This is a genomic window from Cohnella sp. GCM10020058 (assembly GCF_042683485.1).
In the GTDB taxonomy this organism is placed as follows: domain Bacteria; phylum Bacillota; class Bacilli; order Paenibacillales; family Paenibacillaceae; genus Cohnella.
Window position 1 is genome coordinate 403,700 of the sequence record NZ_JBHUJV010000002.1, and the last position, 115,343, is coordinate 519,042.

At 59.5% G+C, this 115,343-nt stretch carries 92 protein-coding genes (2 of these 92 running past the window's edge); 25 read left to right on the forward strand and 67 right to left on the reverse strand.

All coding sequences use genetic code 11. The features are described from left to right. Positions 1-1,005, reverse strand: partial view of an iron-containing alcohol dehydrogenase gene (locus tag ACFSR7_RS04835; RefSeq protein ID WP_378159406.1) — the 5' portion only. It extends 159 nt beyond the left edge of the window; the window shows 1,005 of its 1,164 coding nt (coding positions 1-1,005); the start codon lies at positions 1,003-1,005; its stop codon lies off the left edge, out of view. 73 nt (positions 1,006-1,078) lie between these two features. Then, entirely contained in the window at positions 1,079-1,276 is a 198-nt protein-coding gene (locus ACFSR7_RS04840; RefSeq protein ID WP_378159407.1) for a hypothetical protein, read from the reverse strand. Positions 1,277-1,567: 291 nt separating this feature from the next. Here ACFSR7_RS04840 and ACFSR7_RS04845 point away from each other — a divergent pair, with 291 nt between their 5' ends. Genes ACFSR7_RS04845 through ACFSR7_RS04860 form a run of 4 tightly spaced genes read left to right on the forward strand, consistent with a single transcriptional unit; the run spans position 1,568 to position 5,787 of the window. After that, complete coding sequence (locus tag ACFSR7_RS04845; protein ID WP_378159408.1) at positions 1,568-2,656, forward strand: D-alanine--D-alanine ligase family protein; 1,089 nt, start codon at positions 1,568-1,570, stop codon at positions 2,654-2,656. Further along, complete coding sequence (gene alr, locus ACFSR7_RS04850) at positions 2,650-3,825, forward strand: alanine racemase (protein WP_378159409.1); 1,176 nt, start codon at positions 2,650-2,652, stop codon at positions 3,823-3,825. The genes ACFSR7_RS04845 and alr overlap by 7 nt, the downstream gene beginning before the upstream one ends. After that, positions 3,774-4,649 (forward strand): D-alanyl-D-alanine carboxypeptidase family protein, encoded by an 876-nt coding sequence (locus tag ACFSR7_RS04855; protein WP_378159410.1) that lies wholly within the window; start codon positions 3,774-3,776, stop codon positions 4,647-4,649. Before alr ends, ACFSR7_RS04855 begins: the two co-directional genes overlap by 52 nt. Further along, entirely contained in the window at positions 4,639-5,787 is a 1,149-nt protein-coding gene (locus ACFSR7_RS04860) for an acyltransferase family protein (RefSeq protein ID WP_378159411.1), read from the forward strand. The genes ACFSR7_RS04855 and ACFSR7_RS04860 overlap by 11 nt, the downstream gene beginning before the upstream one ends. 146 nt (positions 5,788-5,933) lie before the next feature. Here the strand turns inward: ACFSR7_RS04860 and ACFSR7_RS04865 are convergent, their stop codons facing one another. The 20 genes from ACFSR7_RS04865 to ACFSR7_RS04960 form a co-directional block, all read right to left on the reverse strand. After that, entirely contained in the window at positions 5,934-8,621 is a 2,688-nt protein-coding gene (locus ACFSR7_RS04865) for a beta-mannosidase (protein ID WP_378159412.1), read from the reverse strand. A gap of 131 nt (positions 8,622-8,752) precedes the next feature. Then, a complete protein-coding gene (locus ACFSR7_RS04870) occupies positions 8,753-14,407 on the reverse strand; it encodes a carbohydrate binding domain-containing protein (protein ID WP_378159413.1) in 5,655 nt (1,884 codons plus the stop codon). Positions 14,408-14,632: 225 nt separating this feature from the next. After that, complete coding sequence (locus ACFSR7_RS04875; RefSeq protein WP_378159414.1) at positions 14,633-16,237, reverse strand: ABC transporter substrate-binding protein; 1,605 nt, start codon at positions 16,235-16,237, stop codon at positions 14,633-14,635. A 76-nt stretch (positions 16,238-16,313) separates the two neighbouring features. Further along, positions 16,314-17,222: a carbohydrate ABC transporter permease gene (locus tag ACFSR7_RS04880; protein ID WP_378159415.1), complete on the reverse strand. Its 909-nt coding sequence runs from the start codon at positions 17,220-17,222 to the stop codon at positions 16,314-16,316. 11 nt (positions 17,223-17,233) lie between these two features. Beyond that, positions 17,234-18,136: an ABC transporter permease gene (locus ACFSR7_RS04885; RefSeq protein ID WP_378159416.1), complete on the reverse strand. Its 903-nt coding sequence runs from the start codon at positions 18,134-18,136 to the stop codon at positions 17,234-17,236. Positions 18,137-18,900: 764 nt separating this feature from the next. Further along, a complete protein-coding gene (locus ACFSR7_RS04890) occupies positions 18,901-21,243 on the reverse strand; it encodes a helix-turn-helix domain-containing protein (RefSeq protein WP_378159417.1) in 2,343 nt (780 codons plus the stop codon). A gap of 115 nt (positions 21,244-21,358) precedes the next feature. Beyond that, positions 21,359-22,123 carry a sugar phosphate isomerase/epimerase family protein gene (locus ACFSR7_RS04895; RefSeq protein WP_378159418.1) on the reverse strand — a complete coding sequence of 255 codons (765 nt, stop codon included), beginning with the start codon at positions 22,121-22,123 and terminating at the stop codon, positions 21,359-21,361. A gap of 43 nt (positions 22,124-22,166) precedes the next feature. Continuing rightward, positions 22,167-24,575 (reverse strand): hypothetical protein, encoded by a 2,409-nt coding sequence (locus ACFSR7_RS04900; RefSeq protein ID WP_378159419.1) that lies wholly within the window; start codon positions 24,573-24,575, stop codon positions 22,167-22,169. 59 nt (positions 24,576-24,634) lie between these two features. Further along, complete coding sequence (locus tag ACFSR7_RS04905) at positions 24,635-25,714, reverse strand: Gfo/Idh/MocA family protein (protein WP_378159420.1); 1,080 nt, start codon at positions 25,712-25,714, stop codon at positions 24,635-24,637. A gap of 316 nt (positions 25,715-26,030) precedes the next feature. Further along, positions 26,031-27,113 carry a sensor histidine kinase gene (locus tag ACFSR7_RS04910; protein WP_378159421.1) on the reverse strand — a complete coding sequence of 361 codons (1,083 nt, stop codon included), beginning with the start codon at positions 27,111-27,113 and terminating at the stop codon, positions 26,031-26,033. Beyond that, positions 27,103-27,804: a response regulator transcription factor gene (locus tag ACFSR7_RS04915; protein ID WP_378159422.1), complete on the reverse strand. Its 702-nt coding sequence runs from the start codon at positions 27,802-27,804 to the stop codon at positions 27,103-27,105. Before ACFSR7_RS04915 ends, ACFSR7_RS04910 begins: the two co-directional genes overlap by 11 nt. 162 nt (positions 27,805-27,966) lie before the next feature. Continuing rightward, positions 27,967-28,941, reverse strand: a complete 975-nt coding sequence (gene msrB / locus ACFSR7_RS04920) for a peptide-methionine (R)-S-oxide reductase MsrB (RefSeq protein ID WP_378159423.1) — start codon at positions 28,939-28,941, stop codon at positions 27,967-27,969. 39 nt (positions 28,942-28,980) lie between these two features. Beyond that, positions 28,981-30,054, reverse strand: a complete 1,074-nt coding sequence (locus tag ACFSR7_RS04925) for an ABC transporter substrate-binding protein (RefSeq protein WP_378159424.1) — start codon at positions 30,052-30,054, stop codon at positions 28,981-28,983. After that, complete coding sequence (locus tag ACFSR7_RS04930) at positions 30,051-30,854, reverse strand: ABC transporter permease (protein WP_378159425.1); 804 nt, start codon at positions 30,852-30,854, stop codon at positions 30,051-30,053. Before ACFSR7_RS04930 ends, ACFSR7_RS04925 begins: the two co-directional genes overlap by 4 nt. Beyond that, positions 30,851-31,657 carry an ABC transporter permease gene (locus ACFSR7_RS04935; RefSeq protein WP_217591659.1) on the reverse strand — a complete coding sequence of 269 codons (807 nt, stop codon included), beginning with the start codon at positions 31,655-31,657 and terminating at the stop codon, positions 30,851-30,853. The genes ACFSR7_RS04930 and ACFSR7_RS04935 overlap by 4 nt, the downstream gene beginning before the upstream one ends. Then, complete coding sequence (locus tag ACFSR7_RS04940; RefSeq protein WP_378159426.1) at positions 31,647-32,762, reverse strand: ABC transporter ATP-binding protein; 1,116 nt, start codon at positions 32,760-32,762, stop codon at positions 31,647-31,649. Before ACFSR7_RS04940 ends, ACFSR7_RS04935 begins: the two co-directional genes overlap by 11 nt. 484 nt (positions 32,763-33,246) lie before the next feature. Further along, entirely contained in the window at positions 33,247-34,158 is a 912-nt protein-coding gene (locus ACFSR7_RS04945; protein WP_378159427.1) for an RpnC/YadD family protein, read from the reverse strand. Between the two features lie 137 nt (positions 34,159-34,295). Continuing rightward, complete coding sequence (locus ACFSR7_RS04950) at positions 34,296-35,174, reverse strand: sugar phosphate isomerase/epimerase family protein (protein ID WP_378159428.1); 879 nt, start codon at positions 35,172-35,174, stop codon at positions 34,296-34,298. Between the two features lie 71 nt (positions 35,175-35,245). Then, a complete protein-coding gene (locus ACFSR7_RS04955) occupies positions 35,246-36,100 on the reverse strand; it encodes a sugar phosphate isomerase/epimerase family protein (RefSeq protein WP_378159429.1) in 855 nt (284 codons plus the stop codon). A gap of 74 nt (positions 36,101-36,174) precedes the next feature. Beyond that, the gene (locus ACFSR7_RS04960) at positions 36,175-37,233 is read right to left on the reverse strand and encodes a Gfo/Idh/MocA family protein (RefSeq protein WP_378159430.1); all 1,059 of its coding nucleotides are present in this window, start codon (positions 37,231-37,233) and stop codon (positions 36,175-36,177) included. Between the two features lie 117 nt (positions 37,234-37,350). Between ACFSR7_RS04960 and ACFSR7_RS04965 the strand changes: the two genes are divergently transcribed. The 3 genes from ACFSR7_RS04965 to ACFSR7_RS04975 all read left to right on the forward strand — a co-directional run bounded on the left by ACFSR7_RS04965 (position 37,351) and on the right by ACFSR7_RS04975 (position 41,285). Next, on the forward strand, positions 37,351-38,229 hold the full coding sequence (locus ACFSR7_RS04965; protein ID WP_378159431.1) for an AraC family transcriptional regulator: 879 nt from the start codon (positions 37,351-37,353) through the stop codon (positions 38,227-38,229). A gap of 181 nt (positions 38,230-38,410) precedes the next feature. Next, complete coding sequence (locus ACFSR7_RS04970; protein WP_378159432.1) at positions 38,411-40,192, forward strand: class I adenylate-forming enzyme family protein; 1,782 nt, start codon at positions 38,411-38,413, stop codon at positions 40,190-40,192. Then, on the forward strand, positions 40,185-41,285 hold the full coding sequence (locus tag ACFSR7_RS04975; RefSeq protein ID WP_378159433.1) for an acyltransferase family protein: 1,101 nt from the start codon (positions 40,185-40,187) through the stop codon (positions 41,283-41,285). The genes ACFSR7_RS04970 and ACFSR7_RS04975 overlap by 8 nt, the downstream gene beginning before the upstream one ends. A 49-nt stretch (positions 41,286-41,334) precedes the next feature. Here the strand turns inward: ACFSR7_RS04975 and arfA are convergent, their stop codons facing one another. Continuing rightward, positions 41,335-42,870, reverse strand: coding sequence for an arabinosylfuranosidase ArfA (gene arfA, locus ACFSR7_RS04980; protein ID WP_378159434.1), 1,536 nt, complete (start codon positions 42,868-42,870; stop codon positions 41,335-41,337). A 344-nt stretch (positions 42,871-43,214) separates the two neighbouring features. Here arfA and ACFSR7_RS04985 point away from each other — a divergent pair, with 344 nt between their 5' ends. The 4 genes from ACFSR7_RS04985 to ACFSR7_RS05000 all read left to right on the forward strand — a co-directional run bounded on the left by ACFSR7_RS04985 (position 43,215) and on the right by ACFSR7_RS05000 (position 50,009). After that, positions 43,215-44,126, forward strand: coding sequence for an ArsR/SmtB family transcription factor (locus ACFSR7_RS04985; RefSeq protein WP_378159435.1), 912 nt, complete (start codon positions 43,215-43,217; stop codon positions 44,124-44,126). 470 nt (positions 44,127-44,596) lie between these two features. Beyond that, the gene (locus ACFSR7_RS04990; RefSeq protein ID WP_378159436.1) at positions 44,597-48,010 is read left to right on the forward strand and encodes a DUF5695 domain-containing protein; all 3,414 of its coding nucleotides are present in this window, start codon (positions 44,597-44,599) and stop codon (positions 48,008-48,010) included. A gap of 580 nt (positions 48,011-48,590) precedes the next feature. Then, positions 48,591-49,469: an alpha/beta hydrolase gene (locus tag ACFSR7_RS04995; protein WP_378159437.1), complete on the forward strand. Its 879-nt coding sequence runs from the start codon at positions 48,591-48,593 to the stop codon at positions 49,467-49,469. Positions 49,470-49,496: 27 nt separating this feature from the next. Continuing rightward, positions 49,497-50,009: a phosphoesterase gene (locus ACFSR7_RS05000; protein ID WP_378159438.1), complete on the forward strand. Its 513-nt coding sequence runs from the start codon at positions 49,497-49,499 to the stop codon at positions 50,007-50,009. A gap of 38 nt (positions 50,010-50,047) precedes the next feature. Here the strand turns inward: ACFSR7_RS05000 and ACFSR7_RS05005 are convergent, their stop codons facing one another. The 3 genes from ACFSR7_RS05005 to desA all read right to left on the reverse strand — a co-directional run bounded on the left by ACFSR7_RS05005 (position 50,048) and on the right by desA (position 52,902). Further along, complete coding sequence (locus tag ACFSR7_RS05005; protein ID WP_378159439.1) at positions 50,048-50,647, reverse strand: response regulator; 600 nt, start codon at positions 50,645-50,647, stop codon at positions 50,048-50,050. Next, the gene (locus tag ACFSR7_RS05010; RefSeq protein WP_378159440.1) at positions 50,644-51,780 is read right to left on the reverse strand and encodes a sensor histidine kinase; all 1,137 of its coding nucleotides are present in this window, start codon (positions 51,778-51,780) and stop codon (positions 50,644-50,646) included. Before ACFSR7_RS05010 ends, ACFSR7_RS05005 begins: the two co-directional genes overlap by 4 nt. A 66-nt stretch (positions 51,781-51,846) precedes the next feature. Then, complete coding sequence (desA, locus tag ACFSR7_RS05015) at positions 51,847-52,902, reverse strand: Delta(5) desaturase DesA (RefSeq protein ID WP_378159441.1); 1,056 nt, start codon at positions 52,900-52,902, stop codon at positions 51,847-51,849. A 360-nt stretch (positions 52,903-53,262) separates the two neighbouring features. On the opposite strand from desA, the gene ACFSR7_RS05020 reads away from it, so the two are divergent. Genes ACFSR7_RS05020 through ACFSR7_RS05030 form a run of 3 tightly spaced genes read left to right on the forward strand, consistent with a single transcriptional unit; the run spans position 53,263 to position 56,622 of the window. Further along, on the forward strand, positions 53,263-54,447 hold the full coding sequence (locus tag ACFSR7_RS05020; RefSeq protein WP_378159442.1) for a glycosyltransferase family 4 protein: 1,185 nt from the start codon (positions 53,263-53,265) through the stop codon (positions 54,445-54,447). Further along, the gene (locus ACFSR7_RS05025; protein WP_378159443.1) at positions 54,447-55,550 is read left to right on the forward strand and encodes a glycosyltransferase; all 1,104 of its coding nucleotides are present in this window, start codon (positions 54,447-54,449) and stop codon (positions 55,548-55,550) included. The genes ACFSR7_RS05020 and ACFSR7_RS05025 overlap by 1 nt, the downstream gene beginning before the upstream one ends. Then, positions 55,543-56,622: a mannose-1-phosphate guanylyltransferase gene (locus ACFSR7_RS05030; RefSeq protein WP_378159444.1), complete on the forward strand. Its 1,080-nt coding sequence runs from the start codon at positions 55,543-55,545 to the stop codon at positions 56,620-56,622. Before ACFSR7_RS05025 ends, ACFSR7_RS05030 begins: the two co-directional genes overlap by 8 nt. A 156-nt stretch (positions 56,623-56,778) precedes the next feature. On the opposite strand, the gene ACFSR7_RS05035 is transcribed toward ACFSR7_RS05030, so the two are convergent. Together ACFSR7_RS05035 and ACFSR7_RS05040 are read right to left on the reverse strand one after the other, a co-directional pair. Continuing rightward, positions 56,779-57,762 (reverse strand): aromatic ring-hydroxylating dioxygenase subunit alpha, encoded by a 984-nt coding sequence (locus ACFSR7_RS05035; RefSeq protein ID WP_378159445.1) that lies wholly within the window; start codon positions 57,760-57,762, stop codon positions 56,779-56,781. A gap of 16 nt (positions 57,763-57,778) precedes the next feature. Further along, on the reverse strand, positions 57,779-58,930 hold the full coding sequence (locus ACFSR7_RS05040; protein WP_378159446.1) for a BMP family ABC transporter substrate-binding protein: 1,152 nt from the start codon (positions 58,928-58,930) through the stop codon (positions 57,779-57,781). Positions 58,931-59,251: 321 nt separating this feature from the next. On the opposite strand from ACFSR7_RS05040, the gene ACFSR7_RS05045 reads away from it, so the two are divergent. Next, entirely contained in the window at positions 59,252-59,764 is a 513-nt protein-coding gene (locus ACFSR7_RS05045; protein WP_378159447.1) for an Lrp/AsnC family transcriptional regulator, read from the forward strand. Between the two features lie 114 nt (positions 59,765-59,878). On the opposite strand, the gene ACFSR7_RS05050 is transcribed toward ACFSR7_RS05045, so the two are convergent. From ACFSR7_RS05050 to ACFSR7_RS05060, 3 genes are read right to left on the reverse strand one after another with little or no spacing between them, the layout of a single operon-like run. Beyond that, positions 59,879-60,388 (reverse strand): pentapeptide repeat-containing protein, encoded by a 510-nt coding sequence (locus tag ACFSR7_RS05050; RefSeq protein ID WP_378159448.1) that lies wholly within the window; start codon positions 60,386-60,388, stop codon positions 59,879-59,881. An 8-nt stretch (positions 60,389-60,396) separates the two neighbouring features. Then, positions 60,397-60,918: a gamma carbonic anhydrase gene (locus tag ACFSR7_RS05055; RefSeq protein WP_378159449.1), complete on the reverse strand. Its 522-nt coding sequence runs from the start codon at positions 60,916-60,918 to the stop codon at positions 60,397-60,399. 39 nt (positions 60,919-60,957) lie between these two features. After that, a complete protein-coding gene (locus ACFSR7_RS05060) occupies positions 60,958-61,350 on the reverse strand; it encodes a hypothetical protein (RefSeq protein ID WP_378159450.1) in 393 nt (130 codons plus the stop codon). Between ACFSR7_RS05060 and ACFSR7_RS05065 the strand changes: the two genes are divergently transcribed. Next, positions 61,309-61,449 (forward strand): helix-turn-helix domain-containing protein, encoded by a 141-nt coding sequence (locus ACFSR7_RS05065; protein ID WP_378159580.1) that lies wholly within the window; start codon positions 61,309-61,311, stop codon positions 61,447-61,449. The two genes, ACFSR7_RS05060 and ACFSR7_RS05065, sit on opposite strands and share 42 nt — an antisense overlap. Positions 61,450-61,492: 43 nt before the next feature. Here ACFSR7_RS05065 and ACFSR7_RS05070 read toward each other — a convergent pair whose 3' ends face one another. The 7 genes from ACFSR7_RS05070 to ACFSR7_RS05100 form a co-directional block, all read right to left on the reverse strand. Then, positions 61,493-61,717 (reverse strand): hypothetical protein, encoded by a 225-nt coding sequence (locus ACFSR7_RS05070; RefSeq protein ID WP_378159451.1) that lies wholly within the window; start codon positions 61,715-61,717, stop codon positions 61,493-61,495. Beyond that, positions 61,714-62,823, reverse strand: a complete 1,110-nt coding sequence (locus ACFSR7_RS05075) for a GerAB/ArcD/ProY family transporter (protein WP_378159452.1) — start codon at positions 62,821-62,823, stop codon at positions 61,714-61,716. Before ACFSR7_RS05075 ends, ACFSR7_RS05070 begins: the two co-directional genes overlap by 4 nt. Beyond that, positions 62,805-64,049 carry a Ger(x)C family spore germination protein gene (locus ACFSR7_RS05080; protein ID WP_378159453.1) on the reverse strand — a complete coding sequence of 415 codons (1,245 nt, stop codon included), beginning with the start codon at positions 64,047-64,049 and terminating at the stop codon, positions 62,805-62,807. Before ACFSR7_RS05080 ends, ACFSR7_RS05075 begins: the two co-directional genes overlap by 19 nt. Next, a complete protein-coding gene (locus tag ACFSR7_RS05085; protein ID WP_378159454.1) occupies positions 64,046-65,593 on the reverse strand; it encodes a spore germination protein in 1,548 nt (515 codons plus the stop codon). Before ACFSR7_RS05085 ends, ACFSR7_RS05080 begins: the two co-directional genes overlap by 4 nt. 146 nt (positions 65,594-65,739) lie before the next feature. Continuing rightward, the gene (locus ACFSR7_RS05090; RefSeq protein WP_378159455.1) at positions 65,740-66,261 is read right to left on the reverse strand and encodes a hypothetical protein; all 522 of its coding nucleotides are present in this window, start codon (positions 66,259-66,261) and stop codon (positions 65,740-65,742) included. A gap of 84 nt (positions 66,262-66,345) precedes the next feature. Then, positions 66,346-66,609 (reverse strand): hypothetical protein, encoded by a 264-nt coding sequence (locus ACFSR7_RS05095; protein WP_378159456.1) that lies wholly within the window; start codon positions 66,607-66,609, stop codon positions 66,346-66,348. Next, positions 66,610-67,494 (reverse strand): CPBP family glutamic-type intramembrane protease, encoded by an 885-nt coding sequence (locus ACFSR7_RS05100; RefSeq protein WP_378159457.1) that lies wholly within the window; start codon positions 67,492-67,494, stop codon positions 66,610-66,612. It lies immediately after the preceding gene. Between the two features lie 297 nt (positions 67,495-67,791). On the opposite strand from ACFSR7_RS05100, the gene ACFSR7_RS05105 reads away from it, so the two are divergent. Further along, positions 67,792-68,331: a hypothetical protein gene (locus ACFSR7_RS05105; RefSeq protein ID WP_378159458.1), complete on the forward strand. Its 540-nt coding sequence runs from the start codon at positions 67,792-67,794 to the stop codon at positions 68,329-68,331. Positions 68,332-68,420: 89 nt separating this feature from the next. Here ACFSR7_RS05105 and ACFSR7_RS05110 read toward each other — a convergent pair whose 3' ends face one another. Next, positions 68,421-69,344 (reverse strand): S66 peptidase family protein, encoded by a 924-nt coding sequence (locus ACFSR7_RS05110; protein ID WP_378159459.1) that lies wholly within the window; start codon positions 69,342-69,344, stop codon positions 68,421-68,423. A 117-nt stretch (positions 69,345-69,461) separates the two neighbouring features. On the opposite strand from ACFSR7_RS05110, the gene ACFSR7_RS05115 reads away from it, so the two are divergent. Together ACFSR7_RS05115 and ACFSR7_RS05120 are read left to right on the forward strand one after the other, a co-directional pair. Next, complete coding sequence (locus ACFSR7_RS05115; protein WP_378159460.1) at positions 69,462-70,967, forward strand: FAD-dependent oxidoreductase; 1,506 nt, start codon at positions 69,462-69,464, stop codon at positions 70,965-70,967. A gap of 90 nt (positions 70,968-71,057) precedes the next feature. Further along, entirely contained in the window at positions 71,058-71,291 is a 234-nt protein-coding gene (locus ACFSR7_RS05120) for a hypothetical protein (RefSeq protein WP_378159461.1), read from the forward strand. A gap of 53 nt (positions 71,292-71,344) precedes the next feature. Here the strand turns inward: ACFSR7_RS05120 and ACFSR7_RS05125 are convergent, their stop codons facing one another. The 7 genes from ACFSR7_RS05125 to ACFSR7_RS05155 all read right to left on the reverse strand — a co-directional run bounded on the left by ACFSR7_RS05125 (position 71,345) and on the right by ACFSR7_RS05155 (position 80,623). Further along, complete coding sequence (locus ACFSR7_RS05125) at positions 71,345-72,370, reverse strand: DUF7309 domain-containing protein (protein ID WP_378159462.1); 1,026 nt, start codon at positions 72,368-72,370, stop codon at positions 71,345-71,347. A 170-nt stretch (positions 72,371-72,540) separates the two neighbouring features. Next, positions 72,541-74,304 carry a glycoside hydrolase family 5 protein gene (locus tag ACFSR7_RS05130; protein WP_378159463.1) on the reverse strand — a complete coding sequence of 588 codons (1,764 nt, stop codon included), beginning with the start codon at positions 74,302-74,304 and terminating at the stop codon, positions 72,541-72,543. Then, on the reverse strand, positions 74,301-75,212 hold the full coding sequence (locus ACFSR7_RS05135) for a carbohydrate ABC transporter permease (RefSeq protein WP_378159464.1): 912 nt from the start codon (positions 75,210-75,212) through the stop codon (positions 74,301-74,303). Before ACFSR7_RS05135 ends, ACFSR7_RS05130 begins: the two co-directional genes overlap by 4 nt. Then, positions 75,209-76,096, reverse strand: coding sequence for a carbohydrate ABC transporter permease (locus tag ACFSR7_RS05140; protein ID WP_378159465.1), 888 nt, complete (start codon positions 76,094-76,096; stop codon positions 75,209-75,211). Before ACFSR7_RS05140 ends, ACFSR7_RS05135 begins: the two co-directional genes overlap by 4 nt. Positions 76,097-76,175: 79 nt before the next feature. Further along, the gene (locus ACFSR7_RS05145) at positions 76,176-77,519 is read right to left on the reverse strand and encodes an ABC transporter substrate-binding protein (protein WP_378159466.1); all 1,344 of its coding nucleotides are present in this window, start codon (positions 77,517-77,519) and stop codon (positions 76,176-76,178) included. 130 nt (positions 77,520-77,649) lie between these two features. Next, a complete protein-coding gene (locus ACFSR7_RS05150) occupies positions 77,650-78,813 on the reverse strand; it encodes a response regulator transcription factor (RefSeq protein WP_378159467.1) in 1,164 nt (387 codons plus the stop codon). Further along, complete coding sequence (locus ACFSR7_RS05155) at positions 78,803-80,623, reverse strand: sensor histidine kinase (protein WP_378159468.1); 1,821 nt, start codon at positions 80,621-80,623, stop codon at positions 78,803-78,805. The genes ACFSR7_RS05150 and ACFSR7_RS05155 overlap by 11 nt, the downstream gene beginning before the upstream one ends. A 123-nt stretch (positions 80,624-80,746) precedes the next feature. Between ACFSR7_RS05155 and ACFSR7_RS05160 the strand changes: the two genes are divergently transcribed. From ACFSR7_RS05160 to ACFSR7_RS05170, 3 genes are all read left to right on the forward strand, one after another. Continuing rightward, positions 80,747-81,082, forward strand: coding sequence for a L,D-transpeptidase (locus tag ACFSR7_RS05160; protein ID WP_378159469.1), 336 nt, complete (start codon positions 80,747-80,749; stop codon positions 81,080-81,082). A 141-nt stretch (positions 81,083-81,223) separates the two neighbouring features. Further along, a complete protein-coding gene (locus ACFSR7_RS05165) occupies positions 81,224-81,811 on the forward strand; it encodes a hypothetical protein (protein ID WP_378159470.1) in 588 nt (195 codons plus the stop codon). A gap of 282 nt (positions 81,812-82,093) precedes the next feature. Further along, positions 82,094-83,038, forward strand: a complete 945-nt coding sequence (locus tag ACFSR7_RS05170; protein WP_378159471.1) for a transposase — start codon at positions 82,094-82,096, stop codon at positions 83,036-83,038. Positions 83,039-83,475: 437 nt separating this feature from the next. On the opposite strand, the gene ACFSR7_RS05175 is transcribed toward ACFSR7_RS05170, so the two are convergent. The 14 genes from ACFSR7_RS05175 to ACFSR7_RS05240 all read right to left on the reverse strand — a co-directional run bounded on the left by ACFSR7_RS05175 (position 83,476) and on the right by ACFSR7_RS05240 (position 101,957). Then, positions 83,476-86,787 carry an ATP-binding protein gene (locus ACFSR7_RS05175; protein WP_378159472.1) on the reverse strand — a complete coding sequence of 1,104 codons (3,312 nt, stop codon included), beginning with the start codon at positions 86,785-86,787 and terminating at the stop codon, positions 83,476-83,478. Then, positions 86,774-87,436 carry a response regulator gene (locus ACFSR7_RS05180; RefSeq protein ID WP_378159473.1) on the reverse strand — a complete coding sequence of 221 codons (663 nt, stop codon included), beginning with the start codon at positions 87,434-87,436 and terminating at the stop codon, positions 86,774-86,776. The genes ACFSR7_RS05175 and ACFSR7_RS05180 overlap by 14 nt, the downstream gene beginning before the upstream one ends. A gap of 318 nt (positions 87,437-87,754) precedes the next feature. Then, positions 87,755-88,804 (reverse strand): lactonase family protein, encoded by a 1,050-nt coding sequence (locus tag ACFSR7_RS05185; protein ID WP_378159474.1) that lies wholly within the window; start codon positions 88,802-88,804, stop codon positions 87,755-87,757. Positions 88,805-88,842: 38 nt separating this feature from the next. Then, a complete protein-coding gene (locus ACFSR7_RS05190; RefSeq protein WP_378159475.1) occupies positions 88,843-89,763 on the reverse strand; it encodes a hypothetical protein in 921 nt (306 codons plus the stop codon). Positions 89,764-89,774: 11 nt separating this feature from the next. Further along, positions 89,775-90,650 carry an ROK family protein gene (locus ACFSR7_RS05195; RefSeq protein ID WP_378159476.1) on the reverse strand — a complete coding sequence of 292 codons (876 nt, stop codon included), beginning with the start codon at positions 90,648-90,650 and terminating at the stop codon, positions 89,775-89,777. 180 nt (positions 90,651-90,830) lie between these two features. After that, positions 90,831-91,328, reverse strand: a complete 498-nt coding sequence (locus ACFSR7_RS05200) for a hypothetical protein (RefSeq protein WP_378159477.1) — start codon at positions 91,326-91,328, stop codon at positions 90,831-90,833. A gap of 124 nt (positions 91,329-91,452) precedes the next feature. Then, positions 91,453-93,822 (reverse strand): ATP-dependent helicase, encoded by a 2,370-nt coding sequence (locus ACFSR7_RS05205; protein WP_378159478.1) that lies wholly within the window; start codon positions 93,820-93,822, stop codon positions 91,453-91,455. Between the two features lie 139 nt (positions 93,823-93,961). Then, positions 93,962-95,041 (reverse strand): lactonase family protein, encoded by a 1,080-nt coding sequence (locus ACFSR7_RS05210; RefSeq protein ID WP_378159479.1) that lies wholly within the window; start codon positions 95,039-95,041, stop codon positions 93,962-93,964. 678 nt (positions 95,042-95,719) lie between these two features. Beyond that, positions 95,720-96,949, reverse strand: coding sequence for an MDR family MFS transporter (locus ACFSR7_RS05215; RefSeq protein ID WP_378159480.1), 1,230 nt, complete (start codon positions 96,947-96,949; stop codon positions 95,720-95,722). Positions 96,950-97,116: 167 nt separating this feature from the next. Beyond that, positions 97,117-97,581 (reverse strand): DinB family protein, encoded by a 465-nt coding sequence (locus ACFSR7_RS05220; protein ID WP_378159481.1) that lies wholly within the window; start codon positions 97,579-97,581, stop codon positions 97,117-97,119. Between the two features lie 134 nt (positions 97,582-97,715). Then, a complete protein-coding gene (locus ACFSR7_RS05225) occupies positions 97,716-97,916 on the reverse strand; it encodes a CLC_0170 family protein (RefSeq protein WP_378159482.1) in 201 nt (66 codons plus the stop codon). 27 nt (positions 97,917-97,943) lie between these two features. Beyond that, positions 97,944-99,197 carry a Ger(x)C family spore germination protein gene (locus ACFSR7_RS05230; RefSeq protein WP_378159483.1) on the reverse strand — a complete coding sequence of 418 codons (1,254 nt, stop codon included), beginning with the start codon at positions 99,195-99,197 and terminating at the stop codon, positions 97,944-97,946. Further along, positions 99,187-100,290 (reverse strand): GerAB/ArcD/ProY family transporter, encoded by a 1,104-nt coding sequence (locus ACFSR7_RS05235; protein ID WP_378159484.1) that lies wholly within the window; start codon positions 100,288-100,290, stop codon positions 99,187-99,189. Before ACFSR7_RS05235 ends, ACFSR7_RS05230 begins: the two co-directional genes overlap by 11 nt. Next, the gene (locus tag ACFSR7_RS05240; protein ID WP_378159485.1) at positions 100,287-101,957 is read right to left on the reverse strand and encodes a spore germination protein; all 1,671 of its coding nucleotides are present in this window, start codon (positions 101,955-101,957) and stop codon (positions 100,287-100,289) included. Before ACFSR7_RS05240 ends, ACFSR7_RS05235 begins: the two co-directional genes overlap by 4 nt. 119 nt (positions 101,958-102,076) lie before the next feature. Here ACFSR7_RS05240 and ACFSR7_RS05245 point away from each other — a divergent pair, with 119 nt between their 5' ends. Further along, positions 102,077-102,778 (forward strand): class I SAM-dependent methyltransferase, encoded by a 702-nt coding sequence (locus tag ACFSR7_RS05245; protein ID WP_378159486.1) that lies wholly within the window; start codon positions 102,077-102,079, stop codon positions 102,776-102,778. Between the two features lie 11 nt (positions 102,779-102,789). Here the strand turns inward: ACFSR7_RS05245 and ACFSR7_RS05250 are convergent, their stop codons facing one another. From ACFSR7_RS05250 to ACFSR7_RS05260, 3 genes are read right to left on the reverse strand one after another with little or no spacing between them, the layout of a single operon-like run. Continuing rightward, positions 102,790-104,625, reverse strand: a complete 1,836-nt coding sequence (locus tag ACFSR7_RS05250) for a glycosyltransferase (protein ID WP_378159487.1) — start codon at positions 104,623-104,625, stop codon at positions 102,790-102,792. After that, positions 104,622-105,305 (reverse strand): glycosyltransferase family protein, encoded by a 684-nt coding sequence (locus ACFSR7_RS05255; protein ID WP_378159581.1) that lies wholly within the window; start codon positions 105,303-105,305, stop codon positions 104,622-104,624. The genes ACFSR7_RS05250 and ACFSR7_RS05255 overlap by 4 nt, the downstream gene beginning before the upstream one ends. A 20-nt stretch (positions 105,306-105,325) precedes the next feature. Then, entirely contained in the window at positions 105,326-106,042 is a 717-nt protein-coding gene (locus ACFSR7_RS05260) for a class I SAM-dependent methyltransferase (protein ID WP_378159488.1), read from the reverse strand. Positions 106,043-106,137: 95 nt separating this feature from the next. Between ACFSR7_RS05260 and ACFSR7_RS05265 the strand changes: the two genes are divergently transcribed. Continuing rightward, positions 106,138-107,904, forward strand: coding sequence for a glycosyltransferase (locus ACFSR7_RS05265; RefSeq protein ID WP_378159489.1), 1,767 nt, complete (start codon positions 106,138-106,140; stop codon positions 107,902-107,904). A 374-nt stretch (positions 107,905-108,278) separates the two neighbouring features. Here the strand turns inward: ACFSR7_RS05265 and ACFSR7_RS05270 are convergent, their stop codons facing one another. The 3 genes from ACFSR7_RS05270 to ACFSR7_RS05280 form a co-directional block, all read right to left on the reverse strand. Continuing rightward, complete coding sequence (locus tag ACFSR7_RS05270; protein ID WP_378159490.1) at positions 108,279-109,946, reverse strand: ankyrin repeat domain-containing protein; 1,668 nt, start codon at positions 109,944-109,946, stop codon at positions 108,279-108,281. 100 nt (positions 109,947-110,046) lie between these two features. Then, positions 110,047-110,649 (reverse strand): CatB-related O-acetyltransferase, encoded by a 603-nt coding sequence (locus tag ACFSR7_RS05275; RefSeq protein WP_378159491.1) that lies wholly within the window; start codon positions 110,647-110,649, stop codon positions 110,047-110,049. A gap of 99 nt (positions 110,650-110,748) precedes the next feature. Next, a complete protein-coding gene (locus ACFSR7_RS05280) occupies positions 110,749-113,619 on the reverse strand; it encodes a family 78 glycoside hydrolase catalytic domain (RefSeq protein WP_378159492.1) in 2,871 nt (956 codons plus the stop codon). Positions 113,620-114,132: 513 nt separating this feature from the next. Between ACFSR7_RS05280 and ACFSR7_RS05285 the strand changes: the two genes are divergently transcribed. Continuing rightward, positions 114,133-115,038, forward strand: coding sequence for a helix-turn-helix domain-containing protein (locus tag ACFSR7_RS05285; protein WP_378159493.1), 906 nt, complete (start codon positions 114,133-114,135; stop codon positions 115,036-115,038). Between the two features lie 134 nt (positions 115,039-115,172). Here ACFSR7_RS05285 and ACFSR7_RS05290 read toward each other — a convergent pair whose 3' ends face one another. After that, positions 115,173-115,343 carry the final stretch of a glycoside hydrolase family 2 protein gene (locus tag ACFSR7_RS05290; RefSeq protein ID WP_378159494.1) on the reverse strand. 2,532 nt of this gene lie beyond the right edge of the window, so 171 of the gene's 2,703 nt are visible here — the last part of the coding sequence; its start codon lies off the right edge, out of view — the gene reads right to left on this strand; the stop codon is at positions 115,173-115,175.

The following is a 115,343-nucleotide window of genomic DNA, read 5'->3' on the forward strand; positions in this document are numbered from 1 at the left end:
GTAGTCGCGGGTTGCCTGGATGCCGGCGAGCGCGAGCTCCTCGGCGGATTTGCCAGCGGGATCGATGCCCCATACCCGCTCGGCGAATTGGGCGAACCGCTCGGGCTTGGCCGCATAAACGTACTTCATCCAATTCGGGAAAATGATCGCGAGACCCGCACCGTGCGCGATGTCGTAGATGGCGCTGACCTCGTGCTCGATGCCGTGGGTCGCCCAGTCGGTGACGACGCCGTTCGGCAGCGTGCCGTTCAGCGCGTACGTGCCTGCCAGGAGCAGGTTGGCCCGCGCCTCGTAGTCTTCGCCGTTCGCGAGCGCCTTCTCTCCGTTTTCGATGACCGTCAGCAGCACGGACTCCGCGAAGCGCGATTGAAGCGGCACGCCTTCCGTCAGCGTGAAGTACTGCTCGAATACGTGCGATATAATATCGACGATCCCATTCACCGTCTGGTCGCGCGGCACCGAGTAGGTCAACTGCGGGTCCAGGATGGAAAAGCGGGGATAGACCAGCTTGCTCCCCAGTCCGCGCTTCTGCTTGGTCTCCCAGTTGGAGATGACGGCGTTGCCGTTCATCTCGGAACCGGTCGCCGCCAGCGTCAGTACCGTGCCGAGCGGCACCGCGTCCTCGATCCGGGCTTTGCCGATCGTGAAGTCCCACGGATCGCCCGCGTACTTCGCGCCCGCCGCCACCGCCTTGGCCGCATCGATGACGCTGCCGCCGCCGACGGCCAGGATGAACTCGATTCCCTCTGCACGAACGATGTCGACGCCTTTATGTACCGTGGACAGGCGCGGATTGGGCTCGACGCCCGGCAGCTCATGCACCGTCGCGCCGATCGTCGCAAGCTCGGCCAGCACGCGGTCGTAGAGCCCCGACTTCTTGATGCTGCCGCCGCCGTAAACGAGCAGGATCTTTTTCCCGTAAGGTTCGACCAGCGATCCCAGCTTCGAGACCGTATCCTTGCCGAACACCAGCTTCGTGGGGTTGTACAATTCAAAATTGTTCATGGAGCGGCAAACCTCCGATAGCGATTGGATTAAGGGCGAAGCCTGAACGCGTCAAGCTGCGCCAACATCCTTATTATACAGCGCGCGCACGCTGCGAATCCAACGCTGCCGAACCGCTTAAAACTTGAACCTTCCGAGCGACGCCGAGAGCGATCCGGAGCGCGTCTCCAGCCGCTCGGACAGCTCGACCAGGCTGCGGCTTGTCCGCCGTCTCGCCGATCGTCTGGGACGCCGACTTTTTGATCGACGCCTCCATCATATTGCTGGACATGGCGTAAGAAATCCAGTCCGCCGCCAACACCTTCAGTACCGCACATAAAAAACGATGACGATACCCTGAAGCCGACGCTCTTCCACATGCGCTTCCCATCGATGCTATTTCTGGCCGCGGTCCGTTGCCACATCTCCATCGCTCCTGCATATGCCGTGAAAGCGTTACCTTTATCGCTATGTTTTTCATTCAAGCAATCTTAAGCAATCCTTAAACTTTCGTTTCATCCTTTTTAAAAGTTGGCGGTTATCTTGTAGATATCGACGCGAAACGCGAACCGGAGGTCATCTGATGAAAACCAAATTGTACGTCGTGTATGGCGGTAAGTCCGTCGAACACGAAATATCGCTCAAAACGGCCCGCACCGTCCTCAGTGCCGTCGACGAATCCAAGTTCGAGCTGTTCCCGATTTACATCGCCCGGGATGGTCGTTGGTGCGCGCCCGAATCGCTTGAACGCTCCGGGACCGACGCGCAACGTCTCGTTGCAGAGCCGGCGCATGACAACGTGGCCGCTTCCATCGGCGATGTTCTGCTCCGCAAGCTGGCACTGCCCGGCAAAAAAGTCGTTCTGCCTCTGATCCACGGCTCCTATGGCGAGGACGGAACGCTGCAAGGGCTGCTGGAAATGCTGAACGTCCCGTACGTCGGCAACGGCGTGCTGTCCGCGGCGCTCACGCTAGACAAGGCCATGTCGAAGCAGGTGCTCGCGCAGGCCGGCATCCGTCAGGTCGAGCATCAGGTCATTTTACGCGGGCAATGGCTGGCGGACGAGCCCCGATGCCTGGCCCTGCTGGAAGACGGGATCGGCTATCCCTGCTACGTCAAGCCTTCCTCGCTCGGCTCGAGCATCGGCATCAGTCGCTGCGAAAATCGGAGCGAGCTGCTCGCCGGCATCGCAGAGGCTCTGCAATACGACGCCAAGCTGGTCGTCGAACGCGAGCTGACCGGGCGGGAGATTCAGGTGGCGGTCATGGGAAACGAAGAACCGATCGCTTCGCTGCCGGGCGAGTTCATCCACGAGCATCGCTTTTTCGACTTCGCGTCCAAATATTCGGACCCGCGGCTGCGCATGTCGATTCCGGCAGAGCTGAGCGAAGCGCTGACCGGACAAGTCCGGTCACTGGCGCTGCAGGCTTACCGGGCCCATGGCTGCGAAGGACTTGCACGCGTGGACTTTTTCCTGGATCGCGACGGGCTGCTGTATCTGAACGAAATTAACGCGCTGCCCGGCTTTACGTCCGCCAGCATGTATCCGGTCATGTGGGAGCGGACGGACGGTACGACGTATGCCCGGCTGATTGAACGGCTGATCGACTATGCTTTCGTCCGTCATGAGGCCAGACAGGCGCTCCGATACGAGAGGCAAACCACATGCTGAGGGAGACCTGGGCGGAAATCGATCCGGGCCGCATCGCGGACAACCTGCGCGCCATTCGCAGCACGCTCCCCGCGGGGACCAAGCTGATGGCCGTCGTCAAGGCGAACGGCTACGGCCACGGCGACTATGAGGCCGTCGATGCCGCCAGACAGGCGGGAGCGGATTATTTGGGGGTGGCCTTTCTCGAGGAAGGGCTGCGGCTGCGAGCCGGAGGCGTGAAGCTCCCGATCCTGATCCTGACGCCGATCCGACCGGAACAGGTCGAGCTGGCGCTGGCGCAGGATCTCATGCTCACGGTTACGGGCGCGGAGTGGTTCCGGGAGCTGCGAAGGCATACGCCCTCGTTGGCCGGCCGCAAGCTGCGCGTCCACGTCAAGGCGGACACCGGGCTTGGCCGGATCGGCTTCCGGACGGAGGCGGAATGGGATGCGCTCGTTCCGTGGCTCGCTGCTCCGGATATCGACGTCGACGGCTTCTATACGCACTTCGCAACGGCTGGGCAGGCGGATACGGCCTACCTCGAGCGGCAAGCCCGCCGATTCGCGGCGCTGATGGAGCGGAGCAAAGCGAGCGGCATCGCCGTCCGTCACTACCACTGTGCGGGCAGCGCCGCGGCGCTTCGCTTCCCGGGCCTGGCGCTCGACATGGTACGGATCGGCGCCGCGATGTACGGCTTTTATCCGGCGCGGCTCGCGCCGCCCGTCGATCTGGCGCCCGCGCTCAGCCTGCACAGCTCGCTCATGCAGGTCAAGCGCGTCCGCCGGGGCGAACATATCGGCTACGACAACGCCTACCGCGCCGACGCAGATGAATGGATCGGAACGGTCCCGATCGGCTACGCGGACGGCTGGTCGCAGCGGATGCGAGGCGCCCCGGCTTTGGTCCGCGGACAGCGCGCCGAGATCGTAGGCAAGATCTCCATGGATCAGCTGATGCTTCGGCTGCCCGGGCCCTGTGCGCCGGGCGACCGGGTGACACTGATCGGGCGCCAGGGGAACGAGCGCATCTCGTTCGCCGAGCTGGCGGCCCATATCGACGGTCCTGCGCAAGAGATCACGACCGCACTGACGGCGCGCGTCGCCAAAATATACGCAAGCGCGAAGGAGGCTCCTCATTCATGGAACAACGCATATGGTCAACCGCAGCGGCGGGAGCCGACCGTCATCTGAACGAGTCGAAAGATCAGGATCATCGTATGATTAGCGTGGACGCCACGGCCGTCTTTGAAGGACATCTCCTCCTTGTTAACCGCAAGCATCCGGTACGCGAACAGATTACAGCGGACAAGCTGTCGGATCTTCATCCATATCCCGCGATACGTGCGCTCGCGCCGGGGATTCAATTGGAACAGAAGGCGCTCGCTCGTCTGAACGAGCTGCTGGCGGCCTGCCGCGGCGCGGCGGACATCGTGGCGGTCAGCGGGTACCGGACGTCGGCCGAGCAAACGGAGATTTACGAATCCTCGCTTCGGGATAACGGCCCGCAGTACACGGCCGCTTATGTCGCCTGGCCCGGCTGCAGCGAGCACCAGACCGGACTCGCCGTGGACGTCGGCTTGGCGGGCGACGGCGAGCTCGACTTCATCGCGCCGGACTTCCCCGACAGCGGCGTCTGCCTTGCCTTCAAGCGACTCGCCGCGCAGTATGGCTTCATCCAGCGCTACCGCGCGGGCAAGGAAGACGTCACCGGCATCGCCTGCGAGCCGTGGCATTTCCGCTATGTCGGAGAGCCGCATGCCGAGATCATGGAGCGGGAGGATCTGTGCCTGGAGCAATATGTGGAACGGCTTCGCCGCTCTTCGTTCGAAGGCGAACGGCTTGTCATCGAAGACGGGCGCCGGCGTATCGAGATCTATTACGTTCCTGTCGGCGGCGGCAGCGCTGTCGAGGTGCCGATTCCGGATTGCGATTATTACCGCCTGTCGGGCGACAACGTCGGCGGCATGATCGTGACGGCTTTCAGCGGCAAAAGGCGGCGGTCCTTTGACGGCTAGATCAACTAAATCGGCCGGATCGACCGGATCGACCGGATCAGCGGATTCAGCTAACTCAGCTTATTCGGCCAAAACAGATTACCGCGGCTTGTCCTGGCTGAAGCTTATCGCCGCCTTGCTCGTTGTCGCCAATCATACGGGACCGCTTGCCCTATTCGGCCCTAAAGCCGACTTTTTGGCCGACAACGCCCTCACCCGAATTGCCGTTCCGATCTTCTTCATGACCTCCGGCTTTTTCTACTTCCGCAAGCTCACGGGCGACCCGCTCGCCGACCGGCGCCGCCTTGGCCGCTATATCGGCAGCATCGCGAAGCTGTACGCCATCGCCATCCTGCTGTACCTGCCGCTCAACCTGTACAACGGCTACTTCACCTCCTCGCCCGGCGCGCTTTCCCTGCTGCGGGATCTGGCTTTCGACGGCACGTTCTATCACCTCTGGTACTTGCCGGCGCTGATGATCGGCATCTCGATTCTGCATGGGCTGTACCGCGTCCTGAACACGGCTTCTGTCATGGCCATCGCCTTCGCGCTGTTTGCCGTCGGACTGCTCGGCGACAGCTACTATGGCTTCATAACGAACAGCGACGTCCTGACAGGATGGTATAAAGGAATGTTCCACGCGTTCGACTATACGCGCAACGGGCTGTTTTTCGCGCCGATCTACCTGGCGCTCGGCGCGCTCGTCGCCAGGCGCCCGCAAACGGCGAGCCGTCCGGTCGTGAACGCAGTTTTATTTGCAATCTCCTTGTCCGCCATGCTTGCTGAGGCATCCTGGCTGCACGACGGTTTGATTCCGCGGCATGACAGCATGTATGTGTTCGCGGTACCGGCCGCTTACTTCCTGTTCCTGTTGGCGCTCCCCTACAAGGGTCCGGCGAAGCGCGGGCTACGGGAGGCCCGTGCGTGGATCTACGTCCTGCATCCCCTCGCCATCGTGCTCGTGCGCGGCGCGGCCAAAGCGGCGGGGCTGCAGCCGTGGCTGATCGGCAATAGCCTCATTCACTTCGCCGCTGTTTGCTTGTTCTCCATCGCAATGGCTGCCGCCGTGGTTCGCCTGCCCGCCCTAAAGGCGAGTCAGCCCGTCGTCTGGCGTGGAACGCGCAAAAAAACCATCAGGGAAGATCATAGATCCTCCTGACGGTCCTTTGGGGTTTGAAGAATGTCCGGTGTTCCCGGCCAAGGCTCCTATCGATAGCTCATCAGAGAGCAGTTTCGAACGGTTTGTTCGCCAACCCATTTCCTAGCCTAGCGGGGCAAACTTTTCTGATTAATCAATAAGACCGGTCAGTTCCAGCCAAGCAGCTCGATTGCCGGCTCGTTTCTTGAATCGCTTCCGGGACCGTGTCTCGGGTCGTTTCTCGTGTCAATTCCCGATTCGATTCCCGAACCCATTGCCGGCTCGCCCTCAGCTTCGGTACCCGTCATCGCATCCAAGCTGCGGTATTCGATCGTTTTACGCTCTCCCGGCAGCAGATCGAAGTAATTGTCCGAAAACACGAACGCGCCGTGCAGGAGAACGGCTTTGGCGTAGCGGTCCGCCGTGACGGTCACGCTGCCGGCTCCAGGCCCGCCAGTACGGGACGCGATCCGCAATCCGGAAGGCGCGAGCTTCATCTCCGCCGGAAGTCCGGCGAAATAGATGCAGCGATCGCTGTCGAAGCCGCCGGCGATATCCATGACCAGCACGTGGCGATGATCTAGCAGCGTATCCAGCTCCGCCGCCGGTATCCCCGCCGCTACAGCCGAAGCGCCCGCCCCGGTCGCGAAGTCGAACGTCCCGGACCAGACCTCGGCGTCTTCGGCCGAGCCGTCAAGCTTCAGCACGCGCAGCGTCCCCGTTCCCCGGATCTCCTCGGGCTTGTCGCTGCACACCCAGCATTCGTACGTCCCGGTCTCCGCGTTTTTTTCAATCGATGCGATCACCGGCCGCCCCGCCTTTTGGAATCCGTAATACCCGCCCTTCGGGTATCCGTAATAATCGACCAGGCTCCAGCCGCTCGCCGGCCAGCAATCGTTGTACATCCAGAACAGGAGACCGCCCGTATAATGCCGGTTGCGCCTGTACGCCTCCACGGTCAGACGGGTAAGCTCACGTTGGACGAACGACATGTGCCGGATATGCTCGACTGTCGACGAGGCGGTCGGCGCGAGCTTGTCGGCCAGCGTCCGCAGCGCCCGGAAAAGCGAGAAGTCCTTCAACCCCGGGTGGTTCTTCGTGTGGTATTCGATCATGTCATAAGTCGGATCGGCCAGATCCTCGTCGTTCATCATTCGCCGCAGGGTATGAATCTCCGGCGTGCCGAACAGCGGAAATTCCGGACAGAACCGACTCAGCAGGCCTGCAAAGTAGGACCGGTAATCGCGTAAATTCGTGTTGCGGAAAACGTCGAACATCTCGAACAACGCCGCCGTATAGTGCGCGGTGCCGATCGTAAACGAATTGTTGGTGCTGCCGCCGTATGGACTCGTGGGCTGAAAAGGCCGGGAGGGATCCAGCGCCGCGCACAGCCGGCCCGTGATCCGCTCGGCGATGCCCCGTCCCGGATAATCCGGGTCCTCCTCGCCTGCGAACATCCCGTTTTCGTTGTCCCCGTTCCACCAGACGAGACTGGGGTGATTCCGCAGCGCGCGAATCGCGCCCTCGACCTCGGCGGTCAGCGATGCCGTCCAATCCCGATCCGACTCGGGATAGGTTCCGCATGCCATCATGAAGTCCTGAACGACGACGATGCCGAGCCGGTCGCACCAATCCCAGAACGGCTCCGGCTCGTAGATGCCGCCGCCCCAGCAGCGGAGCATCGTCATTCCGGCATCTCTGGCGAGCCGGAGCAGGTGCTCGTAGCGCGAGTCCGGAATGCGCGACGGGAAGGGATCGCACGGCACCCAGTTGGCCCCTTTGCAAAAGACGGGAACGCCGTTGACCAGCAGCCGGAAGCCGCTGCCCGGCCGCTCGCCGTTCGCCTCCCACACCATCCCGTCCGGATTGTCGGCAACCGTATCCCCTGTCGTTCCTTCCAAGCGAATCTTCGCGGTCATCCGCTCTTCTGCGCTTCCCGCCCGGTCTTCGAGCTGCTCGATGCGCACCGTCCGGATCCCGAACGCGCGCGAACGCTCGTCAAGCAGTCCCGACTTGCCGTACAGCTTCGCGACGAGCGTATACAGCGGCTGGCCGCCATATCCCGCAGGCCACCACAGCTCCGGCTCCGTCAAATCGGCTGTCAGCTCCAGCTTGCCGCCGTTCAGCCGCCGCTCGGCCTGCCAGACGATTCCGCCGGACGGACTCTCTATGGCAAGCGATAGCCGCAGCGGCTCTTCGGTACGGCCGGTCGTCTCGACCGCGACGGCCAGGGAAGCACCGCGCGCGTCCAAAGCCTTCGTGTAAACAAAGAGATCTTCGATCGCCGCCACGTCTTCGAATACGAGACGGACAGGCCGCCATATGCCGTAGCTGACGAGGCGCCCCACCCAGTCCCAGCCGAACGTGCACTGCATGCGCCTGACGAACAGCCGCTCGCTCGTGAAGGCTGCGCCGAGACCGGCGTACGACTTGCCGGCGAGTCCCTCCGCGACCGTGCGGAACCGGACGGTCAGCTCGTTCGTCCCTTCCCGCAGCAGCCCCGACACGTCGAAGCGGTAGCGAACGAACATGTTGTCGGTCCGGGCAAGCCGGATGCCGTTCAACTCGATTTCCGCGTACGTATCCAGCCCTTCGAATTCCAGCAGCGGACGTCCCGGCTCCAATCGCTCGAACTCGAACGTCCGGCGGTACGTCCACCGCCAATGCTCCACCCACTGGCAATCGTCCGCCTGCTTGCGGTAACCCGGATCCGCGATCAGACCCGCCGCGAGCAGATCCTGGTGCACATGACCGGGGACCTGCGCGCCGATCTCGATTTTCGCTTCCTTTCCCGACGCGTCTATGCCTTCGCCTTCCAATTTCCAAGCGCCTGTAAGCATCAATGTACTGATCATTCGCAACCTGCCTCCGGTATCTAATTTCAATATTCATTTGAATGGAATCTTCAAAAGAAAGATGCTCGCCGACGCGGACCGACGCGTAAAGTCATGGTCCGGCGGGAGCATCCTCTTGCGTTCTTATACGATTAAGGCAGTTGGAACACGACGGTCGGATCCGCTCCGATATCCTTCGCGATGTTCGCGAGCGCCGTTCCGTACGTCATGCCGAAAGTGTAGGAGCCGGGCAGCAGTTCCACGCGGATCTGGCCGCCCGCCGTGCTGCCGATCGTCCGCCAGCTGCCGCCCGCATACACCTTGGCCGTGCCGCCGTTCACCGGGTTGCCGCCGGCATCCTTCAGTTGGATAAGAACGCTCGCCGTCTGGAATACCACGGCCGGATCGTCGCCGACGTTCTGGCTCTTTTCCTTGTACACGCCGTCATAAGTAATGCCGAACGTATACGTGCCCGGCAGCAGCTCCTTCGTCGCTTCGCCGCCTGCAGTCGTACCGATCGTCTGCCAGCTGCCTCCCGCATACACCTTCGCGTCGGCGCCGTTCAGCGGATTATTCTGGCTGTCTTTCAACTGAACCTTCGCCTTTACCGTCTGGAAGACGACGGATGCGGGACCCGTCGACGTATTTTGCGTCAGCTGCTTGGTCGTGCCCAGATAAGTCACGGAGAAAATATAGCTCCGCTCCGGCAGCGACTTCGTCACCCGCCCCGAGGCGTCCGTCGTCCCCATGTCCTTCCAGCTGCCGTCGTAATATTTGACCGTGCCGCCGGCGAGCGGCTGTCCCACGCTATCCTGCAGGGAGACCGTGGTCACCGTGGCGGCCAGGCTGAAGCTTACGCTTTGCTGCGTCTCGGCGTTACCCGCCAGGTCGGTCGACTTGTAAAGTACCGTATACGAGCCCTGTTTGCCGAACGTCAGCGGCGCCGTGTAAGGCATCCAGGTCGTCCCGTTATCGACGCTGTATACGGTTTGCGCGACGCTGGACACGCTGTCCGATGCCGCAAGTGTCAGCGTAACCGGGCCGTTATACGCGCCGCCAGGACCATCGGGCACAGACGGATTCAGCGCGGCCGTCGTGACCGGCGGGGTAATGTCTGCTATGACCGGACGAACCTCGATATCGTCCACGTAGAAGGTTTGCACCGGACCGCTTTGTTCCGTATACAGGTATACCCGGACATCGCTGACCGTCCCCGGCTCATCGATCTTCCAAAAGCCCGATGCCTGCGTCCAGCCCCCCCTGAGCAGCGGCGCGCTGGTGAATATATATATCTGCTTCCCGACGCCATCCACCTTGTATTGCAGGCAGATCCGGAACAGCGCAGGCTGCGCGGGCGCTGCAGCCAGTTTGGCCCAGGCCGAATAATAATACGTCTTCCCCTGTTCGATCGATGTGGGCATGAAGAACGACGCGAATCTGTTGTCGTTCAGCTTCGTCACCTGCAGAGATTGCGCCCCCAGGCGTTTCTCTGCCGTTGTCAGAGCTACGCCGGCGCTGGAGCCGTAATAAGCCGAAGGAATCGCGGCGCCCTCCATGTCGGGGTTGAGAATGAGATTGCTTCCCAGCACCGCGCCGGCGGGCTGCCCGGAACCGAGCGCCACCGTCACGGTCGTCGTCGCCGTGAATCCGCCGTCGATGGCCGTTGCCGTAATATGCGCAATGCCCGCTTTCTTCGCGAACACCGTGCCGCCGATGTCCACGACGGCTACGTCCGGATTGTCGGAGTTCCAGATCAGCGCTTGGTTATTGACGCTGCTCGAGGGCTGGAACGTCGGGACGAGTGTCTTCGTCTCGCCCATGTTCATCGCAGTCGTCGGGTCGATGCTCAGTCCCGTCGCATAAGTCCACGCCGGACTGGGCGAATACGTCACAAGCCTCGCTTCGACATCGTCGAGATAGTAGTCGTGGTTGGTGCCGTCGATCTCCGTGTAAAAGTAAAGCAGCACATTGGAAATGGGACTGGTCTCCGCGATCGTGTAGTTGCCCTGCAGCTGCGTCCATTGATCGGCGGAGAGCCCGGCACTGGTGTAAATGATCATCTGTTTGACATTGCCGTCAACCGTATACTGCAAGCAAAGCCGCAGCGGCTCGGTGAGCGTCGGCGCCTTCGCGAGCTTCGCCCAGACCGAATAATGGTATTCCTGGCCTTGCGTGACGGTGATCGGAAAGGAAGCGCTGCCGTAACGGCTGTCCTTGACGACCTTGAGCGACTGATGGCCGCTGTGATACTGCGTGACGTCCAATCCCAGCGCGCCGTTCTGCACGCGCGCCTGAATCGTGCTTCCTTCCATGCCTGGATCCGTCACAAGGTTGGCGCCCAGCATCGGCAGCGAGGTTGCCGTATCCAGCTGCACGGCATCGATGCTGAAGCTGCCGGCCGCAAGCGTTGGCACCACCCGAATTTGCTTGATCGTCCCTGTCCAGGCAGCCGCGGAACTCGTATCGAATACGTACTCGCGGAGCGTCGAATCGCTTGGCAGGATATAGGTCGAGAACGACTTGGCCGCATTCCATACGGGATCGGCGTCCGTCGTATAATAAAGCTTCGCTTGCGAGCCCGTCGTCTGGTTGCCGAGCTGCACGCGAACCCGCTTGATCGTGGAAGCGTCCAGCCCCAACTGATCCGGCGATTCGACCGCAGGTTCCGCCCCGCCGGATGCGCCCAGGGAGGTGCCGCTGAATCGGCCGCCCAGCGCCTGCCCGCCGGCGATGCGTCCGTTCGCCGTCCAGCCGTCTCCGAATTCAAAGTCCCAGACGGCACCTGCCGGATAGATCTGGATTTTCTGCGCGGCCGCGTCCCACTTCAAGGTCGCTCCGAAGGCTTGCTTGAGGTACGAGAGCGGCGCGAGCACCGTCCCGTTAGCCAATTTCGTCGGCGCGTGTTCGAGCGTGATGGACTGATTGTCCTTGAGCGCCGTCGTACTGCCGACCGTTAATTCGTAGACGCTGCCGCCCTTGACTGCGATGAACTTCTGATTGGCCGCGTCCCACTCGGACCGGACGCCGAGCTGCAGCCAGATGTCCTTGATCGGCACCATGACGACGCCGTCCTGCACGAGCGCCGGCTGGCTGAAGTTTTTCCGTTTGCCGTCGATGTACAGCTTGATGTCCGTAGAATCGTCGGCGACCGCCCGGATATAGTCGATGCTGATCGTGCCGATCGCCGAGATCGGATCGATCCGGATCTGTCGGATATTGCCGGTCCAGCTCTTGTTCCGCCACATTTCCACGTAATAATCCGTGTACCCGTCGTCTTGCGGGATTACGTAGAAGCCCATCGCCTTCGTCTCGTTCCAGTCCCCGTCCAGCTCGGTCGTGAAAAATACTCTGCCGTCGATATCGTTCGCGCTGTTTTTCATCCGGATCTTGAGGTAAGGCGCGTCCTCCGCCTTAATCCCCAGATGGTCCGCCGAGATGATGCCCGGGTCGGTGTTGTTGGTGGTGCCGGTGAAGGTGCCGCCCGCGACGCTCACCGCGTCGATCTGCTTCAGCACGCTCCAGCCCTCGCTGTCGCCCGGCGTGTTGAATTCCCACGAGGCGACCGAATTGCTCGATATCGCCGGAGGCGTCAAGGTACGGTTCTGCACGACGCGTCCTTCCGGATACAGGACGTTGATTCGCGCCTTCTGGGTTGCGGTCGGCACGGCATCCGTATGGGTACTGACGCCCGCGAACACATCGCGGATCGCATCCACGTAGCCGAAGCCCGCGAGCCCTGCCGGCATGATGAAATGGCCTTCCCCGAATTCGTTCCAGTTGTCCAGCATGACGAGCTTCTTGCCCAGATTGCCCGCCGACAGCGACGGAATATAGGTGTCCTTCGTCCACTGCGCCAGCGACTTGAATTCGGCCGGGGTCGCATAATATCCCGCGCTCAGCCCCCAGGCGGTATCGTCCCTGCCCATGCTGAGGCCTGGAATGACGTCCAGCACCCCGGCGTTGTTTTCTTGCGTCAGCTTGAGCTTCTGAAAATCGGGATGCCCGCCGAAGGAGCCCCACGAATAGGCGTAGACACCGTCGAAGCCCGCGGCCTTCCGGTTCTGCAGATCCTGGGCGCTCGTGCCGTTATACACGTTCAGAATGGTTAGCTCGCCGACGCCGGCATCGCGTGCCGCGTCTCGCAGATCATCCATCAAATCCTTTGCGAGCTCTTTGGTGCCGCCTGCCAGCTTGACGAATTGATCGTAGTTGTAGATGGTGAACACCGGCTTGCCGTCAACCTTAAGGTACCGGGGGTCCTTGAAATAATATTCAATCCAGTAGGGGACCAGATTGTCGCGGAAATCGGCGATGTCCTTCGCCGCCGAGTTCAGGTTCTCCCACATGATGGCAAAATGGGCCAGATTGCTGTACTTGGCATTGAAGTAGCCGTCGTCGAGCGCATCGGACAGGTAGGAATCCTTGATCGGCGCGCCTTCTCCCCCGATCGGCCTGAACCAGCAGGACATCTGGAAGTCGATGCCGTGCTCGAGCATCCACTTGATCTCCCAATCGGCCGTCTCCGGATTGCCTTCGTCGTAGAAGCCCAGGTAAGGCGTCCGGTCCGGGAACGGATTGATCACGTCCCAGCCCAGATGATGCCCCTCCCGCCACATCGGGCAGCTCTGTACGCCGACGAGCTGATCGCCGGTACTGACGGCGGCAGGCGCGGGCACATAGTCCGTCGGCTCCGTTGTATTCGCATACACAAGGATATCGTCGAGCCACATCAGGCCCTTGTTCGCGGCGGAGGTGGAGAACCGGATACCGTCGACGGAAGCGATGCCGGAAGCGATATCGACGTCCGCTTTCTGCAGCTTGCCGTTGACGTAGAGGTCGGCCTTGTGCGTGGCCGGCTTCAAGACCACTTTAAGGCGGTACCACAAGTTTGCCTTGTAATCGTCGTAAAACTTCACGGGCTGTCCGGTCGTGTCTTCGTAAACAAGCTTCCCGCCTGCGGTGAACAGCTTGAGGGCCGTCGTACTGCCGCTTCTCAATTCGGCTGCGAGTCCGTCGGTCTTCACCGGGATGAAAATCTTGTATTCCGCGGTCAGATTGCCCGAGATCGCGGCGAAGCTCTTCGCCAGCGACATGCTGCCGGTCGAGGCGGACGCGTCGATCTTCAGGCTGTTGACGTCCGGCTTCGGGGCGCTGAGCATCTCGGCGACCTTGATCGAGCCTCCGTTAAGGACAGCCGTCCAATCCTGGGGCAGATTACCCGAAGCCGGCATGACCGACAGCAGCCTTTCGTTGACCGCATAGTCTTTATAGATATGAAGCGGCGTAAAGTAAAAGTCGCCCGTAGAAGCGACGCCCGTCGTCAGCTGGAAACGGTTCAGCGCGGACACCGGGTTGGCGAAATTTTGGGCGCTCGCCCGCAGGATGCCGTTGACGTACACATCGACCTTTTGCGCGGACAGATCCGCAATGACCTTGACGCCATATTCGACATTGGCCGAATACGCCTGCAAGGTCACCGTGGCGCCTCCCGACGTTTCCAGCACGAGATTGCTCCCGGTGGCGCTGGTCGCGATGCTGACGCCGGGCGTATTGTCGCCGAGCAGTTGCCAATGCAAACCGCCTATGACGCTGAAGGGCTTGAATCGAAACTCCATCGTCAGCTTCCCTTCGCTCTGGGCCGCGAACTTACGGCTCATCGATACGGGAAGCTTCGTACTGGCATCGCTGATTTTTAACGTGTTGTTGTAGATGCTCGTCAGCGCGCCGCCCGCGGCCCGAACGTCCCAGCCGGACGGCTGGCTCTCGCCCGGCACCAGGTTGGAGAGAAACGCAAAATCCTCGTCCACCAAATATCCGGCTCCCGCCGGCAAACTGTCGGCCGAGGCGGAGCGCGGCGCGGCCGCCAAAAAGAAAACGCATACAAACGCAATCGCACAAAAAGCAGTCCAGCCGTTCTTCATTGCGCGCATAAATGAAGATTCCCCTTTGCTTGGTTATTAGAGGCAGACGCTTATTCATAAAAAGCGGCCCGACTTGCTCTCAAGCTGGGCCGCCTTGCCGAACCGTTTCTTTTAGCTGTTTTCCGCCTTCCACGCGTCGAACTGCTTTTGCGCTTCGGCCATGATCTTGTCCATACCCGCCGCATCCAATCGTTTCTGAAGATCGGCATAGTAGCTCTCGAAGTCCGGCATCGAGCCGGTCGTCAGAATCGGATTCGATTCCTTCTGGATGGCGCTCACCTGCGCGATCTCCGTCTTGACGGGCTCCGGATTGAAGATGAAGCCGAGGATGCCCGACGCCTTGCCGTTGTCGTTGTTTTTCTTCATCTCCTGAAGCGCTGCGGTGGAGTTCCAGTTCGAATCCCATTGATCCCACAGCGGGCCGAGCCAGTTGTGCCAGATCGCCCAAGTCTGATCCGCGCCGGTCGTCGCTTCGATCGTCGGATTGTCATCCTTCACCGTGCCGGACTTGACCGTATAGTTTTTGCCTTCGACGCCGTAGGCCAGCGTATTCAGCAAATACTTGTCGCCCCAGATCTCGTTGAGCAGCATCATCGCCCGCTCCGGATTTTTCGAGGTGGCGCTGATCGCCGTCGCGGCGGAAGTCATCGAGTTGGTCGAGATCGTCGGATAGCCGGCCAGCGTCTCTACCGTCGGGAAGCCGTAAGTCGCCGTCGACTTCGAGCCGTCCTCCGTATAGCCGCCCGAATCGCGCATGACCGCGTACTTGCCCGACTTGGCTTCGGCCAGATAGTCCGTCTTGATGGCCGCATCCTTGGCGATATAGCCTTTTTTGTAAAAGTCGTTGATCGTCTTGTAGTTCTCTTTGTTCTCGGGCACGCCCAAAATCTTGACGATCTTTCCGTCCTTCTCGCTATAGGAGATGCCCGGCGTGATCGTCGTATAGTCGTACAAGCTGACGCCCGCCGCGGTACCGTTGGCCGTAGCCAGGAGCGGGATCATGTTCGGCTCGTTTTTCTTGATCTCGGCCAGGAACGGCTCCAGGTCCTTGATGCTTTTGACGCTCTTGTAGTCGAATTTGTACTTCTCCACCATATCCTTCTTGAAAACGTGCGCGCCGGCTGGCGCATAGGGCGTCTGCGCAGGGATCGCCATGATCTTCCCTTTGTAGGTCACCGCTTTCCACGCGCGAGGGTCGACCTTCGCCAGGATGTTTTGGCCGTACTTTTGCAGCAGCTCATCCAGGGGCAGGAAAGCGCCCTTTTGGACATTGTCGCTGATGCGATTGGAGGAAAACGTGGAAAATACGATGTCGTAAGGCTCGCCCGCCGCGGAGATCAGCTTCATCTTGTCTTCCCAGCCGGCATTGTCGATCAGATTGAGATGCAGCTCCGCGTTCAGCTTTTCCTTGATGATCTTGTTCGCTTCCGCTTCGACGGCGGCTTGATCCTTCATATTGTCGATCGGCTTCGGCATATACCAGCTGAGCTTGACGAAGTCCTTGGTATCGCCTCCGGTATCCGCCGGCTGCGAAGCAGGCGCGCTGCCGCTCGGGCTGGCGCTTGGACTGGCGCTCGGACTGGCGTCTGAGCTTGCGGACGGGCTGGGGGATGCCTCGTTATTCGAACTGCAACCGCTTACGATTATTGCCGCCGCCAGCATGGCGGATGTACTGGTTCCAAGCCATTTTGCTTTCTTCAATTTTGTCGGACTCACTCGGATTGCCTCCCTTGTATATGCCTTTCATTTATAATCAGCAGCCGTAAGATCAAAAGACTCACGGCTGTAATTATCACCCTTTAACCGAGCCTACCGTCAAGCCCTGCACGAAATATTTCTGAAAAAGCGGGAACACGAGCAGCATCGGACCTGCCGCCAAAATACACATGGCCATTCTGGCGCTTAAGGAGGGCACGAGCATGCCCGGTTTGACCAGTCCGTATTGAATGGCTTCCGCCGAATTCAGGTACTCCATGTTTTTCAGCACGCGAATGAGCAAGTATTGCAGCTTCATCAAGTTGTCGTGCTCGACGTAAAGGAGCGTCAGCCACCAGTCGTTCCAATATTGGAGGGCGAAGAACAAGCCCAGTGTCGCCAAAGCCGGCTTGGAGATCGGGATGACGATCTGCGCGAAGATGCGCAGCTCGCCGGCGCCGTCGATCTTCGCCGATTCGATGACCGCCTCCGGTATGGTCTGGAGGAAGCCTTTCATCAGCAGCACGAACCAGCCGCTGATCAGATAGGGCAAGATGAGCGCAAGGATGTTGTTCTTTAGCCCCAGCCACTTGACCATCAGAATGTAAGAAGGAACCATCCCGCCGTGGAAGAGCATCGTAAAAAAGATGAAGAAGGCGAGAAACGACCGGAAACGGTAGTCCTTGCGGGATATCGCGTAAGCGTAAGTCGTCGTGACCCACATCCCGACGAGGGAGCCGATGACGGTCGTCGCAATCGTGACGAAATAAGATTGGAACAGCACCTTGGGTTCGTGCAGGATGACGCGGTAGGCGTCAAAAGTAAAGTTTCTCGGGATAATGGAATATCCGAACTTGACGATATCGTTCTCGCTCTGGAACGACGTGCCGATAATGACGAGAAACGGAAACAGGCTGGCCACGCACAACAGGATAAAGACGAGATGAATAAACATTTTCCCGGCGGTCGGTTGACTCCGCTTGAGGGCCGTTACGGAACCGTTCATGTCTGCACTCCTTAGAAAAGAGAATTTTCCGGATTGATTTTTTTGACGATGGCATTGGTCGCGAGCACGAGGCAGAAGCCGACGATGGATTGGAAAAAGCCCGCTGCCGAAGCCATCCCGATGTCGCCCATGTCGATCAACGACCGGTAGACGAACGTGTCGATGACATCCGTCGTCTTGTAGAGCAGGGACGAATTGAGCGTCACGTTGTAGAACAGCCCGAAGTCGCTGTAGCAGATGCTGCCGATTTGCAGGATGACCATCATGATGACGATCGGCTTGATCATCGGCACCGAGATCGAGATCGCCTGCCTGATCTTGCTTGCCCCGTCGATCTTGGCCGCGTCGTAATACTCCGAATCGATGCCCATCAGCGCTGCGTAGTAGATGACCGAACCATATCCGAGTCCCTTCCATACGGCAGCCGCCACCAGAATGTAAGGCCAGTACTTGGGATCGCTGTACCAGAGGATCGGCTCTTTGCCCAAGGTGACCAGCAGCCGGTTGATGACGCCGTAATCCATATCGAACAGCGAGCGGAAGGCGAAGCCCGCCACGACCCAGGAGATAAAGTAAGGAATAAACAGGATGGTCTGATACGCTTTGACGAACCGGCGGCTGAGCTCGTACAGCAGCAGCGCGATCGTCACCGAGAGCGTGGTGCCCAGAACGATAAAGGTCATATTGTAGAGGAGCGTATTTCTCAGCACCCGGAAGAGCACATCCCCGTTGAACAGGAAGCCGAAGTTGTCGAAGCCGACCCAGGGACTGTTCCAGATGCCCAGATTGTAGCGATAGCTCTTAAAGGGCAGCAGCATGCCGTACAGCGGCACGTAGTTAAAAAGAATAATGAGCAGAAATCCCGGCAGCGCCAACATCGATAATCCGAAGTTTCTTTTGATCGTCCTGATCATGTGACCGCACTTCCTTTTCGCATTGCTTGTCGTGATAAGCCAACTTTAAGGCGCGGAAGGCGGGAATGTATATTTTAAAAACGGTATTTTCCTATAAAAAGCCGCAAATGCGCGTTCGATCGGAGCAATATGCGTATTCCCGAAGCCGCAAACAAAAGGGAGGCGGTGCAAAAAGGGGGCGCGGACGTGCAGCGGGCGCATTAGAACCGCGCGGGGAATGCCTATTCGATGGCTCCTCCCACTGCCGTTCCCACGGACCAGCGTGCGTATCGCTGCCGGCGTCGCTCTTTCGCCACAATGCCTGCAAATATACATCCTTTTTCGCCAATTTCGCCCCATTTGTATAGGATAGATGCTAAAAAGCAGTTATTTCCTTCCACCATCCGGATTTATGGCTTGCGCTTTGCATTTACCTGCACATTTGCAGGCATTTCTTGGGGTGGCGCGAGCCGTTAGAAAATACATGTACAGATGCAGGTTTTTAGCCCGTCCCTCCATAAAGCCGCGGTAAGCCGAAAGCGCATTTAACTTTCCGCATACCTCCTCCCAAATTCATCCTTTCTGGTCCTCCCAAAATAAACATCTTGTCGGATGTCCTTTAAAGAGGCGGTGGCATCGGCCGGTCTCGCAAGCTTTAATGCCATGCACAAAAAAGGTACGGTCCCTGAGCTTCCTCAGAGACTGTACCTTGCTTTTCAAGCAGACTTGTTCAGCGGGACTCCGACGAATGACTCCGCGGTCCTAAGACGACGGCAAGGACAACGCTAGTTGATCTGGTTCGCGTTGCGCTGCAGGGCGTATTCCTTGGGCGTCATCTTGTATTTCTTCTTGAACAGGCTGAAAAAATACGTCTCGTTCGTAATGCCGACCTTCTGCACAATCTCGTAGACGCTCAAGTCTTCCTGAATGAGCAGCTCCGCCGCTTTCGTCAGGCGCACGCCATTGATCAGATCCGCGATCGACAGCTGCGTCGCTTCCTTGTAGATCTTGCTCAAGCTTCGCGAAGAGATCTTCATCATCGACGCGATCGAGGACAGGCTCAGGGAGGGATCCTGATAATTGCGGTGGACGTATTCCGTCACCGCGTCCACGACAAAGTAGTTGAGCGCTTCAGTCTCCTCGGACGTTTCCTTATTGAACGAATCCTGCAAGCCGCTCCAGACGATACGCTCGATCTCGGCCATCGTCTCCTTCTCCAGAATATGCCTGCCGATCGAAGCCTTCTGCAGGGAAGGCGCCGCCGTGACCTTTGCTTTGTCCAGCCCTTCGATCACGGCATCCGCCAAGCGAAGAATCGAGATCAGGGCGTTGTGATAGTTGAGCGCCGCCATCTCCTCGAACAGGTTTGAGAGCACATCCCGCATCGCTGCGACGTTGCCCGATTTGATCGTCTCCATGAGCCAATCTTCCAATTCCTTGGAATAGCCCGTTTTTTTGTTGTCGGCGCATCCCCGGAGGCGCTCCTGCGTGATGACGGAGCCATGGCCCAGCTGCAGACGGTACATCGACTGGTCCATCGCTTGCGTGTACTGCGCGTGCAAGCCGCTGAGCGTCTCGGCCTTGCCGCTGATCGAAGCGGTGAAGGTTACCTTGAAAAAACGGGAGAAATTGTCCAGCGCCTCGGCGATCAGCACCGCGAGCCCGTCTTGCCAGGCCGCGTTTTCCTCCGGTACGCTCACGATCAGCAGAACATGATCTTCTTTCATGTCGATGCCCTCGTTCGCATACTTGCCGGCCACAATCTCGGAGGCGATATTGATCAGGGCGAACCGGATCGTTTCTTTATCCCGGGCGGAGAAGCGCTGCTGGAATTCCTTGTAGTTGTCGATTTTCATTAAGCAGACCGCATACGCGCCGGACGGCGGCAAGGAGATCCGCATCTCTCTGAACAACGATGCCAGCTCGGGCTCCGGGATGGAAAAGCGCTCGTCAAGCAGCCGGCTCAACCAATAATGCTTCATGACATCCTTGTACTGATCTTTTTCCTTGTAAAAAAGATTCAGCTCCTCCATCGACTGCCGATAAACGGTATTCAAATAAGAGATCTCGTCGCCGACCTCGCCCTCTGCCTCCACCGCTCTGCCCGGCCTGTTCTGCTTCACCGCGTTCACCAGATTGCCGATCGGACGGTAAATGGTCCGTGAGATCAGGATGGAAACGACGAACGCCAACAGCAAAGCGATCAGCGTAATGAGCAGAATGCTGGTCCGGAGTCTGTCGATCGATCGATACACTTCCAGGACAGGCTGCGTCTTGAGCAGCGTCATGCCGGCGCCGTCGACGTTCGAATACGTGATCAAATACGGCTTGCCCCCGTGCTTGCGCTGAAAAAAACCTTCCGAATCCGCCTCGGGATGCGCGGCCTGGTAGGCCGAAAAATCGCTTTTCAGCCACGTCATGATCTCCCGGTCGCCCGTGCCGTCGTCCAGGTACTCGCCGGCCTGGTCCAGAATAAAAATGTTGTCTCCTTTGCGCTTGTCGATCATGTTGATCTCGCCGATGTTGTCGAGCAGCCATTCGGACCGGACATTGACCACGATGACGCCGTCCGGCTTCTGGTCGTCTGCCGAAGTCTCGTACATCATATAGGAGAATACGTACTCAGGCTCGGTCTTGCCGTTTACGAGCTTCTGAATGTTGCGGAAAATCGGCTTCATCTTGGGCAGCAGCCGGTCCGAATCGTACAGCTCGCCAAGCAGCCGGTCTTCAAAAAACAGCGGCCTGCCCGCATTGTACGTCTGATCCAGATTCCGGTTATAGATCGTGAGCGAATGAATATACGGATTGGCCGAGGTGACGGAGCTGGTCACCTTGTTCAGCCTGTTGGCCACGTCGACCATATTCTCCTGTCTGGCGTACATGACCGCGGCTACGTCGCTGTTCAGATAAAGCGACTGGCAAAGGCTCGCGATCGTCTGGTCCATGAATTCCATATTGTATTTGACTTGGTAAAGTATTTTCTGGTTGGAGGCGTATTCGTTTTTGACGAGCAGCTTCTGGGCGTTGATATAGACGACGCCGGACAGCACGACGACGATGAGCAGAATCGCCATGCTGATCCATAGCAGCATTTTAATATAGTAAGCCTTGGCCCCGAATCGCTTCATGCGGGAATCTCCTCTCCTTCTTCGAGGCAGGGGTGACGGTCTTCGCTGCCTTGCGTGCCAAATGCCGAAGAGGACCGGCATCCGCCAGCCCCTTGCTTTGGTCCAATATAACGGTCTAGACGTCCAGCCTGTCGGCCAGCGCATGCAGGTTGTCCAGGCTGATCCGCACGCTGTCCAGCGCGTCGCCCTCGCAGATATCCTGCTCGACGACATACCATTCCACGCCGCTGCGCTCCCCCCATAGAAGCAAGGGCGCGAAGTCGATCACGCCCGTTCCGATCTCGGCGTACGTTCTGCGTTCGTCGGCGGTCATGTCCTTCAGGTGCATCGTCGGCATGCGGCCGCGATACGGCGCCACGAATGCGGCCGGGTCTTTTCCGGCTTTGCTCACCCAGTATACATCAATCTCGGCCAATATGGCGTTGTCGGACGCAGGATCGAGCAGATAAGACAGGGCGTCCGTCGTGCCGACGCGCGTCTCGAATTCGAAGGCGTGGTTGTGAAAAGCGACCGTGAACCCGTCGTCCCGCAGCTCGCGCGCCGCCGCGTTCAATTCCTCGCGCAGCCGGATATATCCCTGCTCGTTGCGCCACTCATGCGGCACGGACGGACAAATCAACCGGTTGGTGCCAAGCTGTCTCGCCTCCGCCTTGACGCTCTTTGGCTCGGCGCGCAGACGCTCGACGGAAATATGCATGCCCGCCGTTTTCAGTCCCGCTTCGCGCAGCACCTCCGCGATCTCCGCTGCCGGATGGCCGTGCAACCCGGCCGTTTCGACGCCGGCCCAGCCCATCCGTCCAAGCGTTCGGAGCGTGGCCGGAAAGTCCAGCTCGCATTCCTTGCGCAGCGTGTACAGCTGCACCGCAAACTTGTGCTTCACTCTGTTTCCCCTTTCTCTGCCGGCTCTATCATTTCTGCCGGCTCTACCATGTGATCTCGATCGCGCCGCTGATATCCGACAACACGAGCCGATCGCCCCGGATGCAGTCCGCAAGATCCAGATACGCAGTCTCGCCCCGCACTTCTACACGACCCGCATGCAGGCTTGCCAGCGGCGGGTAGATCGTCACCTCGGCTTCACGCAGTCCGGCGACGAAGAGCATCCGCTCCGAGTCCTTCCTCGGCGTCGGTCCGGGCGCGAGTTCCCGGCAGGAGACGGACGTCGTCTTGTGCTGCTTGACGAAGACGCGGCATTCGTCATGGAAGGTGCGGTCCGGCGCATACGGCGCGGCATCTTCGCCCGCCCTCGTCGTCCGGCCGATGATCGCGGGCACCCCTTCGGGAAAGCGCAGACGGAGGGCGACCGACGTGTCCTGACGGCAGCCCGTCAACCAAAAGCCGTTGTCGCTGCGCGTCACGAAAAGGAGGGCCGGCTTATCCGCTTCCGCCTGCTTGACCTGCTGCAGCTCGTACCCGAACTCGGCAAGCAGCTGGCGTGCCAGCACCGAGAGGTCCTTGAACCGCTCGGGCTGCCGGTTCGGCAGATGGGATACGGCGCCCGATTCGAACGGCAAGGAACCGCGAACCCATCCGATCTTGCCGCCGTTCCATGCCGGCAGCTCCCGCGTCAGCGCCAACACGCGCACCTGATCGCCTTGGCTGCCCGTCGCGCATACCTTCGTGCCGGAATCGTCCGCATGGTCCAGCACTTCGCTCAGCGCGCCTCCGCCGATCAGCGGATCGTGCAGGAAGACGGCGGAGGAAGCGGAAGCCTCGGACAATCGATCCTGCGGCAGCGTGCTGGAGAGCTGAAGCTCTCCCTGAAGCCCTTCATCCTGCCGAAGGTTCAGCAGCTGCTGCAGCTCCGGATCCAGGGCACTGCCGTATACAATCGCCCTGCCGCCTTCTCGGACAAAGGACGCAAGCCTTGCGGCATTCGCCCCCGTCAGCCAGGAGGCCGGCGTCCATAGGATCGTATCCCGCAGCTTGCCCTGCGCTCCCCCTTGCATCGCTGCGAAGTCGTCCGTGCTGAGCACCGTATTGAGCGGCAGCCCCTCGTTCACCGCGTTGCGTACGAACCATTCCTCGAAGAAGATCGCCTTGGCGGCTTCCGCCGATCGTTCAACGGCGGCGTGGTACTCGCCGAACGGATACAGCCAGGTAAGAATGCCGGCTTGGTCGGGAAAGTCCTTGATCGCCCTGCGCAGGTGCGGGATGACCTCCGCCGGACAATCCGCGTTCAGTTCGCCTTTCTCCGTATCGATCGTCAGCAGCTCGATAATGCCCGGATTCTCAAGCTCGCCGTCGCCATTCATCCTTGCGACCGACAGCGGGCAATAAATATCGTGCGGCTCCCGGTCGTACAGATCCCACCAGGGATTTTGCCAGAACCAGGGATCGTTCGGATAGAAGCGATAGGGGTACGTCTCGCCCGGCAATACCGCGATGCGGGACATATAAGACGCGATCTCCAGGCCGAAGTCGAAGTTGAGCGCGCCCCACGGCGAGTTCGGAGGCGGCAGCTCAATATATTTTCTGCGGTACATCTCCTGCAGCGGAATGAAATCCTTGGCCAGATCCATTCCCGTCCCGAAGTTGGTGCCGCGCACTTCCGTGCGATAAACGGGGCATTCTCTTTTGAAATGTTCCCAGAACGACAGCGTCTGGTCCGCCAGCTCCCGGTAGTCCGCCGTCGGCATCGAGGTGCCGTCGTAATTCGCTCCCAGGTACGTCCAAGGAAAATAGGAGAAGCCGAAGCCGTTCGAGAACCAAATATAATCGAAGCCGAGCGCGGGGAGGAAGCTGGCGCACTGGCGGCCGAGAAATTCGCCGAACGGGGTGCCCTCGGGAATGCCGTCCGGATAGGCCGCATAGGCGACCGAATCCCCGCAAAGCTCCGACCACGTGCAGACGACCGTATAATCAGCCTTCAGCGCGACCTCCTTGTCCCCCAGCTTCGCGCGGTTGATCTCCGGATGCCGCGTATACTTAAAGTCGGAATAGGCGAATTCGGGTCCGGCATCGAAGGTGGCGCCCACTTCCATCGGGACGCCGAACCGGTCGCGGGCGATTCGTTTAAATGCCGCGACGATCGTGCGCAGATTGTCGTACGAAATCTCGCAGGCGTCGGGACGGTAAAGCTTGGCGATGCGGGGATCGTTCGGCTGGATATGCCCGAACCGATCCTCGTTCGCAAAGCCGATATAGCGCCCCCACTCGATCGCGCGCTCCACGTTGCCGTCCCACTCCAAAATCTCGCTGCCGTCGGCCACCCACAGCAGCATCGAGCAGCCGTCAGCCATGTCGATCAACGGCAGCCATTGCCGGATCGCCTCTTCGCATACCGCTTCGATCGCAGGCAGCGCCATGCTCGTAAAAGGCTTCAAACTCATTTCCAGCGTGACCCGCCTGAGTGTTTTTTTCGTTTCCGGCCGTCCTGTCGGCACCATCTCTACGCCCCCCGCCTGACCGCATCCATAATCATTTTGATAATCGCCAGATCCTGAACATAATCCTCCGGCGTCGTCTTGGGAGACAAGCCGTTCGCGACTACCTCATAGAAATATTCCAGCTCGCATGTATACGCGTCCTTATAGGTCGGACGAATGACCGTTTCTTGCAGCGCGTCCCCGATCGTATCCCGAATCCGGAGCGTCGTGGGCAATTGCCGTAAATAAGGCGTATCGTATTGAACAAGAATCGATCTTTGCTCGCCGAACACCTCGATATGGGCGTCGAACCGTCCCTGCCCGTCGACGCCCGTCTCGAACATGACATCGTAGCCGTCGTACTCCAAAATGGCGTTTTTGAATCTGCCGCCTTGCCGGGACGCGGCCGCCTTTACGCGCAGGGGCATGCCGAGCATCTCCCTCATTGCGGATATATCGTGGCTGTTCAAGCCCAGCAGCAGACCGTAAGCGGCATATTCTTCGCCGGAGGCTTCGCCGATCGCTTCCTTCATCAGTCTTGCGTTTCTCTCCTTGCGGTCCTGGACGGCTTCGGCCGGAAGATCGGCGAACCGGTGCACATAGATGCCCGACTGGCCGGTGAAGTACGCGTTGGGCCCGATCATGTCGCGTACACGCGCATAATTGATCGGCCCCAGCGCCCGCACTTCCTCCAGCGCACGCAGGTAAGCCGGCGCGAATCTGCGCATGTAGCCGACCATCACCTGCGCTTGTGAAGCGTCGCGAGCCTGAATAATGTCCCGGGCCTCCGCCTCTGTCGCGCACATCGGTTTTTCCACGAATACATGAATATTCCTTTGCAGCGCCGCAATCGCGCATTCGGCGTGGTATTCCATGTTGTTCAGCACGAATACGGCATCCATGGCGGTCCGATCGAGCATATCCGAAGCGTTTGCGTATAAGTTTTTGACGCCGTACTTCTCCCCCATTACGTTCAGCAGCCGTGGAGAGATGTCGCACAAGGCGACGATCTCGTAGAGCTCCGGCAGCGATTGCAGAATCGGCAAATGAATGATTTGCGCGATTTCTCCCACGCCGACGATCCCGACCTTCAGTTTCTTCATTCTGCGCACTCCTTTAACTGAACCGATGCTGCGTGCTTAGCGGCCGGCAACGTTTGCTCCGCGCTTCGCGTCCGGGACGCTCTTCGCGATGCAGTTTGCACGACCGTTGCAGCCTAAATCTAGCTCGCTACTGCGTTCCTGTATACTTCAAATTGCGTCGATTCGTTCAATTCGGCGCATATCGGGAAGGAATAGAAGCAAACGGCCGAAAATAAACCGGTGCAGATCGCATCTCGGGAAGAATAAGCGAACGCCAAAGAAGCCGGATCGGCATCGATCCGGCTCATTAAGCTAAAACCAATTTTGTTTGCGCGATCTATCTCGCGAGCGGCAATCGCACCCGGAACGTCGTACCCGACTCGCCGCTCGTCGCCACAATCGTGCCGACGTGCAGCTCGACGATGTTTTTGGCGATAGCAAGTCCGAGGCCCGAACCGCCGGTATGCCGCGAGCGGGACTGCTCAAGCCGGTAGAAGCGGTCGAACAGCAGCGGGATCGCAGACGGCGGCAGCGGCTCCCCGTAGTTCACGATCTCCGCCACCGCTTCCGTTCCTTCTCGCCGCGCCTTGATCTCGATTCTGCGGCCGTCCTTGCCGTACCGGATGGCATTGTCGATGAGATTTTCGAACACGCGCACCAGCTTGTCGCCGTCCGCCGACACGATCAGCTCTTTCTCCGCAAGCATCGTTACGGCTTCGACGCCGGCCTGCTCGAACTGAAGCCGGAACTGAACGGCGAGCTGACCCAGCATCTCGACCAGGTTGAGCCGGGAGAGACGAAGCGGCAGCCCGCCGCTCGTGCGGGTATACTCGAAAAGGTCGTTGATCAGTCCTTGCAGCCGCAGCGCTTTGTCGTAAGCGATGCCGGTGTAGTGGCGCAGCTCGACCTCGTCGCGGTAGCGGTCCTGCTCGATCAGTCCCAGATAACCGACGATCGAGGTCAGCGGCGTGCGCAGGTCATGGGATACGTTCGTGACGAGCTCCGTCTTGGCCCGTTCCGTGCGCCGTTCATCTTCGATGGAGCGCTTCAACTGCTCGCTCATGCGATTGAGCCGGTCCGCCAGCACGCCGAGCTCGTCGCCCGTCCGTACGGGGATGCGGCTGTCGAATTTTCCTTCGGCAATCTCGCCCACCCCTTGCGTGATCCGCAGCAGATAACGGATGGTGCCATGGCTGAAGACGAACAAATAGACGATAAATAGCGCGAGAATCGCGAACGCGAGCGTGATCGACCTGCCAAAACGGTCGTAAAACCACCAGACCGCCGCATTCAGGATCGAAATGTCGTATCTAACGGCCAGGACATACAGCACCGCTGCCGTGCCGCCCGCGAACCCGAGACTGAGCACGACCAGGATCAGCAGCTTGAAGCGCAATCCGAGCAGCGGATTAAGGTTCAATTTTATAACCCACTCCCCACACCGTCTGGATCGGCTTGGCGCCGTCCATCGCGTGCTCAAGCTTGTCCCTCAGATTGCTGATATGGACCATGACCGTGTTGTTGGACTCCAGGTACTTGTCCTTCCAGACCGCCTCGAAGATCGCTTCGGCACTGAATACCTGCCCCGGATGGCTGGCCAGCAAATGCAAAATATCGAACTCCGTCGAGGTCAGGTTGATATGCTTGTCCTCCGCCATGACGGTGTGCGTCTTTTTGTTGATCCGCAGCGATTGGATTTGAATATCGTCTTCTTCGCGATTCGACTTGAGCTTGGCGTTCAAGCCGTACGAACGGCGGAGCAGCGACTTAATCCGGGCGACGAGCTCCAGCGGGTTGAACGGCTTGACCATATAGTCGTCCGCGCCGGTCATGAGTCCCATGATCTTGTCCATGTCCTCGGCCTTGGCGCTGAGCATCAGGATCGGCACCGCATCGTCGGCGCGCACCGCGCGGCACACCTCGAGCCCGTCCATCTCGGGCATCATCACATCGAGAATGACGAGCTGGACCGATTCCGACCGGATCAGCGACAGCGCTTCGCGGCCGTCCGCCGCCTTCAGCACGCGATAGCCCTCGTTCAGCAGGTAGATGGCGATCAGGTCCGCGATCTCCCGGTCGTCGTCCGCGATCAGGATCTGAGCAGCGTTCATCCGGTTCCCCCCTTTTGTCCGTTTGCTTTTCCTTTCAGTATAAAAAAAGGCCCTTCCATCAAGCTTGTGATAAAGCTGAAGGATTTATAAAGATTTTCTAAATAAAAGAACCGTTAGGCAGTTGAGAACTGCTTAACGGTCCGCTGAAAGGTGGGCGGTGGGTTATGCCAGGCCGAACTGACTCTTGTACCGCCCGTAACCCTCTTGCTCCAGGTCCTCGACGGGGATGAAACGCAGCGCGGCGGAATTGATGCAGTAGCGCAGGCCGCCGAGCTCGCGCGGGCCGTCGTTGAACACATGGCCGAGATGCGAATCGGCCTCGCGGCTGCGCACCTCCGTGCGGATCATGCCGTGCGTGAGATCCTCTTCCTCGCGGACGCCGCCCGACTCGAGCGGCTTCGTGAAGCTGGGCCAGCCGCAGCCGGAGTCGAACTTGTCCTTCGAGCTGAACAGCGGTACGCCGGATACGATGTCCACGTACAGCCCTTCGCGGTGATTGTCCCAGAACTCGTTGCGGAACGGATGCTCGGTCGCGCTGTTCTGCGTCACTTCGAACTGCAGCGGCGTGAGCCGCGAGCGCAGCGCTTCCTTATCCTTGTCCGTGTTCCAGTGCCGCTTGATGTACGCGTCCCGGCCGGAGCCCTTGCGGTACATTTTGTAGCGAAGCGGATTTTTCTTATGATAATCCTGATGATAGTCTTCGGCCGGGTAAAATTCGGAGACGGGCTCGATCGTCACCGCGATCGGCTTGTCGAAGCGTCCGCTGGCGTCCAGCTCCGCCTTCGTCTCCTCGGCGGCTTGCCGTTGCTCTTCGTTATGGTAGAAGATGACCGGGCGATACGACTCCCCGCGGTCGAAAAACTGGCCGCCGCCGTCCGTCGGGTCCACCGATTGCCAGTAGATACCGAGCAGCTTGCGATACGGGAACAGGTCCGGATCGAACGTGATTTGCACGGCTTCCTGATGTCCCGTCGTTTCCGAGCAAACCTGCTCGTAGGTCGGATTCGGCACATGACCGCCCGTATAGCCGGATACGATCCCGTGAATGCCCGGCAGCTCGTCGAACGGCGTCACCATGCACCAGAAGCAGCCTCCTGCGAACGTCGCTTTTTCGAATGTTTGGCTCATTTTCCCCATCGCTCCTTCCGCGTCGCTACGCTTCTTATACCCAATGGTTTACTTTTTGTGCATTTTAAATTCGAGGAACAGCTCGTTGTAGTGCGCGAGCATCCGCTTGCCCAAATTATCGTATACTTCAAGCTTATCCGTCAACGCGGGCTCCGGATAAAATCGCTTGTCCTCCGCGATCTCGGCCGGCAGGAACGGAATCGCCTTGGCGTTCGGGGTCGCGTAGCCGACATATTCGGCGTTCTGCGCCGCGTTTTCCGGATCGAGCATGAAGTTCATGAACTTGAGCGCGCCGTCCAGGTTGCGGGCCGTCTTGGGGATGACCATGTTGTCGAACCAAAGGTTCGAGCCGTCCTTCGGAATGACGTAGTCGAGCTTGTCGTTCTCGTCCATGATCTCCGAGGCGTCGCCGGACCAGACAAGACCGACCGCAGCCTCTTCCCCCGCAAGCAGCATCTTGATCTCGTCGCCGACAAGCGCCTTGACGTTCGGCGTCAGCTTCTTGAGCTTGGCGAGCGCCTCCTGCAGATGCGTCTCGTCGGTGTCGTTAAGCGAATAGCCGAGACTGTTGAGCCCCATTCCGATGACCTCGCGCGCGCTGTCGACGAGCAGGATGTTGTTGCGCAGCGACGGATCCCACAGATCGTCCCAGCTGTCGAACTTCAGGTTGCCGACCAGCTCCGGGTTGTAGACAATGCCGACCGTTCCCCAGAAGTAAGGGATCGAATAGACGTTGCCAGGATCGAACGACTGGTTCAGGAAACGTGCGTCTATATTCGCAAGGTTCGGCAGCCTGGCGTGGTCGATCGGCAGCAGCAGGTTCTCCTCGCGCATCTTGCCGATGGCGTAGTCGGACGGGACGGCGATGTCGAACGTCGTGCCGCCCTGCTCGATCTTGGTCATCATCGCCTCGTTCGAGTCGAACGTCTGGTAGATGACCTTGATGCCGGTCTCTTTCTTGAATTTGTCCAGCAGGTCGGGATCGATGTAATCGCCCCAATTGTACACGGTCAGCGTGTCCGCGCCCGAGTAGCCCTGCGAGGAATTAAGCCTGTTGATGGCGAAAAGCAGGCCGCCCGCGATGACGAGGACGGCGATGAAGGTCCGGACCAGGCTGTTCATCGCGGCACCCCCGTTCCGAGGCGCTTCGCGCTGCGCCGGTTCAGCACGTAGTAGCCGAGCACGATGAGCAGCGTGAACAGGAAGATCAGCGCCGACAGCGCGTTGATCGACAGAGAGACGCCCTGCCGCGCACGCGAGTAGATCTCGACGGACAGCGTAGAGAAGCCGTTGCCGGTGACGAAAAAGGTGACGGCGAAGTCGTCGAGCGAGTAGGTCAGCGCCATGAAAAAACCGGCGAAAATACCCGGCTTGATAAACGGCACGATAACCCGCGACAATACCTGCCAGCCGCTCGCGCCAAGGTCGCGCGCCGCGTCGATGAGCGTCGGGCTCATCTCCTGCAGCTTGGGCAGCACCATGAGCACGACGATCGGCACGCTGAACGCGATATGCGACAGCAGCACGGACGTGAAGCCGAGACGGATGCCGGCCATCGTGAACATGACGAGCAGCGACGCACCGATGATAACGTCGGGGCTGACGATCAGCACGTTGTTCATTGACAGCAGCGCATTGCGCGAGCGCCGGGTCCGCGTCCGCATGATCGCGAGCGCGCCGACCACGCCGAGCATCGTCGAGATGGTCGACGACAGCAGTGCAACGACGACCGTATTCAGCAAGATGATGAGCAAGCGCGTATCTTGGAAGACTTCGCCGTAATACGACAGCGTGAAGCCCTCGAAGCCGTGCATCGTGCCGCCGCTGTTGAACGAGTAAAAAATCATGTAGGCGATCGGCGCGTACAGAACCGCGAACACGATGATTAGATAGACCGACTGCCAGCGTCCTGCCGCCCTCATCGTCTCACCCTCCCCGCCTGGCCGGTCCCGGTCAGCAGCATGATGACGACCATGGCGATGATCAGGAACACCGCGATGGCCGCGCCCATTCCCCAGTCCTGCGTGACCAGAAAGTGCTGCTCGATCGCGGTGCCAAGCGTGATGACCCGGTTGCCCGCGACGAGCCGCGTGATCATGAACAGCGACAGCGCGGGAATGAACACCGCTTGGCAACCCGCCTTGACGCCGTCGAGTGTCAGCGGGAAGACGACCTTGCGGAACGTCGTCCAGCCGGACGCCCCGAGATCCCGCGCCGCGAAGACGAGCGAAGGATTGAGGTCCTCGAGCGCATTGTAGACCGGCAGGATCATGAACGGGATAAAGATGTACACCGACACGAACACGAAGCTGAAGTCGGTGAACAGGATCTGTTGGCGGCCGATCCCCAGCGCCTCGAGCGCGCCGTTGACGAAGCCATACGTGCCGAAGATGCCGAGGAAGGCGTACACCTTCAGCAGCAGATTGACCCAGCTCGGCAGGATGAGCAGCAGCAGCCACAGCTGCTTGTGCTTCATCTTAGTCAGCGCGTAGGCGGCCGGGTAGGCGATCAGCAGCGAGAACACCGTGATCAGGAAGGCGTACCAGATCGAGCTGACCGTCATCTTGAGGTAGATCGGCGTCAGAAACTTCTCATAGTTGCCGAACGTGAAGCCGCCGTCGATGTCGAAGAAGGAATCGTAGACGATGAGTGCGATCGGAATGACGATGAACAGCGCCATCCAGGCCAGGTACGGCGCCAGGTAGACGTTGCGCTTAGCGTTCATTGGCGCTCTCCTCGTACGCGAGCAGCCGCCGGTCGAACTCCTCCTCGGTCTCGCCGAAGCGCATGACGTGAATCGCCTCCGGATCGAAGCCGAGACCGACCCGGTCGCCGACCGTCGCGCGCTTCGTCGAGTGAACCATCCACTCGTTGCCCGCGTCGTCGTAACCGATGATCTCGTAGTGGACCCCGCGGAACAGCTGCGAGTCGACCTTCACGACCAGCTTGCCGGCCTCGAGCGGCGTGATCTCGAGGTCCTCGGGACGGATGACGATCTCGACCGGCTCGTCCGGCCGGAAGCCGCCGTCCACGCATTCGAACGTATGCCCCGCGATGCGGACCTCGTAGTCGCGGACCATCTGCCCCGCCACGATGTTGGACTCCCCGATGAAGTCCGCCACGAAGCGGTTGATCGGCTCGTCGTAAATGTCCGTCGGCGAGCCGCTCTGCTGGATCGTGCCTTCCTTCATGACGAAGATCTCGTCCGACATCGCCAGCGCTTCCTCCTGGTCGTGCGTGACGAATATAAACGTGATGCCCAGCCGCCGCTGCAGCTCGCGCAGCTCGTACTGCATCTCCGTGCGCAGCTTGAGATCAAGCGCGGACAGCGGCTCGTCGAGCAGCAGCACCTGCGGCTCGTTCACGATCGCCCGCGCGATCGCCACCCGCTGCCGCTGGCCGCCGGACAGCTCGGTGATCTGCCGCTTCTCGTAGCCCTTCAGGTTGACGAAGCGCAGCGCCTCGAGCACCTTCGCCTCAACGTCCGCCTGCTTCATGCGCTTGATGCGCAGGCCGAAGGCGACGTTCTCGAATACGTCGAGATGCGGGAACAGCGCGTAGTCCTGGAACACCGTGTTCACCTGGCGCTCGTTGGCGGGCACGCGGTTGATCACTTTCCCGTCAAAATAAATCTCGCCGGACGACGGCTCCTGAAACCCCGCGATCAGCCGCAAAATCGTCGTCTTGCCGCAGCCCGACGGACCGAGCAGCGTATAAAACTGCCCGCGCCGAATCTCGAAGCTTACTTCCTTCAGGACGGTCTCCCCGTCATCGTAACTTTTGGTCACCCGCTCGAAGCGGATGATCGGCTGCTCTGCGCTTGCGTCCATTCCGACTCTCCCATCTATGCGAACCCTGTCGATTCTCTTATTATCTCCTATTACCCCGATATCGCAACCGCCGTCCGCGTTCGCGAGCCCAGAAGGCGATTATGCTCGCGCACCGCGCTTGCGGCCCAAGTTTCAGGTCCATCGCCTTCTCTGCAGCCTGCGATCACGTTCGCACGCCGCGTTTACGGCCAATCGCCTTCTCTACAGAAGGCGTCATGCTCGCATGCCGCGTATTCGCCCCATTGCCTTCTCTACAGAAGGCGATCATGCTCGCGCCCAACGTTTTCGCCCCATCGCCTTCTCTACAGAAGGCGATCATGCTCGCATGCCGCGTTTTCGCCCCATTGCCTTCTCTACAGAAGGCGATCATGCTCGCGCCCAACGTTTCCGGCCCATCGCCTTCTCCACAGCAGGCAACCACACGAAAAGCCGGCAAGGCGCCCAAGCATGCGCCATGTCGGCTGGACAGCTTATCGTCCGCTTCTTATCTAGTCTCGGCGCGCAGCCGTTCGATCTCGTCGATCGGCAAGCCGGTCAGATCCTGGATGAGCTCCGGCGCCATTCCTTTGCCGAGCATACGGACGGCGATAGTGCGCTGGCTCTCGGCCATCCCTGCTTCACGACCTTCTTCCCGGCCTTCCTCCCGACCTTCCTCCCGGCCGTCCGCCCTGCCCTGCTTCCACCAGCTGTTTTCCCATTCCATGATCTTGGCCACTTGACTCGCCTCCCCTTGCTTCATTCGGTCGACTTCAAGTTTCAACAGCTCTTCCTCGTCCGGACCGAGCCTGATGTACGATTCAAAAAAGACGGCCAACAGCTCCATCCGCGCCGGATCGAGCTCCAACCGGATCAGCATCCGCAAAAATGCCAGCTTGACCTGCAGCGATTCGCTTTTATTATAGCCCAAACTGCTGAGCAGCGCAGCAGCGACGGGATTGGCAGACCCGACGAACTCCCGCCAGTTGCGATGTTTGAGCTGCAGCCGCAGATAACGGAAGCGCATGACGTCAAGGAACGGAAACGACCAGCCGAACCGGTCCGGCTCGGCACGCTTGCGCCCGTGGCTGAACACCGCGATCGGCAAGATGCGCCTGCGGTGCGTCTCGTACAGCTTCGATGCGTACAAAAACATCCGCTCCGCGAATGCCGGCTCATAATAGGATTGCGGTTCGACGTGGATGATGATCAGCGTCTCCTCGCCCCTCAGCCTCGTCTCGATCAGCAAATCCACGCGCCCTTTCCGCCCGCCCGCCAAGTCTGTCGCGACCTCCTCCGACAGAAACACCGTATGGGAAAAATCGATTTCCTTCGCGACGTCGGGAAAAAACAGCTCCATGAATTCCTTGAAAAACGTTCGAATGAGCGTCTTGAACAACTGATCGTGATCCAGCTTCAATCTCCGCGCCTCCTCGCCCGAACGCAAAAACGCCGCCCGGGCTCCCGTAGGGGCCGAGCGACGCATGCTTTGCGTCCGTATCGCATCTATGCGATCATCTTACCATCGCGGCACGACCGCGGCAACTTCCCTTCCGATTACCTGAACCCGCGAAGAAAATCGACGGCCAGCTTGATATCCCGCTCCGGGCTCTCGCCGACCTCGCGCTCGATCGTCAGGAAGCCCTCATAGCCGATGTCCCGCAGCGCTTGCAGGTAAGCGGGCCAATCCACGCCGCCCTCGCCGAGCGGCACCTCGCGGTAGTATTCGCCGGACTCGCCCTGCTCCGCCAGCTTCTCGTGCGACATCGCCTCGTAGCCGAGCGCGCCGTAAATGTTGCGGGGATCCGTCTCCTGCAGCCGAATGCCGTCCTTGGCGTGCGTATGCACGATGTAATCGCGCAAATTGTAGACGCCCTGCACCGGGTCGTCGCCCGTCACCATGACCATGTTGGCCGGATCGAAGTTGACCGACACGCCCTTGGTGCTCATCTTGTCGAGGAAGCCCTTCAGACGCGCCGATGTCTCGGGACCGGTCTCGATCGCGAAAAAGGCGCCCCGCTCGCTCGCGTAACGGCCGAGTTCCTCGACCGCATCGTGCATCGCGGCATACACGTCGCTCGACGCGTCCTCGGGCACGATGCCGATATGCGTCGTGACCACGGTCGTGCCGAGATCCAGCGCCAGATCGAGAATGCGCTTGGACTTTTCGACCTTCCAACCGTTCTCGCGACGGTCCTGGAAGCCGTGTCCTGCGAGATCCCCGACGAGCGCGGAGATGCGCAGGCCGAGCGAGTCTACGTATGTACGCAGCTCCGCTCTGGCAGCCGCATCCAGCTTGTCCGGATCCATCTCGCCTTCCACCGCGTAGATCTGCACGCCCTCGGCGCCGATCTCCTTCGCCTTCAGCAGCCCGTCGCGCACGCCGACCCGGAAGCTGTCGACGATGACGCCGATCGGATTCGCGATTTGCACCATACGTGTGTATCCCCTTCCTCGTTCAAATTGCCCTTACCTTCCAACCTGCACTTCCAGCCTACACTTCCAAATTATACTTCAGACCAGATGCGTCGCGCGTTATCTAGGCCGATGCGCGAGCCCTGCTTGCACTCTTCCATGCCTTCAAACTCCAGCGACAGATAGCCGTCGTAGCCGGATGCCTTCAAGGCGCGCAGCACCTCGCGCACGTCGATGTCGCCTTGGCCGAAGATCGAGCCGCGCAGGTAATTGCCGGCCGCCGTCTTGAACCAGCCCTCGCCGGGATCCTGGTCGCCGCGCCGCAAATAAAAATCCTTCAAATGCACGATAGACGCCTCGCCGATCGACCGCTTCACGGCGGCCGCCGGATCTTCGTCCAGGCACATATAGTTGCCGATGTCGAGCGTGAGGCGGAAGTTCGGATGATTCGTCTCCGCCAGCAGTCCCAGCACGCGCTCGCTGGATTGCATGTAGTAGCCGTGATTTTCCACGCTGGTCACGACGCCGACCGATGCCGCATATTCCGCGATGCGGCGGCATGCATCCGCCAATCTCGGCAGCTCGCGCCAAAATTGTCCGACCGACGCGCCTTGGCGGGATGCGACGTCGTGCCTCATCTTCTTCACGCCGAGCGCGCGCGCGATGTCGACTTCGCCCTTGACGCGTTCGATCTCCGCTTCGTATGCCGCGTCGTCTTCGACCGCAAAGTTCGCGCCAACCGCGTAGTTCGAGATTTCGAGCCCCGCCGCAGCCGCGCGGGCCACGATCTCTTCAATCAGTCCCGGCGTCCGGATATCGAAGCCGATCGGCACGATCTCGACGTGCTCGCAGCCTTGCTCCGCCATCCAGTCGATCGCGCCCGTCACCGTCATCTCGCCCGATTCAATCGCGCGGTACAAGCTATATGTGCTCAATCCCAGCTTCATGATCCGTTCACTCCTCTATATGGCCTTGCCGCGATGGCCTTGCCGCGATAGCTCTGCCGCGCGATAACATCCGCTTACAGTTCGATCTCTTTGCCCTGCTCCGCCGACTCGTAGATCGCGCGCAGAATCCGCATCATGGTCAGGCCGTCCTCGACAGGACTCAGCGGCTCCGTGCCGGCGGTCGCCGAAGCGATGAAGCTGTCGATCTCCGACTGGAACGCTTGTTGGAAATTGAACTTCAGGCTGTCGACCTGCGGCGTCACGTTCAGGATCGTGTCATGCCGCTCCGAGACGATCGTCAGCTCCGGATCGATCTCGAAGCCGCCCTTGGTGCCGTACAGCCGGACCGCGGACTCGTCGCTCTTGGCATGCAGCGCGTAGCTGACTTCGACGAGCAGGGACGCGCCGTTCTCGAACCGGATAAGCGCGTTCGCCAGATCCTCGACTGTGTTGCGCGAAGCGTCGTAGTCGGCCGCCTGGTAGAAGGACAGCCCCTTGACGTTCGAGCGGTTGCCGAGCTTGTTGTATACGTTGCCGCTGACCGACTTCACCTTGGGACGCCCCATCAGGTACCAGGACAGATCGATGACGTGCACGCCGATATCGATCAGCGGGCCGCCGCCCGAACGGTCCTTGTCCGCGAACCAGCCGCCCGGATTGCCCAGACGCCGGATCAGGGACGCTTTTGCATAATAAAGCTCGCCGAACTCGCCTTGCTCCGTGAAGCGCTTGGCCAACTGAGCGTTCGCGTCGTAGCGGCGGACGAAGCCCACCTGCAGAATGCGGTCGCTCGAACGAACCGCGTCGCGTACGGCTTCGGCTTCTTCCACCGTCATGCTGAGCGGCTTTTCCACGAGTACGTGTTTGCCCGCCTTGACCGCGGCGATCGCGATCTCCGCGTGCGTATGATTCCATGTGCAAATGCTGACCGCTTCCACTTCCGGATTCGCCAGCAGGTCTTGGTAATTCGTGTAGACGCTCGAAGCGCCGTATTTCGCCGCCGCCTTGTCCGCGCGCTCCTTGTTCAGGTCGCAGACCGCGACGATCGTTGCGTCCTTGTTGGCCGCGTATGCATTCAAGTGCGATTCGGAGATCGAGCCCGTGCCGATAACGCCGATGCCCAGCTTTTTCACAGGTATTGCCTCCCTCTACTCATTTGTCTACCTGTACTATAAAATGAATAGAGCAGACCAGCCATGAATAGCTATGCTGGCAATTTGTAATATTGTGCGATATGGAGGTGCCGCGTCATGGACCGCAATCCCGCGCTGCTGGAGCCCATGGATATGCCCGATCCCCAATTTCCGCTCAAGATCCATCAATGCCGCATCGAGCGGATCGGGACCACCGCTTTTCCTTCGCATTGGCACGAGCATATGGAGTTTCTATATATCGTCGAAGGCCGGGCGCGGATTTTCTGCAACGCGGACAGCTTTGACGTCGGTCCCGGAGACTTGATCGTCGTCAACTGTGCCGATCTTCATCATGGCGTGAGCCTTTCGGATCATTTGTTTTATTATGCGGTCATCTTCGATCCCGATCTGCTGCACAGTCATCGGATGGACTCGGCCGAGACGAAGTTCATCACGCCGATCGTCCGTTCCCGCATCCGCTTCGCCAACCGGGTTACCGGCGATGCCGCCATCAAGGACAGTCTCGACGAGTTGATCCGCGAGTACGAAAAAAAAGAGTTCGCCTACGAGCTCTCCGTGAAGTCCTGCCTGTACCGCCTGCTTACCGCCATGCTGCGCGGCCACGTCGCCGAGAGCATGCCCGAGGGCGAGCTGGCTTCCCGCATCAGACGGTTGACCCGCATCGAGCCCGTGCTGGCGCATATCGAAGCGAACTATGCCAAGCGTCTCGACGTCGAGACGCTGGCCGGCATCGCCGGCATGAGCCGCTATCACTTCAGCCGCGTTTTTAAGGAGCTCACCAGCCGCTCGGTCACCGATTACGTGAACTTCGTGCGGATCGGCCGCTGCGAACAGGACCTGCGCTATACGAGCAAGACGATTTCGGAGATCGCGCTCGAGCACGGTTTTAGCGATATCTACTATTTCAGCAGACTGTTCAAAAGCTATCGCGGCGTCTCTCCTTCGTCCCTGCGAGGTCAGACCGCACCTGCCTGACTAATCGCCTCCTATCCCAAGCCGGATTCGAACCGTTGCCAAACGGACGTCCGGCTTTTTGTCGTTATCGCACCGTTCGACGGAGATTTCGTCGGATGTCGGCGTTTCTTCATTTTCTTATATCAACAGTTTGTAACGTTATGTATACTAATCGTATCACAAACAATGAGGAGGACGCCCTATGAAAGACAGGGCATGGGCGGCGCCGCGCGACACGGTTCCCGAACTTCTGCGAGACCGCGCCAGACGATCGCCGAACGACATCGCATTCAGCTTTCCGGGCTTCGATCAGCATTACAACTGGCGGACGATCTGGGAGGAAGTCCAACAGTTGTCCGAGGGCATGCTCGCGCTCGGCATACGTTCCGGAGACAGAGTCGCCCTGCTCATGCAGGGGCGCATGGAGCTCGTACTCCTCATCTTTGCCTCCGCCTGCATCGGGGCCGTCGCGGTCCCGCTCAATACATACAGCAAAAAAGAAGAGCTGCGCGCGCTGCTGGCGGACTGCAAGCCAGCTGCCTTGTTGTTGGACAAAGAGGGCCAGCGGCAATCCTATGTGACCATGGTCGCCGAGCTGCTCGAGGAGACGGGAGGCGCGCAAGGCCATCAAGCCGAATGCCCGGTGCCGCGTCATCTGTTCGTGCTCGCTGGCCGCTCCGAACTCCGCGCGCCTTTCCGCGCCTATGCGGAGTTGGCCGAAGAAGCGGCCAAGGCCGGACCGCATGCATTCAGACATGCCGCCGCCGGGCGCGATCTCCGCGATCCGCTCGTGCTCTTGTATACATCCGGCACCTCCGGCAAACCGAAAGGCGTGCTCCGCTCCACCGCGTCCTTTTTGACTGCCGGATCGCCCAAGCGGACGGGCTTTGCTTCCGCCGCACTGATGAGACTGACGGACCGGCTGACGAGCAAGCTGTCCGTCATGAGCCTGTTGCCCCTCTACCATATGGGCGGGTTCGGTACGGTCTTCACGACCTTAAAAGCCTGCTCGATTCGCGTCGTCATGCTTAGCCACTACAGCCCAAGCAACGCACTCGCCTTCATCGAACGATACAAATGCCGCGTCCTTATCGGCACCCCTTTCATGATCGAGCAGATGCTCTCGTCCGATGCGAAGGACAAGCACGACCTGCGCAGCCTGCTGGGACTCGTATTTACGTCTTCCGCCGTCGACCGACGCACGCTCGAACGCATCACGAGGGAGCTGCACATCTACTTTTTCATGGTCAGCTACGGATCGACCGAAGCCGGCGCGGTCGCCAACGGCGTCTGCATAACGGACCGCAATCCGCATCCGGTGCTGTCGCCGCTGTACGGCTTGTTCATGCAATCGAAGCTCGTGAGCGGGTTCATCGGATTGCAGCAATTCATGACCTGCGAGTACAGCCTAGCCGGCAAGGTGGACAAAAATGTCGAGGTGGCGATCGTAGATGCCGCGACAGGCGACCGAATGCCATTAGGAGAACAGGGCGAGATCCGCATCCGCAGCCATCGTGTCATGCGGTATGCCGGACAGTCGGATGCCGAAGACATCGGTCCGTCGGCGGCCGGGTGGTTCCGCTCCGGCGATCTCGGATATCTGGACGCGAGCGGCCATCTGGTCATCACCGGCCGAATCAAGCGTATCATCTCCCGCGGCGGGGAAAAGATCTCGCCGGTCGAGATCGAGCAGGCGCTGCTCAAGCTCCCCGGCATCGAATCGGCATTCGTCGTAGGCGTGCCTGACGATAAATACGGCGAGCAAATTTGCGCCTGCATCGTCCCCCGCCGCGACGCCGCGCTCATGACCGAGAAGATCAGACATGACCTCGCCGGCATGCTGTCCGCCTTCAAGATTCCCGCGTACTTCCTTTACGTGCCGTACCTGCCGATGTCCCCTACAGGCAAGATCGCGGTGGCGGACGTGCGCGGACTGGCGCTCGCCCAGCTGGGAGAACCAGCGGAGAGCAGGCGCAATGCGTAGCTATTATCCCGGCATCACGCTGTTCAAGGTGCTCGGCTGCATCCTCGTCGTCTTTTCCCACGAGCTGTTTCTTCCGATCCTGTCGACATTGGACAACCGCCAATTGTCTTTTGCCGGCCTGTCGTTCAGTACCGTCGTGCCTGGCTTTTACCTGATCGCCGGGTTTCTCGCGTATCAAGGCTGGACGCACGCGGCTCATGCGAGGATCTACGTGCGAAGGTATGTATCGCGGATCGCGATCGTGTATGGGCTGTTGTGCCTGCTCAACACGGGTCGTCAGATCGGGGGTGCGATCCTGCACGGCAATACGAGCGCGAGCGGACTGCTGGCATTGGGAAAACGAGTCGCGCTCCGCATTTTCCTCGAAGGCGCTTACCAGCAGCTGTGGTTTATCCCTCCGCTGATCTTTGGCATCCTCGTATCGTATGCCCTCGTCTCGGCCGGACGCGAGCGGCAGTTGGTCGGATGCGCCGCGCTCGCGCTCGCAATAGCGGAATGCCTCGCCGGCACGCCGAGCGGACCGGTCAGAGCCGCTTGGCCCGACCTGTTCGAATCCGAAGGCGCGCAGATGGCGGCGAAGGCGCTCGTCAACTACGGCGGCTTCGGACTCGTCTTCGTCGGCGCGGGCGTGCTGCTGGCACGGCATGAGGAAGCGTTCAAAAGGCTGCCGATTCTTCCGCTGCTTGCGCTCACCGGCCTGCTGGCCGCCGCCGAGACCGCCTTTCTATGGAGAACGGCGGACTGGAGCGACGATTACAGACTTGCCTTTTCGACGCTGCCGGCTTCGGTATTGATGTTCTATGGCATCGTACGCATACGCTGGGATGCGGTCCGGCGGCATCATCGGCTGTTCAACCGGTTCAGCCTCGTGACTTTTTTCGGCCATACGCTGCTGATCAAGCTCGACCTGCTCGCGATCGGACGGACCCATGTGAATCCTAGCGTACTGCAGGAGATCTTGATATCCTTCCTCACGCTGGCGCAATGCGCAGCGCTGACCTACGCATGGATGCGCTTGGTCAAGCTGCGCGGCGAGCGCCCGCCGGCCCCCCGGTTAACCGAGGGACAGGCCGAAGTCTCCAGGGCGGGATAGGCGCTCTCCTCGCTCAGGCTTCGCCGCCAGGCACTGAACGGCTCCGCTGTCACGAACGTTGCGAGGCCGGATGATTTGCCAGACGCAGCCGGATCATATGCCAGGACAGCGGACCGAGCGTGGCCGCGAGCCGCCCGCCGTCTACCGTGGCATCCCCAAGGCGATGAGGAACCACGCGGTAAGGCTCTCGCGCCGTGTTGGTCGCCTTCGGATCGTCGCTCTCCAGCGTCTGATGCTCGATGACCGCAAGGTCGCCAAAGCTGCGAATATCCGCCGCCAGCCGCATCGGCTCCCGCTGATCCTTGTTGACGAGGAACACGGCGAGCTCTCCCGCCGCCTCGTCGTATACGGCCGCGACATCCAGGTACGGCACGTCCGTATAGTCTTTGCTGTCGTACTTGGGCGACGCGATCAGCGGATGCAAGGATACGCCGCGACCGTACAGCGAAGCCTGCATGAACGGATAAAAGATCGTCTGCCGCCAAGCGGGACCGCCGGTCTCGGTCATAATCGGCGCAATCACGTTGACCAGTTGGGCCAGGCATGCAATCTTTACCCGGTCCGCATGGCGCAGCAGGGTGATCAGCATGCTGCCTACGAGAAGCGCGTCCTCGTGCGTATAGACGTCCTCGAGCAGCGGCGGCGCAGTCTGCCAGGGCCGCTGCTTGGCGTCCGCGTCGTTCGAATGAAACCAGACGTTCCACTCGTCGAACGACAGCCGCATCGTTTTTTTGCTCCGCTTCTTGGCTTTGATATAATCGCAGATCGCCGTCACCTCGCGGATAAAAGCATCCATGTCCAGCGAGGCGGCCAAGTAGTTGCCCGTATCGCCGTCCAGATTGCCGTAATAAGTATGGAGCGACAAATAGTCGACCTCGTCGTACGCGTGATCGAGCACGGTCGCCTCCCATTCGGCGTAGGTCGCCATCTTGCGGGCCGAGCTGCCGCAGACGACCAGCTCGATCGAGTCGTCCACCCACTTCATCGCCTTCGCCGTCTCGGACGCCAGCCTGCCGTATTCCGTCGCCGTTTTGCGTCCGATCTGCCAGGGACCGTCCATCTCGTTGCCCAGACACCATGTCTTGAAGCCGTGCGGCTCCGAATAACCGTGAGCGATGCGCAGGTCGCTCCAGTACGTGCCGGAGGGATGATTGCAATACTCGACCAGGCTGCGGGCAGCGTCCATACCTCTCGTCCCCAGATTGACGGCCATATTCACCTCAGCGCCGACCGACTTCGCCCAGGCGGCGAATTCGTTGGTCCCGACGGCGTTCGGCTCGACCGTGCGCCAGGCCAGATCGAGCCTGCGGGGCCGCGCCGCGACAGGGCCTACCCCGTCCTCCCAATTATAACCCGACAAGAAATTGCCCCCGGGATACCGAAGGAGCGGGACGCGCAGCTCGCGGACGAGCGCCGTCACGTCGCGGCGGAAGCCGCCCTCGTCGGCTTCGGGATGCCCCGGCTCGTAGATGCCGCCGTATACGGCCCTTCCCAGGTGCTCGACGAAGGAGCCGAATAGTCTTTTGTCAACCTCACCCGCGGTATAATCTTTATCGAGTATGAGCTTGCTCTGTTTGGCTTCCAATACGCTCTCTCCCTCATCTTCAGCTCGTTTATCCGTTTTATTTTAAAAATATTTAAAATATTTTATGTGTTTATATTAATTTGTATGATTTTCCCTGTCAATAAGATTGAATGCGCTTTCCGCAAAGCGGTTATAAATTAATTTAAAATTAAAGCTTTGCCCTCTTTCGCTAAATGAACTGAATTTTTATTGTCCTGCGGCCTTTTTCGACAAACCTCCGCCCTTTTCAAATAGAATCATTATTTTAAATATTTATTTGACCCGTCGGATGAAATATAATTAAAAAAAACGCTAAAACGCGTCTTCGCCGGACGACTATCCGCAAGCAGAGGAGAACGCCGTTCATGATCCATATCAAGGAACTCAAATCGGGAATAAACATATTCAAGGCACTTAGCTCCGAGATCCGCATCCAGATCCTCGACCTGCTGGTCAAGCACCATAACCTGAATCTGAACGATCTGGCGCAGAAGCTCAACTTGACCAACGGGGCCATCACGATGCATATCAAAAAGCTGGAGGAAAGCGGGCTCATTCACATCGTCACGAACGTGGGCAAGCACGGGCTGCAAAAGATGTGCCATCTGAACGAGGACAAGCTGCTGGTGGAATTGCGGGGCAAAGAAGAGGACAACTTCTACGAGACGGAGCTGCGGGTCGGCCACTACAGCAACTATGCCGCCGTCCCTACCTGCGGACTGGCAACCAAGGACAGCCTGATCGGCACGTTCGACGATCCGCGCTATTTCGCCGATCCGAGCCGCGTGGATGCGGGCATCGTATGGCTCACCGAGGGCTTCCTCGAATACCGGGTTCCCAACTATTTGAAGCCGACCCAGAGCTTCAAGGAACTTCAGTTCATGATGGAAATCGGCTCTGAAGCGCCGGGCACCTCCGAGAATTGGCCGTCGGATATCACCTTCTCCCTGAACGGCATGAAGCTTGGCACCTGGACTTGCCCGGGCGACTTCGGCGACGTACGCGGCACCTACAATCCCGATTGGTGGCCGCAGAACTGCAATCAATACGGCCTGCTCAAGATCGTCCGCATCAACGACGAGGGCAGCTTCATCGACGGTTACCGGATCGGCCAATTGACGCTGCCGGAGCTGGGGCTGGACTACAAAAGCGATCTGATGTTCCGGATCGAGGTCGATCCGGAATCGGCGAACCAAAAAGGGCTGACCGTGTTCGGCCGCAACTTCGGCAACTACGATCACGACATTCTGATCCGCGTGCTGTATCTGGAAGAATAACGACGGTCCCGCCAGCCTCCGCCTCCTGAATTGGCCCCGTTCCTTGCAACGGGCCGGTCCGGAGGCATTTTTTTTAAGAGACGTCGCCTTCACGCCGCCAAACCTCCGGATTTTCGAACGGCTTTCGTCCCTTCCGGGCGAATGTCCCCCCTTCTTTTCAGAATATTTGCCTGTCAGCATTTAATTTAGATAAGTCAAAAGCATTTCAAGTATTTCTCAATACTGATTTTAGCCAAACCAATAAGAAATGCAAGATAAATATCCAAAAAATAGTTTATATAACGCTTACAATACAGGATTGACAATTCGTTTTACTGGAAATATGATGATATCGAAAAACAGTTTTAGGTTTTTTTAAAACGTTTTAAAAAAGGACGGTGATGCTAGGCAAGCTTGGCGCATTTTTCAGGAGCGGAGTCGAGAGAGATGGTCCTGTGCATCGAGCCTCACACTAAAGGAGGAATAAGATAATGATCGAGTCTGGGTTAAAGCCACGCAGAAAGGCGCTCTACTACTCGGCGATCCTGGCGGCGGCAGCTGCAGTATGGCTGGCTTCACCCAAGGACGCTTCGGCCTACACGCTAAGCAGCGGCAGCTTCAACGTCACGACCGGCACGAACGGCGAGATCAGCAGCCTGACGATTGCCGGCGATTCGTTTGCCACAAACTATGTGATGAACGGCACTAACGCACCCAACCAAAATACGTCGGATCACCAATGGCTAGGCGAGCTGATGTTCACCTACCGGCTCGGCAGCGGCGCATGGACCAAGGCCTGGACGAGTAAATCGGCGGATGTGCGGACGCAAAACCAGTCCGGCAGCACGGTCAACGTTTCCTACCAGAACTCCGCTAATGCCGAAGGCATCCGCAACTTCAAGGTGGACCAATCCTACTCCCTCGCAAGCGACTATCTGCGCTGGCAGATCACGGTCACGAATACGAGCACGCAGACGCTGGAGATCGGCGACTTCGGACTGCCGCTCCCGTTCAATGAATTCTGGTCGGGCGGCAACAACGAAGAGATCTACGAGACCCGCGTCGTCACGCATTCGTTCGTCGGCAACAACAACTCCTACATTACCGCGCAGCGTCCGAGCGGCATCGGACCGTCGCTGCTGATGATCCCGGACGCGACGACCGGCGCCGGATTCGAATACATGGACAACTGGCGAATCGAGGAGCATCCGGGCAGCAAATGGGCTGCCGATCAGGGCGGCTGGCCCGAGGGCTTGACCGTTTTCTACATCCACTCCAACGTCATCAAGAGCACGAACCGCGGCTACCTGCCCAATACGAGCCTCACGCTCGCGCCGGGCGCCAGCAAAACGTACGCCTTTAAGTTTTTCAAAGCGAACGGCGAACAGGGCGTCAAAGACCGGCTGTACAGCGAAGGGCTTATCGACGTCAACGTCGTGCCCGGCATGATCGTCCCTACCAACCAGACGGCGAAGTTCGATCTCCATACGTCCAAAACGATTGTATCCGTGACTTCGGACGCCCCTTCGCAGACGACGATCGCCTCGCTCGGCACGACCGGCACCGACCACAAGCTCTACTCGCTCTCGATGGGCAAGCTCGGACCGAACAATGTCACCGTTACCTACGGCAGCGGCGAGAAGACGGTCCTGCAGTTTTACGCGATCGAACCGATCGACCTCGCCTTGCAGCGCCATGCGACCTTCATGGTGAACAATCAGCAGTGGAACGCCCCCGGCACGATCAAGGACAAAGTTTACGACGACTGGATGATGCAGACCAAAGCCAAGCGCAACAACTTTGCGGGCTACTGGGGCTGGGGCGACGACTGGGGCCTGACCCACGGGCAATTCCTCGCAGAGAAAAACGTGCAGACGCCGGTCGCCTCAGAGGTCACTTCCCTCGATCAATACTTGGAGACGGCGGTCTGGACCAATCTGATGAACGGCCACCACACCGACTATCTCGTACCGGACTTCCTGATGGCCTCTCCCAATACGACGCCTACTTACCGCGGCTATGCATACCCTCACATTTACAACACCTACTTCAGCATGTATAAGATCGCCAAGCTGTATCCCGGACTGATCACCTATATCCAGCCGCGGACGACCTATCTGCTCCGCGCCTACAATATCATGAAGGCACTATACGACGGTCCCGTCGCGTACAACTGGAACACCGGCCTGATGGGCGAGCTGACGACGCCCGAGATCATCAAGGCGCTGCAGGACGAAGGCTACACGACGCAGGCGAACGACATCATTGCCAAGATGGCGACCAAGTACAACAACTTCAGCGGCGCCGCCTATCCGTACGGCTCCGAGTACAACTACGACAACACGGGAGAGGAAGCCGTCTACACCCTGGCCAAGATGAACAACAACAGCACGATCAAGAGCAAGATCAATACGAAAACGCGGGCCACGCGCGGCCAGATGCCGCTGTGGTACCTCTACTCTGTGCCGGTCACAATCACCGGAGAGCCCTGGTGGAACTTCCAGTACACCGTCTCGCTGGCAGGCTACGCGATGGACGATTGGGTGCGCACCGGCTCGGCGAGCCCCGAGGTCGAAGAACGGCTGACCTACGCAGCCAAGATCGCCAACGTGAGCGCGATTAACTCCGGCCAGATCAGCGCCGACGCCGCCAACATTGGCGCCGTCTCGTGGACCTATCAGATGACCAAAGGCAACGCAGGCGCGCTCGGTCTGGACGGCGGACCGCTGTTCAACGGCTGGCGCGGCATGTCCGGCGAAGCCGATCTCGGCCTGTTCGGCGCGATCAAGATTCTGAGCGCCGACATCGCCGTCGATCCCATCTTCGGCCTGTACGGCTATGGCGCGGACGTCGCGCTTACCGGCGGCAATTACGTCATCACGCCGAAGGACGGCGTCGGACAGCGGTTGAACCTGATCACCGAAAAGCTCGGCATGACGCTCGAGCGCGACAAATATACGGCAGCGACCGTCGCCCAAGCAAAAAATTACGTGAACTTCACGCTTCAAAACGTGACGAGCGGCACGGCGCACACGACAAAAGTCGCCTTCACGGGATTGGCCGCCGGCTCGTACAACGTACTCGTGAACAACGCCGTCGTCGGCAACGTCACGGCCGTGAACGGACAGACGACCACCGTTTCGCTCAGCATCGGCACGGCTGCAACCTACGACATCAAGCTGCAGGCCGGCACGCCGCCCGTTCAGCCCGAGATCATCGCCTCCTACAACATGAACCAGACATCCGGCACGACGGCGACCGACGGTTCGGGAAACGGCAAACATGCCACGTTGTCCGGCGGCACCTCGTGGGTAGCCGGCAAAGCCGGCAACGGACTCGCGCTGAACGGCACGAACGCTTATGCCAGCCTCCCTACTGGCATCGTAAGCTCGCTTAACGACTTTACGATCTCGACCTGGGTCAAGGTGACCGCCAATAGCGACTGGGCCCGCATCTTCGACTTCGGAACAGGGACGAACAACTATATGTTCCTAGCACCGCAGTCCGGCGGCACGGGCGGATTACGGTTCGCGATCACGACCTCGGGCAATGGCAGCGAGCAAACGATGACAGCCTCGACGCCGCTCGCGACCGGCGCCTGGAAGCATGTCGCCGTCACGCTGTCCGGCACGACGGCCCGGCTGTACGTGGACGGTGCCCAAGTCGCAACGAATGCATCCATGACGCTGAAGCCGTCAAGTCTCGGCAGCACGAATCTGAACTACATCGGCAAGTCCCAATACGCCGATCCTTATCTGAACGGCGCGATCGACGACTTCCGCATTTACTCGCGGGCGCTCTCGGCGACGGAGATCTCCGCGCTGTTCTCGGGCGGCGCATCCCTGGTCGCACAGCCGGCTAATGCGCAGGAATCCGGCGCGGCAGACGGCGGCGCCGATAGCTAACGACGAAGCAGCGTATCCTTCGATACGCATAGGCTTAAGCAGATCTTTTTAATGCATGCCCCTTCGAAAGGAGCTGCCCCATAAGTCATGAAAATGACTGAGGGCGGCTTCTTTGCTTTTCCGGCTATCGACTTGCCGAACCTGCGCTGGGAGGCATGTCATGCGTATGAGGATAGCGCAATTTTGCGCTATTCTGGCGCACCCCGATGACGGCGGGCGGTTGACGGCGGCTGAGCATGCGATCATAGCGCAATTTTGCGCTATTCTGGCGCACCCCGTTAGTGGCGGGCGGCCGACGGCGGCTGAGCATGCGATCATAGCGCAATTTTGCGCTATTCTAACGCATCCCGTTAAATGGCGGCGAGTCGACGGCGGCTGAGCATGCAATCATAGCGCAATTTTGCGCTATTCTGGCGCATCCCACTGGTGGCGGGCGGTCAACGGCGGCTGAGCACGCGGGCGGGCGAGTCGACGTTGGACACAATCCCGCACGACTCCCAGGCCGCTTTCTTCCCGGTCATGCGTCGGCATATAATAGAAGAAAAGCATCGACGACTATCGCGCGAAGGAGTTATTTCCCGTGGCCTACCAACCCTTCTCATGGACATTGTCCGACGGAACCGTCATGGCAGCCGGCGAATGGACAGTCTGCGGCGAAAACGAACGCGCCTCCTTGGCCGCGCCCTCGGCCGTCGTGCTGATCGTGCACGGCATGGGCGAGCATATGGGGCGCTACGAGCATGTCGCGTCCATGCTGAACGATGCCGGCTACGCGGCGCTCGGCTTCGACCAGCGCGGACACGGCCGAACGACCGGCAAGCGCGGCCACACGCCCAGCTACGAAGGGCTGCTCGAAGGCGTGGACCTGCTGTTCGCGGAGGCGGCGCGCCGCTATCCGGGCCTGCCCGTCATTTTGTACGGGCACAGTATGGGCGGCAATGTCGCGCTGAACTACCTGCTGCGGCGCAAGCCGGACGTCGCCGGCGCGGTCATCAGCAGCCCGTGGTTCAAGCTGGCGTTCGCGCCGCCGCAGGCGCAGGTCGCCATCGGCCGGCTGGTCGAGCGGTTCTATCCGGGCTTCACGAACACGCGGCCCATGAAAGTCGACCATCTGACGACCGATCCCGAGATGGCCGAGCGTTATCGCAACGACCCGCTCGGCCACGGGCACATCACGGTTCGCTTCTTTTTCGGCGTGCAGCGGGCGGGGCTGTGGGCGATCCAGCACGCCGACGAATTAAGCGCACCGGTCCTGCTTATGCACGGGGACGACGATCGGGTCACCTCGGTCGCGGCCAGCAGGCAGTTCGCGGAGCGGGCCGGTCCCCTCTGCGATTACCGGGAATGGCACGGCTACATGCACGAGCTGCACAACGAGCTGGGACGCGAGCCGGTGCTGGCGGCGATTCGGGAGTGGATCGCGGAGCGGTTAACGGACGAGAGACGGAAAAAGCGCTAAAACTTTTGCGGCGAGGAGGGTCTTCCAGTGGCCAAAACGTTTTTCATATCCGATCATCACTTCGGACATCGTAATATTATCGACTTCGAATCCAGGCCCTTCGCGGACGCCGAGGAGATGACGGAAGTTATGATCGAGCGGTGGAATGCCGTCGTGGACAAGGAAGACGAGGTCTTTCACTTGGGGGATTTTTCGTTTTTGAATATGGAGCGGACGCGGGGAATCGTATCCCGGCTGAACGGACGCAAGACGCTGATCCTGGGCAACCACGACCGGGGCCGCTCGCGGAGTTGGTGGCTGGAGGCCGGTTTCGAGCAGGTAAGCGAATATCCGATCATCTACAAGGACTTCTTCTTCCTCTCGCACGAGCCCATGTACATGAACAAGCACATGCCGTACGTCAACGTCCACGGGCATATCCACGGCCAGAAGTACGAGGGTAAAAATTACTTCAACGTCTGCGTCGAGCATTGGGATTATACGCCGCTCACGTTCGAGCAGATCCGGGACGCGGTGGTCGCAAGCGAGGAGCAGGACTGAGCAGGGCGCCTTGCGCCTCTCGTCTCGCGGCGGCCGAGTCACTTGAACCAGCCCTTCTCCCTGAAGCGCTTGATGGCCTCGATCCGGTTGCTGACGTCCAGCTTGTCGAGGATGACGGAGATATAGTTGCGTACGGTTCCGTTCGACAGGAACAGCTCGCTCGCGATTTCCTTCGTATTTTTACCGTCCGCCATCAATCCGATGACTTCCTTTTCCCGCTCCGTGAGCGGGTTTTCCTCGTTGTACGCCTCGTCGACCAGCTCGGCGGCGTAGATCCGGCGGCCGGACATGATCGTCCGCAGCGAATCGGCCAGCTCGTCGCTCGGGCTGTCTTTGAGCAGGTAGCCGTGCACGCCCGCCTTCACCGCGCGCTCGAAGTAGCCCGCCCGGGCGAAGGTCGTCAGAATGACGACCTTGCATCCGGAACCCCTGATCTCTTCGGCAGCGTCCAATCCGCTCTTGAGCGGCATCTCGATGTCCATGACGCACAGGTCCGGCTGATAGAGCTTGACGAGCCGCAGCGCTTCCACGCCGTTCTCCGCCTTGCCGACCACCTCCATGTCCTCCTCGAGGTCGAGCACGGACGCCAGCGCACCGAGCAGCAGCCGCTGGTCTTCGGCGATGACGATTCGAATCATGGCTGCGCCTCCCCTTTCGCCTGAATCAAGATGTTCGGCACCTTGACGACGATCTCCGTACCTTCCCGCGACGCGATCTCCAGAGACCCGTTCACGAATTCAAGCCTTTCCTTCATTCCCCGAAGCCCGTTTCCTCTATGAAAGGATGCGCCGGCGCCCAGGCCTACGCCATTGTCCCGCACCCGAATGCGCAGCTCGGCCGCGGTCTGCTCGATCTCGATGGCGCAGGCGGTAGCCCCGCTATGCTTGACGATGTTCGTCACGGCTTCCTTGAGGCACATGCACGCCACGTTCTCGTTGAGCAGCGAGGTGTTCGCCAGCTTCGGATCGCCCGTCAGCGTGAACTCGATGTCCGCCGCCACTAGAATCTGCCGCAGGCGATAAATCTCGTCCTCGACGTGCGTGCCGCGCATCTGCGTTACCAGTTCCCGCAGCTCCTTAAGCACGTTGCGGGCCGTGTGCCGGACGTCGTCGATCTCGGCTTCCGCCCGGTCAGGGTTTTTGCGGATCAGTTTGGCGACCAGATCGCTCTTGAGCCCGATCAGGGCGAGCTTCTGTCCGAGCGTGTCATGCAGGTCCCTCGCGATGCGCTGGCGCTCCTCAAGCTTCACGAGCTCGGAGATCCGCTTGTTCGCGTCGTTGAGCTCCCCCTGCAGAAGCTCGCTTTTGTTGCGGTTATAGGTCGTGACCGGCAGCAACGTCACCGCGATGAGGCAGACGAACACAAAGGGCGCCTGCTCGATCAGCACCGAATTGGCGTGCATGTAGCCGACGTAGACTGACAGCAGCGTCATCGCCAGATGGACCGTGTACAACGTAATGAAGCCGGCCTTCCGCTGCATATTGCCGATAAAGAAGGCGGTAAAAATGGAAAAATAGACGTATCCGAACATCATCGTCATCGCGATCGAAAACAAAATTTGCACGGAGGTCCAAAAATAAACGAGCCAACCCTTCGAACTGAACGATAACAAATAACAAACAAAAAACGCGACGATCATAAAGATGCCGATCAGCGCGTGGTACATCGTCGAGGAGCGAAACACGAAATAAAAAGGGAGGATGTAAAAGACGACCCATATATACGGGCTTAGCCCCGTGCTCCGCTGGAAAATGTGATACCACTTTTGCACGGACCCCGTACCTCCCTCGTTTCTCGTCGTCCTCTCATTGTAGCCTAAAGCGGCCGGATGGAAAAATTATTTGCCCGCGGCTCTGGCCGGCTTCTTTAATACGGCGCCGGAAGCATGCACGCCGAGTTCAGGCCGCTTGATCTTGCGATAGCCGACGAACGTTTTGTTCTTCTCGTCCCACAGGCGGAACCGCAACGATTCCAGGCTCGTCGAAAGCGTCAGCGTAGCGGCGCGCTGAAGCGGCGGCGTGGCAAGATGCGCCTTTTCGAGATTGTAGTTGGGCACCTTGGGATTCAGGTGATGCACGTGATGAAACCCGATGCTGCCCGTGATCCATTGCAGGACGCGGGGAAGCTTGTAATACGAGCTGCCTTCGACGGCGGCTTGCACGTAGCTCCAGTCCGGATCGTTTTCAAAGTAAGAATCCTCGAACTGATGCTGCACGTAGAAGAGCCAGATACCGAGCAGTCCCGAAACGAAGAAGATCGGCCCCTGCACGAGGACGAACGCTTCCCAGCCGATCGCCCAGATCATTCCCGCATAAAGCGAAACGATGAGCACGTTGGTCAGATAGGTGTTCAAGCGTTCCTTGCGCCGCGCGCCTTTCACATTAAAGCGATATTGGAGCATGAAGACGAAGATCGGGCCGAGCCCGAACATGACGACAGGATTGCGGTAAAAACGGTAGGCCATGCGCTTCCACAAGGGAGCCGCCGCATATTCGTCCACGGTGAGGATCCAGATATCGCCGTCCCCTCTTTTATCGAGGTTGCCGCTTGTGGCGTGATGCTTCGCATGGCTGTTTTTCCACTGCCGGTAAGGGACCAGCGTCAGCACGCCCAGCAACGTGCCCAGGACGTCGTTCGCCCGCTTGCTCTTAAAAAACGAGCCGTGGCAGCAGTCGTGGAACAAAATAAAGGTACGTATGACAAATCCCGATGCGACGACCAGGATCGGAAGGGCGAGCCAATAAGATACGGAGAGACTGGCGTAGCCGGCGTACCATAACAGAAGCAGCGGTCCCAGCGTGTTGATCAGCTGCCGGATGCTGGACTTCGCGTCCGTTTTCTCAAAAGGAAGCATGCTTTTTTTAAGTTCGGCGATCTCGCTTGCGTGTTTCATATGCACGATTCCCCCTCGATGAACGTCCGACGGACAGTAGTGCCGCGACGTTATATTCATTGTAAACGCAGAGGGGAGGCGCTATAAGTCACAAGCGTCATGACGCGACGTGACAAATGTCATGTCGACGGTGCTGCGGCGCCCGAAAATTGACAGATGCACTTTCCAGTGCTATTGTTGATAGGAGAACAATTTTCCAAAATATTTTATATTATCATGCCGCTCGTGGAAAATCAACCACTCCCCTGAACCCCTTTCCCTCAATTTTATATTTTGTTTTTGTCGAGAAATGAAGGCCATCTTTATTTCTTTTTTTGTTGTTTATTTTTGGAATAAATTATTAATTCAGGAGGTAATTGCTTGAAAAATGAAACGAACAAATTAATAAACGTGGCTTTTCTGGGTACTTATCTTCCGCGGGAATGCGGCCTGGCGACCTTCACCCACGACCTTGCGCACGAACTCGGAATGCTTGCCGACTTTAATCCGCCGCGCGTCATTGCGGTCAATAACAATGCCGTCTATGCGTACGGCAAAGACGTCGCGAGGAGCTTCGAACAAGAAAATAAAAGCGAATACGCCCGCATCGCATACGAACTCAATCGGTCGGATATCGACCTGCTCGTCATCCAGCATGAGTTCGGCATCTATGGCGGCGAGTGCGGAGAATACGTGCTGGAGCTCGCGAAGCGGTTGACGATTCCGTTCATCGTCATCTTCCATACCGTGCTGACCGCGCCGAACCCCGCTCAGCTCCGCATCGTCTCCCTGCTGGGCGAGTGGAGCGATCGCTCGGTCACGATGGCGCAGAGCACGGTGGCCGACCTTCATCATATATACGGCATTCCTGCAGACAAGATCCGCATGCATCACCACGGCGTGCCTCGTCTGTCCGCCGAATCGCGGGATACGCTCAAAAGCCGGTACGGCTACGCCGGAAGGCAGATCGTATCCACGTTCGGCTTCCTGAGTCCGGGCAAAGGAATCGAATACGCCATCGAGGCGATGAGCGGCGTCGCGTCCCGCCATCCGGACGCGCTGTACGTCGTATGGGGCAAGACGCATCCGGTCGTCAAGCAGGAGGTCGGCGAGGTGTACCGCCGTCAGCTCGCCGAGCAAGTGGACCGGTTGGGTCTGAACGAACATGTACGATTCGTCGACAAGCTGCTGACGCAAGAGGAAGTCGTCCATTCACTCGTGCTGTCGGATATTTATATGACGCCCTATCTGGGCCGCGAACAAGCGGTCAGCGGCACGCTCGCTTATGGCGTCGGCTACGGACGGGTCATCGTATCGACCCCGTATCGCTATGCGACGGAGATGCTGGGGGACGGCCGGGGGCTGCTCGCCGACTTCCGCGACGCCAAATCGCTGGAGACGCAGCTGCTGGACGTACTGGACCATCCGGATAAAAAGCTGCAAATGGAGCGGAAAACGGCAGAGCTGGGGCGGCAGATGATGTGGGACCAGATCGCCAAGGAATATGCCGCGCTTGTCCGCGATGTCGTCGGCTCGTCCTATCCCGTCCAAGGGAGCGTGGTCTAATGAAGTTATCCCCAACCAAGCCGCTGCAGGCAGACTACTTGCGCAGCCTGACGGACGATACAGGCATCTTTCAGCATACAAAGTTCGGCGTGCCCGACCGCGGCCATGGCTACACCTCGGACGACAACGGGCGTGCGCTCATCGCAGCCGTTTTGCTGCACCGCAACCATCCGGGCGAAGACTGGCTCCGCCTGGCAGGCACCTATCTATCCTTTATCCACCATGCGCAAAACGAGGACGGCAGCTTTCGCAACTTCATGAACTACAACCGCAGCTTCGCCGAGTCGGTCGGATCGGAAGACTGCCTCGGGCGCTGCATATGGGCGCTCGGCTTCACGCTTTCCGAGCCGACCGTACCGGACAATATGCAAAATACGTGCAGATTCATGATCGACAGGGCGCTCCCGCGCATCGCAGAGCTGCGCTCCCCCCGAGCGATCGCCTATGCGACGGTGGGACTTGCCTATATGCTCGAGACCAAAGGTTCTCTCCGTTATGCTTTCCCTTATGATTATGTGGACAAGAGCGAAGAGGCAAGGTCCTTCCTGCCGCACTGGGAGATTCGCGATCTGATTGAGCAGATGACGGATCGCCTGCTGACGCAATTCGAGCAGTATTCGACTGTAGACTGGCAATGGTTCGAGGACAGCGTCACCTACGGCAACGCGATGCTGCCATGGGCGCTGTTCAAAGCGGCACGGCTAAGCGGCAGGGCAGACCTGCGGTATACGGCGAAGGCGAGCCTCGCTTTCCTGACGTCGCATACCTTCTCGAAGGAAGGCTATTTCAAGCCCGTCGGCAGCCATGGCTGGCTCGTTCGCGGCGAGACGGCGGCTCCGTACGACGAGCAGCCGATCGAGGCCTGCGAGACGCTGCTCGCCCTGTACGAAGCCTACGACATGCTCGGCACCCCCTCCTATCTGGATCAAGCCCGCATTTGCATGGACTGGTTCCATGGACGGAATTCCGCCAGGCTGTCCCTGATCGACCCGCAGACGGGCGGCTGCTACGACGGCATCCACGCCAGCGGGCTCAATCTCAATCAAGGCTCGGAAAACATCGTCTCCTACTGCATCGCGCATTCGGTGATTCATCATGCATAGGTTCGCGACGATTCTGGCCGGCGGCGGAGGGACTCGATTCTGGCCGCTGTCCCGCCAGGAGATGCCTAAGCAGCTGATTAATCTGAGCGGCAACGACATTATGCTGAACGACACGATTGACCGGTTCAAGCACGTCATGCCGTTGGAGAACACGATTATCGTGACGAACTCTTCGCAAGCGGTCCAGTTGGAGAGCATCATGCATTTAAGCGTGCCGGCCGGCAACGTACTTGTCGAACCCGTCGCGCGCAATACGGCAGCCAGCATCCTATTCGCAGCCATGCATATCGACCGGCAATTCGGCGATTCCCTGATGGTCGTCTCCCCTTCCGATCACCATATTACAGACGTGGACGAATTCAAGAAGACGCTAACCGAAGCGTGCATGGTCGCGGAAGAGACGGACAAGATGATTACGATCGGGATCAAGCCGACCTTCCCGTCTACAGGCTACGGGTATATCTCCCATGCTCCGGATACGCTTCGAACCGAGCCCTGCCGCGTGTACGAAGTATCTGAATTCGTCGAGAAGCCCAGCTTCGCGGTTGCCCAAGGCTATTTAAACTCAGGCAATTATCTGTGGAACAGCGGCATATTCGTCTGGAAAACGTCGGTCATCATCGATAATTTCAAGCGCTATCTGCCCCGATTGCACAACGCGATGCTACCCTTCGCGGCATGCGAAGACCCGGAGCGGCGCATGGACTTGATCCAAGCGGTCTACCCCACTCTTCAAAGTACCTCGATCGACTATGGCATACTGGAGCGCAGCGTCGACGTGGCCGTCATCCCGGGCAATTTTGGCTGGAACGATATCGGCAGCTGGGACGCGCTCGGCGCCATCATCCCGCCGGACGAAAACGGCAACATCGTCAAGGCAGAGCATCTGGGCATCCAGACGCGCGATTCGATCGTCTACGGGGACGAGCGGCTGATCGCTACCATCGGCATCGAAGGTCTCATCATCGCCGACACCAAGGACGCGCTGCTGATCTGCGCCAAGGACCGCGCCCAGGACGTGAAGGACATCGTCGTGCTGCTTAAAAACAAAGGCATGACTGCGTATGTATAAAGCTCGAGGCTGATCGGCAGTCAGCTGCGCGAACAGGACGAAGCCCGAATTTCCGCTTCGTCCTGTTTTTTCGTTGCGACCCGCTCACGCTTCAATGCGACAATGACATCCCTACCGCTGACGCGGAATCCGGCCGCGCACTTCAGGACCGGCTCTTCAAGCCGTTCCCCAAACGACGCCGCGCTCGCGCAGCCATTTGCGATAGGCGATGCTCAGCCGGTCGGCCTTCAGATGCAGCTCCGCTTGCAGGTCCAGGGGCAATAGCTCCGGGCGCTGGCTCTCCAGCACGGCCTGGTCCTGCTGCAGGATGAAGGTCTGGAAGTCGGCGAACTGCGCATCCGGCAGCTCGAAGGCATAGTTGCGCGCCAGCGCGACGAAGACGACGGATTCCGTCTGCGCGATCGGACTGACCGCGAACAGAATGGAAAAGACATGGCCGGTCAGCGGATCCGTCTTGCTAAGGCGGGCGGCCGTCGGACTCAGCACCTCGTAAACGTATCGTGCGATGCCCGAATTGCCGGTACTGTCCGGGTCCGGCTGATAGATGTCGATCTCGGAGGAGCGGATGCCGCCCTCGGAAATATCGACGCGATAATCCGCGATCTCGGGATAAGCCGAATCGCCCAGATGCCCTTCATGGAGAAAAGCCAGGTGGCCGACGTCGAGAAAGTTCTCGATGACGCGTGGCGCCGAGGCTTGAAGCGGATAAGGACCGCAGTAGACGGTCTTGTAGGCGGGATCGTCCCATTCGGGGAAAGGCGGCAGATCCGTCTCCTCCCGATCGGCACCCAGCCGCACCCAGACGATCTTCTTTTCTTCCCTGCATTCGTATACGACCGCGCGCGCCTGCTTCGTAATCGCCTGCTCCGGCGGCTGCTGCGGAATGAGCACGCAGCTTCCCGTCCCGTCGTAGCGCCAGCCGTGATACGGACAGACGAGCGTGCCGTCCTTCACGCATCCGAGCGAGAGCGCGGCGCCGCGGTGGATGCATAGATCCTTCCAGGCGTGGACGCCCGAGGAGGTGCGGAACAAGACGAGCCGCTCCCCCATGAGCACCCGCGAGACCGGCTTTTCGCCGATCTCGTGCGCGTAGGCGACGGGATGCCACTGCCGCATCAGCACCTTGTCATGCTCCGCCATCTCGTTCGCCTCCCGTTCAGCTTTCGATTTTGCCCTGGATGCCCTGCACGAACCAATTCATCGCCAGAATCTCCTCGTCGGTCAAGGCTTTGCCTTGCGCGGCGCGCTCCGTGCCGGCCTGGTCCTTGATCGGGCCCGCGAAGACGTCGAACGTCCCCGCCAGTACCTCTTGCTTCTTCGCCTCCACGGCGTCCTTCACGTCCTGCGGCACGTTTTTACCCAGCGGCGCGATATCGGTCACGCCTTCCTTCATGCCGCCATAGTAAGCCCCTGCCTGCCAGGTCCCTTCCTGGATCGCGCGGACGGTCTCCACGAAGTACGGCGTCCAATTCCACACGAAGTTGGTCAAATACGTGTCCGGCGCGTACTTGCTCATGTCGGAATCCTTGCCGCTGCCCCATACGCCGCGCTCGGCGGATGCCTGCAGGATCGTCGGCGCGTCATGGTAAGCGGCCAGCACGTCGACGCCCGTATCCAGCAGCGAGTCCGCCGCCTGCTTCTCGGTCGTCGGATCGAACCACGTGTTGCTCCACACGACGGACACTTGGGCGTCCGGGTTCACACTCTGCGCGCCTAGCGCGAACGCGTTGATCGCGGAGATCACTTCGGGAATCGGGAACGTTCCGACGTAGCCAAGCTTGCCGTTCTTCGAGACCATCCCCGCCGCCATACCGACGAGGTAGTTGCTCTGATATTCGCGCCCGGCATATACGCCCAGATTAGGCAGCGTCTTATAGCCCGTCGCGTGCAGGAACTTGACGTCCGGATGCTTCGCCGCGGCCGCATTCATCGCATCCATATAGCCGAAGGTCGTGCCGAAAATAACGTCGTATTGCTGAGCCAGATCCTCGAACACCCGTCCCGCATCCGATTCCGCGACGTTGTCCATCGCCATCGTTTCCACGCCGAGCTCTTTTTCCAGCGCCAGTCTGCCTCTATCCATCTCATAGTTCCAGCCGGTCTCCCCGATCGGCGTCGCGTATACGAACGCAACTTTCAATTTCTTCCCGCCTGTCGTTTCGGACGGCGAGCCGGGCGCGGCAGCCGTGCCTCCTGCCGAAGACGAAGACGCACCTGCGGCTTTACCGGTGTTTTCCTTGCCGTCGCAGGCAGCCAGAACGGAAATGACGGAAATGACGAATACGATTAATTTTAGAGCTTTCTTCATGCGAACGCCTCCCCATTATCGAAAACCGATGTCACATTTTCTCCGAATCCATGTTTGAAACCCAAGAAGACACCCCTACCCTCCTTGCGATTCGATAATATTTTCTCTTTATTATTGCCATTAGAAAGAATAAAATCATTATAAGAGCACTCCAGAATTCCCGTCAATCCACAAGAGTTATGTTTATGTTATATAAATTAACATATATAAGTCATGTTTAAGCGACGACTTTTACGATTCGCAAGAAGCGCAGCGCAAAATTGTCGGCTTCACTGTCAAAACGGCAGAACCCGCCCATCATTCAAGTGAGGAGCTTGCGAAATGCAAATAAAAACGCTGCACGATCGTCCTTACGTAACTTTAGATTCCGTCGACCGCAAAATCATCGACCTGCTGAACGATAACGCCAGAATGTCCTACACCGACATCGGCAAGGAGGTCGGCTTGACGCGCGTCGCGGTCCAGCTGCGGCTGCAGTCGCTCGTGGATAACGGAGTGGTCGAGCGCTTCACGCTGGCGGTCAATCCGGAGCCGGCCGGCTTTTACCTCACCGCGTTTTTCGAGATCAGCGTCGAGCCCCGGGAGCTGGAGAAGCTCGCCAAGGAAATGATGGATCATCCGCCGGTTACGCTCCTTTACCAACTTAGCGGCCCGAGCAAACTGCATATGTACGGCCAGTTCATCGACCAGGTCGAGATGGAAGGTTATTTGAAGACGAAGCTGTACGTGCTTCCGGGTATTACGAACGTCGATTTTCAGATCGTCATCCACATGTACAAAAACAGAATGGCGCTGAGACCGCTCGGCGATGCAGTTAGGCTGTACCAGCCTTGATGGGGCGACAATCGATCGGGCAGACGTGGAAAGCGGCGGAAAATACAAATAGCCGGCAGATGCACCTGTCGGCTTCGTAGTGATATTGATATTGATTCGGAGCTGTCATGGTTGTTACCGATTCTTTTGAACCACACCGTGTAGTTCGGGTCGGTATCCAGTTGGCCATGTCGTTGCGCTGTCAAAAAGCGCGCCTTCTAAATTAGCTTCTTCTAACCCGGCGCTCCCCCAAAAATTAGCACCCATCAATGAAGCGCCTTGGAAGTTCGCATGATGCAATTGAGCGCCATTAAATATCGAGCCGCTTAAATCCGAATTTATAAATGATGCGTGATAACAAAGCGCGTTCGACAAGTTCGCGTGCGTTAAAATAGCGCCATCTAGTTTGCACAATACTACTGAAGCTTCTGAAAGGTCTGCTCGCTCTAATTGAGAACGAGATAAGTCTGCGTTCCTTAAATTCGCCTTTTTTAGATTGCTTTTCATCATTTCTCTATCGCTCAAAAGCGCTCGATGCAAATCGATTCCTTCAAGAGAAATCCCAACAAGCGATTCTGCATCGATCGTTATCGGCACATCTCTTGCTGAGGTTTGAATCATTATTGTATAAATCACCTCGTTCACTTTACTCGCTAATACTCCTGCTGATTTTTATAAAACTGCCCTTTTTCCACATACTCCCTCACGATTCGCCGCATATCCGATTCGTCCGCTTCGTTCAGCTCGCGCATCGGCTTGGCCGGTGAACCGACAACCAGCGTGCGCGGCGGTATCTTCTTGCCCGGAGGCACCAACGCACCTGCGCCGACCATCGCGCCTTCCCCGATCTCCGCGCCGTCAAGTATGATCGCGCCCATTCCCACCATTGCCCCGCGTCTGACGATACAGCTATGCAGCACCGCATTATGCCCGACAATGACCTCGTCTTCAATGATCAGCGGCTTGCCCGGACTTTGATGCAGCGTCGAATTATCCTGTATGCTCGTCCGTTCGCCGATGACGGTCGGCGCGACATCTCCCCGAATCACGGCGTTGTACCAGATGCTTGTGTCCTTGCCGATCTTCACGTCGCCCGTCACGACGCTGCCCTCCGCCAGGAAGACCGAATCATGAATGTCCGGCCGCTTGCCGCCGAAGGATTGAATAGTCGCCATGAATGCCGTCTCCTTTTATGCAATTGGAAGTTACTCCTATCAAACCGGATTGCGTGAATCAGCTTCCTCTCCACCGTTCAGACAAGAGGAAAGCAGCGACTTTTCAAACCGGACGTGGAGCAAATGCTGTCGGCGATCGCATTCCACCGCATGCACCGCTTGCACGATCTCCTCGACTGTCACCATCGAATATTTTGCCCCATTCTTGTATGTAAAGTCCAGCATCGCTTTCAAATAAGCTTCGCAGGTTTCGATTTCAGCAGTTAACTGCCCTGATTTACGGGCAAGCTGTTCGTAGCGGACGGCTAATTCGCTCAAGCTTAGCCCCTCCATATCCATCGTCTTATTAAAACGGGCCTGAGCCAGGAAGAGCTTGCCTTTCGCAGCAATCTGGATCGAACCTACATATCCATGCTGGAACGAGGCGTTCATCAGCCCAGCCTTAATTCCTTGATGGCAATCGCTAAAGCGACGAATATGAAAGCTTCAGAACTAGTTCGGTTGTACGAAATCGAAGTCGATAAAAATTAAAGATCTTTTTCATTAAAATTGACTCCCCACATTTTTGCCCCCGCTAGCCACGCCCTAAAATCCCCCGTTCCAACGGTCCGAAAATCGCTTCAATCCAGACGGCAATCTGAAATCGATCCTTCATGGCGAATAAAAATTCGCTCAGCAACAGCAGGAACGAAGTCGACCCGAACACGAAAAAAAATGTGCTCATTTTCCTCTTCTTGTTGCGAAGATATCGCCACTCGACGAAGGCCACCGATGCATAAGCCAGTAAAATCGCGATCACTCGGACGCAGCCTCCTCCCTTTGACTCCATGAACGACGAACGGTATCGACGAGATAATAAACGATCGGTATCAGCTCGGAAATCCAAAACACGGTCAGGATGCCGCCGCCGAGCATGCTTCTGAACTGGGTGTTGGACTTGACGATCACAAGCGAACAGACCGCGATGAATACGGTAATCGGAAACACGAACGGCTTCGTATCCTTCAAACGAAATGAACGCGCCAATATCAGCGCGATGACGTAAACGATAAAAGCGAGCTTGACGAAGATGCTGATCAGCCATAAAGCAATTAGCGCAGGGTCCAGCGTCTCCAGAAAGGAACCGCTCCGCATAAAGCGAAGCAGCTCCAGTTCGGGATAATTGAGGTTGGAGCTGAGCTCCGGGCCGAATATGAGCAGCAGGGGAATAATATGAAGCAGCACGACGGCCGCGGCGACCGACGTCGAGGCTACGAGCGTCCGAAACGTCTTGCCAGGTGAATGCAAGTAAGGAAAAACAAGCAGCGTGAAAGACATCTCCCCGAAGACGGAGGACGTATAATAAGCGGACGGCCACGCCTCCTGCATGTTAAAATAGGTCGCGATTCCCCGCACGGAGAACCAATGAAAATTTTCGCTAACAAGGAATGGAATCAGCAGAAACGAAAGCAGGCTGATAAAGAAGAGGCCTTCTGCCGCCCTAAAAACCGATTTGATGCCAAAACGGACGGTATAAGCGACGCAGAGGCCGCAGAGCGCGGCAATCGCCCAAGGCGGCGTGCTGATCAGATAAAACTGGATCATCACATCCTGCAGTTCCCAAAAATTAATGATCGCGATAAGCAAATTGGACAACGCGATGAACAACAGGAGCGGATAGTGCAGCCACCTTCCGACAATGTCTTGACCGTACTCGATAAAAAAGCGATCGGGGCGTCGCAAACCAAGCTTGTATGCGAAGTAGGAATACGCAAGTCCGAGCATTGCGCCGGACAGAACGCCGAGCGGAGCGTTGTACCCGCTCGACTGCAGCATAATCCCCAGCATGAAGGCGACCATCGTTGAGAACAAATGCAGCGCAAAAAGCTTGAACAATTGACTTTGCGTTACGGATTGAAGTCCCATGCTTCATTCCCTCCTTTCTTCTCTCCCCCCGTTTGTCCGCGGTCGATGAATCCGCTTCGGAAGGAATCCGTCGAAGAGCCGACCCTCCTCAGCGAGATGACGGATTCGACCCGGATGCGCAAACGATTTTTGTAGTACGCTCTCCATCCGTCTTTGAGCTTGTCCCAATCCTTCGGGTATTGTACGGAGATATAGCGTCCGAAGTTAAATACATCCGCTCCCGCCTTTTGGGTTCTGGCAATTACGGACGCTATGGTGGAGTCCGCGAATTTTTTAATTTCTTTTTCCAACCGCTCGATATTTTCCTGCTTGCTCAGATCGATGTCGGAGTCCGAAGCGATTAATCCTGCATTGGAATAGGAGCGTACGACGATGCCCAGGCCGTCCCTGGCTTTAAAGGGCCTGATCTGCGTCGTCAACGAAGTGGTATAAAAGCCCATCTCCTTGTCGTCCGTAGGCGACTGTACGCTGTAGATATACTGTTTCAGCTGCCCGATCACCGCGCGCGCCGAGGAAGTTTCTTCGGGAGACAATGTCGGAGCCACCATTTTTCCTTCGCGCAGAATCGCCGAGCCGGCCGTGCCGACATTGGCGGACGTATCCGCCTTGAGCGAAGGCTCTTTGCGCTCGAATCTCAGAATGGGGATGAGCCCGTCTCCGCCGTTCGCCTTGGAGAACATCAAATCTTTGACCGTCGTGTTTAAAATCTGATGGTTACGCACGTAGCCGTTCAACACCGAAATAAAAAAACGTTCAAATGTCGCGGGCATCTCGGCCACCTTCTCGCGCGCGTAACCTTCGACTAGGAACAAATTCGTGTTCAGCTTCAAAAACGGGTTGCGGGAAACAAACTCCAGAAGCGGCCCCACTCCCTTTTGCGCGAAGCGGCTTCCCATGATAATGCTGTGCGTCTGGCCGAACGCGACTCTGCGTGGAATGTCGCCCTGGATTTTTTGCAGCGCCTCCTCCAGGGTGCGACCGCTGCGAGTCACATAAGCGACCGGCCGCTGACTCCCGTCGCCGCCCGTTCCCCCGGTCTGTCCCGGAATAAGCCGATTCGTCAGGGGAATGCCGAGCGTGAGTTCAACTTCGTCGTCTTTTAAATCTACGATCATGACGCTCACGAATGCGCGATTTTTAAGCTCGGTTGCCGACCAGCAGCCTGCAAGCATAACGATGGCAGCGCCAACCGCTACCATCTTCCACAGCCGGAGAAGAACACTCAATCTTCTCCCTCCCCCTTGGACTGCGCCCAGGCTCGAGCTCCTGCGGTTTGTCTGATCCGGTTGGCGCCGATCGCCGTCGGCGGACGTTTTCGCATTTTCCACCAAGGCGCCCGGATGAACGTATCTTTGATCGCATTCGTAATCTGAGGCGCCAACGGAGACAGATACGGCATGCCGAACGATTCCAGATTGAGCATATGGACGTAAATAATGATAAGGCCGCACGCGATTCCAAAAATGCCGAATGCGCCGGCGAGCAGCATCATCGGAAAACGAAGCAGCCGAAAGGAAAGACCCAGATCAAAGTTCGGAATAATGAACGAGGCGATGCCCGTCAATGACACGATAATAACCATGGCAGCAGACACGATACCCGCCTGAACCGCAGCCGTGCCGATGATGAGGGCGCCGATAATGGATACGGCTTGACCGATCGATTTGGGGATGCGAACCGACGCCTCGCGCAGCGCTTCGAACGCCACTTCCATCATCAACGCCTCCATTAGCGCGGGGAAGGGAACTACTTCTCGCGAGGAGGAGACGGAGATCAGCAGATCGAAGGGAATCATCTCCGGATGAAATGTCGTAATCGCAATGTAAAAGGAGGGCAGCAGCAGCGAGGTGATCAGAAAGGCGAAACGAATCCAACGGATCCACGACGCCGCGATAAAAGGTTGGTAGTAGTCCTCCGCGGATTGAAGCATCATAAAAAAGTTGACGGGCGCCAGCAGCACGATCGGCGTATTGTCCACGACCACCGCGACTCTGCCTTCCAGAATAGACGCGGATACGGTGTCGGGACGTTCCGTATATTGCAGCTGAGGGAATGGAGAGGACGGGCTGTCCTCGATCGCTTCCTCAATATAGTTTGAGCCCAGGATGCCGTCGATATCGATGCAGGAAATTCTCCGCTTCATTTCTTGCACCAACGCAGCCGGACAAACGTGATCTAAATATACGATGACGACGGAAGTCCTCGTGTTCCGTCCGAGCAGAAGCTGCTCCGTCTTGAGGTGGCTGCTGCGAATACGACGCCGCAGCAGCGTCAGGTTCGTATCCAGACTTTCTACAAAAGCTTCCCGCGGGCCGCGAATGACCGATTCGTTCGGCGCTTCCTCCAGCGCTCTTTTCTCGAACTTCGAGAATGGAAGACCAAGCATCTGAAGATTTCCGTCGAAGAGTAGGACCCCGAAGCCTTCCAGAATCCAGTTGACGCTTTCGGCCGGATCGGCCAACGCCATGCAGCCTGCCATCGGAATCCGACGCTCCGAGATCAGCCGCGCGATGTCGCCATCCCACTCCCCATCCAACGCCATGAGCGGTTTTAACAAATGTTGCTCAACATCGCGGTAATCGAACATCTCCCGTACATATATAAGCGCGCAAGCAACGCCTCCGCTCAAGGTAAAGCAATAAAACACCACGTCCGAACATCCGTCAAACCGAGACTTGAACCAGTCCAGCCTCGGCTCCAGCCGCAACGTCTCCGGGCAATCGCCATCCGCTTCCGGAGCTGCCGGCAAAGCCATGGTTTTTGCATTCACAGAGACGCCTCCCCTCGGTTTCCATCATTTGCTTAGCTTTTTCCGGGGAGAAGGAAAATATTCGAAATCAAGGTCTTGCAGTGGCGAACTGACAGGCGATTAAGTAAACATAAAGAAGCCCCTGCGGCATTCTTCATCGCTTCAGGTCATATTTTCATCATAGAAAACATATTTTTCGCCGATTCATAAAAATTTTCGCCTTTACTTTTAACCGTTAATTTCTCCATAAGGTCTTGTACGTTCACCTCAAACGAGGAACTCCATACGCATCCGTTATCAAGAATAACAGATAACTGTGTGGATGATAGCGCAACAGCCGCCGCCGCGGCAATTGCGAACTCTGCCGGTGATTTTGAAGCTCCTACTGAAATTAAGCCCCATATCCCCACTTCTTCTGGCGTAACGTGAGGCGGATGATCTTCAACTTCATAAAACATCATTATTACCGCATCGGGCATATCTCGAATTCCGATCAAAATATATTGGCCTTTTAACCCTATAACCGTGTCGACTTCTATGGCAACCGTTAACTCATCACCATCGTTTTTGAATATCAATTCCGGCAAATTTTCTATTGAGAGCAACTGTTTTAATGAATTATGCATGAGGGATACGAAACTATTTAGAGGAATAGAGTGGATAACCTTTACAGATAAGTCTGATGACAACGATGAAACCTCCCCATTTTAATCTTGGCCGGAAACAAAAAGAACCTCGAAAGGCAATACGCCAATCAAGGAAAGAATAAAACCTTACATTTTACTCGCGACTTTTCTTTCTATGTAATCCAGTGCCTCACGGAGCGATCGGAAGGCCTCATCGTGACCGCTAAATTTAATTTCCTCAATATTTCGCCGATAACTAACGCCTACACCCACATGGGTTACGATCTGAATTTCAAAGAAATCGTTACCGTTGTTCATGCTGACCCACGTAGCTATGCCGGATTCGTCAAAATAAACGTTCCAATGGGAAAAGCGGTCATCAAACAATCTTTTGATTTCCTCCATTTCCATTCAATCGTTCGCCTCCGCTCGCTGCAGCCGCCCTGCACTCACCGTTCTCCTTGAAATGAACCATGCCGCCACAACTAAGGCGAACGCCACTAAGATTCCCGACTCTCCCGTCCACAACAACGCATTGGTGCCGCTAGCAGAAGCATCGAAAACATCTTGAATGACGGCGTTCCAGGACGCATGCAGAAAGATCGCAGGCCATACGCTTCCGGTTGCGAGTCGCAGCCGTCCAATGATCAAGCTGAAGGCGGTGATCGTGATCATAAATAGGATAACGGAAAGCGCCGGATAAGGGCCGGAGTAATAGTTGCCGGCCAGAATCACGGGCATATGCCACAATCCCCAGATGATCCCGCTGGTCAGCAACGGATAAGGAACCCGCGCATCGATCAGCCGGGTAAGCATGTAGCCCCGCCAGCCAAGTTCTTCCCCTGCGCTGCCGATCAGACCCACTAGCGTGCCGACAACCATTTGCATGACGAGCAGCACCGTAAAGGTAACGGCAGGCGAAGCCTTAACGAATGTGTCCGGTGTGACGAATAGCACCAATCCCGCGACCCAGGCAATTCCGTAGGCAAATAGCCCGATACCCACGGGGAACAGCAGAATAAAAGGCAAGGTCTTCAGAATCTGCCGTCCCTTGATCCGCAGGGAGATGTCCGCCATGCCTTCGCGGAGCAGCAAACGGGTGATGATAGAGGACAAACCGGGCGCCCACATCAGGAGCAGAATAAAGAGCTCGATTTGCATCGCAGTCAAATAGCCGATCGTCGTCAGCGGAATGAGTATGGCGAAGTAAACGAGAAGGCCTCGCCTAGCGAAACGAACTTTCCCCCGTTCCTCATTCGTAACATCGGCAGAAACACTTCCTTTTTCTGTTTTCACAGCAATAAATCCTCCTGGTTCCATGCAAATTATTTTTCATTAGAAATATAGCACCGGATCCGCGCTGTCCAGAACAGACGCATGTCCGGACTTGCCCCGACATAAGCCCAGGCGCAGGCCTGGCTTTTTAAGCGCACGCTTGAGCCTCTGTCGAATTTCCCCGGAAATATCTCCAAAAATATAAGCCCTGACGCCTCCTTTTCCCGGCAACAAAACGCCTGTTTAAAACGTCTACTAATTGTCTAAATAATAATGATACATATCACCTGTTCTTAACCGGAGAGAGGGGCTGAACCGATGCGCAAACTGTTGCTGTGTGTCGTATTGTTGGGAATCTGCCTGATTCCGCTCAGCGTGTCGGGCGTGAGCGACAAGCAGGAGACCGCCGTCGCAGAGGAGAATGGCATCGAGGCGATCAACCATGCATCGGCCCCCTCGTATCCCGCTTATATTAGCAAGATCACTTCGATGGACGGCGTCACTTACGTGACCGTCGACTACATTCAGTTCCTGCAGGGCGCGGAGGCCGACCGGGTATTCCGCCAGCAGGAGCCGGATGCCGGCATGGACGAGGCGCCGGACGGCTACTACATCTTGAATGAGGAAAAGAAGACGTACACGCTGCCGGTCGCTTCCGACGTGCAGGTGCTGATGCAGATCTACAATCGTTCCGGCAGTTGGGACGACGCGGATATCGTGGAAAACGAGCCGATCAGCATCGCGAAGCTTCGCTCGTTGTTCAGCGGAGACAATCAGGAGCTGATGGCGAACTTCCCTTATTACATCACAGTGGCCGACGGCAAGATTGTGCGCATCGTGCAGCAGTACATTCCTTGAGTCAGTCTCGGACGCAATATGCATTTTTCCTGAATGAATGCAAAAAGAGCCGGCATCCCCTCGGGTGCCGGTTCTCTTTTTGTGTAACGCTACAGGGATACGGCCGGCTCCAGCAGCGTCAGCGTTCCGGCCCCTGCGTCAAGCCGCGCCTTGGCTCCGATCGGCACCGCCGCTTTGTAGACGTCGTGCCCGCTCGCGAAGCCGGCAATCAGCGGCTTGCCCAGCGGCACGAGCACGTCGCGGATGAGGTCCGCATAGGTCCGGCCGTACGCGTCCGGACAGTCGTGGCAGCCGCCCATCACGATGCCCGCGCAGTCCGCGAGCTTGCCCGCAAGCTTCAGCTGCTCCACGTAGCGGTAAACGGTGTTTACCGGCTCGTGCGTCTCCTCGAGCAGCAATATTTTGCCGCGGGTATCGATCTCGTACGGCGTGCCGAGCGAGCCCGTAAGCGACGTCAGATTGCCGCCTGCGAGCGGTCCCGAGACGACGCCGGGCACAAGCGGCCGGATCGGCATGCCAGGCGGGTTCGCGATGGGCCTGGGGACGACAAGCGACGAGGTCGCGGCGTAGAACTGCTCGAAGTTGTACGCCGGCGTTTCGGGCTTAAAGTCGATGAGCAGCAGGCTGTGCAGCGCGACAAGCTCGGCCAGCTGAGCGAGCGTATTGAGCAGGACCGTAATATCGCTGTAGCCGGACACGATCTTGGGATGCGCACGGATGTATTCGTAGTCCAGGTAAGGCAGTATCCCCTCAACCCCGACGCCGCCGCGCGTCGGCAGGATCAGCCTGACCCGTTCGTCCGCGAACATCGCCATCAGATCCGCCGCCCGATCCCGGTCCGTCCCTGCCAGATAGCCGTCTTCATCGTACACATGGCGCCCGACGACAACGTTTAATCCCATTTGCTCCAGATAACCGATTCCGGCGTCAATCGTCTCCCGCGAGAGCGGGCTCCCGAGCGTGACGATGCCTACCGTATCCCCCTTCACCAGCGCCTGCGGCCGGATAGCCATCCAACCCTCCCCCTCTCCTCCTATCAGCTTATGTCCGATTGCATGGGGGCATTGTATCTATTTCCGTGTAAAAAGGGAATGATGAGGATAACACGTCCATCCGAGGAGGAAAACGCCATGCAGCTGCCCGAATATCCCGAATCCTATTGGCGCCGGACGGCGGAGCTCCCCGCCTTTCCGAAGCTGACGCGCGATCTCGAGACCGAGTTTGCCGTCGTGGGCGGCGGCATTACCGGCCTTACGACCGCTTATCTGCTCGCCAAGGAAGGCCGTCGCGTCACGCTGCTGACGGCAGACAGGCTGCTCGCCGGCACAACCGGCTACACGACCGCCAAGATTACGGCTCAACACGACATCATTTACGATGAATTGATCGCCCACTTCGGCGAGGACAAGGCAAGATTATATTACGAAGCCAACGCAGGCGCGCTCGCATTCATGCGCAGCCTGGTCGCCGAGCACGGCATCGCCTGCGACTTCGTTGACGAGGACGCCGTCGTCTACGCAACGCGCGAGGATGGCCTGCACAAGATCGAAAAGGAATATGCGGCCTATCAGAAACTCGGCATTCCCGGCGAACGCTACGATACGCTGACGCTGCCGTTCGGCGCGACCGCGGCGCTGTCCATGAAAGGGCAGGCGCGGTTTCATCCGACGCCGTATGCCGCTTTTCTAGCCAGTGAGATCGTGCGCCTCGGCGGAGAGATTTTCGAAGAGACGACGATGGACAAATTTCATGACGGAGAACGGGCCAGCGTCACGACGAAGGACGGCTATACGGTGACCTGCGATTCGGTCGCGGCCTGCTCGCATTTCCCGTTTTTCGACAACGGCTTTTACTTTGCGCGGCTCCACGCCGAGAGCTCGTACGTTATCGCGGTCAAGTCTCCGTACGACTATCCGGGCGGGATGTACATTACGGCGAACGAGCCGAAACGCTCGATCCGTGAGGTTACCTACGGCGATGAGAAGCTGCTGCTGATCGGCGGAGAGTCGCACAAAACCGGGCAAGGCGAATGCACGATCGAACACTACGAATCGCTGAAGCGGTTCGCGGAGGATACCTTCGGCGTAGAAGAAATCCGCTACCGCTGGTCGACGCACGATCTGGTGACGACGGACAAGGTGCCCTACATCGGGTTCGCCCGGGAAGGCACCCCAAATCTGCTCGTCGCGACCGGCTACCGTAAATGGGGGATGACAACGAGCGCGGTCGCAGGCCGGCTGCTCGCGGATCTGCTGCTCGGCCGCGACAATCCGTACGCGGAGCTGTTCGGGCCGTCGCGCTTTCGGGCGGATCCGGATATGGGGACGCTTGCGAAGGAGACTGCGGATGTCGCCTATCACTTCGTCAAGGGCAAGCTGGAGTGGCTGAAAAAGGATCCCGAGGAGCTCGGGCTCGACGAAGGCGCCGCAGTCCGCATCCACGGCCGCCGCTGCGGCGCGTACCGCGACCACGAGGGCAAGCTGCACGTCGTCGACACGACCTGCACGCACATGGGCTGCGAAACGGAGTGGAACGCGGGCGACCGGTCCTGGGATTGCCCGTGCCACGGCTCGCGCTTCAGCTTCACCGGCGAAGTGATGCACGGTCCCGCCAAGAAGCCGCTCGAGCGGCTGTAGCGGCAAGCGGCTGTCTAACCGGCCGGCTTCGATTGTTTCAATCGCTCTCCCGAAGGGGAAAAGTCGGCATACGCAAAGGAGGAGATTCGAATGAACGAATTCGAGCGGCCGCCGGATCTGGACAAGCCGGGCGCCGGCCCCCAGACCGACCGCGATCATCCCGAGCAGTATCCGACGGACAAGGAAAGCCTCTTCGACAGCTTCCTGAGCGAACGCAACGTCGACGCGATTCCGGTGGAGGATCTCGGCATCGAGAACCGGGACGAAGCGAACAAGCCCGACAGCAAGGACGACTCGTCGACCGAACGAAAGTTTCGCGAATAACGTCTGCAGGCCGCCCCTTATTTCGGGGCGGCCTGCATCGGTTTAATGAGAGCCTACATGAATTGTCGTTCCATCGCCTCACGAGCCTCCGACAGCGCGGGCAGCTTCGGCGCGAGCATAAGCTCAAGCTTCAGCGCCTCGGCGAGCGGGAGGAGCGCATCTCCGGTAGCCTCGCTGCCCACCCAGATCTCACGGGGAAGCAGCTTCAGCTCCTCGATGAGCGACAGTAGATTGTCAGCTGTCTCCGCGGCTGCTTCCTCGCGCCGGGTCAGGGCGAACTTCAGGATCTGACCACTCGTTTGATCGACAATCAAGCTCATCTTCGGATAGAACGGCTTTTCCCCCTCCTGCACCGGCATCGGCACATGGAAGCTGTCCGCCTCCCAAACCCCTGCGACTCCTTTAGTCCCCCTGAGCGCCTTGGTGACGCGAAGCTCATTCAGCGGGGCAGCCCTCGCGTCCGACCCTTCCTCCTCTGGCAATTCATCCGGCACCAGGCTGACGGTATGCCAAACAAGTGCGGCATCCGTTCCAGAACAAGTCTCGCGGACCAGCATCTTGCCCCCTTCCTCGTATAGCAGATCGTCCAGTTGAGATCGGTAGGCTTGTCCGACGATCATCGCCTGGTCCACCGCATGCCTCATGAAGACAGCCTGCTCCGCGGTGAGCTCCGGCCATGGCAGGTAGCCCGGCTCGTACAGCCGGAACGTCGGCCAGGCTTGGCGACCGCGATATCGCAATCCCAACGCCTTGATCCGCTTATACTCCGAAGGCTTCAGATCCTCTCTGTCGTCGAACGAGAAGAGCAGACAGTGCTGGCTGAACATCGGATCCTCCGCCAACTTCCCGGCGAGCATGTCCGTCAGCGTACGCAATCCTCCGCTCCCCAAGTAGATCGCCATGCCGAACAGTTCGCCGCCATTTCCGAACACACTGCAATATCCGATCTTTCCGCTCGCCTGATCACGGACGCCAAATAAATGGCTATTCGACATCCATCTCCAGATTGCGGCCTGCTTGTACCGTCCGGCAGCTTCGTAAAGATCCTTCCATTGCTGTGTCGTCGGTGCTGTGCTCATGATCACGCCTCCCAGTCTCGTCGCGCCGCGCAGATCGTCAACGCCTCTCTGCTAACATTGTAATAGATCGTGGCCCATCTCTCAATTCGCCGAGTCGGAAGTCGCTTCAACAGTCGATATTCGCATCAAAGAGGCCGCCGTCTCTCTGAAGAGAAACGACGGCCACCCGATTAAGCCAGTAATTCAAGCCACGCGACGCCGACCGGGCGATCAGCCGCCTTGATCACGATATGCCTGGCGGCACCCGGAAGCCCGATGCGCTCCAGCTCCGCCGTTACCGTCTGCCAGCCGCCCTCCGTCCATTCGACCGTCGTCGCAGGCGCGTCCCGCCCAAAGGAAAGGAAAAGCTTGCCTCCGCCTTCGCTCTGTACATGCAGACGAACTGCGCTTCTGCCTGTCGGGCTGCCGTCAGCCGATCCCCCCGCCGCCTCTCGTGCCGTTGCAGCCTCTCGTGCCGTCGCGGCCTCGCATCCGTAAGCCAGCCAATCGCCAGGCTTCAGGGCCACGTACATCCATTCGTCCGCTTGCCATTCCTCGCCGCCGCCATGCTGGAAGTTCGGCGTTGTCCGTCCGGGGACGACGAAGCGGATGTCCGTGCCGTCGGCGGTACGGAAGCCCTCGGCTCTCGCGCCGACGCCCGAGGCGGGCAGCACGCTCCGATTGCCGTCCGCTCCCGTATCCCCTTCGCTCAGGCGGCGCGCCAAGCCAAAGCTCTTGCCCGCCCCCTCGTACCCGTAGAAAACGGCGGGAATGCGCACCGGCGCGCGCACGAACAGCGAACGCACGACGGCGGGCTCGTAGTCGCATCGCGCGAGCGGCAGGTTGTCAAGATACGCCCACAGGATGCGCTCCGCTTCGGCCGGCGACGGTTGCTCCCCGCCCTCCAGATATCGCACAAGCAGCTCCCAGCCCTCGGGGCGGCGAATCGAGCAAGGCGAGTTGCCGGTGTCCATCTTTTTCCACGTCCAGAAGTTCCAAGAGATATCGTGATCCTCGAAAAGACGGAAGGCCCCCGCGTACCAGTCCTTGTTGTTCTCGCCGCCCTCGCCCATGAACAGCGGCGCGTTCAGCCGCTCGCGATGATCGAGATAGACCTGAATGCTGGCGGTGTCCGGCACGTTCCAGTACTTGTGGAACTGCAGCAGCACGTTGTCGTCCGGCAGCGCATCGAAAATCGACCAGTCGGTCGCCCAGTGGACGCCCTCTAGGATGATCATGTGCCGGTCGTCCACCTCGCGGATGGCGGCGATGACTTCTTCATAGAATGGCATCACGCTGCCGTTGTGCGCGGCGAACCATTCCGGCAGCGGCTCGTTCAGCAGATCGTAGCCGGCGACGATCCATTCGTCGCGATACCGCTCCGCCAGCAAGCGCCACAGCTCCACCGTGCGCACGCGGTTCGCCGCGTCCAGGAACAGCTCCGGCAGATCGCGCTCCGAGTCGTCGATATTCGTACCCGTCTGCCCGCCCGGCGCGCCGTGCAGGTCCAGAACGACATAGAGACCGTACTGCTCGCACCATCGGACGACCCGGTCGATGCGCGCGATCATGTCCGGCTCAAACCGTACCGGCTCGCCTTCCTCCAGCAGCGTGCGCGCCAGAATCGGAACCCGTACGGAGTTGAAGCCTTCCGACGCAATCCGCGCGATATCGGCTTCGGCGACATAACGATCGTAGTACAGCGCCCAGAATTGCGCCGCCTTCTTCTCGCCGACCAGCTTGCGGATCATCCGCTCGATCCGGCGCGGGCGGTCGCCCCCCTCCGGGAAGCGCCACATGTAGCCCTCCGGCAGCAGCCAGCTGCCGAACCCGACGCCGCGCAGGAGAATTTCCTCGCCGCGGCCATTGCGCAATAGTTTGCCGTCCGCGCGCACATAACCGCAGACATCGCATTTACCGCCGTGCAAAGCACTTTCCGTTATGTTTTCGCTCATCCTTTAATCGCTCCGTCCGCAATTCCGTTCAGAATGTATTTTTGAAGCAGCAAATACAGCAAGACGACCGGCAGCAGCGCCAGCACGAGCGAGGCGAGAATCGCCGACCAGTCGTTGTTGCCGTACTGGCCGAACAGCATGTTCGTCGACAGCAGCAGCGTATAGCTCGAGGCGTCGGTCAGCATGAGCAGCGGCAGCAGGAAGTCGTTCCACATCCAGAGCGCGTTCAGAATCGCGACGGTTGCGGTGACGGGCAGCAGCAGCGGCAGGATCACGGAGAAAAACAGCCGAAATTCGCCGCAGCCGTCGATGACCGCCGCCTCGTCGAGATCGCGCGGAATCGACTTGACGAAGCCGTGGTAGAGAAAGATCGCCATCGATACGCCGAGGCCGATATAGATGAGCCCCAAGCCAACGGTCGACCCTTGGACCGTCAGATTCCTGGCGATGCGAACGAGCGTGATCATGATGGAATGGAACGGGATCAGCATCGACAGCACGAACAGGCTGAACAAAAAGCCGCTCAGCTTGCCCGGCGTGCGAGACAGCTTGTAGCCCGCCATCGCGGCGAACAGCACGATGCCCGCGAGCCCGACCGCCGTCACGGCAGCCGTATTGCCCAAGCTGCGCAAAAAGTCTATTTTCCGATATGCGTCCGCGTAGTTGCTCCAAGCGAAGTGCCGCGGCCAAGAGAGGATGCCGTTCAGCATCTCGCCCTCCGTCTTGACCGAATTCAGCACGCCCATGTAGACGGGCAGCAGCGTGAACGCCGCGCCTACGATCAGCGTCAGCAGCGCAAGCAGCCCAGGCAGCGGGCTCGAACTGCGGCGCCTGCCTGCTCCCGCTGTATCGATGCCGCGAGAAGCCCCGCGCCCCGCTTCTCTTCTTTCATAGCGATGCGCGTTCATGCTTCCACCTCCCGCCGCTTCATCAACTGCAGCTGGACGACCGTGATGACGAGGACGATCAGGAACAGGATCATCGCCTTCGCGCTTGCGTAGCCGTATCGGTTGCTGAAGCCGAACGCTTCCTCAAAAATGTTAAGCGCGATGACCTGCGTCTCCCGCCCCGGGCCGCCGCCCGTCAGCGCGAAGACGGCGTCGAATACCTTGAACGAAGAATTCAACGTGAGGAAAATGCCGATCGTGAGCGCCGGGTAGATCATCGGCAGCGTAATATAGCGGAATGTCTGCCAGACGCCGGCGCCATCGATGGCCGCGGCCTCCTTGAGCGAGGAGGGAACGCCCTGGAGCGCGGCGATGTAGATGACCATCAGATAGCCGACGCCGCCCCACAGCGAGACGATCAGAATCGCGTAGAAGGAAAAGGACGGGTCGCCAATCCAGGAGCGATCGAGAAAGCCCAGGCCGGTTCGCACCGCCAGGTCGGGCAGCACGCGCGTGAAGACGAACATCCACATGAAGCCGCCGATGATCATGCTGAGCATGTTGGGCATGAAGAAGATCGTGCGGAAAAAGGCTTTGGTCCTGGCGCGCGATTCGATCAGCACGGCGACCAGAATGGCCAGCGCATTTTGCAGCACGACCATGAAGAGCACGTATTTGAGCGTAAAAAAGACGGCATGCCCGAACGACGGATCCTCCGTCAGCGCCTCGACGTAATTGGCCAGCCCGACGAACGCGTACCGCGGGTTCAGGCCGTTCCAGTCGGTCAGGCTGTACCAGATGCCGCCGAACGCCGGCGCGAGCAGAAACGTCGCGTAGAACAGCAGCGCCGGGAGCACGAACGCGAGCAAGGTGCCGTGCCGTTTGAGTCTGAGCCTGTCGATCATGTCGTAGATCCCTCCTTCGCCTGTGAAGCCGATCCGGCCCCGCGCCGCGGAAGAAGCCGCGGGACGGAGCCGGAAGGGATCACTTGCTGTTCTTGACGGCGTTCGCCCACGTGCGGTCCAGCGTCTTGATGATCTGCTCCTTGGTCACGCTCTTGGCGTAGTAGCTCTGCAGCAGCTTCGCCGTCTCGTCGGTCACGCCGTTCGGCAGCGACAGGTCGAGGTAAGCTTTGCCCTGTGCGACGTACGAGCTCGCCTCGGTGATCCATGGGAACGTGTCGTACTTGTGCATTTCCGCGACAGGGTTGAACTTCAACTCCTCGAACAAGGCGGAGGATGCGTTGTCGTCCAGCATGTAATTGAGCAGGTCGAGCGCGACATCCTTATTCTTGCTCGTCGGCGATACGGCGAGCGAAGTGGAGGTGGCGAGGTTGATCATCGTGCCGGCCGGATCGTTGCTCACCGGCAGCGGCGCGACGCCGAACGCCATGTCGGGATTCGCCTTCAGGATCGTCTCGGCCTGCCACGGCCCCATGACCCACATCGCGGCCTTGCCGTTCGCGAAGTCCGTCGAGCCGGCTGCGCTGCCGACCTCGAACGGCTTGGCCGTCCCGTTCGCCATGATCAGATCGATGATGTTGAACACGTCCTGCACGTCCGCATAGGACGCTTCGCCCTTGTTCATCTTCTCGATCCAGTCCGGATGGGCCGAGGTCACGACACCGCCAAGCGACAGGGCCATCATGAGCTGCGGAATCCACGACTCCTGGAAGCTAAGCTCGAACGGCGCCGCTTTTGTCGTCTTGATTTTCTCCACGGCGGCCTTCATTTCGTCGAGCGTTTGCGGCGGCGCAATGCCGAGCTCGGCGAACATTTTTTTGTTGTACAGGTAGCCCCAAGACAGGCTTTCGAGCGGCAGCGCGACTACCTTGCCGTCGTACGTCACCGTCTTGCGCACGCTTTCGTATACCTTTGGCACGAACGGCTGGTCGGACAGATCGCTCAAGTAACCTGCCTTGTAAAAAGTAGGGATATCGGCAATCGCATGCAGCGTGAACAGGTCGGGCGCGTCGTTGGAGGAAAGGCGGGTCTTGAGAATCTGCCCGGCCTGGTCGGAGTTCGGCATCTCGAGTTTGATCGTGACGTCGACGTTTTTGTCCGCCAGCTCCTTGGCTTTGAATTGCTCGAAGTACTTGTCGAACTGGTCCTTGAAGCGCGGCAGGCTCATGAAAACCTTAAGCTCGACCTTGCGTGCCGGCTCCTGCGCGGACGCGGACGGCGAAGCCTGGGCTTCCGATGCGGATGCGGATGCCGAGCCGGACGGCGCGGCGGACGGCGAAGCATTGTCGTTGCCGTTGCCGCCGCAGCCGGCCAGCATCGCAGCCGCGAGCGTCATCGAGGACGCGGCATAGAGCGCTTTTTTCATCTGGTGTTACCCCCTCTATCGAATTACTGCAAGCTCAGTATAGAGAGAAGTGTAAGCGGAAACATTCGAGAAAATTAGCGTAGCGATTTGGACGATATTGATATGGGGCTGACAACAGGCGCCTTTCCCGCTATTCTCCGCCCCTCAGCTCGCCGGGGGAGATGCCGAAGCGTTTCTTGAACACGCGGTAGAAATAAGCCAGGTCCTCGTAGCCCGCGAGCTTGGCCGCCTGCTTGATCGAGACCTTGCCTTCGCGCAGCAGCGCCTCCGCATAAACCATGCGCCGCATGGTAACGTAGTCGGTGACGCCTGTGCCGACATGCGCCTTAAAGGCGCGGCTGAGGTGCTCTTTGCTGACGAAAAAGCGATGCGACAGCGACTCCAGCGTCAGCTCCTCGGCAAAATGCGCGTCGATATGGGCGCGGATCTCGTCCAGGTCGAGCCGAGTCCGACCGCGAATCGCCTTCGCCGCCGCATCGGCAGCCTCTCCGAGCCGCTCCGCCAGCGCCAACGCCGCCTCCTCGGGTGAGGAGCCGGGACCCAGCCGTCCCTCGATCCCGCTCCAGATCGGGACGATATCGATCCCTTGCTCGGACGCGAACTTCTCCAGCATCGCCAGCGCGTCCTGCGCCAGTCGGCCCGGCAGCCCCTGCAGCTCCTCCGGGGACAGCGCCCGCGTCAAGTACCTGCCGAGTGCGGCATAAGCCTCTGCGATGCCCGCCCGGTCCAGCTCCTGCAGGCTGGCATAGATACGGCGCTTTTCCAGGGCGTAGCGCTCCAGTACGGCCAAGTCGGCGAATGCAGTCGGGAGCCGCCAGTCGCCTGCAGGCGCGCCGCTCCCCAGCGCAAGCTTGTCCGATGCGGCGTTTAATTCAACGTCCGCTGCCGCGCCGGTTCCCGAGCTTGGTGCGGACGCCGCATCCAGCTCCCGAACGCAAGACGCCAGCGCGGCGTTCAACTCGGCCGGATCGAGCGGCTTCAGCAAGTAATCCACCGCTTTGGAACGGATCGCCTGCTTCAGATAAGCGAAGTCGTCGTAACCGCTCATGACAACGATCTTGGCCGCCGGAAAGCGCGCCCCAAGCTCGTTGAGCAGCTCCGTCCCGGACAGGCCCGGCATCCGCATATCGGTTACGACGATATCCGGCGCGAGTTCTCCGATGCGGCGCAGCCCTTCCGCCCCGTCCTCGGCTTCGCCGACGACCGCGAGTCCCAATCCTTCCCAATCCGCGAGATCCTTTACGATCTCGCGAGACCACGGCTCGTCGTCAACGATCAGAACGTTATATGTCATTCCCGTATCCTCCCTCGCCAGCCGCCGGCACTATGATCGCTACCAGCGTTCCCTGTCCCGCGCAGCTCCAGACGCGTATTCCGTATTGCGCGCCGAACTGCAGCTTAAGCCTGGCGTCGACGTTGCGAATCCCGATGCCGCGTCCCCGCTTCGGCTCGGCTGTCGACGCAGCGTCCGGCGCCGCTCCTGCGCCTCCGCCGGCGCCTTCGCCCAGGCGCCTGGCGCCTCCGGCGCGCAGCTCCGCCCTGATGCGGCGCAGCTCGTCCGCCTGCATGCCTGCCCCCTCGTCCTGCACGAGCATGACGATCCGTCCGCCGATACGCCGGACACGGATCGCAAGCCGCCAACTGCCGGGCTTGCGTTGAAGACCATGCTCGAACGCATTCTCAACGATCGGCTGCAGCGTGAACTTCGGCAGCCGCCCCTCGAGCGCTTCCGGGTCCGTCTGCAGCGAGATCGTGCATCGGCCCGCAAACCTCCGCTCTTGAATGAACAAATAGTTGCGGGTATGCGTCAGTTCGTCGGCGACGGGCACGGTCCGGTCCTCGGAGCCGATCGCATAGCGCAGCAGCTCCCCGATGACCCTCGTGACCTCATAAATCTCGGGCGCCTTCTTCTTGAGCGCCATGCCGCCGATCATATGAAGCGTATTGTTCAGGAAATGCGGGTTGATCTGTGCTTGAAGCGCCAAGAGCTGCGCATCCTTTACCTCGATCTCCCGCTCGTACTCGTCCTCGATCAACTGCCTGATCCGTTCCATCATCGAGTTATATCCGCGTTCGAGCAGGCCGATCTCATCCCGGCTACGGACGGACATTGACTCGAAGCCCTGAACGGGCGTCGTCCGCATCAGCCGGGCGAGCCGGACGATCGGGCGGCTGATGCCGAGCGAGACGAGAACCGACAGCAGCGCGGACGCCGCGGCGAACAGCGCGCCCGTCCAGATGCCCGCCTCAATCGTTGGCCGCGCGCTGCGGCTGACCGACGAGATCGGGACCGCTTTGAGTACCGCGAGCTGCCCGTCCCCGATTCTTTTCTGAAAGACGAAGTAGCGGTCCGTCCGCTGAAATTCCAAGGCCGCGAACGCAGGCGCCGGACCACGGAGCAGTTCCGCCAGGCGGGCATCGTCCGGCGGCTCGGAGGAACCCGACAACAGCTCGCCTTCGTCGTTCAGCACATAAACCAGGCTGTCGGGTTCCGAACGCAGGATCCGGCCGACCTCCTGCCACACCTCCCGGTCGATGCGGACGGAGATGCCCCCGATCAGGGCTTGGTCCTCGAACCGGTTAATGCCGTGATAGGCATACGTACCGTCCGGCGTCTGCTTGAAGTACATATTGACCGGCCCCTGCGAGATTCGCGCCCAAGGCGCATTGGCGGTTATATCGAATGTTCGAATCAGCCCGCTGGTCGTATAGTTGACCGTAAACGCTTTCCGATAAGCCTGCATGTACAGCGTCAGATCGTCGACCTTGCGCGAATTGGCGTGAAACGCCGAAGTCAGCTTGTCCCGCAGCAGCTCTTGCGTCTTATACTGGACGACAGGGTCGGGGTTGTCGATGTCGCCGAGTCCCCGCATCAGCTCCTGATCGATTTGCAGCGTATAAAAAAGAATATCGATCTGCTCAATCAGCTCGTTCATGTACTGATCCGCCCACAGCATGCGCGAAGTGTCGGCGCCCACGATTTCCTTTTCGACCGAGCTTCGCGTATTGTTCGCTGCCAGCCAAGTCACCGTGACGACGGGCAGCGCCGTCAGGCAGATCATCAAAATGGTCAGCCGCATGCGCAGGCTCGTTCGTTTCAGCATGCAGCGTCCCCCTCTCCGTCGTCCGTCCTTGATGCCAAGCTTATCGGAAGCTTGCCTGAGGCGCAAGACGCGAACACGGTACCTTTTTTCGCATAAGCTGGCTTTAGAACGGGAGGGATCCGCATGGCATACCGGATTATCGTCGATCTGTCGGACCGCATACTCTACTTGCTGCAAGAAGATACGGTCGTGAACGGCTACCCGGTCGGCATCGGCCGGATGGTGACGCAGACGCCGACGGGCGAGTATAGCATCATCAACAAACAGGCGCAGCCCGGCGGACCGTTCGGCGCGTTCTGGATGGGACTGTCCAAGCCGCATTACGGCATACACGGCACGAACGATCCCGCATCGATCGGCCATTACGTATCGCACGGCTGCATCCGCATGTACAATGAAGACGTCCTCGCGCTCTCGCAGATCGTACCGATCGGCACGCGGGTAACGATTCGGCCGTAACTTTTTCCAGTCGATCGTCGCGCAAACGGTGGCGTTTCCGGGGCCGGCAGCCCTTTTCAGATTAACTTTTCCTGAGAAACTCGTATCTGGGCTCGTTCTTTGGTAGGATAGGAAGAATTCGAGTATAAAGGTTGGGATGACATGACGGAAGCTGCCGGCACGGAAGAACTCGATCTTCAGGAAGCGGCCGAACTGTTCAGATTAATTTATCCCGCTTTTGCGGCCCTTCTCGATAAAGCGGAGGCCGCGCGGGGACCGCTCAAGGAATTTCACTTGGCGATGGCGGCCGAGCATGCCAAGAGCGGCGTGCGGATTCTCGGATGGGACAGCCGCCGAGCCATTAACGCGATATTCGAGCTGTACAAGGAACACTATCTAGTGGAGGGGCGCATCGCTGCAGATCTGTGGGCGGCCGATCAGTTCGGCTGCGATCTCGAGGCCGCGATCGTCGAGTCCGAGGATATCCGCGAGCTGGAGGAACGAATCAAGGCCGTCGTGATGCAGATCCGGCAGCGCGAATCCGAGCTGCAGCGGCTCCGCCGGGAGCTGGGCCAGTTGGAGGAGATTCGAGCCGAGCTCAGCCGGCCGGTCATCCTCCACGGCACCGCAGCAAACTTGGTAGGAGGCGCTCCATCGGGCGATACGCCGGGAGCAAGCGGACGATCGGACCCAATGGAGGCGGACGTCGCAGAGGCAGATCATGTGCCCTCGCCTACGCCGGCGCAATGAAAGAAACAGGATGGGCGGGAAGGTTCCATGCGGAATCGCCCGCCTTTTTATTTTCCGAAATCCATCAGCACGCCCCACAATTTCACATCCCATTCCTATACACGATGTATCTTCGCCGTTTTAACAATATCCCGTTGAATCAGGAACATGTTGATTGAGGCACCTGCTCGCTCGCCTTCACGCGCCACCGCCATTTCCCCCAACCTTCACTCGAAAAAAGCTGTACAATCCCATCCACAATCTGCTAAAATAAGAACAAATGTTCTCAACGGAGGGATCGTTATGCCCAGCCGCTACTCGATTCAGGACGCCATGCCCCGCTTCAGTCAAGAAGATTGCGAGCAGTCCCTGTTTGCCGCCAAGTGGCCGCATGGCTTCCTCTGTCCCCGCTGCGGGCATTCGCAATATTACGAAATATCGTCCCGCCAGCGCCCCCTGTTTGAGTGCCGCTCCTGCGCCCATCAGACCTCGCTTACGGCCGGCACGGCGCTCGAGGGCTCGCGTACGCCGCTGACGAAGTGGTTTCAGGCGATGTTTTTAATGCAACTTGGCATCAGCGCCCGGCTGCTCGCGGAACTGATCGGAGTTACATATAAGACAGCCTGGCTCATGAACCACAAGCTCCGCCATGCCATCGGCGCATGGGATCTCGTGCGGCCGCTTGAAGGCGACCTGCAGTTGCTGGACGAGTATTATGGATACGAGTACCATCGCTATATCGGCAGCCTCATGGTGCAGGAAGCGCTTAGACCGCAGCCCATCGTCGTTGGCGTCGCTCTCGATTGCGCAGATAATATCGTTCATCTCAAAATGAAGGCTGTCGACGGGCCGGAAGGCGACGATGCGACCAGGCCTGGCGCGGACGGCGAGGAGGCGTCGGAGCATTTTGTGCGAGTACACGTCGCCAGCGGAACAGCGGACAATCGCGTACAACGGCTGGAGCGCGGCCACCGGGGGCAAACCCCGCTGCATGTCGCCTGGCGGGAAGCCGTGCGCTGGCTGACATGGACGTTCGGCGGGATCGGCCCAAAGCATCTGCAGGCCTATTTGAATGAATTCTGCTTCCGCCGCATCCTATGCCGCAACGACATGCTGGCCGAGCTAATCGCTTGCTGCGCTGCAACAGAGACCATTACCTATCGCCGACTGGTAGGCGCCCGCTCCGGCATCCGTCCGATCCCTTGGGCACTCAGGCGCAAGGCGCGCAGCCAGCGACATGCGGTATAGTATCAGTTGTTCGCATGCGTCCGATTGCAAAGAATCGGCGTTTTCTTAGTTGAACGCCGGTTGACCAGACTATGAACGCACGGATCATTCCTGATTGAACGGGATAGAAGTTCCTTATAGTCGAACTCCGACTTACCGTTTATTTCCAGCCTGAACTCAGTGATGCCGATAATCATTCGTTCGTTTTGTTAAACGCCGACGGTTCAACGTTCCTGCTTATTCGTTTTGATTTACGCCAACGTCTCGACGTTCCCGCGTATGCACCCCTCCACCTGAGCGAAGGGGATATTGTTAAAACGGCACGAAGAGCTGTTGCTCCTGAGACAACCCCCATTTTCTGAATACCAATTGCAAAAAAAGCGGACTCGCGCAATTGCGCAAATCCGCCTCGTTGTCTTGCTAGAATAAAGTCCGTCGCTCATTGCAACTTCTTTTGCTTACGCGGGCAGATCCGGTCTCTTCGCGCCGGTCTCTTCCAGCGGCAGCATGATGACCAGCCTACAGCCGATGCCCGGCTCGGCCTCGCCGATTGTTACAGTGCCGCCCAGCAGGTGGACGCGCTCCATCATGGCGCTGAGCCCGAAGCCTGGTTTGGAGGCTCCGTAAGGCTCGCCGTCGCTGACGAGCTCGAATCTCACCAAGCCTCCCTCCTCCGCGAGCACGAAGCGGAAGCGGCCGCACCGTCCATGGCGAAGGCCGTTCGTAATGCCTTCCATCAAGGCGTGGTATACGACCTTCTGTGCGAGCGCTCCCATCGGCGGCAGCGGGTCGGGCCGGTACTCGAACAATACGTCCGCCTGGCCCGTGCTGTCCCTGATCAGCTCGCGCAGCGCTTCCTGAAGATCGAAGCCCGCTTCGTCGTCCTTTAGCATCCGCACCGTTCGTCTCACGTCGTTCAAGCCTTTGCGGATCATCTCGCCGGCAGCGTTCATCCGTTCCACGGAACGCGGAAGGTCGCGGTCCGAGAGCTTTTTGGCCGCTTCGATCTGCACGATTGCCGCCGTCAGCGAATGTCCGACCAGATCGTGCATGTCGTGCGCGATCCGGCTGCGTTCCTCCAGCACCGACACCTCCGCCAGCGCCTCCGCCGTCTCCTTGACCGATCCGGCCAAATGACGGTTGGCCTCTTCAAGCTCCTCGGTCCTCCTGCGCACGAGCTCCTCGAGAGACAGATGAAACTGCGCCAGCTTAAGCTGAATATCCACTCTCGCGAGCAGTTCGCCCTGAGAGAAAGGCTTGGTCAGATAATCGTTTGCGCCTGAATCGAAGCCGAGCGTCAGCCGGTCCAGCCGGTTCTGCGCGGACAACAGAATGATCGGCAGCTCGCCGGCCGTCCACCGCTCGCGCGCGAGGCGGCATACTTCATAGCCGGTCTTGCCCGGCATCATGACGTCAAGAAGCATCAGATCCGGCTTTCCGTTGTGTTCCAGCCAGGCGGCTGCTTCCGCGCCGTTTGCCGTCTCGACGAGCCGATATCCGCTTCGGCGCAGATAGTGCCTCAGTACCTCCAGATTAACCGGTTGGTCGTCCGCAATCAGAATTAAAGGAAGGCGCTCTTCGCCGCTCGTCGAACTTGCCGGCCTATCGCCCGCATGCATCTCTCCGTAGCTCCCAAGATCCGGCGGCAGCACCGGGAGGACTGAATCTGTCTCAATTCCATCGTTGCCGGCTTCGCCCCTATCGTCCCTTCCAGTCGCTAGGCTAACGGCATCCATGCCTGCTCTCGCAAGCTGGCGCGCCCCCGTCATGACGATGCCGTCGTCTGCAGCCTTCTCTCGTCCAGCCGCGGCTGGCAGCAAGAACGAAGCCGTCGTTCCTATCCCCAGCTGCGAATCGAGCTTCAGCTCGCCGCCGTGCAGCCGAACCAGACGGTTGGTAATCGGAAGTCCGAGCCCCATCCCGCCCCCGTAATCCGACGCGGCAGCCCCGAACGGCTCGAACAGCATCTCTAAACGCTCCGCCGAAATACCGGAACCGCTGTCCGAGATGACGATTCGAACAGCCTCCTTCTCGCGCGCAGCGGACACCAGGACCTGTCCCGATTCCGTATATCGAATGGCGTTGCCGATCAGATTGTACAAGATCTGTTCGAGCCTGGCCGAATCCGCAAGGACGGTCAACCGCTCGCCGCCCCTTGCGACATCCGCTCTCTCCACCGAGAGCTGCAGTCCTTTGCGCTTCGCCAGCGGAGCCAATGCCGCCGCAACCGTCTCGCATGCACCCAAAGCATCGACTTCGGCCAGCTTTAATTGGATATCTCCGTGACGAAGGCGGTCCATGTCCAGAATATCGTTGACCAGGTGCAGCAGCCGATCCGCGCTGCCCCGCACGAGCTGCAGATTACGCTGCATCTCGCCGCCGACGGGGCCTGCGGCGCCGTCCAATAACGCGTCAGCCAAGCCTGCGATGCCATGAAGCGGCGTACGCAGCTCGTGGGAGGTATGGCTTAGAAAATCATCCTTTAATCTCGACAAAGTCCCCAGTTCCCGGTTCGCCGCCTCCAGCTCCGCGGCATTGTGCTGTAAGGTCCGGTATACTTCCGAAAAGCGGCCGAGCAAGATCATGCCAAGGCAGCCTACGAAAATCAGCAGGCTAAGCTGCAGACCGTATAGAATGAGGAGAAACGTCCACATGGGCATGATGCGTTCCAGATCGATTCCGAATAAAGTATCTGCCGAAATATTGATCAAGTGCAAGCATGCGCCAAGTATAAGGACGCCGTAACCGAGCAGCAGCCACTTGAATTCCTCGTTGCTCCGCAGCACGAGCGAAGCTCTGCTTCGCAGCACCGTGTAGCTCATTAGTACAAAAACCGCCGCAAATGGAATGACAGCCCATTCCAAGGCTAGCTTGCTGTACAAATAAGGAGATGTCAATGATGATACGGCAGCGACGGCCGTATACCCGAGTACCGCTGCTCCCATCCAGCGATAGAACCTTCGATATCGGCCGTGAAGCATGTTGCCCATAAAGCCGATTAATCCGAACATGGCCAGCGGAAATAAAAGATCGCGAAAATATTGAAGACGGGTTACCGGCAGGTCCAAAAACAGACGCAACGATACGATCATGGAGAAAAATCCGATCCCCGCGCATCCCGTAATCAGCGCAAACCATAGATAAAGACGCTCCTGCCGTCTTCTGACAAATACCATAAACGCCGCGGCGGATGCACTCGCGAATATGATTGAGAAAACAGCGGGCACCCAATCGTTTTGTACCGTAAGGCGGTCAATTAAATAACGATTTCCGATCACGTTCCAATTTTGCGGGAGCGCATGCCGGTCCCATATCATTTTGAACGCCAGATCGCGAGGTTGGCTGCCGGGCGTCAGCTTGACGACCTGGTAGGTTAAATAGGGATTAAGATACGGATCCGGATTGTCCATATTGTACCGGAACAGGAGCCTGTCGTTCTCATACACTTCAAATGACTTGGCGTACAGCAGCAGCAAATTGGGATCAACAGTTTCTAGCTTGGGCATCTCTTTTTCGAGCCAATACACGCCTCGATAAGTCTTGAGCTTCTCTTTTTCCCGGGTATCAAACGGTATCCAGTTGTCGGACCCGTCGCCTTTCCGCTCTCCCCATAAGACGTTCCACTTGCCGCCGTAAGTGACTAAATACTCGCCGCCGGCTTCGCCATGAGGCCCTTTGAGGCTCGCAGGCAGCAGCACCGTCATCAGACATATGGCGATCAGGACCAAACTTCTCCACAAAAACGGAAGAGGCGCCTTAACGATATTCACTTTGCAGCAGCTCCTTCATGATTCCGACAGCCGCGCGCCGGTCGTTGGTTCCGACCTTGCCGTAGATAACGCTGACATAGTTTCGCACGGTGCCTTCGCTCATAAATAGCGTAACGGCGATTTGCTTGTTCGAGTAGCCTTCGATCAGTAGCAGAATGATCTTGCGCTCGCGTTCTGTAAAAAACAGGCCCATCTTGTGCAGCTTCGCCTCGTCGAAGTCGTACGTATCGGTCGCCGTCAGTCTGGACGCCAGCTTTGCGGCAATAACCGGAGGCAGAAGCAGTTCGCCTTGCATCGCCTCTCGCACCGTCAGAACGACGCGTTCCGCCGCGATGTCCTTGAGCAGAAATCCGTCCGCGCCGCCCGCCATCGCGGCAACGATATATTTGTCCTCGGCGAACGTCGTTAAAATAAGCACGATCGTCTTCGGGTACTCGCGCTTGATTAATTTCATCGCTTCAATACCGTCCATAACGGGCATCTTGATGTCCATCAGAACGATATGAGGCCGATAAATGCCTGCAGCCTCATAGGCTTCGCGCCCGTTCTCGGCCGTGCTGACGACATCCATATCGTCCTCCAGCTGCAGGATGGTCTGCAAGCCCTCGCGCATCAGCCGCTGATCATCTGCGATGACGATTCGGACCATGATATGTGCCCCCGTTCTCTCGTTGCGCACCGATTGTGTGCATTCGTTTTACGCAACCATTCTCCCCCTGATTCTAGCAGACACCCGGCAGGCCGGATATAGCCGCAGGCAAAGCAATGACCGATGCATGACCGATGCAGCCGCGTCATAGGTCTAACAACCCAAGTCATGTGACGGACATGACGAATCATGGTGACAGCGACACTAAGCAAGTGTGCAAAGCGTGGACAGTTTAGGGATTCTGGAGGGGGGTATAAAAAAGGGCGATTCAGAAGGCGCTGCCTTCGAAATCACCCATTTAGTGTCGCATGCAGCCGATTAGCCGAGGCGAACGCACACCGGCTTGATCATGTGGTACTCGCTGCCTGCATGCTGCGGGAAGCCGTCGTCGTCGATGCGCATGACGACGATGTTGTCGCCGTTCTGGTTGGCCGCGAGCAGCCAGCTGCCGTCCGGGAGCGCCAGGAAGTGGCGCGGGAAATGTCCTCCGCTTGGCGTATGGCCAATCAGCGACAAGCAGCCGTCTTCCCCGACGCGGAAGGAGACGATGCTATCGTGGCCACGGTTGGAGCCGTATACGTACCGGCCGTCAGCCGATACCGCTACCTCCGCGCAGTAGCTCTCCCCGCCGTAACCCTCCGGAAGCGCCGATACGGTTTGCAGCGGCTTGAGCGAGCCTTCGTCGGCGTTAAGCCGGAACACGATGATCCTGCTCATCAATTCGTCAATCAGGTAGACAAACGGACGGGTCGGATGCAGCGCGAGATGCCGCGGCCCCGAACCCGGCGTCACGTTCGTCTCACGCACGGCCGCAAGACGACCGGCTGCCGCGTCCAAGCGGTACGTGTATATCTTGTCCGTCCCGAGATCGCAGGCCAGGTAATAAGACGTGCCCGGCACCGCGTAGATCGAATGCGGGTGCGGGCCTTCCTGGCGCTCTGCGTTGACGCTGCCGCCTTGATGGGCCACCGATTGCACCGGCTCTCCCAGCGCCCCACGCGCCCCGATCGGGTAGAGGCTGATGTTGCCGCCCGTATAATTGACAAGCACAAGCCAGGCTCCCGATGGATCAATCGCAAGATGACAAGGCGCGCCGCCCTGCGAGGGCTGCCGGTTGATCTCGGTCAGCGTATGCGCTGCCGAATCGTACGCATAGGCGACGACTCCGCCGGCCGGATCGGTCTCGCTGACCGCGTAAAGTACGCTCGACTCGGAATGGTAGGCGAGAAACGAAGGATTATCGATGCCCGCGACGCCGCCGATCTTGGACAGTGCGCCGGAATCCGCGTCGAGCCGCAAAATATGAATGCCTTCTTGATCCGCAGACCGGTAAGAACCTACGAACAGCGGTGCATAGGACTCCGACATATGAACCTCCTAAGTTATCGTTGCGAATTGGGGACGTGTCACTCGAGCAGCGAGATCATCTGGACGACGGGCCGGAGGTCTCCCGTGAGGGAAGCCTCGCGGCTGCGTAGCTGCGACGAGCCGTCTCCATCGAGAAAGATGCCGTCCGTCAGTGCAGGACGTCCCGGAGCGCCGAGAAGCTCGAGAATGGCGGCGCGAAAGTCGGCCAGCGTCCCGCGGTTCTCGCTGACCACGAGATATAGATTGCCTTCTTCGTCGAAAACGGCACCCGAGCGCAGCCGAGGCTCGTCCATGAAAGGCGCATGCTCGGCAATCGCCTGATCGTGCCATGACGCGTCTTGGCCCAGGCTCATCGAGATCCCGCCCTGCGCCCAATAGCGGGTCGGATCCGATACGCTTAGCTCCCCCGGCTTGCTTGCAACCTGAACGCTGAGCCGCTCCGACACGCGATCCCACACCAGCGTACCCCGGGCGTACTTCACATTTTCCGCACCCGATCCAAAGCCGCCCGTCGCGCTGCCGTCTCCCGCGACAGGCACGCCGTCGACGACTGCCATGCTGAGCAGCGAGCTGTCATAGAAGAAGCCGCCGTTAATGCCGTAAAAGGGCGCGATCGCGACATTGTCGCGAATGACGGCAAGATTCACATTGGAAGGCTCCGTCTCCAGGTAGTGGAGCCTCATGCCGTTCGCGGCCGTGGCGGTTCCGTAGTCGTAATGCGAAGGCGGATTCGGAATCGGCTTCGCCTGCAATCCCGATCGGCCGTCGCCCGTGCGCAGCATGAGGAAAGCCAGTAAAGCAAGCGCGGCTGCAAAAGCCAGCAGAATGACGCCGACCCGCAGGATGCGCCTGCCGCGCTGCCCTTCCGTGCGCTCAGCCTCCGGCAGCGGAACCGGCCGACTGCCGGCTGGCGCTGCGCCCGTCTGCAACACTTCGTTTGGTCCGGGCGACGTGTCCATCCGCCCGTCCCTTAACGGCCCAGCGCCCGCAGGCCCAGCGCCAGCGCGCCGGACAGACCGGCGTTATCGCCGAGACCCGGCGGCACGATGTAACCGTCGATGCCCGCTGCCAGCGCGTCGGAGTGCACGTAGCCGTTCAGCGCCTTCAACACCTCGGCGCGCACGAGCGGGAACAGCTGCGGCTGATGCATGACGCCGCCGCCGAGTATGACGCGCTTGGGCGACAGCATGAGCACTGCGTTGGCTACGGCTTGGCCGATATAGTAGGCCTCCATCGCCCAGGCAGGGTGGTCCGGCGGCAGCTCGTTGCCCGGCACCTTCCACCGGCCTTTTAGCGCAGGGCCCGCTGCGAGCCCCTCTAGGCAATCTCCGTGATACGGGCAGAAGCCCTCGTATTTGTCGTCCGGATGGCGACGCACGAGCACGTGGCCGCCTTCCGGATGCACGAGCCCGTGCACCAGCTTGCCTTCGGCATAAACGCCGACGCCGACGCCCGTGCCGATCGTATAGTAGACGCAGCTGTCGAGCCCAGCCGCCGCGCCCCAGGTCGCCTCGCCAAGTGCGGCCGCGTTGACGTCCGTATCCCAGCCCATCGGCACGTCGAACTGCTGCTTCATCGCCGGAAGAAACGGATAACCCGACCAGCCCGGCTTGGGCGTCGTCGTCACGTAGCCGTAAGCCGGACTCGCCTCGTCGATATTGATCGGACCGAAGGAGCCGATGCCGATGGACTCCACTTCCTTGCCTTTAAAATATTCGAATACTTGCGCGAGCGTCTTCTCCGGATGCTCCGTCGGAAAGCTCACCCGGTCTTCGATCGTGCCGCTCTCATTGCCGATGCCGCAGACGAACTTGGTGCCGCCCGCTTCAATTGCTCCTATACGCATGAAAAAACGTTCCTCCTATGTATCTGCTATAGCTAGGCTATGTCCATTTTACTCTGAACCGAACGCCGAGTTCAATGAAACGCGGCATCGCTGCCCGCAATTCCCGGCCTGTTCCGCCGGGCAACGCGAAAAGGAGCCCATCGTATGGGCTCTCTTGTCCGGCACCTTAGGTGCGGTGAATCACCGAATTCCTGCGGACGCAACCGGAAATCCCCTCCGGTCAAGCCGGCCGATCGCTGCAGCGTGAGTTAAGCCTGCAAATCCGTTCGACCGGGGACGCCCCTTTTTCCGAAACACGAGCTTGCGGCCCGTCCACATCTCGTCAATCTCGCAGGCCTTGACGTCGGACAAGCCGCATGCCGCGCCGATCCTCGCTACGTCTTCTTCGCCAACGTCGGTATCTAGCAGCGTCTGCCCCTTTGGCCAGGACACCCAGAGCATGCCTCTGGACGACAGCTGCCCGGCCAGCCGGGGGATCCGCTCTTCCAGCGCGGCCTGTGTCTTGACGAACAAATGAATAAAATCGATCGGCCCTGCCGGCGTATCCAGAAACCGTATGCCCGCGGGCGACGGACCGAGCGAGTCCAAGTAGATCAGCGGCGCGCCTTCAAAATAGAGCCTTTGGTAGGGCCTGAGCCCCAGTCTCTCGGAGAGGGGTTTGGTGGAATAGCGGGACACGCGAAGTCCTCCTTCTCGTCTGCTTCCCCTATCATAGCCCAATCCTCCGCCGTCATCAGTCACAGCTGTCGTACAAACGGTCACCAAAAAGCGTGACTCCGGTCATGCTCTTCATCTCATCGTGTCACGTGACCCGCTGTTTTTCCGGCTTCAGCAGCCCCATCTCCATGCACACCTGTGTAAGCAGTTTTTTGTCTCCCTCGGCAAACGATACGCGAATCGCCTCCGCGTCCGCCGACAATATGACGCCAGAGCCGAATGTCCGGTGAGAGACTCGTCCCCCAGGCTTCAAGTACGCGGGCAGCTCGCCCTGCCAAACTGTCGTCGCTGGCGCCGATGTCTGAGAGAGCCGTCCCGCGACGCCGGCGCCTGGCCGCGACGATGCCCGCGGTGCGCCTGCGCTTCCCGCTTGTCCTGTGCCTCCACCGTGCCCGGCGCGTTCTGCGCTGCCCAATCCCGTCTGGCCGGCTGCAGTCCGCACGCCTCCGGCTTCGCCCGCCGCGGCGCCAAAGCTGCGGACCGCCGTCATAAAGCGCGACTCCTTGACCGCCGCGCCGTCCTTCTTCTGATAGACTACAAGCTCCAGGTGACGCTTCGCCCGCGTCATGCCGACATAGAAGAGGCGCACGGCCTCCTCCATGTCGGCAGCGTCGCCCTTGTCGTACTTTTTGATGTCGTCGTTCGAAGGAATGACGCCTTCCGCGAGATCGATCATGTACACCCGGTCGAACTCGAGCCCCTTTGCGCTATGAAACGTCGACAGCGTCACCGCCTCCGGATCCCGGCTGCGCGACCGCGCGCTGCGCAGCAGCGCCTCCAAATACTTCAGCCGTTCGGCAAAGTCGGTCATCGAATCCAGGCCGTCCGCGATGTCCTCAAGCGTGTTCAGCACCCCGAGCAGCATTTCCTGCCGGAAACCGAACCGTTCGCACAGCCGCTCAATGGCCCGTTCATAGCCGAGATTGTAGCGGATCGTGCGGATCGCCTGCCGCGCATTCATCGCCTGCATCCGCCCGAACGTATCTTTGTTTTCTTTTAGCTGCTTGACCTGGTACTCCTTGAGCGGCACCCGCTCGATGAGCGTGTCGAAGACGGACGCCGTTCCCCCTCCGATGCGCAGCAGCGCGCCCATCTGCTCCCGAGTGATGTAGCCGGCGAGCTTCGGATAGATCTTCTCGAGCAGCTCGGGCCTGCGGTCCGTGTAGGCCATCCGCATGAAGTTCAGCACATCCTCGACCACCCAATGGGAAAAGAAGCGCTTATCCCCGTCCTTCAGGTTAAAAGGAATGCCCGCGCGGTCGAGCGCGTTGACGAGCACGAGGGCGGACGTATGATTGCGGTACAGCACGGCGGTCGTAACTGAAGGCGTGCCCGCGGTCGAACCCGTCAGCGCCGTCGTCACGTATTTCGCCTGCGCCTTGTAGTCGGCCAGCATGCGCAAAGAGACGCGGCCGCCGGCCGGATTTTTCGTATACATCGCCTTGTCGTAACGGTTCTTGTTGCGCCGGATGAAGCGCGCCGCCGTCTCCACGATCTCGGGCGCCGACCGGTAGTTGCGCTCCATCTTGAGCACTTCGGCCGCCGGATAATACGACTTGAAGTCGAGCAGGTACCCGGGCTCCGCCCCGCGCCAGCCGTAGATGCTCTGATCGTCGTCGGCGACGACGCACAGGTTGCCGTGCGAAGCCGCCAGCAGGCCGACGATGCCGAACTGGACGAGCGAGGTGTCCTGGCTCTCGTCGGTCATGAGGTAGTCGTACCTGTGCTGATAACGGCGCAGCAGCCGCGGATCTTCCGACAGCGCGAGATGGCAGACCGTCAACATGTCGTCAAAATCCAGCAGCAGCCGGTCGGTACCCTCGTGCTTGTAGCGCTCGTATGCGCGCAGCAGCTTGTCCGCGTCCTTCAGCTCGCATTTCGCCTCGCTCCACCGTTCCTCGGGCAGCATTTTATTTTTGATATAGCTGATATAAGTCGTCAGGTCCTCCATTTGATCCTCGGTCAGATTCCCGCCGCCCGTCATCGTCCGGTAAAGCTGGCGCAGGATCGGCTTCTTGTGCAGCACCGGCAGGTCCGCCGCGCGCAGCTCGTCCTCTTCCTCCTGCTCGATCTCGCCCTCGATGAGCTGGTAGGCTTCGCCACTCGCCCGGTAGTACGCGCGCACCACCTCGAACGCGAAGCTATGGATCGTCGAAAAGCCGACCTTGGCGCCCGCAAGCTCGGGAAAGAGCGCCGCGAACCGCTCCGACATATCCCGTGCCGAAGCCCGGCTGAAGGTCACCGCCTTGATCCGCCCCGGGTTGATCCCCTTTTCCGCGATCAGGTACCCCGTCCGCATCATCAGCGTCGTCGTCTTGCCCGAACCGGGCGACGCCAGCAGAAGAAGCGGCCCCTCGGTATGAAGGACCGCCTGCTTCTGGACTTCATTCAGCTCTACGCCGGCTTCCCGCCGTTTGCGTTCAAAAAATCGTTCGTGGTTCGTCGTCGTATTCATAGTTCGATTATAGCACGAAGGGCGGTGGAACCAGAACATTTGATCGCAAAAATTAAGGTTGCCGGTATCTGGAACCATCCAGGTCAGCCTCTAAAAATCATTGGCTTAATCTTGGGAAGCGGCATTCAGCGGCATCCGGTTATTTGCCGGCAAACTCCGCGAACCTTATGCACACCGGCTTGGACACGCGCAGCTCGCTGCCGGTAGGCAGCAGCTTGCCGGTGTCGGCGTCACGGCTGAAGGTCACGATGTGGTTGCCGTCCCGGTTGGCGACGAGCACGAACCGGCCGTCCGGGGAAACCGCGAAGTTGCGCGGATGTCCGCCGAGTGTCGGGGCGTATTCGACCGGCTCGAGCAGGCCGTTCTCCGGATCGATGCGGCAGACGACGAGACTGTCGTGGCCGCGGTTGGAGCCGTACAGGAATTTGCCGTCCGGGGACAGGTGAATGTCCGCGCAGGCGTTGTCGCCGGCGAACGAATCGGGCAGCGTCGAGAGCGTCTGCACGACCGCCAGCTTCCCGGCTTCCGCATCGTAAGCGTACACGGTAAGCGTGCTGTTCAGTTCGTTGATGCCGTATCCGAAAGGAAGCTGCGGGTGGAACACGAAGTGTCGAGGTCCCGAGCCGGGGGCGACGGCGGTCTCGCTATGGCGCGTCAGGCTGCTGCCGGATAGATCCAGCTTGTACAGGAAGACCTTGTCTAATCCGAGATCGGACACGGCGGCAAAACGGTTGTCGCGGTCCACGATAACCGAGTGAACCCGCGCCTGGCTCTGGACAGGCAGCGCGCTCGCGCCCTCGTGCCGGTGAATCTCGAGCGTCGGACCGATATGACCGTCGTCCTGAGCGTGGGAGACGCCAAACAGGCCGCCATGATAGCTCGCCGCCAGAAGGAGACGGTTCGTCCGGTCGAGCGCAATATGGCATGCGGTCGCGGGGATCGTCTGCGCTTCGTCCAATCGTTGCAGCCGGCCCTCGGCGGACTCGAAGCGAAACGATGCCGCCGCGCCCCGGCGCGTGCCCTCGGCGTCTTTGACCTCCGTGAGGGAGTAGATCGTGTGACTTTGTTCGTTTACGGCAAGGAAGGTCGGGTTCTGCAGCCCCTCCGCCTGGTCGAGCATCGTCAGCTCGCCGGTGCGCTCGTCATATGCGCAGGCATACAAGCCGGGACCGTCCGCATCCGCATAGGAACCGATAAAGGCAAATGTTCGTGTCGCCATCAAGGCAAGACACCTCCAAGTTTCGCTAATCTAGTCGCGCTGGCCGCATTTTATCACGATTCGCGAGGGAAAGCACGCGGAGCGGCTTACAACTCATTGCGCCGCCATATGTCCCGCTTCAAAAGCGCTTTACTCGTTTGCAGTAACCAACTAATCTACGATTTTTCGCAGCCGCGCGTCCCTTTCTTACAACCGGACAACTCAGCTGCGGCCTCGTTATCCGCGCTTACAGCGGCCTGGGAACAGAGCTGCACGGAAAATCCGTGCAACGTTGTACCGATAAGCGCCTAGGGGCACTAACGCCTACGCCGAGTCGACCAAGAAGAGACAGATAAGCGCCTAAGGGCACTAACGCCTACGCCGAGTCGACCAAAAAGAGGTAGATAAGCGCCTTAGGGCACTAACGCCTCCTCCGAGCCGCCCAAGAAGAGGCCGATAAGCGCCTAGGGGCACTAACGCTTCCTTTGAGTCGCCGAGGGGCCAGCTTTTCGACGCTATACCCGCACCCGTTTACAGTAACCAACTCTTCCTGCAGCCGCGCTTTCCGCGCTTGCAGCTATGATTTCCGTATAAGAAGCTCTGCGAGACCGGCATTACTTCCAGCTCGAAATACCCACTCGCGCAGGCGAAGAAAAGCCGAGACCGCCTCCGGCCTCGGCTCTCCCACCATCCTTTCCGCTATATCGCCCTGCGCCTGCCCGCCGCGGCGGCTGCACGGCGATCGCCGCGGCCGCCTGCCCAGTAGATGAGTGAGGCCAGCAGCACGACGACGGCCATCGCCGCGAACATCGTCCGCCCCCCGTATTCGCCGAGCAGCCAGCCCCCCGCCCAGGGCCCGATAAATTGGCCGAGGTTGGTGAAGGTCTGCGCGCCGTAGTAGGCGCCCCGCAGATGCTCCGGCGCCAGCTTGTCCAGCAGCATGGTGGCGGCCGGGTAATTCAAGATCTCGCCTACAGTGAACAGGATCATCGCTACAACCTGCAGCGCAAACGTCTCTGCATAACCGATGCCGGCGAGCCCCAGCGCAAAAAACAGGTTGCCCGCATGCAGCGCGAACAGCGGCGGTCGCTTGTTCGCCAGCCAGCCGAGGGGTAGCTGGAGCACGATGACGGTGACTGCATTAATCGTCAGCAGGTAGCCGAACATGCGGTCTCCGTGGCCGAATACCCGGTCCAGATGCGGCGCCATGTTGCCGAACAGCTGGCTGTAACCGATGCCGACGACGATCCCGCCCAGCAGAAACAGCTGCAGCGCAGCGTCCCGCATGATGACGCGTCCGGCGTCCGCGATCGTTGCTTTTCCCGCCTGCTTGCCGCCCTCGATGTCCTTGATGCCGAAGCCGATCATCATCGCATAGAGCGTGACGGCATACACGAAATAAATCGCTCCCGTGATGATAAAAGCGAGCCCGCCGTTGCCCAGACCGAGCCAGACGCCGAGCACCGGCCCGATCGCGACGCCGACGTTGGCCATCAGATAGCGCATGGAGAACACCTTCATCCGGCGGTCCTTTGGGGTGAGGTCTGCCATAAGCACCTGGGACACGGGCTCGAACCAGGAGCGGCACAGGCCGTTCATCAGGCTGAGCAGCAGCAGGACGAGCGGAGATTCGGTCAGCGCGAAGCCGACGAACACGCCGCTCCATACGAACAGGGAGGTGAACATGACCAGACGGCGGCTGTAACGGTCGGACAGCGCACCGCCGAGAAAGCCGCCGAATGTAGCAGCAAGCGCGCCGGCGCCGACGATAAAGCCGATCCCGCCCGGCCCCATGTCCGTATGCGCGGCCAGATACAGCGCGAGAAACGGCATGCTCATGGAGGTGGCGATGCGGGCGATCATATGACCGATCAGCAGCGAAAATACGATAGGGTGATAGGAGGCTAAAAATCCGCGAAGTCTGTTCACGCTAGCTGCACCACGATTCTGCGATAGTAAATTACTATCATAACGGATCGGCGCAGCATTGTAGATAGGGATTTCGTTCCATTTTTGAACAAATGATTAATGTTTGTACAACTGATTAACCGCATCCGGAAGGAAGCGCGCGTCATCGGCGAGCGCCTCCTCGCGGTTCACTCCATATCCATCGCCCGCAAATGATGCTCCAGATGCCGCATGTAATCGTCCGCCCACTGCTCAAGCGTGACCGTCGTCCCGTCCGGAAGCGCAAACGTCCATTCGCTTCCGCCCTGCGGCAGCCCTGCCCACACGTCGGCAATCCGCGAATTCAGCGCGAGCCACAGGCTCAGCACATGGTCGTAGGAAGCCGCCTGATAACGCTGGCCGCTCACCCAGTCGTCCTGCGCGTAAGGGATCAGCGGCAATGGCTGCGGCTCGATCCGGATCCGTACGAACCGCATCAGGTTGTGCAGCGCCGAATCGCACAAGTGGCCCAGGATCTCGAGCTCGGACCATTTGTCCGGCCCCGGGCGCGCCTTCAATCGTTCCTCGGACCTGTCCGCCAGCAGCAGCGGCAGCTCCCGGATCCATCCGCGCAGCCTGGCTTCCGCATCGCGCACCGTCATCATTTTCGTCATTCAAGTTCGCCCCTCTTCAACCCGGAATATGAACTTGATTGTAGCGAATCGAGCGACGAAGCAGGATGATTGTTATCGATGGCGATTATCGGCGCTGCCGATACGGCCACGGCCCAGATGCCAAACAGCCGGCTTCATACCACCCATTCCCGCACCAAAAAGCAGGCGCCTAGCGCGATATTCAGCCAGCCGGCGAACCGGGCGAACTTCTCGTCCTTCCGATGTCCGGCCGCCCTGCATCTGCGCGCGTCTACCAAGAGCACCAGCGCGCCGCCCAGGAACCAGATCGGAATGGAAAACGCAAAGTAGTTGACGCCCTGAACAAAAATCGGCATGCGGAACCGCTCTCCTTTCCGTCATGATTACTCGGCTTTCATGCCGATACGGCGAATCTTCATGTCAATGTCGATTTCGTATGCGATGTCCTTGTACATGCGCTGCCAGCGTTCTTTGGTCCCCACGTTCCGGTTCCAGTAACCCGGCGCCTTCGCCCTGACGTACTCACCAAGCCCCAGCACGTCCGAACCGAGCGACTGCGTCTTTCTCATGAACGACTCGATCAGCTTCTTGGCGCCCTTCTTCTGGCTCTCTTCGATCTCACGAATCACAGACGGGTCCTGAATGTTCAGCTCGTTATTGATTTTCTCCTCCAGATTGAGCTCGAAGGAGACTTTGAATTTAAAAAAGGGCTTGCCGTCGCGAATTTTGAATGACGTTTTCGCCTCGCGGTGCGTGACATGCGTCATCACCTCCGTATTCCTGATCTTCACGAAGGCGCTGTAGCCGCCCGGATTGTTACCCTTGAGGGCCATGTACACGGCGATATCGAGCGGCATCGTCGCACCGACCATCCGGCTGTCCTGGAAAAGCGCCAGCCCCTGCGTCTGCAGCGACTGATTTTTTTTCAATTCAACGTAAGGCAGAAATCCTTCTTGCCCCAGCTTCGATTTGCGACTCCAGAATAGGCCGATGTAGTCCTGCGGAAATTTACCCATGCGGATGCCCTCGTCCAGCGTCGTCATCAGGTACAGGGACGGAACCCGCTCCAGCTTGGGCGAAGCCTTCATAAGCGACAGCGCCTCTCCCTTGGCCACCATCATCCAGGCCATGCGCCGTACCTCCGAGTTGCGGTGAAAGTAGTCGTCGACGTTTTCCAGGCCGAACCGGGCCATCTCCTCCGACACGACGATGACGCGCAGATGACCAAAAAAAAGCTTGGCGGACAGCTCCTGCTGCATATTCATGAGCGCATCGTTGACGGAATGGCCGACGACATCGAGAACCCATACGGTCTTCTGCGGATCGTTGCCCCCGCCTCCGCCCCCGCTCTCCCCGGGCCCTAGCGGAATGCGCCCCGGCAGCGCGATCTGCACGCCTACGCGGATCAGGTCCGACGCCGGAGGACCGAGGCCTCTCACGTAATGAGTGATCGCCTCCTCCTCGCTCTCGTCTTCCGGCGGCGCCTTGTCGATCGAGATGCCCAGCACGATGGCCCGATCCTCGATCTCGGTCCTGTCCCAGCACCCGCACAAAAGCGCTGTGACGGCCAGCAGCGGGATAAGCCGCCGAGCCAGGAGAACGACCGGCTTCCATGGTTTCAGCCCGTTAACGCTCAAGCGTACGCCCCCTTTTCTTGCGCAGAATGGCGATCAGCAGCAGCAAGGCCGGGTATACGATCGTCAGCCCAAGGCCGATGCGTCCGACGTACAGGACGGCCTCGTACATTTTGACAATATTGGCCGGCACCATCGCAACGACGAATACAAAGGGGAGCAGGAAAAATGTAAAAATGCGCGGCTCCTGCAGGCGCAGCAGCTGCGTGAGGGATTGGCTGGTCAAATAGTAGCTGGAGAGCAGCGTCGTAAAGACAGCCGTGACCCACACCGCCAAAAAAGCGCCGTCCAGCCGCTCCAGGACATTGGCAGGCAGCGAGGTCGCCTTGGCCAGCTCCAGCGTCGGCCATAGCAGCTGCCTGATCTCCTCCGCGCCGAAGACGCCGATGACGGCGATGACGATGACGACATACAAGCCGCCGGCGATCAGAATGGAATAAAAACTGACTGCAAGGGCTTTAGCGGGCCTGCGCATGGCGGGAATGACGATCGTCATGACAAAGGAGCCCTGGAAGAGCGCGGCGATCGTCACGATTCCATCAAGCATGCCGGCCGGCTGATTGCCCCAGACGGGCTGAAGATTGAGCGGCTCCGCATTTTTGAGCGACAGCGCGACGATCATCAGTACGGGCACGAGCAGCAGCGGAACGTAAAAAAAGTGAATGTATACGAAGGTTGACAGCGTATTGCGCGTTGATATCGCCGCGAGCAACAGCATGACGATGACCGTCACTTCGACCGGTGTCTGCTTTAAGACCGACGTGACGACGACCTCGCCGAACTCTCTGGCGGTGAGCGACGTAAGCAGCGCAAAAAAAAGGATGACGCACACGCTGACCGCTCTCGCCGGCCATTTGCCGATCAACCGCTCGCTGTACTGAATGATCGTCTGATCGGGAAAACGCATGCCCAGCAAGGTGATGAATAGCAGTCCGATCATGGCGAGGATGCACGCCAACAGCGTTACCAGCGGACCGCCGGTATCGGCCGCCCGGACCGCGAACAGCGGCAAGGGAAGCACGCCGACGCCGATGATGGTGCTAACCAGAACCGCCGAAGCCTGTAAGCCGGTAACGTCCCGCGTTGTCTTCGTCATGTCTGTCCTTCCTTTGCGGTTGATGGGGGAGGTGCGGCGTCGCCTTTCTCGCCGTTCGTCTCTGGCGGCTCGGTCATCTCCGGCCCGACGCGGACGGCATCTTTGGGATTCAGAAAAGCGGGGCGGCGCTTCATCCACCAGAGCGGCCCGCGGATCAGCACGTCCTTCATCCCCTCCGCGTTGACCGGCACAAGCGGGCTCAAGTAAGGCACGCCGAACGACTTGAGCGACAGCAAATGGTTGGCGATCAGGATCAATCCGATCATGACCCCGTACAGTCCGAATATGCCGGCGATAATGATCAACGGGAAACGCAGCAAGCGGAGCGCCAGCGCCGCGTTGTATGCCGGGGTCGCGAAGGAGCCGATCGTCGTAAGCGCGATGATGACGACCGTGATCGGGCTGGCAAACCCGGCCGCAACGGCTGCTTGCCCGATGACGAGCACGCCGACGATGGACAGCGCGCCGCCGACCTGTTGGGGCAGCCGGATCGTCGCTTCCCGCAGCACCTCCATCGAGATCTCGATGATCAGCACCTCGACGACCGCCGGCCACGGGACGCCTGCGCGGCCGCCCGCGACCGCGACGGCGAACTCGGTCGGGATCAACTCGGGATTAAACGAGATGACGGAGACATAGATTGAAGGAAAGACGAGCGAAAACACAAGCGCCACCAGCCTCGCCATCCGGATCGCGCTCATCTGCATGAACCGTTCGGTGTAGTCCTCGACAGCCTGGTAGAACTGGTTGAACACGGTCGGCACGATCAGCGCGAGCGGCGAGCCGTCGACCAGAATCGCGACTCTGCCTTCCAGCAGGTTCGCCACGACTTTGTCCGGCCGCTCGGTATATTGGACCTGGGGAAACGGCGACCACTGGTTGTCCTCGATGAACTGCTCCAGGTAACCCGAATCGAGGATCCCGTCGATGTCGATCGCGCTGATGCGTCGTTCGACCTCCGACAGCAGCGCCGGGTCCGTCAACCCGTCCATGTAGCAGATTACGACTTTGGAGTGCGTCTTGCGCCCGATCGTCAGCTGCCGCATTCGAAGCTCGGCGGACTGCAAACGGTAGCGGATGAGCGCGAGATTCGGGCCGAGCGGCTCGACGAAGCCCTCGCGGGGTCCCCGGATGACCTGCTCCGTACCAGGCTGGTCGATGCCGCGTTTGTCGATCTGCCGGGTGCCGATGACGAGCACGCTGGTCGAGCCGTCGGCGGCCATGATCGTGTCTCCGCGAAGAAGGGCTTGAATCAGCGCGTCGAAGTCCTGCGTATCGCTGCAATCGGTATGCCACAGCGCTTCGTTCGCCAGCCGTTCCAGCAGCTGCGGGGAAGTCCATTCGGCCGGGTCCGATCCGGGTGGAGCGCTCATGGCAGGCTTCAGGATCGTTTCGTTTAACGCCGTCTGATCGAGCATATTGGGAAAAAAGAGCATGGCCGCCGGAAACGAACCGAAGATGCGGAATCGGCGAATCGACAGCGTCGTATCGGTACCCAGCACGCGAGTGACTTCGGCGAGCAGCTCGTCGAGCCGCCCGTTCAGCGGCTTGCGGGCCGGCGATCCGTCTTGGCGCCCGCCGTCCGGCCCGGAAGATCCCGTCGGCGCGCGTTTGCCTCGCTTGGGCTTGCCGGACAGCAGATGCGTACGATTTCCGAACAATGGCAATGCAAGTCTCTCCCTGAAGGCTGACGTGGGTGCAGAGTGTTAAGCAGTGTCGGCTAACCGCGGTACGTTTAAACCGGTCCGTCCAAAGTAGACGAGAAGATCATTCGGGAGGAATGCGCATGTATACGTTCTGGGAGCCCGTCATCGAGATGTTGTTCCGGTTCCGCAAGCCCAAGCGGATTGTCGAGGTCGGCGCGGGCCAAGGCTTTCACACGCACCGCATGCTGGAGTATTGCAAAAAAGAGGATGCCGTTCTGTATGTCGTCGAACCGACCGATTTTCCCGCCTGGATGTTCCTCAAGTCGAACTACGGCGACCGACTGCGCCATATCAGAGACTACAGCCTCGACGCGCTGGCTTATCTTGAAGACTATGACGCGATCTTGCTGGACGGCGACCACAACTGGTACACCGTCTATCACGAGCTGCTGGCGATCGAGCGGACCGCGGAGCGGACAGGCAAGTTCCCGCTCGTGCTCCTGCACGACGTGGGTTGGCCCTACGGCCGGAGAGATATGTATTACTTCCCGCAGACGATTCCGGAGGAATACCGGCAGCCGAGCGCGCTCCAGGGCCTTGCGCCGGGCAATCCGGGGCTGCTGGAGCGCGGGGGGCTTAACGATATCGTCCACAATGCGGTCGAGGAGTTCGGGCCGAGAAACGGGGTATTGACGGCAGTCGAGGACTTTCTGGCGCTTACGAAATTCGAGCTGAAGTTCCACCATACGATGCGGCAGCACGGCCTGGGCATTTTGCACGCGAAGGAGCCGGCACTCGATCATCTCGTGCCGGCGCTGCTCGGCGCGCCCTTCGGGATATAAAGGACGGCGGCTTAAACCAGGGCCAATCGGCCTTCCAGATAGGCCCTGTTCGCAACGACCCGATCGTCGTCAGGCAAAAAAGCGGCTGCGCGCTCGTTCTCCTCATGGGCGAGTGCATACTCGCCGAGCCGGTCGTAGCAGACGCACAGCTGCAAATGCGGCAGCCAAGTCCAGCAGGCATGATGCAGCAGCGCGCTCGTGTCTGCAGGCATCTCAAGCCCGGCCGCCATCCGGTACCACCAGGCGGCCTCTTTGTACTGACTTTCCGACAGGTAAAACAAACCCAGCCTGCAGCAATTCTCCGCGCGCGGAAGCGCATAGGAGAACGATTGCAGCGCCTTCTCCCGCGCGTGCTGGAGACGGCCGAGATGGAAGTAGCATTCCGCCGCGCGTCCGCAGGCGCCGATCCGGTCCTCGATCCACGTGTTCCCCATCGCCAGAAATGTCTCGTAACGCGCAGCCGCACGCACCCAATGCCCATGATCGAACAGCTCGTTGGCGTAGTAGTACGTGTCGCGCGGGCCGAACGCTTCTCCATCCGCTTCCTTGCGCTCGTAAAGCCGCAGATTGCGGTCGGCGTTCGCATGGACTCTGTCGTGCGTGACTCGAACCTCGCTGCGCCAGATCTGGCCGTATACCTCCAGATACTCATGCACGACGCCAATCCAGCGAAAACCCATGCTGCGCCGCACGAGGCGATTTCTTCGCAGGCTGCTGATCACGTTCCCGTGAGGGTCTCGCCCGAGATCGTAATGCATGGAGACGGCATCCGTCCCCATCGGCAGCGCCGAGACGAGCGCTTTAAACGGATTGCGGTCCGCAGGCAGCAATATGTCGTCCGCATCCAGCCACAAAATGTATTCCTGCGTCGCCTGGTCGAATGCATAGTTGCGCGCCTTGGAAAAGTCGTCGACCCACTCGAAATCGAATAGGCGGTCCGTGAACTGCCGGGCGATCTCCTTGGTGCGGTCGGTAGACCCCGTATCGACGATGACAATCTCGTCCACCAGATCGGCTACGCTGGACAAGCAGCGCTCGAGCGTCTCCTCCTCGTTTTTCACGATCATGCACAAGCTGACGGTGACCGCGGATTGCCAGGCATACAGCAGATCCGTCAGGTCCGATCCCCATTTGTCGATACCGGCCTGCCGGTTGAGCGCGAGCTGGCGGCTGGTCCGGTCGGGATCGCCCTCGAACAGCGGGGGCGGCGGCGTATAACGGACGAAGCTGTCCTGCGCGATATAAAGCGTGAAGCCGCCGGAGAGCGCGCGGTAGCAGAGATCGTCGTCCTCGTAGGACTCCAGCGCGAACCGCTCGTCGAAGCCGCCAAGCCCGTCGAAGACGGACTTGCGCGCGGCCAGCGCGAAGCTGAGCAGCCTCGAAGTTCGGCGAACGCCGCCGCGCCGGTCAAGCAGCGCCGCCCTGCTCGCGAGGTCCAGGGCGAGCATCGCGGCGGGATCGACCGCCGCGTGCTGGGCGCCGCTGACGCCGTGACTGAGCGGGCCGGCCATCGCTGCTTTGGGATCCGCCTCCAGGCAGCCGACGAGCGGCTCCAGCCAATCGGGGGATACGGTCGCCGAATCTCGGAGGAATACGATGTATTCCCCCTCCGCCTCCGCCGCCCCCAGGTTGAAGCCCGCGGCCACGCCGGCCCGGTAGCCGGTCTGCAGCTCTCGCGCCGCAGCCTTTTCCCCTGTCTCGGCCGCAAGCGCCGAGATTTCCGGCTGGGCGCCGTCGTTCACGACGATCAACGCGTACGGCAGTCGCGTGTGAGTCACGATCGCTTCCAGGCAAACTTTCGTCAACGAAGCATGCTGGGCCAATAATACGATGCTGACAGGCTTCATCGCGCGCCTCCTTTGACGGCCATGTATTCTCGGACGAACACGGCGCGGTCGGCTTCGTAGGCGCCGATGTCGAACGCGTCCCCGCAGTCGTGCAGACAGATCGGCTCCGCCTGTCTCGCCACGCCGACCTTGTAGCCTGCCCGGATGAACTCGAGCGATTGAGAGCTATCGTAAAAGTGAAAGCCGTGAAACAGATCGTCCCGCCAGCGCAGATCGTATTGCGTCGCCATAAACAGCCCGTCGATCGCCTCGGCGTCCTCGACGCCTTCGTCCGTATCGCAGCCATGCGCGAAGCGCAGGAGCCGGTCGGCCCCTCCCCTGCGCTCCAGTACCTGGCCCGATAGACGGTCCGCATCCCACCAGATGCCATGAGGCGGCAGCGCCGCGCAGCCCGCCACGCCGATCAAGCCGAGCGCCGGATCAGCGCCGAACAAGTCCGACAACCGGTACAGCAGGCGCCTGTCGAGGATCATCGTGTCCTGATGCATATAAATCTTGTACCTGGCCGGATGGCCGATCGCCTGATTGTAGCCGCCGGCCATGCTGCGCGCATTCTTCACGCTCAGCACCTGAAGCGTGAAGCCGTCAGGAATCTCGAGCTCGTCGATATGCCGCCTGCACCTGGCGAACAACGCTTCGTCGTTCACGCAGACGACGAACAGGAAGCTCTGCGTTTCGATCATGCCCGCTATCCCTCCGCTCATGCCGAAGCCGGAATCGGCACGGCCAGGACGACGTATTGATAGGCGGTTGCCTCCCGCTCCAGAAAGCCGCCGATCCTATGCTTGGTGCACAACCCGACGAGATCGGCCAACAGCGGAGCATAGACGTCCATCCGGACCTCCACCCGCTCGACCATCGTTACCGCATAACCGCATTCCACGAACATCCGCACGATTTCGCCGATCGTAAAAAATCGCAAGTGCGTCTTGTCCAGCAGCCCGCGGTCCTCATAGGAGAAGCTCCCTGCGAGCAGCGGTCCGATCACGCTGATATGGGCCAAATTCGGCAGGCTCGCAAGAATCGCGCCACGCGCGTTCAGATAAGGCTTAACTTTTCGCAGCACGGCCCAGGGATCGACAAGATGCTCAAGTACGTCCCCGAACACGATGCAATCGAATTGCCCTTCGTCATACGGCAGGTCGAGCGACGCGATATCGCCGGTCAGCACGTGATCGAGCTTCTCCTGCGCCACGGCCGCCGCCTCCGGATAAGCCTCGATGCCGCTCACCCGAATGCCCTTGTCCTTGACGAGCGCGCCGAGTCCGCCCTCCGAACAGCCGACGTCGAGCACCTCGCGCCATTCGTCTTGCACATGCTTGTACAGATGAGGGTTCGCGCCCCCGTAGTACCCGGCCGGCTTCTCCGCATACATCTTTTCCATCCTTTGCGTACCGTCTTCAGTCGCTCGGCTCATCGCGGTCCCTCGTTCCTTTTCAAAAATAGGTATCTTTCGGCGCCTGCCGTCGTAGACATGGTGAACTAGGTCAAGATCGATGGGAGAGACGGCGCATGCTGACCAGCATCGTCATAGCGACATTCAACAAATTGGCGTTCACGCAGGAATGCATCGACAGCATCCGCCGGCATACCGAGCCCGGCGCCTACGAGCTCATCGTCGTCGACAACCGCTCGACCGACGGCACGCAGGATTGGCTCCGCGAACAGGAAGACGTCCGGCTCGTGCAGAACGACGACAATCTGGGCTTCACCGCCGCCTGCAACCAGGGCGTCGCAATCGCGCGCGGGACGGAGATTCTGCTGCTGAACAACGACACCGTCGTGACGCCCCGCTGGCTGTCGAACATGCTGGCTTGCCTGTACAGTGCAGACGATGTCGGGGCCGTCGGCACGGTCACGAATTACTGCTCCAACTATCAATCCATCCCGGTCGACTATGCCGATATGGACGGGATGCAGGCGTTTGCCGCCGATTACAACCGGTCCGACCCGACCCGCTGGGAAGAACGCCTCAGGCTGATCGGGTACAACATGCTGATCCGCAGGGAAGCGCTTGACCGGGTCGGTCCGCTCGACGAGCGCTTCTCTCCCGGCAACTTCGAAGACGACGATCTTTCCCTGCGGCTCCGTCAGGCCGGCTACCGGCTGCTGCTGTGCAAGGACACCTTCATCCACCATCACGGCAGCGTGTCGTTCGGGGAAGCCCGCGAACGCTTTGCGGCGCTGCTGCGGACGAACGCCGCCAAGTTCGAGGACAAGTGGGACTTCGCCCCCGGCGATGCCACGTATATCCGATTTGACGTCGCCGAGCGAATCTGGCTGCCCCAGGATGCGCCGCTGAACGTGCTCGAGATCGGCGCCGGCGCCGGCGGCACGCTGATGCACATACGAGGCAGCTATCCCGGCGCCAGACTGTTCGGCGTCGAGGAGCGGGCCGGCGCAGCCGCTTCGGCCGGCCTGTTCGCGGCCATGCTTCAGGGAGAAGCGACGGAAGCCTATCCCCTGCTCCCGGACGGCTACTTCGACGTCGTGTTCCTGAACCGCCGGCTTGACGCGTTCCCGGATCAGGCGGAGGCGCTGCGGCGGACGCTGGCGCTGCTGAAGCCGGGCGGCGTGCTGCTGGCGGTCGTGCCGAATCTGCTGCAGCCGTCCTTTCTGTATGCGCTGCTGGACGGGACCGTCCCGCGGGAGCGGCTTGCGGCCGCAACGCTGCCGGAGCTGTACGCGTGGCTCGGCCGGGCCGGCTTCGAGGACGTCTGGATCACGGGCATTTACAATGATATGAGCGACACCGACCGGCATATTCTTCTTGCGGCGAATTCCTTGCGCGGGCGGCCTGCGCCCCTGCACTTCGACATGAGCGAGTACGTCGTGCGCGCGGTGCGGCCGGCGAGGTGCAAGGGGGCAGGGGACGATGAGGGGAACAAGAACGATGCCGGGAGCGAGAGCGATGCCGGGAACGAGAGCGATGCCGGGAGCGTGGGCGATGCGGGGAACGAGAGCGATGCCGGGAGCATGGGCGATGCGGGGAACGAAGAGCTCGAGCACGATAGCGAGAGAGGTCATGTCGGGGGAAATAAGAGCGAGCTTGTCGGGACCGGGGCCGGCGGGGGGAACGGCAGCGATCGCAAAAACAGGGCGCGGACCGCGCTCTTCGACCGAATGGGCGCCGGCGTCATGCCGGTGTCGGAGCTGGTGGCGCGGCTTCGGGATATACGAGTTGCTGGAGCCCCGGGCTGCAGCAACGAATTTAACGCTTGCAGCAAGCGCGGCACGCCTATGTGCACGTGCGGCGGTGTCGCTTCACGCTCGCGGTGACCTTGGATCTGCAAACGTCCCGCGTACCGTCGCCTGCGTCGTTCTTTCGCCGCAAAGCCTGCAAATATACATCTATTTCCGCCAATATCGGCCCATTTCAACAGGATAACTGCAAAAGCGCAGTTATTTTCCTCCATCAGTCCCATTTCCGACGCGTACTGTGAATTTACCTGCACATTTGCAGGCATTTCATCAGGTCCCGTTGGTCGGCAGAAAATACATGTATAAATGCAGGCTTTCAGCCTGCAAGCCACCGAAAAGCTTCGGCATGCCGAAAACGCGCTTACCCCCCGACGAATCGCCGTGTTAAAAAAGGCTCTCCCCGCGGTACATTTGCGTACCGCAGGAAGAGCCACATTATTGCGCGTTTCCATTTAAGCAGCCTCCATGCCCTTAGGCACATTCGCCGGAGGCGTCCGCTGGCTCGCGTCATAACGGATCGTATAGTTCGTACGAATCTGCCCGTCAACCGCCAAGGACAGCTTCATATCCACTTGACTTCGTCCGTCGATCGGCAAGTAGATCCAGTACTCGGCATTCGTACCCGTCAGAGGGGCGATTACGGCCGTACCGTCTTGCTGTTGAGGCACGACTTCCAATGCCGGAAGTGTCGACAAAGGTTTGATGTTAGAATTCTTCGCTTCCTCCAGCCTGCGCTTCCTGTCCGCTTCGGCTGCGGCTACCTTTTCACGATAAATTTGCATCTTTGCGTTGCATTCTGCCAGCGTACGGTCGTCCACGGGAACGCACGTCTCCCGCGGAATGCTAGTCATCGGAATAAATAGGGTCTGCTCCTTCTCGGTTGCGCGATAGATCTTATCCGCCCGGAAAGGGAGAACGACCGTCAGCTTGTCCGCTGCCGCGCTCTCGACCGTAATCCGGGCGACGAGCTGCCGTTCCAGCACGATTGCGCTTTTGACCTTCACGTCCATGCCTGCGCCGAACGGAAGACTCAGCGTACCCGAGCTGCCTCCACTCATTGAAAAGGTCGTGTTCGTAGCTTGCACGAAGGAAGCCGTATACGAGGCATACTCCGGCCTTCCGTTCAGATAATCGAATACATCCCGGGTCCCCGGCATCACCGGCGCGAACAGGTTGGCACCCGACTGCGCCAGAAGCAACGCGATTCCCGGCCGATCCGCTAACAAGGCTTCCTGAATGGGCGTCCTCCCCTGGAGATTCAGGATGTTCTGATCCGGCGACGTCGCAAGCAGCGCCCGCACGACATCCTCGCTGCCCGTACCGATTGCGACGAACAACGGATATGCTTGATTGGGAGCCGCCATATTGCGGTCGGCACCCTGTGCGATCAAGTAAGCAATCATGTCCGTCGACCGGTTGCGAATCGCAATCAGCAGCGGCGTGTCGCCTCCTGCATAGATTTCGTTCAACCGGGCGCGTCCCTGCCGCTGAATTAGATAGCCGACCATGCTCTTGTCGTCGGCGGCAACGGCTGCTTGCATCGGCTTGACGGCAAACGCCGCCGAATCCAGACTCATGCCGCTGCGCACGATCGCAGCGGCCTTGGTCCGGTCATGTGCTGCGATCGCCTGCAGAAAGCGCGCTTCCGGCTGCGCCGTCTTAAGCTCGTAACGGCCGGCGGAACCCGTCAGATCCGCACCCAGCACATCCGCAACCGTGCGAAGCGAAAGATAAATCCGACCATCCTTTTTCCAGATCGCAGACTTAAACGCTGTATACTGTCCGTTGATCTTGCCAACTAAAGTCGAAGCGTCGAAGCGCCAGTCCAATGCCTTCGACTTGGCCACGATCTGGTTTCGATTCACGGTGACCGCAAAGCCGAGCGACTTGAGCAATGGCTGCAGCTCCGCATACGCGATTCCCGACACGACAACCGGCGGCACGGCAGTCTTGAGCGGCTGTCCGTTTACATATACGGCTACGGCCTTCGCCGACGATACGGCCGCTGTCGCGGATAGGACAGATGCGGCGATTGTAGTATTCAAGCTCGCGGCTGGCAGCAGCATGCCGGCCATGAGCAGGATTGCGATAACTTTTTTGCCTGTATGGCGAATTCCCATCTTGCGGTTCCATCCTTCTGCCGAGGCTTCAAATCGCCTCAGTATATCACAGGAAAGACCCAATCGTGGCGCTTTTTGTCAGAATTCAATGCAATTCAATTTAATTCAACTCGTCGGTATCCGCCGCATACTTGAGCAGAGCCGCCGCATCCCCGTTCAGCAAGAGCGGGACAGCCGGCTCCAGCCGCGCCAGGTCCCAGTCCCACCAGCGGATCGCGAGCAGTCCCGCGATCTCGTCCGGCGCGAAGCGGTGCTTGACGGTTCGCGCCGGATTGCCTGCCGCGATGCCATAGGGCGGGACGTCGCGCGCGACGACCGCCCTTGCGCCGATGACCGCGCCGTCGCCGATCTGGACGCCGGACAAAATCGCCGCGCCGTCCGCGATCCAGACGTCGTTGCCGATGACAACGTCTCCTTTGGTCGCCGGATGGCCGGGAATCGCTGCGATAGCGGGCGCCAACGCCGTAAAAGGGTACGTCGTCAGCCAATCGATCCGATGCTCGCCGCCGAGAAATATCGTTACGTTTTCCGCAATGGAACAGAACTTGCCGATGCTGAGCCGCCCGTCGTTCGTATACATATTGATCTTCGGATTGCCATAAGTGAACGCGCCCAGGCGAATGCCCCTGCCCGGGTCTTCGCGCGCCGGATATTGCAGCTTCAGCAGCTCCAGCACGGCGCCCGGCCCTTCGTACACTGTCATCGCTCGACCTCCGCGGTCTGTCCTCGATAATCAATGTATGCGGCCCGGCCGGGCGGGCATGACTCGGCGATACGCCGTTTTCCCAAGCCGATGTGCTTCTTAGCTCAAATACGAAATCTGCGTGACGTCGCCTTCCATGCCCTCGGGCAGCGTGACGTTCACTTCAACATCCTCCGGCGCCTCGATCCGCAGCTTCAGCTTGCCTGCGGACACGACCTCCCAGCTGACGGCGATATGCCCGCCCTGCGGCAGCGGCACGACGCCTTCCGCCCAGGTCAGATCGCACGGCTGTGGCGCGATTTCGACGGAACGCCACCCTTCCGAGCCCCGCTTGACGCCGAGAATGCTCGAGCCCAGGAAATAGCCCGGCGCCGCCGACCATGCATGACAATGGCTGCGGGTCAGCATGTCCGGATTGCTCCGATTTTCCGCAAAATTCGGGTACATCTCCCAGCAGGTCGTGGCGTCATACCGCAGCATCTGACCATAATTGTGCCGGATGTCGTCCAGCAGCAGCTTTTGACGGCCGGCCTTCTCGAGCGCCTCGTAATAGAAGAACGACATGAACGGGCTGCCGATCTGCACGAACGCAGGCGGCGGCGACACGAGATAGCCTTCGATGACGGCACGACGGTCGTCCTGCGCGATCCCGCAGAGATAGGCGACGACCTGCGTCTGCATGCTGTAAATGTCGGAGCGGCGTCCGTCCGCATGGATGCAGTCGATATAGGCGCGCTTTTCCTCGTCCCACAATACCGCATTGATCGCCGCAGCCAGACGATCGGCGCGCTCCGCAAACGCGTCGGCTTCATCCGTAGCGCCGGCCGCGGCGGCAAGCGCCCGCGAATCCCGGAGCGCCTTGACGAGGAACAGGTTCTGGTGCGTAACGATACCTTCGTTCGGTTGATCGATCGGCGCCCAGTCCAGCAGGTTCCAGCCCGCCATGTTCAGCAGGCCGCTATCGTCGATATGCTGCAAATAGCTCGTCAGCGTAAGCTTGACCGCAGGCCAGATGCGGGCGGCAAATTCGTCGTTCCCCGTGTGCGCGGCGTATTCCTGGCAGGCAAGAATCCAGAAAAAGGTCCAGTTCGGGATGACGCTGCTCCAGGCGCTCGGCACTTGATCGAGATAAAGCGGCGTCTCATCCGCCGACCCCGGCACGAGATTGAGGCAGCGTTCCACGATCTCGGTCGCTCCGAAAACGTAATAGTTCACCAACGCCTCGTTGCGGCTGTCCCCCACCCAGAATACCTGCTCGTAAGCCGGGCAGTCGATAAACGTATCTTCCATGCAAAGCCGGGTCGTGTGCCTGCTGATCTCCCACGCCTCGTTCAGCAGCGAATCCGAGCTGCGGAAACGTCCTTGATCCGCTACCGGGTACGTGCTCTGGCGGATATAGATTTCGTGCAGCTTCACCGGCGCGCTATTTCCCCTGACGGTCAAGAAAAGATAGCGGAATCCGCGTCTGACGGGAGAAACGTAAGACTGCTTGCCTTCGCGGCAGACGTAACGGAACGTATTGTCGAGACCGTACGTGTGCTGGGTGTAACCCTCGCGCATATACTCCACGCCATAGGCGTCGATGATCGTGCCGGCCGGCGCTTCGAGCTCGAAGCCGATAAACCCGGAGCGCTCAACGCCCAGATCGATGACGAGCTCGCAGTCCCCGTCCTCGTATACAGGCAGGATGCCCGGCTCCGGAACCGGCAGAATCGCATTCAGAACAGTCTTAGGTACCGCCCTGCGCTCTGCAAGCGTCCGCCAGACGTTCGAGCCAAATACATCTTCTTCCGTATACAGCGAAGGATCGAACGGCTTGATCCAGGGAGCGAACGCCTCAAGCGCAGCGGCCGTTGGAGTGGCTTCCGGCAGCGCCTTATAGTCCGGATGGTCCGTCTGCATCCGTCTGCCGGGACGGTGATCGATATACTCGGACTGGTCGAACGTACCGATCGTCGCGAGCGGCACGCCATTGTCGGCGACCGGCGAGCGCAGCGTGAACGCCGTTTCGCTGTCTATTGCGAAATGATAGCTGCCGCCGTGGTCCGAGCCCGTGATATCGACGACCACCAGATGCTCGCCCGCAGCCAGGTTCAATTGGTAATATCGCTCAGGCTGAACGCCTGTCCATTCGTTCTGCAGGATGCCGTCGATCCATACGCCGTTGCCCCGTACGCCTACGGGAAATCCGAGCGTGACGGCGCCGTTTGCCTCGAGCGTGAGGACCGTCGCCATGTAACCGCAATAGGAGACCGGGTTGGCATGATTAACGCTCTCAGGCACCATTTGATTGCGCAGGTCAAGCGCTGCCGCGTACTTGGGCGCCTTTACCCGGCTAAGCGATTGGATCGAGACCGGATACAGCTTTTCTTCCGTCAAAAAGGGAATGTCGCGCGGGACAAGCGAAGTCCATGGCGCCATGCCTGCGGAACCGATCAATAGCGCTTGAGGCCAGCTGCCGTCGTCGAACGTCGGCTTGATCCAGTCTTCCGCCAGTTCGCGCGCATCGATGACTTCTCCAAAAGCCTGCTGGCAGGCCATCCGCGGGGAGTTGGACCGCTGCCCGCCCAGACGCTCCGTCCGCCAGCCGGTATCCGTCGCCGCGAGCGTGCGGCCGCCGGCTTCAACCTCGGCGATCAGCCCGCCGCGTCCGCGCAAGTAATAAAAATTGGACACGCCGAAATGCAGCACCAGCACCGCGATCGTATTGCGCACGTCGGGGCGCAAGTAGCCGCCGATGTCGTACGAGTCGAAAAACTGCTCCTTCGGCCAGGAGCGCACGGGTCCGCGCCCGACCTGCTCGCCGTTTACGAACAGCACGTAACGCGAATCCGCCGTAATATGGAGCGTGACCGGCCCCTCGACCGACGCTGGCGCGTCGAAGCTCCCCCGGAAGCACCGCCACTCGTTGCGCGGACTCTCCTCTTCCCCTCCCCAAATCCACGAAGCGTTCCAATTCCTGCCTGCCATCGCGTTGCCTCCATTCCCGGCCTGCGGCCGAATGTCTTCATATCCTTCATTGTAGCTGCGCGTCCGCTCAAGAAAAGGGTTGATACTGCCATCAAGTGGGTGTATTCTGCCATCATGGACGAGGAGGCTCGCGTACAGTCGGAGGTGAGGGCGGGGCGCCGGTGAGCGCGAGTGGGCGCTGGTGGGCCATCGCCTTCTCTACAGAAGGCGATTGGGCTGGCCGAGGCGCCGGTGGGGCCATCGCCTTCTCTACAGAAGGCGATTGGGCTGGCGCGGGCGCTGGTGGGGCCATCGCCTTCTCTACAGAAGGCGATTGGGCTGGCCGAGGCGCCGGTGGGGCCATCGCCTTCTCTACAGAAGGCGATTGGGCTGGCGCGGGCGCTGGTGAGGCCATCGCCTTCTCTACAGAAGGCGATTGGGCTGGCGCGGGCGCTGGTGAGGCCATCGCCTTCTATGCGGTAGGCGATTGGGCTTGCGGCCCCACGCGATTACTTTGAAGGGAGCGGCACTACTGTGATTAAGAACAGAATTGAAGTTACGCCGTCGCATTTGTTTTTTGATGGGGAGCTGCCGTTTTACATCAATCGCGTATCCGAGTCGTACGAGCTGGGCTATCACGCGCACGAATTTACGGAGATTAGTTACGTCGGCGAGGGTGAAGGACATCAATATATCGGCGAAGAACGGCTGCGCGTCCGCCGGGGCGACTTGTTCACGCTGCCGCTTGGCGCCTCGCATGTCTTTCGCCCGAGCTCGACGAACGCCGGCAAGCCGCTTGTCGTGTACAACTTCATCTTCGAAGCCGAACGCATGGCCGAAGCGCTGCGCGGTTTCCCCGGACTCGACCGGTTGGGCCGCGCGCTGTCTTGCCTGGACCTCGCTTCGGGAGATGGCGGCTGGCGGAAAATGCAGGATCGGACCGGCACCTTCGAAACTTTTTTCTCAGCCGCTTATTCGGAATTCGCCGGACGCCGGACAGGATATCAGACCCGTATCTTCGCGTTGTTCGTCGTGCTGCTCACTGAAATTGAGCGGAGGCTTGAGGACGAGCAGGACGACACGCGCGCGGGGCATGCAAGCGGCATGGAGGATGCCCTCGCCTTTATCCGCGCTTCCCTCGCCGCGCCGATCACGGCGGCGCAAGCGGCCGAAGCGGCCGGCATGAGCGAGCGGCATTTCTATAGGCTGTTCGCCAAAGCGACAGGACTTACCTTCAGCCAATATGTCCAGCGGCTGCGGATCGAGCGGAGCTGCGAGCTGCTGCGCCATACGCGTCTCTCCGTCCAGGAGATCGCAGAGTCGGTGGGCTATCAGGACCGGGGCTACTTCCTGGATCTGTTCAAAAAAATAACGGGGCTTGCGCCCCGTGCGTACCGTTCTTCGTATGAAAAGCTGCGAGACGAGGGGGAGCGCGGGTAAGTTTGCGATGAGATACGGGGCGACTGTGCGGAATTTCCGCGCAACTCGAACCGGCGAGGCGAGCATCGCCCGAGTTATACGGTTTTTCCGCACAAAGCGAGTCAGCCCGCCCTCATGCCTCGCCCCAGTTACATTTAGAAGCTCCTGAAAACCAGCTCCGGCAGCGCATCCGCCGCCGCACCTACATCCCCTGCCAGGAATCCGCCCGCGCGCTTGCGCCAGCAGGTGACGGTCACCTCGCAGCTCTCGCCGGGCAGCAGGGTAAAGTACAAGTCGTCGGCCGCCATCCACCAGCCGTTCGTCGT

Bases quoted from the DNA above. Each gene is read 5' to 3' on its own strand.
- ACFSR7_RS04840 (WP_378159407.1), bottom strand. From the start codon at position 1,276: ATGTCCAGCAATATGATGGAGGCGTCGATCAAAAAGTCGGCGTCCCAG.
- ACFSR7_RS04845 (WP_378159408.1), top strand. From the start codon at position 1,568: ATGAAAACCAAATTGTACGTCGTGTATGGCGGTAAGTCCGTCGAACAC.
- alr (WP_378159409.1), top strand. From the start codon at position 2,650: ATGCTGAGGGAGACCTGGGCGGAAATCGATCCGGGCCGCATCGCGGAC.
- ACFSR7_RS04855 (WP_378159410.1), top strand. From the start codon at position 3,774: ATGGAACAACGCATATGGTCAACCGCAGCGGCGGGAGCCGACCGTCAT.
- ACFSR7_RS04865 (WP_378159412.1), bottom strand. From the start codon at position 8,621: ATGATCAGTACATTGATGCTTACAGGCGCTTGGAAATTGGAAGGCGAA.
- ACFSR7_RS04880 (WP_378159415.1), bottom strand. From the start codon at position 17,222: ATGAACGGTTCCGTAACGGCCCTCAAGCGGAGTCAACCGACCGCCGGG.
- ACFSR7_RS04885 (WP_378159416.1), bottom strand. From the start codon at position 18,136: ATGATCAGGACGATCAAAAGAAACTTCGGATTATCGATGTTGGCGCTG.
- ACFSR7_RS04890 (WP_378159417.1), bottom strand. From the start codon at position 21,243: ATGAAGCGATTCGGGGCCAAGGCTTACTATATTAAAATGCTGCTATGG.
- ACFSR7_RS04900 (WP_378159419.1), bottom strand. From the start codon at position 24,575: ATGAGTTTGAAGCCTTTTACGAGCATGGCGCTGCCTGCGATCGAAGCG.
- ACFSR7_RS04905 (WP_378159420.1), bottom strand. From the start codon at position 25,714: ATGAAGAAACTGAAGGTCGGGATCGTCGGCGTGGGAGAAATCGCGCAA.
- ACFSR7_RS04915 (WP_378159422.1), bottom strand. From the start codon at position 27,804: ATGAACGCTGCTCAGATCCTGATCGCGGACGACGACCGGGAGATCGCG.
- msrB (WP_378159423.1), bottom strand. From the start codon at position 28,941: ATGGGGAAAATGAGCCAAACATTCGAAAAAGCGACGTTCGCAGGAGGC.
- ACFSR7_RS04925 (WP_378159424.1), bottom strand. From the start codon at position 30,054: ATGAACAGCCTGGTCCGGACCTTCATCGCCGTCCTCGTCATCGCGGGC.
- ACFSR7_RS04930 (WP_378159425.1), bottom strand. From the start codon at position 30,854: ATGAGGGCGGCAGGACGCTGGCAGTCGGTCTATCTAATCATCGTGTTC.
- ACFSR7_RS04935 (WP_217591659.1), bottom strand. From the start codon at position 31,657: ATGAACGCTAAGCGCAACGTCTACCTGGCGCCGTACCTGGCCTGGATG.
- ACFSR7_RS04940 (WP_378159426.1), bottom strand. From the start codon at position 32,762: ATGGACGCAAGCGCAGAGCAGCCGATCATCCGCTTCGAGCGGGTGACC.
- ACFSR7_RS04950 (WP_378159428.1), bottom strand. From the start codon at position 35,174: ATGGTGCAAATCGCGAATCCGATCGGCGTCATCGTCGACAGCTTCCGG.
- ACFSR7_RS04955 (WP_378159429.1), bottom strand. From the start codon at position 36,100: ATGAAGCTGGGATTGAGCACATATAGCTTGTACCGCGCGATTGAATCG.
- ACFSR7_RS04965 (WP_378159431.1), top strand. From the start codon at position 37,351: ATGGACCGCAATCCCGCGCTGCTGGAGCCCATGGATATGCCCGATCCC.
- ACFSR7_RS04970 (WP_378159432.1), top strand. From the start codon at position 38,411: ATGAAAGACAGGGCATGGGCGGCGCCGCGCGACACGGTTCCCGAACTT.
- ACFSR7_RS04975 (WP_378159433.1), top strand. From the start codon at position 40,185: ATGCGTAGCTATTATCCCGGCATCACGCTGTTCAAGGTGCTCGGCTGC.
- ACFSR7_RS04985 (WP_378159435.1), top strand. From the start codon at position 43,215: ATGATCCATATCAAGGAACTCAAATCGGGAATAAACATATTCAAGGCA.
- ACFSR7_RS04990 (WP_378159436.1), top strand. From the start codon at position 44,597: ATGATCGAGTCTGGGTTAAAGCCACGCAGAAAGGCGCTCTACTACTCG.
- ACFSR7_RS05005 (WP_378159439.1), bottom strand. From the start codon at position 50,647: ATGATTCGAATCGTCATCGCCGAAGACCAGCGGCTGCTGCTCGGTGCG.
- desA (WP_378159441.1), bottom strand. From the start codon at position 52,902: ATGAAACACGCAAGCGAGATCGCCGAACTTAAAAAAAGCATGCTTCCT.
- ACFSR7_RS05025 (WP_378159443.1), top strand. From the start codon at position 54,447: ATGAAGTTATCCCCAACCAAGCCGCTGCAGGCAGACTACTTGCGCAGC.
- ACFSR7_RS05030 (WP_378159444.1), top strand. From the start codon at position 55,543: ATGCATAGGTTCGCGACGATTCTGGCCGGCGGCGGAGGGACTCGATTC.
- ACFSR7_RS05035 (WP_378159445.1), bottom strand. From the start codon at position 57,762: ATGGCGGAGCATGACAAGGTGCTGATGCGGCAGTGGCATCCCGTCGCC.
- ACFSR7_RS05040 (WP_378159446.1), bottom strand. From the start codon at position 58,930: ATGAAGAAAGCTCTAAAATTAATCGTATTCGTCATTTCCGTCATTTCC.
- ACFSR7_RS05045 (WP_378159447.1), top strand. From the start codon at position 59,252: ATGCAAATAAAAACGCTGCACGATCGTCCTTACGTAACTTTAGATTCC.
- ACFSR7_RS05055 (WP_378159449.1), bottom strand. From the start codon at position 60,918: ATGGCGACTATTCAATCCTTCGGCGGCAAGCGGCCGGACATTCATGAT.
- ACFSR7_RS05060 (WP_378159450.1), bottom strand. From the start codon at position 61,350: ATGAACGCCTCGTTCCAGCATGGATATGTAGGTTCGATCCAGATTGCT.
- ACFSR7_RS05075 (WP_378159452.1), bottom strand. From the start codon at position 62,823: ATGGGACTTCAATCCGTAACGCAAAGTCAATTGTTCAAGCTTTTTGCG.
- ACFSR7_RS05095 (WP_378159456.1), bottom strand. From the start codon at position 66,609: ATGGAAATGGAGGAAATCAAAAGATTGTTTGATGACCGCTTTTCCCAT.
- ACFSR7_RS05105 (WP_378159458.1), top strand. From the start codon at position 67,792: ATGCGCAAACTGTTGCTGTGTGTCGTATTGTTGGGAATCTGCCTGATT.
- ACFSR7_RS05110 (WP_378159459.1), bottom strand. From the start codon at position 69,344: ATGGCTATCCGGCCGCAGGCGCTGGTGAAGGGGGATACGGTAGGCATC.
- ACFSR7_RS05115 (WP_378159460.1), top strand. From the start codon at position 69,462: ATGCAGCTGCCCGAATATCCCGAATCCTATTGGCGCCGGACGGCGGAG.
- ACFSR7_RS05120 (WP_378159461.1), top strand. From the start codon at position 71,058: ATGAACGAATTCGAGCGGCCGCCGGATCTGGACAAGCCGGGCGCCGGC.
- ACFSR7_RS05125 (WP_378159462.1), bottom strand. From the start codon at position 72,370: ATGAGCACAGCACCGACGACACAGCAATGGAAGGATCTTTACGAAGCT.
- ACFSR7_RS05130 (WP_378159463.1), bottom strand. From the start codon at position 74,304: ATGAGCGAAAACATAACGGAAAGTGCTTTGCACGGCGGTAAATGCGAT.
- ACFSR7_RS05135 (WP_378159464.1), bottom strand. From the start codon at position 75,212: ATGAACGCGCATCGCTATGAAAGAAGAGAAGCGGGGCGCGGGGCTTCT.
- ACFSR7_RS05140 (WP_378159465.1), bottom strand. From the start codon at position 76,096: ATGATCGACAGGCTCAGACTCAAACGGCACGGCACCTTGCTCGCGTTC.
- ACFSR7_RS05145 (WP_378159466.1), bottom strand. From the start codon at position 77,519: ATGAAAAAAGCGCTCTATGCCGCGTCCTCGATGACGCTCGCGGCTGCG.
- ACFSR7_RS05150 (WP_378159467.1), bottom strand. From the start codon at position 78,813: ATGACATATAACGTTCTGATCGTTGACGACGAGCCGTGGTCTCGCGAG.
- ACFSR7_RS05155 (WP_378159468.1), bottom strand. From the start codon at position 80,623: ATGCTGAAACGAACGAGCCTGCGCATGCGGCTGACCATTTTGATGATC.
- ACFSR7_RS05160 (WP_378159469.1), top strand. From the start codon at position 80,747: ATGGCATACCGGATTATCGTCGATCTGTCGGACCGCATACTCTACTTG.
- ACFSR7_RS05165 (WP_378159470.1), top strand. From the start codon at position 81,224: ATGACGGAAGCTGCCGGCACGGAAGAACTCGATCTTCAGGAAGCGGCC.
- ACFSR7_RS05170 (WP_378159471.1), top strand. From the start codon at position 82,094: ATGCCCAGCCGCTACTCGATTCAGGACGCCATGCCCCGCTTCAGTCAA.
- ACFSR7_RS05180 (WP_378159473.1), bottom strand. From the start codon at position 87,436: ATGGTCCGAATCGTCATCGCAGATGATCAGCGGCTGATGCGCGAGGGC.
- ACFSR7_RS05185 (WP_378159474.1), bottom strand. From the start codon at position 88,804: ATGTCGGAGTCCTATGCACCGCTGTTCGTAGGTTCTTACCGGTCTGCG.
- ACFSR7_RS05190 (WP_378159475.1), bottom strand. From the start codon at position 89,763: ATGGACACGTCGCCCGGACCAAACGAAGTGTTGCAGACGGGCGCAGCG.
- ACFSR7_RS05195 (WP_378159476.1), bottom strand. From the start codon at position 90,650: ATGCGTATAGGAGCAATTGAAGCGGGCGGCACCAAGTTCGTCTGCGGC.
- ACFSR7_RS05205 (WP_378159478.1), bottom strand. From the start codon at position 93,822: ATGAATACGACGACGAACCACGAACGATTTTTTGAACGCAAACGGCGG.
- ACFSR7_RS05210 (WP_378159479.1), bottom strand. From the start codon at position 95,041: ATGGCGACACGAACATTTGCCTTTATCGGTTCCTATGCGGATGCGGAC.
- ACFSR7_RS05220 (WP_378159481.1), bottom strand. From the start codon at position 97,581: ATGACGAAAATGATGACGGTGCGCGATGCGGAAGCCAGGCTGCGCGGA.
- ACFSR7_RS05225 (WP_378159482.1), bottom strand. From the start codon at position 97,916: ATGCCGATTTTTGTTCAGGGCGTCAACTACTTTGCGTTTTCCATTCCG.
- ACFSR7_RS05235 (WP_378159484.1), bottom strand. From the start codon at position 100,290: ATGACGAAGACAACGCGGGACGTTACCGGCTTACAGGCTTCGGCGGTT.
- ACFSR7_RS05245 (WP_378159486.1), top strand. From the start codon at position 102,077: ATGTATACGTTCTGGGAGCCCGTCATCGAGATGTTGTTCCGGTTCCGC.
- ACFSR7_RS05250 (WP_378159487.1), bottom strand. From the start codon at position 104,625: ATGAAGCCTGTCAGCATCGTATTATTGGCCCAGCATGCTTCGTTGACG.
- ACFSR7_RS05260 (WP_378159488.1), bottom strand. From the start codon at position 106,042: ATGAGCCGAGCGACTGAAGACGGTACGCAAAGGATGGAAAAGATGTAT.
- ACFSR7_RS05265 (WP_378159489.1), top strand. From the start codon at position 106,138: ATGCTGACCAGCATCGTCATAGCGACATTCAACAAATTGGCGTTCACG.
- ACFSR7_RS05270 (WP_378159490.1), bottom strand. From the start codon at position 109,946: ATGGGAATTCGCCATACAGGCAAAAAAGTTATCGCAATCCTGCTCATG.
- ACFSR7_RS05275 (WP_378159491.1), bottom strand. From the start codon at position 110,649: ATGACAGTGTACGAAGGGCCGGGCGCCGTGCTGGAGCTGCTGAAGCTG.
- ACFSR7_RS05280 (WP_378159492.1), bottom strand. From the start codon at position 113,619: ATGGCAGGCAGGAATTGGAACGCTTCGTGGATTTGGGGAGGGGAAGAG.